112 protein-coding genes and 4 tRNA genes (1 of these 116 running past the window's edge) are annotated in these 110,579 nt (G+C 66.4%); 70 read left to right on the plus strand and 46 right to left on the minus strand.

Annotated features, from left to right (window positions below):
* On the plus strand, positions 1-242 hold a 242-nt coding region (locus EGK63_RS09970), incomplete at its 5' end, for an integrase core domain-containing protein (protein WP_133411904.1).
* Positions 243-369: 127 nt separating this feature from the next.
* Positions 370-2,400, plus strand: coding sequence for a TonB-dependent receptor domain-containing protein (locus EGK63_RS09980; protein WP_243637640.1), 2,031 nt, complete (start codon positions 370-372; stop codon positions 2,398-2,400).
* Positions 2,401-2,631: 231 nt separating this feature from the next.
* On the opposite strand, the gene EGK63_RS09985 is transcribed toward EGK63_RS09980, so the two are convergent.
* The 3 genes from EGK63_RS09985 to EGK63_RS09995 all read right to left on the minus strand — a co-directional run bounded on the left by EGK63_RS09985 (position 2,632) and on the right by EGK63_RS09995 (position 5,528).
* A tRNA-Asp gene (locus tag EGK63_RS09985) sits at positions 2,632-2,708 on the minus strand.
* Between the two features lie 103 nt (positions 2,709-2,811).
* Entirely contained in the window at positions 2,812-3,354 is a 543-nt protein-coding gene (locus EGK63_RS09990; protein ID WP_125901230.1) for a GNAT family N-acetyltransferase, read from the minus strand.
* Positions 3,351-5,528 (minus strand): S9 family peptidase, encoded by a 2,178-nt coding sequence (locus EGK63_RS09995; protein WP_125901232.1) that lies wholly within the window; start codon positions 5,526-5,528, stop codon positions 3,351-3,353. The genes EGK63_RS09990 and EGK63_RS09995 overlap by 4 nt, the downstream gene beginning before the upstream one ends.
* A gap of 73 nt (positions 5,529-5,601) precedes the next feature.
* Here EGK63_RS09995 and EGK63_RS10000 point away from each other — a divergent pair, with 73 nt between their 5' ends.
* Positions 5,602-6,435: a serine protease gene (locus EGK63_RS10000; RefSeq protein ID WP_125901234.1), complete on the plus strand. Its 834-nt coding sequence runs from the start codon at positions 5,602-5,604 to the stop codon at positions 6,433-6,435.
* Here EGK63_RS10000 and EGK63_RS10005 read toward each other — a convergent pair.
* The 3 genes from EGK63_RS10005 to EGK63_RS10015 all read right to left on the minus strand — a co-directional run bounded on the left by EGK63_RS10005 (position 6,390) and on the right by EGK63_RS10015 (position 9,744).
* Positions 6,390-7,106: an energy transducer TonB gene (locus EGK63_RS10005; protein ID WP_125901236.1), complete on the minus strand. Its 717-nt coding sequence runs from the start codon at positions 7,104-7,106 to the stop codon at positions 6,390-6,392. The two genes, EGK63_RS10000 and EGK63_RS10005, sit on opposite strands and share 46 nt — an antisense overlap.
* A 21-nt stretch (positions 7,107-7,127) precedes the next feature.
* Positions 7,128-7,895, minus strand: coding sequence for an energy transducer TonB (locus EGK63_RS10010; RefSeq protein ID WP_125901237.1), 768 nt, complete (start codon positions 7,893-7,895; stop codon positions 7,128-7,130).
* A 64-nt stretch (positions 7,896-7,959) separates the two neighbouring features.
* The gene (locus tag EGK63_RS10015) at positions 7,960-9,744 is read right to left on the minus strand and encodes an acyl-CoA dehydrogenase (RefSeq protein WP_125901239.1); all 1,785 of its coding nucleotides are present in this window, start codon (positions 9,742-9,744) and stop codon (positions 7,960-7,962) included.
* 137 nt (positions 9,745-9,881) lie between these two features.
* On the opposite strand from EGK63_RS10015, the gene EGK63_RS10020 reads away from it, so the two are divergent.
* A complete protein-coding gene (locus EGK63_RS10020; protein WP_125901241.1) occupies positions 9,882-10,820 on the plus strand; it encodes an L-threonylcarbamoyladenylate synthase in 939 nt (312 codons plus the stop codon).
* Here the strand turns inward: EGK63_RS10020 and EGK63_RS10025 are convergent.
* The 4 genes from EGK63_RS10025 to EGK63_RS10040 form a co-directional block, all read right to left on the minus strand.
* Positions 10,817-11,842 (minus strand): patatin-like phospholipase family protein, encoded by a 1,026-nt coding sequence (locus EGK63_RS10025; protein ID WP_125901243.1) that lies wholly within the window; start codon positions 11,840-11,842, stop codon positions 10,817-10,819. The two genes, EGK63_RS10020 and EGK63_RS10025, sit on opposite strands and share 4 nt — an antisense overlap.
* Before the next feature lie 40 nt (positions 11,843-11,882).
* On the minus strand, positions 11,883-12,680 hold the full coding sequence (locus tag EGK63_RS10030; protein WP_125901244.1) for a 3-hydroxybutyrate dehydrogenase: 798 nt from the start codon (positions 12,678-12,680) through the stop codon (positions 11,883-11,885).
* Positions 12,681-12,745: 65 nt separating this feature from the next.
* Positions 12,746-13,519, minus strand: a complete 774-nt coding sequence (gene yaaA / locus EGK63_RS10035; protein ID WP_125901439.1) for a peroxide stress protein YaaA — start codon at positions 13,517-13,519, stop codon at positions 12,746-12,748.
* Between the two features lie 95 nt (positions 13,520-13,614).
* Entirely contained in the window at positions 13,615-15,018 is a 1,404-nt protein-coding gene (locus tag EGK63_RS10040) for an FAD-binding oxidoreductase (protein WP_125901246.1), read from the minus strand.
* Between the two features lie 77 nt (positions 15,019-15,095).
* On the opposite strand from EGK63_RS10040, the gene EGK63_RS10045 reads away from it, so the two are divergent.
* The 3 genes from EGK63_RS10045 to EGK63_RS10055 all read left to right on the plus strand — a co-directional run bounded on the left by EGK63_RS10045 (position 15,096) and on the right by EGK63_RS10055 (position 17,031).
* Complete coding sequence (locus tag EGK63_RS10045; protein WP_125901248.1) at positions 15,096-15,530, plus strand: NUDIX hydrolase; 435 nt, start codon at positions 15,096-15,098, stop codon at positions 15,528-15,530.
* A gap of 70 nt (positions 15,531-15,600) precedes the next feature.
* On the plus strand, positions 15,601-16,569 hold the full coding sequence (locus tag EGK63_RS10050) for an SPFH domain-containing protein (protein ID WP_371412959.1): 969 nt from the start codon (positions 15,601-15,603) through the stop codon (positions 16,567-16,569).
* 3 nt (positions 16,570-16,572) lie between these two features.
* Positions 16,573-17,031, plus strand: coding sequence for an NfeD family protein (locus EGK63_RS10055; RefSeq protein ID WP_125901252.1), 459 nt, complete (start codon positions 16,573-16,575; stop codon positions 17,029-17,031).
* Here EGK63_RS10055 and rnhA read toward each other — a convergent pair.
* Positions 17,028-17,480: a ribonuclease HI gene (gene rnhA, locus EGK63_RS10060; RefSeq protein WP_125901254.1), complete on the minus strand. Its 453-nt coding sequence runs from the start codon at positions 17,478-17,480 to the stop codon at positions 17,028-17,030. The genes EGK63_RS10055 and rnhA overlap by 4 nt on opposite strands.
* Positions 17,481-17,593: 113 nt before the next feature.
* Between rnhA and EGK63_RS10065 the strand changes: the two genes are divergently transcribed.
* The 4 genes from EGK63_RS10065 to EGK63_RS10080 are packed head-to-tail and all read left to right on the plus strand — an operon-like array spanning position 17,594 to position 20,014.
* On the plus strand, positions 17,594-17,809 hold the full coding sequence (locus tag EGK63_RS10065) for a twin-arginine translocase TatA/TatE family subunit (protein ID WP_003164813.1): 216 nt from the start codon (positions 17,594-17,596) through the stop codon (positions 17,807-17,809).
* Positions 17,810-17,832: 23 nt separating this feature from the next.
* The gene (tatB, locus tag EGK63_RS10070) at positions 17,833-18,429 is read left to right on the plus strand and encodes a Sec-independent protein translocase protein TatB (RefSeq protein ID WP_125901256.1); all 597 of its coding nucleotides are present in this window, start codon (positions 17,833-17,835) and stop codon (positions 18,427-18,429) included.
* Positions 18,426-19,313, plus strand: a complete 888-nt coding sequence (gene tatC, locus EGK63_RS10075) for a twin-arginine translocase subunit TatC (protein WP_125901258.1) — start codon at positions 18,426-18,428, stop codon at positions 19,311-19,313. The genes tatB and tatC overlap by 4 nt, the downstream gene beginning before the upstream one ends.
* Before the next feature lie 53 nt (positions 19,314-19,366).
* A complete protein-coding gene (locus EGK63_RS10080; protein ID WP_125901260.1) occupies positions 19,367-20,014 on the plus strand; it encodes a CatB-related O-acetyltransferase in 648 nt (215 codons plus the stop codon).
* A 59-nt stretch (positions 20,015-20,073) separates the two neighbouring features.
* On the opposite strand, the gene glnA is transcribed toward EGK63_RS10080, so the two are convergent.
* Together glnA and EGK63_RS10090 are read right to left on the minus strand one after the other, a co-directional pair.
* On the minus strand, positions 20,074-21,483 hold the full coding sequence (gene glnA / locus EGK63_RS10085) for a type I glutamate--ammonia ligase (RefSeq protein ID WP_125901262.1): 1,410 nt from the start codon (positions 21,481-21,483) through the stop codon (positions 20,074-20,076).
* Between the two features lie 59 nt (positions 21,484-21,542).
* Positions 21,543-21,881, minus strand: coding sequence for a P-II family nitrogen regulator (locus EGK63_RS10090; protein ID WP_125901264.1), 339 nt, complete (start codon positions 21,879-21,881; stop codon positions 21,543-21,545).
* A 118-nt stretch (positions 21,882-21,999) separates the two neighbouring features.
* Between EGK63_RS10090 and EGK63_RS10095 the strand changes: the two genes are divergently transcribed.
* Both EGK63_RS10095 and EGK63_RS10100 read left to right on the plus strand, forming a co-directional pair.
* The gene (locus EGK63_RS10095) at positions 22,000-22,836 is read left to right on the plus strand and encodes an NAD(P)H-hydrate dehydratase (protein WP_125901266.1); all 837 of its coding nucleotides are present in this window, start codon (positions 22,000-22,002) and stop codon (positions 22,834-22,836) included.
* A 74-nt stretch (positions 22,837-22,910) separates the two neighbouring features.
* Positions 22,911-23,105, plus strand: a complete 195-nt coding sequence (locus tag EGK63_RS10100; protein WP_125901268.1) for a hypothetical protein — start codon at positions 22,911-22,913, stop codon at positions 23,103-23,105.
* A gap of 25 nt (positions 23,106-23,130) precedes the next feature.
* Here the strand turns inward: EGK63_RS10100 and EGK63_RS10105 are convergent.
* Positions 23,131-23,215 (minus strand) — tRNA-Leu (locus EGK63_RS10105).
* 141 nt (positions 23,216-23,356) lie between these two features.
* Entirely contained in the window at positions 23,357-25,015 is a 1,659-nt protein-coding gene (locus EGK63_RS10110; RefSeq protein WP_125901270.1) for an amino acid permease, read from the minus strand.
* Positions 25,016-25,172: 157 nt separating this feature from the next.
* Here EGK63_RS10110 and hrpB point away from each other — a divergent pair, with 157 nt between their 5' ends.
* Both hrpB and EGK63_RS10120 read left to right on the plus strand, forming a co-directional pair.
* The gene (gene hrpB, locus EGK63_RS10115) at positions 25,173-27,608 is read left to right on the plus strand and encodes an ATP-dependent helicase HrpB (RefSeq protein WP_125901272.1); all 2,436 of its coding nucleotides are present in this window, start codon (positions 25,173-25,175) and stop codon (positions 27,606-27,608) included.
* 64 nt (positions 27,609-27,672) lie between these two features.
* Positions 27,673-28,962, plus strand: a complete 1,290-nt coding sequence (locus tag EGK63_RS10120) for an MFS transporter (RefSeq protein ID WP_125901274.1) — start codon at positions 27,673-27,675, stop codon at positions 28,960-28,962.
* On the opposite strand, the gene EGK63_RS10125 is transcribed toward EGK63_RS10120, so the two are convergent.
* From EGK63_RS10125 to EGK63_RS10135, 3 genes are read right to left on the minus strand one after another with little or no spacing between them, the layout of a single operon-like run.
* Positions 28,959-29,771 carry an RNA methyltransferase gene (locus tag EGK63_RS10125; protein WP_125901276.1) on the minus strand — a complete coding sequence of 271 codons (813 nt, stop codon included), beginning with the start codon at positions 29,769-29,771 and terminating at the stop codon, positions 28,959-28,961. The two genes, EGK63_RS10120 and EGK63_RS10125, sit on opposite strands and share 4 nt — an antisense overlap.
* Entirely contained in the window at positions 29,771-30,667 is an 897-nt protein-coding gene (locus tag EGK63_RS10130) for a class I SAM-dependent methyltransferase (RefSeq protein ID WP_125901277.1), read from the minus strand. The genes EGK63_RS10125 and EGK63_RS10130 overlap by 1 nt, the downstream gene beginning before the upstream one ends.
* A 16-nt stretch (positions 30,668-30,683) precedes the next feature.
* Complete coding sequence (locus tag EGK63_RS10135) at positions 30,684-32,084, minus strand: glycosyltransferase (protein ID WP_243637642.1); 1,401 nt, start codon at positions 32,082-32,084, stop codon at positions 30,684-30,686.
* 123 nt (positions 32,085-32,207) lie between these two features.
* On the opposite strand from EGK63_RS10135, the gene EGK63_RS10140 reads away from it, so the two are divergent.
* Genes EGK63_RS10140 through EGK63_RS10155 form a run of 4 tightly spaced genes read left to right on the plus strand, consistent with a single transcriptional unit; the run spans position 32,208 to position 35,387 of the window.
* Positions 32,208-32,843, plus strand: a complete 636-nt coding sequence (locus EGK63_RS10140) for a TetR/AcrR family transcriptional regulator (RefSeq protein WP_125901279.1) — start codon at positions 32,208-32,210, stop codon at positions 32,841-32,843.
* A complete protein-coding gene (locus tag EGK63_RS10145) occupies positions 32,840-33,637 on the plus strand; it encodes an ABC transporter substrate-binding protein (protein ID WP_125901281.1) in 798 nt (265 codons plus the stop codon). Before EGK63_RS10140 ends, EGK63_RS10145 begins: the two co-directional genes overlap by 4 nt.
* Positions 33,634-34,623, plus strand: coding sequence for an iron ABC transporter permease (locus EGK63_RS10150; RefSeq protein ID WP_125901283.1), 990 nt, complete (start codon positions 33,634-33,636; stop codon positions 34,621-34,623). The genes EGK63_RS10145 and EGK63_RS10150 overlap by 4 nt, the downstream gene beginning before the upstream one ends.
* The gene (locus tag EGK63_RS10155) at positions 34,620-35,387 is read left to right on the plus strand and encodes an ABC transporter ATP-binding protein (RefSeq protein ID WP_243637643.1); all 768 of its coding nucleotides are present in this window, start codon (positions 34,620-34,622) and stop codon (positions 35,385-35,387) included. The genes EGK63_RS10150 and EGK63_RS10155 overlap by 4 nt, the downstream gene beginning before the upstream one ends.
* Here the strand turns inward: EGK63_RS10155 and EGK63_RS10160 are convergent.
* Positions 35,378-37,408, minus strand: a complete 2,031-nt coding sequence (locus tag EGK63_RS10160) for a lytic transglycosylase domain-containing protein (RefSeq protein ID WP_243637644.1) — start codon at positions 37,406-37,408, stop codon at positions 35,378-35,380. The two genes, EGK63_RS10155 and EGK63_RS10160, sit on opposite strands and share 10 nt — an antisense overlap.
* Positions 37,409-37,523: 115 nt before the next feature.
* On the opposite strand from EGK63_RS10160, the gene dapA reads away from it, so the two are divergent.
* The 4 genes from dapA (at position 37,524) to prfB (ending at position 42,560) form a co-directional block, all read left to right on the plus strand.
* Positions 37,524-38,408: a 4-hydroxy-tetrahydrodipicolinate synthase gene (dapA, locus tag EGK63_RS10165; protein ID WP_125901289.1), complete on the plus strand. Its 885-nt coding sequence runs from the start codon at positions 37,524-37,526 to the stop codon at positions 38,406-38,408.
* Positions 38,408-38,878, plus strand: coding sequence for an SsrA-binding protein SmpB (gene smpB, locus EGK63_RS10170; RefSeq protein ID WP_003164831.1), 471 nt, complete (start codon positions 38,408-38,410; stop codon positions 38,876-38,878). Before dapA ends, smpB begins: the two co-directional genes overlap by 1 nt.
* Before the next feature lie 101 nt (positions 38,879-38,979).
* Complete coding sequence (locus EGK63_RS10175) at positions 38,980-41,370, plus strand: penicillin-binding protein 1A (protein ID WP_125901441.1); 2,391 nt, start codon at positions 38,980-38,982, stop codon at positions 41,368-41,370.
* Between the two features lie 76 nt (positions 41,371-41,446).
* A protein-coding gene (gene prfB, locus EGK63_RS10180) for a peptide chain release factor 2 (RefSeq protein WP_125901290.1) occupies positions 41,447-42,560 on the plus strand; the annotation gives its coding sequence in 2 pieces (ribosomal slippage) (positions 41,447-41,515 and positions 41,517-42,560; 1,113 coding nt in all).
* 75 nt (positions 42,561-42,635) lie between these two features.
* Here prfB and EGK63_RS10185 read toward each other — a convergent pair.
* The 3 genes from EGK63_RS10185 to tyrS form a co-directional block, all read right to left on the minus strand.
* Positions 42,636-43,202, minus strand: a complete 567-nt coding sequence (locus EGK63_RS10185; protein ID WP_125901292.1) for a polymer-forming cytoskeletal protein — start codon at positions 43,200-43,202, stop codon at positions 42,636-42,638.
* A gap of 133 nt (positions 43,203-43,335) precedes the next feature.
* Positions 43,336-43,803, minus strand: coding sequence for a peroxiredoxin (locus EGK63_RS10190; protein WP_125901294.1), 468 nt, complete (start codon positions 43,801-43,803; stop codon positions 43,336-43,338).
* Positions 43,804-43,813: 10 nt separating this feature from the next.
* On the minus strand, positions 43,814-45,094 hold the full coding sequence (gene tyrS, locus EGK63_RS10195; RefSeq protein ID WP_125901296.1) for a tyrosine--tRNA ligase: 1,281 nt from the start codon (positions 45,092-45,094) through the stop codon (positions 43,814-43,816).
* Between the two features lie 179 nt (positions 45,095-45,273).
* Between tyrS and EGK63_RS10200 the strand changes: the two genes are divergently transcribed.
* From EGK63_RS10200 to EGK63_RS10215, 4 genes are all read left to right on the plus strand, one after another.
* Positions 45,274-46,413 carry an anhydro-N-acetylmuramic acid kinase gene (locus EGK63_RS10200; RefSeq protein ID WP_125901298.1) on the plus strand — a complete coding sequence of 380 codons (1,140 nt, stop codon included), beginning with the start codon at positions 45,274-45,276 and terminating at the stop codon, positions 46,411-46,413.
* A complete protein-coding gene (locus tag EGK63_RS10205) occupies positions 46,413-47,369 on the plus strand; it encodes a DMT family transporter (protein WP_125901300.1) in 957 nt (318 codons plus the stop codon). The genes EGK63_RS10200 and EGK63_RS10205 overlap by 1 nt, the downstream gene beginning before the upstream one ends.
* A 57-nt stretch (positions 47,370-47,426) precedes the next feature.
* The gene (locus EGK63_RS10210) at positions 47,427-48,128 is read left to right on the plus strand and encodes a DUF6624 domain-containing protein (RefSeq protein WP_243637645.1); all 702 of its coding nucleotides are present in this window, start codon (positions 47,427-47,429) and stop codon (positions 48,126-48,128) included.
* A 108-nt stretch (positions 48,129-48,236) separates the two neighbouring features.
* Positions 48,237-49,214 carry a TerC family protein gene (locus tag EGK63_RS10215; protein ID WP_125901302.1) on the plus strand — a complete coding sequence of 326 codons (978 nt, stop codon included), beginning with the start codon at positions 48,237-48,239 and terminating at the stop codon, positions 49,212-49,214.
* Between the two features lie 11 nt (positions 49,215-49,225).
* Here EGK63_RS10215 and EGK63_RS10220 read toward each other — a convergent pair whose 3' ends face one another.
* The gene (locus EGK63_RS10220; RefSeq protein WP_125901303.1) at positions 49,226-49,876 is read right to left on the minus strand and encodes an alpha/beta hydrolase; all 651 of its coding nucleotides are present in this window, start codon (positions 49,874-49,876) and stop codon (positions 49,226-49,228) included.
* Positions 49,877-50,035: 159 nt separating this feature from the next.
* On the opposite strand from EGK63_RS10220, the gene EGK63_RS10225 reads away from it, so the two are divergent.
* From EGK63_RS10225 to EGK63_RS10275, 11 genes are all read left to right on the plus strand, one after another.
* Positions 50,036-50,506, plus strand: coding sequence for an Rrf2 family transcriptional regulator (locus tag EGK63_RS10225; RefSeq protein ID WP_125901305.1), 471 nt, complete (start codon positions 50,036-50,038; stop codon positions 50,504-50,506).
* Entirely contained in the window at positions 50,503-51,639 is a 1,137-nt protein-coding gene (locus EGK63_RS10230) for a cysteine desulfurase family protein (RefSeq protein WP_125901307.1), read from the plus strand. The genes EGK63_RS10225 and EGK63_RS10230 overlap by 4 nt, the downstream gene beginning before the upstream one ends.
* 3 nt (positions 51,640-51,642) lie before the next feature.
* Positions 51,643-53,109, plus strand: a complete 1,467-nt coding sequence (gene sufB / locus EGK63_RS10235; protein ID WP_125901309.1) for a Fe-S cluster assembly protein SufB — start codon at positions 51,643-51,645, stop codon at positions 53,107-53,109.
* 21 nt (positions 53,110-53,130) lie between these two features.
* Entirely contained in the window at positions 53,131-53,880 is a 750-nt protein-coding gene (gene sufC / locus EGK63_RS10240; protein ID WP_125901311.1) for a Fe-S cluster assembly ATPase SufC, read from the plus strand.
* Positions 53,877-54,899 (plus strand): Fe-S cluster assembly protein SufD, encoded by a 1,023-nt coding sequence (gene sufD / locus EGK63_RS10245; RefSeq protein WP_125901312.1) that lies wholly within the window; start codon positions 53,877-53,879, stop codon positions 54,897-54,899. Before sufC ends, sufD begins: the two co-directional genes overlap by 4 nt.
* Positions 54,878-56,131 (plus strand): aminotransferase class V-fold PLP-dependent enzyme, encoded by a 1,254-nt coding sequence (locus EGK63_RS10250; protein WP_125901314.1) that lies wholly within the window; start codon positions 54,878-54,880, stop codon positions 56,129-56,131. Before sufD ends, EGK63_RS10250 begins: the two co-directional genes overlap by 22 nt.
* 5 nt (positions 56,132-56,136) lie before the next feature.
* Positions 56,137-56,535, plus strand: coding sequence for an SUF system Fe-S cluster assembly protein (locus EGK63_RS10255; protein ID WP_088411695.1), 399 nt, complete (start codon positions 56,137-56,139; stop codon positions 56,533-56,535).
* Positions 56,536-56,545: 10 nt separating this feature from the next.
* Positions 56,546-56,947, plus strand: coding sequence for an iron-sulfur cluster assembly accessory protein (locus EGK63_RS10260; RefSeq protein WP_125901316.1), 402 nt, complete (start codon positions 56,546-56,548; stop codon positions 56,945-56,947).
* A gap of 1 nt (position 56,948) precedes the next feature.
* Complete coding sequence (locus tag EGK63_RS10265; RefSeq protein WP_125901318.1) at positions 56,949-57,941, plus strand: methionine ABC transporter ATP-binding protein; 993 nt, start codon at positions 56,949-56,951, stop codon at positions 57,939-57,941.
* Positions 57,942-58,077: 136 nt separating this feature from the next.
* A complete protein-coding gene (locus EGK63_RS10270) occupies positions 58,078-58,737 on the plus strand; it encodes a methionine ABC transporter permease (protein WP_125901319.1) in 660 nt (219 codons plus the stop codon).
* A gap of 19 nt (positions 58,738-58,756) precedes the next feature.
* Positions 58,757-59,566, plus strand: a complete 810-nt coding sequence (locus tag EGK63_RS10275) for a MetQ/NlpA family ABC transporter substrate-binding protein (RefSeq protein WP_125901321.1) — start codon at positions 58,757-58,759, stop codon at positions 59,564-59,566.
* Between the two features lie 148 nt (positions 59,567-59,714).
* Here the strand turns inward: EGK63_RS10275 and EGK63_RS10280 are convergent, their stop codons facing one another.
* From EGK63_RS10280 to EGK63_RS10290, 3 genes are all read right to left on the minus strand, one after another.
* Positions 59,715-60,491 carry a 1-acyl-sn-glycerol-3-phosphate acyltransferase gene (locus tag EGK63_RS10280; RefSeq protein WP_125901323.1) on the minus strand — a complete coding sequence of 259 codons (777 nt, stop codon included), beginning with the start codon at positions 60,489-60,491 and terminating at the stop codon, positions 59,715-59,717.
* A gap of 49 nt (positions 60,492-60,540) precedes the next feature.
* Positions 60,541-61,599, minus strand: coding sequence for a GGDEF domain-containing protein (locus EGK63_RS10285; RefSeq protein WP_125901325.1), 1,059 nt, complete (start codon positions 61,597-61,599; stop codon positions 60,541-60,543).
* An 81-nt stretch (positions 61,600-61,680) separates the two neighbouring features.
* Positions 61,681-63,162 carry a DEAD/DEAH box helicase gene (locus EGK63_RS10290; RefSeq protein WP_125901326.1) on the minus strand — a complete coding sequence of 494 codons (1,482 nt, stop codon included), beginning with the start codon at positions 63,160-63,162 and terminating at the stop codon, positions 61,681-61,683.
* Positions 63,163-63,394: 232 nt separating this feature from the next.
* Here EGK63_RS10290 and EGK63_RS10295 point away from each other — a divergent pair, with 232 nt between their 5' ends.
* A complete protein-coding gene (locus EGK63_RS10295) occupies positions 63,395-63,766 on the plus strand; it encodes a hypothetical protein (protein ID WP_125901328.1) in 372 nt (123 codons plus the stop codon).
* 39 nt (positions 63,767-63,805) lie between these two features.
* Here the strand turns inward: EGK63_RS10295 and topA are convergent, their stop codons facing one another.
* On the minus strand, positions 63,806-66,442 hold the full coding sequence (topA, locus tag EGK63_RS10300; RefSeq protein WP_125901330.1) for a type I DNA topoisomerase: 2,637 nt from the start codon (positions 66,440-66,442) through the stop codon (positions 63,806-63,808).
* A 152-nt stretch (positions 66,443-66,594) separates the two neighbouring features.
* On the opposite strand from topA, the gene EGK63_RS10305 reads away from it, so the two are divergent.
* A complete protein-coding gene (locus tag EGK63_RS10305) occupies positions 66,595-66,780 on the plus strand; it encodes a hypothetical protein (protein ID WP_125901331.1) in 186 nt (61 codons plus the stop codon).
* On the opposite strand, the gene dprA is transcribed toward EGK63_RS10305, so the two are convergent.
* The 7 genes from dprA to EGK63_RS10340 form a co-directional block, all read right to left on the minus strand.
* A complete protein-coding gene (gene dprA, locus EGK63_RS10310; RefSeq protein WP_125901333.1) occupies positions 66,777-67,865 on the minus strand; it encodes a DNA-processing protein DprA in 1,089 nt (362 codons plus the stop codon). The genes EGK63_RS10305 and dprA overlap by 4 nt on opposite strands.
* Positions 67,862-68,500 (minus strand): glycerol-3-phosphate 1-O-acyltransferase PlsY, encoded by a 639-nt coding sequence (plsY, locus tag EGK63_RS10315; protein WP_125901335.1) that lies wholly within the window; start codon positions 68,498-68,500, stop codon positions 67,862-67,864. The genes dprA and plsY overlap by 4 nt, the downstream gene beginning before the upstream one ends.
* Before the next feature lie 14 nt (positions 68,501-68,514).
* Positions 68,515-69,810 (minus strand): dihydroorotase, encoded by a 1,296-nt coding sequence (gene pyrC / locus EGK63_RS10320; protein ID WP_125901336.1) that lies wholly within the window; start codon positions 69,808-69,810, stop codon positions 68,515-68,517.
* A complete protein-coding gene (locus EGK63_RS10325; protein WP_125901338.1) occupies positions 69,807-70,790 on the minus strand; it encodes an aspartate carbamoyltransferase catalytic subunit in 984 nt (327 codons plus the stop codon). Before EGK63_RS10325 ends, pyrC begins: the two co-directional genes overlap by 4 nt.
* 23 nt (positions 70,791-70,813) lie before the next feature.
* The gene (locus EGK63_RS10330; protein WP_125901340.1) at positions 70,814-71,737 is read right to left on the minus strand and encodes an AEC family transporter; all 924 of its coding nucleotides are present in this window, start codon (positions 71,735-71,737) and stop codon (positions 70,814-70,816) included.
* A 1-nt stretch (position 71,738) separates the two neighbouring features.
* Positions 71,739-72,203, minus strand: a complete 465-nt coding sequence (gene ruvX, locus EGK63_RS10335) for a Holliday junction resolvase RuvX (protein ID WP_125901342.1) — start codon at positions 72,201-72,203, stop codon at positions 71,739-71,741.
* Between the two features lie 199 nt (positions 72,204-72,402).
* Positions 72,403-72,702: a hypothetical protein gene (locus EGK63_RS10340; RefSeq protein ID WP_003164651.1), complete on the minus strand. Its 300-nt coding sequence runs from the start codon at positions 72,700-72,702 to the stop codon at positions 72,403-72,405.
* A gap of 171 nt (positions 72,703-72,873) precedes the next feature.
* Between EGK63_RS10340 and gatC the strand changes: the two genes are divergently transcribed.
* Genes gatC through gatB form a run of 3 tightly spaced genes read left to right on the plus strand, consistent with a single transcriptional unit; the run spans position 72,874 to position 76,139 of the window.
* Positions 72,874-73,161, plus strand: a complete 288-nt coding sequence (gatC, locus tag EGK63_RS10345; RefSeq protein WP_125901344.1) for an Asp-tRNA(Asn)/Glu-tRNA(Gln) amidotransferase subunit GatC — start codon at positions 72,874-72,876, stop codon at positions 73,159-73,161.
* Between the two features lie 3 nt (positions 73,162-73,164).
* Positions 73,165-74,643, plus strand: a complete 1,479-nt coding sequence (gene gatA, locus EGK63_RS10350; protein WP_125901346.1) for an Asp-tRNA(Asn)/Glu-tRNA(Gln) amidotransferase subunit GatA — start codon at positions 73,165-73,167, stop codon at positions 74,641-74,643.
* Between the two features lie 2 nt (positions 74,644-74,645).
* A complete protein-coding gene (gene gatB, locus EGK63_RS10355; RefSeq protein WP_125901443.1) occupies positions 74,646-76,139 on the plus strand; it encodes an Asp-tRNA(Asn)/Glu-tRNA(Gln) amidotransferase subunit GatB in 1,494 nt (497 codons plus the stop codon).
* A 15-nt stretch (positions 76,140-76,154) separates the two neighbouring features.
* Here gatB and EGK63_RS10360 read toward each other — a convergent pair whose 3' ends face one another.
* The 3 genes from EGK63_RS10360 to EGK63_RS10370 all read right to left on the minus strand — a co-directional run bounded on the left by EGK63_RS10360 (position 76,155) and on the right by EGK63_RS10370 (position 78,926).
* Positions 76,155-77,075 (minus strand): cation diffusion facilitator family transporter, encoded by a 921-nt coding sequence (locus EGK63_RS10360; protein ID WP_125901348.1) that lies wholly within the window; start codon positions 77,073-77,075, stop codon positions 76,155-76,157.
* Positions 77,076-77,260: 185 nt separating this feature from the next.
* Positions 77,261-78,199, minus strand: a complete 939-nt coding sequence (locus EGK63_RS16760) for an RcnB family protein (RefSeq protein ID WP_243637646.1) — start codon at positions 78,197-78,199, stop codon at positions 77,261-77,263.
* A 157-nt stretch (positions 78,200-78,356) separates the two neighbouring features.
* The gene (locus EGK63_RS10370) at positions 78,357-78,926 is read right to left on the minus strand and encodes an RcnB family protein (protein ID WP_125901350.1); all 570 of its coding nucleotides are present in this window, start codon (positions 78,924-78,926) and stop codon (positions 78,357-78,359) included.
* A gap of 198 nt (positions 78,927-79,124) precedes the next feature.
* Between EGK63_RS10370 and EGK63_RS10375 the strand changes: the two genes are divergently transcribed.
* From EGK63_RS10375 to EGK63_RS10385, 3 genes are all read left to right on the plus strand, one after another.
* Entirely contained in the window at positions 79,125-79,427 is a 303-nt protein-coding gene (locus tag EGK63_RS10375) for a sel1 repeat family protein (protein WP_125901352.1), read from the plus strand.
* A gap of 92 nt (positions 79,428-79,519) precedes the next feature.
* A complete protein-coding gene (locus EGK63_RS10380; RefSeq protein WP_087141176.1) occupies positions 79,520-79,825 on the plus strand; it encodes an ETC complex I subunit in 306 nt (101 codons plus the stop codon).
* 21 nt (positions 79,826-79,846) lie between these two features.
* Positions 79,847-79,923, plus strand: a tRNA-Arg gene (locus tag EGK63_RS10385).
* Here EGK63_RS10385 and metC read toward each other — a convergent pair.
* Entirely contained in the window at positions 79,882-81,075 is a 1,194-nt protein-coding gene (gene metC, locus EGK63_RS10390) for a cystathionine beta-lyase (RefSeq protein WP_125901445.1), read from the minus strand. The two genes, EGK63_RS10385 and metC, sit on opposite strands and share 42 nt — an antisense overlap.
* A 79-nt stretch (positions 81,076-81,154) precedes the next feature.
* Between metC and EGK63_RS10395 the strand changes: the two genes are divergently transcribed.
* Together EGK63_RS10395 and EGK63_RS10400 are read left to right on the plus strand one after the other, a co-directional pair.
* A complete protein-coding gene (locus EGK63_RS10395; RefSeq protein WP_243637647.1) occupies positions 81,155-82,255 on the plus strand; it encodes an amino acid ABC transporter substrate-binding protein in 1,101 nt (366 codons plus the stop codon).
* Between the two features lie 31 nt (positions 82,256-82,286).
* Positions 82,287-83,609, plus strand: a complete 1,323-nt coding sequence (locus EGK63_RS10400; RefSeq protein WP_125901356.1) for a dicarboxylate/amino acid:cation symporter — start codon at positions 82,287-82,289, stop codon at positions 83,607-83,609.
* Here the strand turns inward: EGK63_RS10400 and sseA are convergent.
* Positions 83,606-84,445, minus strand: coding sequence for a 3-mercaptopyruvate sulfurtransferase (gene sseA / locus EGK63_RS10405; protein WP_125901358.1), 840 nt, complete (start codon positions 84,443-84,445; stop codon positions 83,606-83,608). The genes EGK63_RS10400 and sseA overlap by 4 nt on opposite strands.
* Positions 84,446-84,569: 124 nt before the next feature.
* On the opposite strand from sseA, the gene kdsA reads away from it, so the two are divergent.
* Genes kdsA through EGK63_RS10425 form a run of 4 tightly spaced genes read left to right on the plus strand, consistent with a single transcriptional unit; the run spans position 84,570 to position 89,049 of the window.
* Positions 84,570-85,472 (plus strand): 3-deoxy-8-phosphooctulonate synthase, encoded by a 903-nt coding sequence (gene kdsA / locus EGK63_RS10410; protein WP_371412961.1) that lies wholly within the window; start codon positions 84,570-84,572, stop codon positions 85,470-85,472.
* 18 nt (positions 85,473-85,490) lie between these two features.
* A complete protein-coding gene (gene rfaE2, locus EGK63_RS10415) occupies positions 85,491-86,951 on the plus strand; it encodes a D-glycero-beta-D-manno-heptose 1-phosphate adenylyltransferase (protein ID WP_125901360.1) in 1,461 nt (486 codons plus the stop codon).
* Positions 86,948-87,949, plus strand: coding sequence for an ADP-glyceromanno-heptose 6-epimerase (gene rfaD, locus EGK63_RS10420; RefSeq protein WP_243637648.1), 1,002 nt, complete (start codon positions 86,948-86,950; stop codon positions 87,947-87,949). Before rfaE2 ends, rfaD begins: the two co-directional genes overlap by 4 nt.
* Positions 87,949-89,049 (plus strand): DUF3089 domain-containing protein, encoded by a 1,101-nt coding sequence (locus tag EGK63_RS10425; protein ID WP_125901362.1) that lies wholly within the window; start codon positions 87,949-87,951, stop codon positions 89,047-89,049. Before rfaD ends, EGK63_RS10425 begins: the two co-directional genes overlap by 1 nt.
* On the opposite strand, the gene EGK63_RS10430 is transcribed toward EGK63_RS10425, so the two are convergent.
* The 5 genes from EGK63_RS10430 to EGK63_RS10450 all read right to left on the minus strand — a co-directional run bounded on the left by EGK63_RS10430 (position 89,050) and on the right by EGK63_RS10450 (position 93,048).
* Positions 89,050-89,427, minus strand: a complete 378-nt coding sequence (locus EGK63_RS10430) for a response regulator (RefSeq protein WP_125901364.1) — start codon at positions 89,425-89,427, stop codon at positions 89,050-89,052.
* Complete coding sequence (locus EGK63_RS10435) at positions 89,424-90,551, minus strand: HWE histidine kinase domain-containing protein (protein ID WP_243637649.1); 1,128 nt, start codon at positions 90,549-90,551, stop codon at positions 89,424-89,426. Before EGK63_RS10435 ends, EGK63_RS10430 begins: the two co-directional genes overlap by 4 nt.
* Before the next feature lie 190 nt (positions 90,552-90,741).
* Positions 90,742-90,816, minus strand: a tRNA-Val gene (locus tag EGK63_RS10440).
* A 105-nt stretch (positions 90,817-90,921) separates the two neighbouring features.
* A complete protein-coding gene (locus EGK63_RS10445; protein ID WP_125901366.1) occupies positions 90,922-92,211 on the minus strand; it encodes a dicarboxylate/amino acid:cation symporter in 1,290 nt (429 codons plus the stop codon).
* 147 nt (positions 92,212-92,358) lie between these two features.
* Positions 92,359-93,048: an HAD-IA family hydrolase gene (locus EGK63_RS10450; RefSeq protein WP_125901368.1), complete on the minus strand. Its 690-nt coding sequence runs from the start codon at positions 93,046-93,048 to the stop codon at positions 92,359-92,361.
* A gap of 75 nt (positions 93,049-93,123) precedes the next feature.
* Between EGK63_RS10450 and glmU the strand changes: the two genes are divergently transcribed.
* Together glmU and rpiA are read left to right on the plus strand one after the other, a co-directional pair.
* Entirely contained in the window at positions 93,124-94,488 is a 1,365-nt protein-coding gene (glmU, locus tag EGK63_RS10455) for a bifunctional UDP-N-acetylglucosamine diphosphorylase/glucosamine-1-phosphate N-acetyltransferase GlmU (protein WP_125901370.1), read from the plus strand.
* Positions 94,485-95,168, plus strand: coding sequence for a ribose-5-phosphate isomerase RpiA (rpiA, locus tag EGK63_RS10460; protein WP_125901372.1), 684 nt, complete (start codon positions 94,485-94,487; stop codon positions 95,166-95,168). The genes glmU and rpiA overlap by 4 nt, the downstream gene beginning before the upstream one ends.
* Here rpiA and EGK63_RS10465 read toward each other — a convergent pair.
* The gene (locus EGK63_RS10465; protein ID WP_243637650.1) at positions 95,158-95,955 is read right to left on the minus strand and encodes a hypothetical protein; all 798 of its coding nucleotides are present in this window, start codon (positions 95,953-95,955) and stop codon (positions 95,158-95,160) included. The genes rpiA and EGK63_RS10465 overlap by 11 nt on opposite strands.
* Before the next feature lie 394 nt (positions 95,956-96,349).
* On the opposite strand from EGK63_RS10465, the gene gor reads away from it, so the two are divergent.
* The 4 genes from gor to EGK63_RS10485 all read left to right on the plus strand — a co-directional run bounded on the left by gor (position 96,350) and on the right by EGK63_RS10485 (position 99,875).
* Complete coding sequence (gor, locus tag EGK63_RS10470) at positions 96,350-97,735, plus strand: glutathione-disulfide reductase (RefSeq protein WP_125901373.1); 1,386 nt, start codon at positions 96,350-96,352, stop codon at positions 97,733-97,735.
* Positions 97,736-97,813: 78 nt separating this feature from the next.
* Positions 97,814-98,563: a class I SAM-dependent methyltransferase gene (locus EGK63_RS10475; protein ID WP_243637651.1), complete on the plus strand. Its 750-nt coding sequence runs from the start codon at positions 97,814-97,816 to the stop codon at positions 98,561-98,563.
* Positions 98,564-98,646: 83 nt separating this feature from the next.
* Positions 98,647-99,546, plus strand: a complete 900-nt coding sequence (mmsB, locus tag EGK63_RS10480; RefSeq protein WP_125901377.1) for a 3-hydroxyisobutyrate dehydrogenase — start codon at positions 98,647-98,649, stop codon at positions 99,544-99,546.
* Entirely contained in the window at positions 99,543-99,875 is a 333-nt protein-coding gene (locus EGK63_RS10485) for a hypothetical protein (protein ID WP_125901379.1), read from the plus strand. Before mmsB ends, EGK63_RS10485 begins: the two co-directional genes overlap by 4 nt.
* Here EGK63_RS10485 and EGK63_RS10490 read toward each other — a convergent pair.
* Positions 99,872-100,861 carry an agmatine/peptidylarginine deiminase gene (locus EGK63_RS10490; protein ID WP_207896365.1) on the minus strand — a complete coding sequence of 330 codons (990 nt, stop codon included), beginning with the start codon at positions 100,859-100,861 and terminating at the stop codon, positions 99,872-99,874. The genes EGK63_RS10485 and EGK63_RS10490 overlap by 4 nt on opposite strands.
* A gap of 280 nt (positions 100,862-101,141) precedes the next feature.
* On the opposite strand from EGK63_RS10490, the gene hemA reads away from it, so the two are divergent.
* The 12 genes from hemA to EGK63_RS10550 all read left to right on the plus strand — a co-directional run.
* Positions 101,142-102,368, plus strand: coding sequence for a 5-aminolevulinate synthase (gene hemA / locus EGK63_RS10495; RefSeq protein ID WP_125901383.1), 1,227 nt, complete (start codon positions 101,142-101,144; stop codon positions 102,366-102,368).
* The gene (locus EGK63_RS10500) at positions 102,365-102,550 is read left to right on the plus strand and encodes a hypothetical protein (protein ID WP_125901385.1); all 186 of its coding nucleotides are present in this window, start codon (positions 102,365-102,367) and stop codon (positions 102,548-102,550) included. The genes hemA and EGK63_RS10500 overlap by 4 nt, the downstream gene beginning before the upstream one ends.
* 263 nt (positions 102,551-102,813) lie before the next feature.
* The gene (glyA, locus tag EGK63_RS10505; RefSeq protein WP_125901387.1) at positions 102,814-104,097 is read left to right on the plus strand and encodes a serine hydroxymethyltransferase; all 1,284 of its coding nucleotides are present in this window, start codon (positions 102,814-102,816) and stop codon (positions 104,095-104,097) included.
* 12 nt (positions 104,098-104,109) lie between these two features.
* Positions 104,110-104,583, plus strand: coding sequence for a transcriptional regulator NrdR (gene nrdR, locus EGK63_RS10510; RefSeq protein ID WP_024352817.1), 474 nt, complete (start codon positions 104,110-104,112; stop codon positions 104,581-104,583).
* Positions 104,583-105,209: a RibD family protein gene (locus EGK63_RS10515; RefSeq protein ID WP_125901389.1), complete on the plus strand. Its 627-nt coding sequence runs from the start codon at positions 104,583-104,585 to the stop codon at positions 105,207-105,209. The genes nrdR and EGK63_RS10515 overlap by 1 nt, the downstream gene beginning before the upstream one ends.
* Before the next feature lie 77 nt (positions 105,210-105,286).
* Entirely contained in the window at positions 105,287-105,877 is a 591-nt protein-coding gene (locus tag EGK63_RS10520) for a riboflavin synthase (protein WP_125901391.1), read from the plus strand.
* Positions 105,874-107,010, plus strand: a complete 1,137-nt coding sequence (gene ribB, locus EGK63_RS10525; RefSeq protein WP_125901393.1) for a 3,4-dihydroxy-2-butanone-4-phosphate synthase — start codon at positions 105,874-105,876, stop codon at positions 107,008-107,010. Before EGK63_RS10520 ends, ribB begins: the two co-directional genes overlap by 4 nt.
* Positions 107,007-107,468, plus strand: a complete 462-nt coding sequence (gene ribH / locus EGK63_RS10530; protein WP_040345280.1) for a 6,7-dimethyl-8-ribityllumazine synthase — start codon at positions 107,007-107,009, stop codon at positions 107,466-107,468. The genes ribB and ribH overlap by 4 nt, the downstream gene beginning before the upstream one ends.
* A 41-nt stretch (positions 107,469-107,509) precedes the next feature.
* A complete protein-coding gene (gene nusB, locus EGK63_RS10535; RefSeq protein WP_087141445.1) occupies positions 107,510-108,004 on the plus strand; it encodes a transcription antitermination factor NusB in 495 nt (164 codons plus the stop codon).
* Positions 107,991-108,980, plus strand: coding sequence for a thiamine-phosphate kinase (thiL, locus tag EGK63_RS10540; protein WP_125901395.1), 990 nt, complete (start codon positions 107,991-107,993; stop codon positions 108,978-108,980). Before nusB ends, thiL begins: the two co-directional genes overlap by 14 nt.
* 40 nt (positions 108,981-109,020) lie before the next feature.
* Positions 109,021-109,446 carry a hypothetical protein gene (locus EGK63_RS10545; RefSeq protein WP_125901397.1) on the plus strand — a complete coding sequence of 142 codons (426 nt, stop codon included), beginning with the start codon at positions 109,021-109,023 and terminating at the stop codon, positions 109,444-109,446.
* A gap of 174 nt (positions 109,447-109,620) precedes the next feature.
* On the plus strand, positions 109,621-110,579 hold the 5' portion of the coding sequence (locus tag EGK63_RS10550; RefSeq protein WP_125901398.1) for a sodium-translocating pyrophosphatase. 1,192 nt of this gene lie beyond the right edge of the window; the window shows 959 of its 2,151 coding nt (coding positions 1-959); the start codon lies at positions 109,621-109,623; its stop codon lies off the right edge, out of view.

Here is a 110,579-nt window from a genome sequence, read left to right on the forward strand (position 1 = left end):
TCAACGAGAGCCTGTTCTTCAGCCTGGATCACGCCCGCCAGAAGGTCGCCGCCTGGGCGCTGGACTACAACACCCGCAGGCCGCACTCGTCGATCGGCTACCTCACCCCGGAGGCTTTTGCCGCCAGTCTGACCGCAACAGGCCGACCCGCTGCGCAGGATGAAAGCTGCGCGGCCCGGCCTGTTGCTCACCCCACGCTGCGAGGCGTAACTAACCCAAGGACTCTGGTCGCCGCTGGATGAAAACTCAGGGGCACGTCAGGGGCAGCGTCTGGGCTTTAACCCTGATGGTTCGCTGTTCATCGCGGGCACCGGAGACGGGACGTTCGGCTACACCGGACCGAATACCGGCGGTTGGAACCCGGATGAAATGTTCCTCTACGATTTCAACCCGGTGAACCTGCTGCAGTCGCCGTATGAGCGTGCGAACTTCTACACGCAGATGAAGTACGATCTGACGGATCGTATTCAGTTCTACGGCGATGCGCTGTTCAGCACCTACAACAGCAGCAACCAACTGGCTGAATCGCCTGCAGGTTTCTCGATCCCGGTCGCCACGACCACGACTTTGAGTCCTGAAGTCAGGGCGCTTCTGACCAGTGCAGGGGTGACGACGTTTGCACTGGCGCGTCGTACGAACGAACTGGGGCCGCGTACCTACAACTACGACACCACCGCCTATCAGGCGACAGGCGGCTTCCGCGGTAATCTCCCGCCGATCTACGGTAAGGAGTGGGCCTATGATGTTTATGCATCGTACGGCAAGTATCGGAATACGCAGGAATTCGTTGGCTTCCCTGAGGCGAACCGTATTCGTGCTGCACTGGCGGGTTGCCCGGCTGGCTCGCCGACGGGACCGGTTGGTCGTCTGGGTACGCCTACGACCTGCGTGCCGCTGAACCCGTTCGGCGCCAACAACATCACGCCCGATCAGGCTGACTATATTGCCGCCAAGGGTCAGGTGGGTGTGACGGAAATCGAACAGAAGAACGTCGTGGCCTCCGTCACCGGCGATCTGTTCACACTGCCTGCCGGGCCTGTGAGCTTCGCGTTCGGCGGCGAGTATCGTGACATCGCCTATGACGACCTGCCGCCGGAAGGCGTGCAAACTGGCACTCTGCTGGGCGGCAACTCGGCTGGTCCTGTTCAGGGCGGCTATGACGTCTGGGAAGTCTTCGGTGAGTTGCGTGTGCCGATCCTGGCGGAACAGCCCTTCGCCCATTACCTGGGTCTGGAAGGCGGTTACCGCTGGTCGGACTACTCGATCGGGCAGACGACTGAGACCTGGAAGTACGGTGGTGAGTGGGCTCCTGTCGACTGGATGCGCTTCCGCGCCTTGCAACAGCGTGCTGTGCGTGCTCCGTCGGTCGGCGAACTGTTCAGCACGCGGGCTGAAGGTTATCCAGGCGTCACCACTGGCAACCTCGATCCCTGCGACAAGGACAGCGCTGCTCGTACGGGAGCCAATGCATCTCAGGTCCTGGCGCTCTGCCAGACTCAGTCCTCGCAGATCACGGCGACCTGGGACTCAGTTGGTACTCAGTATCGTACCTTCTCGGGCGGCAACCAGAACCTGAACCCTGAAACGGCGGATTCCACCACGATCGGTGTCGTCTTCCGTGCACCGTCTTCGGTTCCGAGCTGGGCTTCTACCCTGACGGCGACGATCGACTACTTTGATATCCAGATCGACGACGTCATCAGCTCGATCGGTTTCTCGACCTCGCTGTCGCGCTGCTTCAATGCCGACTTCAACCCGACGTTCAGCAACTCGAACGTTTATTGCCAGAACCTGAATCGTGATGCTGATACGGGCTATCTGACGAGCACGGGCCTGAACGGTTTCATCACCGCCACCAACGCCAACCTGGCCACCTTTAAGGCCTCGGGCGTTGACTTGGCGATCAACTACAACATCACGCCGGCTGACTATGGCGCGCCGTCCTGGCTGGGCCGCCTTGGCTTCTCGACCCAGGGCACCTGGTACGAGAACCAGCAGTTCCAGTCCGACGCCGCTAGCCCGATGAGCGACAGCTTCGTCGGCGGAATCGGCGATGGTACGCCGGGTGAAACCACCCTGCCGGAATGGAAGTTCAACACGCGCTTCTCGTGGGCGTATGAAGACTTCTCGGCCTCGCTGCGCTGGACTTACATCAGCAGCGTCGTTGATGATGCAGCGGATGTGGCGAACGGCGACATCGGCGAGATCGATGCCTACAGCTACTTCTACTTGAACGCGTCGTGGGCGGTGAACGATACGCTGGAGTTATTCGGCGGTATCGATAACCTGTTCGACAAGGATCCGCCGCGTTATGCGAGCGGCTTCCAGTATCAGACCGATCCGTCGACCTACGACGTTATCGGCCGTTACTTCTACGTCGGTGCTCGCGCCCGTTTCTAAGGGACGTTCAGCGTAACATTGAGGGCGGCGGGTCTCATGGCTCGCCGCCTTTTTTGTTAAGGCATTGGTGCTGAATCGGCACCGAGGTGTGCGGCGCCTTCGACACCACTCGAGCGCTGTGCGGTTTCGGCAGGCATGCAAATAGAGCGAGAATCTGCTGATCCTCACCTGAAAATGGCGCATGGATTTTTAGGGGATGCGGCGCGCCACTCCCTCATTTCTGAGAAGGAGTGGCGCGAGTGACGGGGCTCGAACCCGCGACCTCCGGCGTGACAGGCCGGCACTCTAACCAACTGAGCTACACCCGCGTTTCTCTCCCCGCGAGGAGGAGAGGAGGGGCGAATACGGTTCGTCGCGCTTCGGGTCAAGCGCATTGTGGCGCTTTCGCTAAAAAATCTGCGAATTCAGACTCTAGCGGCCGCAATCCATGCCGTCGGCGTCGGGGGGCGCCGATCCGCCGAGACCGAGCGCCTTTTGCATGAAGACGACATCGCGCCAGCCGTCGAACTTCCATCCGGCGTCGCGGAAGGCGCCGACATGGGCGAAGCCCGCCGCTTCATGCAGGGCGATGGAGCCGGTGTTGGCGCTGTCGCCGATCACCGCCACCATCTGACGCATTCCCAGAGCCTGGCAGGCGCTGAGCAGGGCGTCCAGAAGCGCCTTGCCGACGCCCCGTCCGCGAAACGTCTCTGCGACGTAGATCGAATCCTCGACCATGAAGCGATAGGCGGCGCGCAGGCGATAGGGGGCGGCATAGGCGTAGCCCGCGACCGCTCCATCGATCTCGGCGACCAGGACAGGCAGGCCAAGCGCAGCGGGCGCGGCCAGCCGAGCGCGTATCTCGTCGGCTGAGGGGACGTCCAGTTCGAATGTCCCCGTGCCGTGCAGCACGCTGTCGGCGTAGATGGCCGTCACGGCCGCCAGGTCGGCTTCCGCGAACGGCCTGATGATCACGCCTTCTCCCAACCCTTCTCGACCGCCCAGACGGCGAAGGCGTAGTCGTGGGCGATGTCCTTCAGATAGTCGAAGCGGCCCGACGAGGCGAAGTGACCCGCCTCCATATTGATCTTGAGCAGCACCGGCTTGCCGGAGGTCGAAGCCGGTCGCAGCTTGGCCACCCACTTCTCCGGCTCCCAATAGGTGACGCGCGGATCGGAAAGACCGCCGGTCGCCAGCAGGGCCGGATAGGGCTTGGATTCGATCTGGTCGTAGGGGCTGTAGCTCAGCATGTAGTCGTAGGCGGCTGCATCCTCGAGCGGATTGCCCCATTCGGGCCATTCCGGCGGCGTGAGGGGCAGGCTGGTGTCGCTCATGGTGTTGATGACGTCGACGAAGGGCACGCCGCCGATCACGCCGGCCCACAAATCCGGCCGCATATTGGTGACAGCGCCCATCAGCAGGCCGCCCGCCGAGCGACCCTCGGCCACGATGTTTCCAGCCTTGGTGTAATTCTGCGCGATCAGGTGGTCGGCGGCGGCGATGAAGTCGGTGAAGGTGTTCTTCTTGGTGAAGCGCCGGGCGGTCAGGAACCAGTTCCAGCCCTTGTCCGAACCGCCGCGGATGTGGGCGATGGCGTAGATGAAGCCGCGATCGACTAGCGACAGTCGGTTCGTCGCGAAACTGGCCGCCATCGGAATGCCGTAGGAGCCGTAGCCGTAGAGCAGCAGCGGCGCCGAGCCGTCGACCGGCGTGTCTTTGCGGCGCAGCACCGTCACCGGCACCAGTTCGCCGTCAGCGGCCGGGGCGTTCAGCCGCTCGACCACATAGTCCGCCGGATTGTGGCCCGAGGGGATTTCCTGAACCTTGCGCAAGGTGCGCTCGCGCGTCTTCAGATCGTAGTCATAGGTCGAAGTCGGCGTGGACGGCGAGTTGTAGCCGTAGCGCATGACCGTGGTGTCGAACTCCGACGCCCCGCTCAGCGACAGGGCGTAGGCGGGCTCGTCCACGGCGATCTCGTGCTCGGCGCCGGCGCGGTCGCGGATAACGATCTTCGTATTGGCGTCGGCGCGTTCCTGACGGCCCAGATAGTCCTTCACCAGGGCCACGCCCTCGATGAAGCGACCAGGCGTGTGGGCGATCAGGTCTTTCCAGTTCGCCTTGGCGGGGGTCGCGGTGGGCGCTTCGACGACCTTGAAGTCAATGGCGTCGTCGGCGTTGGTGCGGATCACCCAGCGGTCGCCCCAGTGGTCCAGGTCATACAGGCGGCCGACATGGCGCGGCTCGGCCACCACGGGCGCGGCCGTAGGGTTGGAGGCCGGGATGATGCGGCTTTCCGAGGTTTCCTGGTTGCCGATGGAGATGACGATGAAGGCGTCGTCGGCGGTGCGGCCGACGCCCTGGAACATGCTCTCGTCGGTTTCTTCATTGACCAGGGCGGTTTCGCCGCCGCGCGCCGGGCGGCGGAAGATCTTGTCCGGGCGGCCGTTGTTGTCGCGGTTGGTCCAGAAGATCCACTGGCTGTCAGGCGAGAAGGTGAAGTTCGCGCTGGCCGATTCGATCGGGTTGGGCAGCACCTCGCCGGTGGCCAGATCCTTCACATAGATCTTGTAGACTTCGGACCCTTGAGCGTCCTCGGCATAGCCGAACAGTGCGTGGTCGGGGCTGTGTTCGGTCGCAGAGACTTCCGAATAGGCCTTGCCCTCGGCCAGCTTGTTGCAGTCCAGCAGGATGGTCTCGCCATCGGTCTTGCCGCGCGGGCGACGGCAATAGAGCGGGTGCTGGTCGCCGGTGTTGTAGCGGACATAGTATTCCCACGGCCCGTCGGCGGCGGGGACGGAGCTGTCGTCTTCCTTGATACGGCCCTTCATCTCCTCGAACATTTGGGCCTGCAGTGGCAGGGTCGAGGCCATCATGGCCTCGCGATAGGCGTTCTCGGCGGTCAGATGTTCCTTGACGTCGGCCTTGATCAGCGAGGGATCGCGCAGCACGGCCTGCCAGTTGTCGTCCTTCATCCACTGATAGTCGTCGACGCGGACGCGGCCCAGCTGTTCGATGCGGACGGGGACTTTCTTGGCGACGGGCGGCGTGGGCTTGGACATCGAGGCTCCGGTACTCTGGCGGGCAAGGGCGGGGGAGGCGGCGACCAAGCCGACGGCGGCGGTCGAGGCGATCAGTTCACGGCGGTTCATGGCGTGGGCTTCCCCCTGGAATATGATTTGAGCCGGACCTTGTGCCCGGCGACGCTCGGCGTCAAATGGCGTCATGATCATTCAGGATCTTCCGCCCGAACAACCCGCCGTCGTCGCCGCTCCGCCGCCCGAATGGGATCTGACGGTCGGGGTGATCAACGCCACCGTGCAACTGGATCAGGCCATCAGCAGCGGCCAGAGGAAGGTCGGCACCGGCTTTCTGATCGCCGCGCCTCGACCTGACGGCGCGCCGCGCGTGGTGCTGGTGACGGCGCGGCACGTGCTGGACGTCATGCCCGGCAATGAGGCGCGGATCGGCTGGCGCACGGCGGAGGCGGACGGCGCCTGGAAGTTCACGCCGGGAACCCTGGCGATCCGCGACGCAGACGGCGCGCCGTTGTGGACCGCGCACCCGGAACGTGACGTGGCGGTGATGGAGATTACGGCGCCGCCCGCCTTCGCCCAGGCGGCCATCCCTGCGGGATGGTTGGCTGACGCTGAGGCCTTCGATCGCTGGCGCATGGGGCCGGGGGACGAACTGCTGGCGCTGGGCTATCCGCATGGGCTGTCGGCCAATCGGGCGGGCTTTCCGATCCTGCGCCTGGGTCGGATCAGCTCATGGCCGCTGACGCCGATCCGGCATTTCCCGATCTTCCTGCTCGATTTCGTGGTCGCTCAGGGCAATTCCGGCGGCCCGGTCTTCTGGACGCCCGCTGCGCGCCGCGTGCCGGGGGCGCCCGTGCCGGAGCATCCCTTCATAGCGGGAGTGCTGGTTCAGGAAGTGCAGGGCGGCGGCGAAGGCATGGACCTGGGCGTCGTCGCCCACGCCCAATATGTGCGCGAGGCCATCGCCCTGCTGGATCAGTCCGCCGCCGCGCCGGAAACGCAGTCGAACGCTGCGCAGTAGCGGCGGCGCATCTCGTTCCTGATCAGGGCCGGGTCTTCCGGGCTAGCCTGTGTGACTTGAGCGTACCAGACATCCCATCCGATCAGCTTCTTGGTCGGCAGATAGTCCAGGCCGTGTCGAGCCAGGACGCGAGCGACCCCTGCAGCGTGCCAAGCCTTTTCGGCTTCAAGGTCGGGGTATAGCTCGGCCATCCAGGCGCGGAGAAGCGCCGCCTTTTCGGGCGGCATTTCGTTGACTTTCCAGTCGCGGATCGAGCGTTCGGCCGCAGAGCGGCTGCCGCCATAGAAGCTGTCGGTAAAAGCTTGGGCGGCCCGGATATGTTCTGGGCCTGGTTCGGGGCCCTCCCAGGGTTGACGCAGCGGTTCGTCGCCTTCCGTCAGGATGTCGAAGGGCAGTTCGATCATGAAAGGAACGCCGGCGGGCTGGGCTACGCGCCCGCGGAACACGATCGCCAGGGCGGCCTCCTGGAAACCCATGTCGGCGGGTCTGGCGGACATGGCGGCGCATCGGGTCAAGGCGCCGTCTTCGTTATTGACGCATTCGAGGGTGACGGTTCCGTTGACCCGCAAGTCCTTAGCCAGGGCCGGATAATCATGGCGTTCGACGACAGGGCGCGTCTCCCACAGAACAGGCTCCGCCAGTAGGGCCAGGCTCGCTAGAAGCGTCATCATGTTCAGATTTTCCGTGGGTTCTCAGGGGGTGACGCCAGCCGTCGGCCCGCAGTCATAACGGGCGCAGTAGCGGCGACGTAGTTCGATCATCGGCTCGCGAGGATAAATATCGCGTCCGGCCTCTCGCAACTGGGGAGCCCAGGCTTCGCTCCAGTCATCCGGTTGCTTGGACGGCAAAGCGTCTAACTCGCGAAGGGCCAGGACGCGCGCCATCACCAGGCTTTGTCTTTGGCGCTCTGTCTCCAGGTTTCCGAACAGTTCGACGATCCAGCCTTCGGTCGTCCGGCGCATCTCGAGCGGCATCTGGTCCAGCCGCCAATGACGTCTCAGGCGAACGACAGGCTCGACGCTGCGTCGGGCGAAACGGCGGCCGCCCTCCATTTGCGCGGCGTTGGGCGTCGGACCGGACCAGGGCGTCGGCGCCTCGGTGTTGAGTGGCGGAACGGTGAAGGGCACGCGCACCGTGAACTCGCGTTTCTCGGGCGAGGCGTCGGGCGCGGCGGGCGTTAGCCTTGCGCGCTCGATGATGCGGACCGCCGCTTCGGCGAAGCCCAGCCCGTCCGGACGCGCGCGCATGGCGGTGCAGGCGTTCGGCAGCCCTTCTGATGTCACCAGGCAGTTCACCTCGACCCAGCCGCCGATGTTCAGGGCGGCGGCGAAGGGTGGGAAATCCTCAGGTGTCGGGACAGGGCGCGTGATCCAGGCGACCGGCTCTTGCGTTGTCGCGAAAGAGGCTCCGCTGAAAAAAGCAGCCAAGATAAAACCGGCAGCGCCAATCGCTCGATTCATACGAAACGCCTCCCGCGCCTAGGTGGCACGGGAGGCGCTTTACGCTCAAGCCATAGAACGACGATCAGCCCGCCAGGGCTTCGACGCTCATCCGTTGCAGCAGGTCGCCGCCCTGGCCGACGGCGGCCAGGCGGCTGGAGACGTGGCCCAGGACATTGGCGGCGTAGACTTCATAGAGATCCAGCTTGCCCTGCAGCCACACGGCGTCGCCGTCATTGGCGTCCAGTTTCGCCTTCGCCGCCAGGGCGCCCTTGGCCAGCATCCAGCCGCCGACCACGTCGCCCATCAGCTTCAGATAGGCGTCGGCGCCCGACAGCACGTCGGCCGCGCGAGCGGCATCCGACTTGGCGTCCAGCAGCCACAGGGTGGCGTCCTCGACCGCCTCGATGGCGGTGGCGAAACGCTCGACCGGCTTGCCGGTATAGAGACGATCGATCTGGGCCAGCGTCGTCTTCATCTCGGCGATCAGGGCCTTGGCCGACTCGCCGCCGTCCATCGACAGCTTGCGGCCCACCAGATCCATCGCCTGAATGCCGTTGGTGCCTTCATAGATCGGGGTGATGCGGGCGTCGCGATAGTATTGGGCGGCGCCGGTCTCCTCGATGAATCCCATGCCGCCGTGGACCTGAACGCCCAGCGAAGCGACCTCGCAGCCAACGTCGGTGGACCAGGCCTTGGCGATCGGGGTGAACAGGTCTTCGCGACCCTTCCAGCCCCTGCGCTCTTCCTCCGTGGCGGCGTGGCGAGCCAGGTCGGCTGCGACGCCGGTCGACAGGCAGATGGCGCGGGCGGCGGCGACCTTGGCCTTCATCACCGACAGCATGCGGCGCACGTCAGGGTGGTCGAAGATCGGGGCGTCCTTCTCGCCGGTCCAGACGCTGCGGCCCTGACGGCGTTCCAGCGCATAGGCCAGGGCGTGCTGATAGGCGCGCTCGGCGACCCCGACGCCTTCGACGCCGACGGCCAGGCGGGCGGCGTTCATCATGACGAACATATGGGCCAGGCCCTGGTTCGGCTGACCGACCAGTTCGGCGCGGGCGCCCTCATAGCTCATGACGCAGGTGGGCGAGGCGTGGATGCCCAGCTTGTGCTCGACGCCGACCGGGCGGAAGGCGTTGCGCTCGCCCAATGAGCCGTCGGCGTTGACCGCGAACTTGGGCGTCAGGAACAGGCTGATGCCCTTGGGCCCCGCAGGCGCGTCGGGCAGGCGGGCCAGCACCAGATGGACGATGTTGTCCGTGGCGTCGTGATCGCCCCAGGTGATGAAGATCTTCTGGCCGGTCAGGGCGTAGGTTCCGTCGCCGTTGGGAACCGCCGTCGCCGTCAGGGCGCCGAGGTCAGACCCGGCGTGCGGTTCGGTCAGCACCATGGCGCCGGTCCATTCGCCCGACACCAGCTTGGGCAGATAGGTGGCCTTCTGGTGTTCGCTGCCGACCTGCTCCAGCGCCTCGATCGAGGCCAGCGACAGCATGGGGCACAGACCGAAGGCCATGTTGGCGGCGTGGACGGTCTCATAGGCCGCCAGCTCCAGCGCCTTGGGCAGGGCCTGTCCGCCGGCCTCGACCGAGGCGGTCAGGCTGGTCCAGCCGCCCGCCGCGAATTGCTGATAGGCGTCGGCGAAGCCCGGGGCGGCCGTCACGGCGCCGTTGGCGTATTTGGCGCCCGCCAGATCGCCGGGGCGGTTCAGTGGAGCCAGAACTTCTTCGGAAAATTGACCGGCGGCGTCCAGCACGGCCGAGGCGACGTCGGCGTCATAATCGGGAAAGGCGCCGGTCGCCGCCACCTGGCCGATCCCGGCCACGGCGTCGAGGGCGAAGGCGATGTCACGGACGGGGGCGCGGTAGCTCATCGGTTATCCTCAGAAAGACGTTGCGCTTCTGTCGGCCGCCGCGTCGCCGGGCGCAAGCCTGCTTGGACTTTGGTCGAGATTCCGCGCACTGTGACCTTCTGTTTGAACGGCTGACGCCGCGTAAGGAAAGGCCGACCGTGCCCGCCGACCGACCCGCCAGGGGCGACAGCCCCGAAATCGCCGCCGAGGCGCTGAAAACGGGGCGCCTGGTCATCCTGCCGACCGAGACGGTCTATGGACTGGCGGCCGATGCCTCCAACCCGCAGGCCGTGGCGCGAATCTTCGAGGCCAAGGGACGGCCGCGCTTCAATCCTTTGATCGCCCATGTCGCCAACGCCGTGGACGCCGAGGCGATCGCCGTGTTCGACGCCAGGGCGCGCGCGCTGGCCGAGGCCTTCTGGCCGGGACCGCTGACCATCGTGACGCCGGTTCGGGATCGCGAGCGGGTGTGTGATCTGGCGCGGGCGGGGCTGGACAGCGTGGCCGTGCGCGTGCCGGGCCATCCGCGCGCGAGGGCGGTCATCGGCGCGTTCGGCGGGCCGGTCGTCGCGCCGTCGGCCAACCGTTCGGGGCGGCCCAGTCCGACGACCTTCGCCGACGCTATGGAAGAGACTGGTCATGCCGTGGGCGCGGCGGTCGATGGCGGCCCCTGCGCCGTAGGGGTGGAAAGCACTGTCGTCTCGGTGCTGGACGGTCAGATCGCCCTGTTGCGTCCCGGCTCCGTCACCCGCGAAGAGATTCAGGCTGTGGCCGGGCCGTTGGCCGAAGGCGGGCAGGGGCATCGCTCGCCCGGCCGTCTGGCCCTGCACTATGCGCCCGATGCGCCGGTGCGGATTGAGGCGGACGAGGCGAAGGACGGTGAAATCCTGCTGGGCTTCGGCGCGGGCGTCGGCGATCCGCGTTGGAGCCTCAGCCCGAGCGGCGACCTGCGTGAGGCGGCGGCCAATCTGTTTCGTTTGTTGCGTGAAGCGGACCGCACCAAACCCGCAGGGATCGCGGTTTCCCCGGTTCCGGCCAGAGGGCTGGGCGAAGCCATCAACGACCGCCTGCGTCGCGCGGCGGGGTTCGTGGGCTAGAGGAAGCGGGCCTTAATATCCACGCTTGAGGCCTTGCCGACCTTGGGCAGGCAGCCTTCAAGCCATGCCTCGGCCGCTGTCCGGCCGTGCTGCTTCAGCTTGTTCAGATAGGTCCACTCGGTGTCGAACTTGGAGTGCAGGGACTCCTCGCCCAGCCATTCGTCGGCCTCGATGACGTGGATGCGGATGCCGCGCCGACGGTCTTCGCCGGGCTTCAGCTTGCCCTCGGCGATCAGATCCTGAACGAAGGCGACGGCCCGTAGCTCGGCGACCAGAGGCGCGTTGAAGACGATCTCGTTCAAGCGGTCGTTGATGTCGCCAGCCTCGCGCGGCGCTTCGTCACGCCGGAACGGGTTGAGCGGCAGCAGCAGGATATCGTCCGGCGTGTCCGTATAGAACAGCGGCCACAGCGCCGGATTGGCCAGGTAGCCGCCGTCCCAATAGGGCTCGCCCTCGATCTCGACCGCCTGAAACAGCTGGGGCAGGCAGGCCGAAGCCAACAGAACCTCGGGCGCCATTTCCGCGGACTTGAAGATGCGCGAACGGCCCGCGCGCACCGCCGTCGTCGAGACGAACATGCGGATGGAGGAGGCGCGCAGGGCCTCGAAATCCACCGCTGTCTCCAGCACCCGGCGCAACGGGTTCAGGTTGAACGGGTTGAAGGAGTAGGGGCTCATCGACAGGGCCAGCGTCTGCCCCGCCTGCCACATCGGCGTGCCCTTCAGCCAGTCTGGCGTGAGGGCCTTGGACCAGACCGAACTGTCGCCGAAGACGTTGCGCCCGCCGGACTGGTTCACCTCGCGCCACAGGGTGTCCAGCGCCTCGCGTCCGCCCTCGGCGCCCCCGCGCTCCAGCCCGGTGATCAGGGCGGCCGCGTTCATCGCCCCGGCCGAGGCGGCGGTGACCGCGCGCACGTCCAGCACATCGGCTTCCAGCAGCCGATCAAGCACGCCCCATTGAAAGGCGCCGTGTGCGCCGCCGCCCTGCAGGGCCAGACAGACGGGTTTGCGCTTTGCCGCCATCAAACTCTCCGTCTTTCGGCCCCTGCGGCCAAGGTGAAACCTATTGAGCCGTCCAGCCGCCGTCGACGGAGAAGTGGGCGCCGTTGGCCGAGGCGCCGAGGTCCGACGCCAGATAGAGGAAAATCCCCGCCAGTTCGTCAGTCGTGACGAAGCGCTTGGTCGGCTGCGAACCGAGAATGACGTTCTTCATCACGTCTTCTTCGCTCATGTTGCGGGTGCGGGCCTGATCCTGAATCTGCTTGGCGACGATCGGCGTCTCGACGAAGCCGGGGCAGATGGCGTTGCAGGTGATGTTGTCCTGGGCCAGCTCTAGCGCGACCGTCTTGGTGAAGCCGATCACGCCGTGCTTGGCCGCGACATAGGCCGACTTGAACGGGCTGGCGACCAGGCCGTGGGCCGAGGCGATGTTGATGATCCGGCCGCGGCCCTGCGCCTTCATGATCGGGATCGCCGCCTTGGTGGCGTAGAAGGTCGAGGACAGGTTGATGGAGATGATCTTTTCCCAGGCGTCGGCGGGGAAGCTCTCGACCGCTTCGACGTGCTGGATGCCGGCGTTGTTGACCAGGATGTCCAGGCGGCCCAGTTCGCGCTGCGCCGTGGCGATCATGTCCTCGATCTGATCCGGCTGGGTCATGTCGGCCGGGTGATAGAGGACGCGCACGCCGGTTTCAGCGGCCAGATCGGCGCGCGTCTTCTCGATGGCGTCCGCGTCGCCCAGGCCGTTCAGCATCACATCGCCGCCGCACAGGGCGACCGCCCGCGCAAACGCCAGTCCGATGCCCGAGGTCGAGCCGGTGACGACCGCGACGCGGCCCTTGAGATCGTTCATCGCGAACATGACAGAAAGAACCCGTGGCTGATGATGCTGCAATGCAACCTAACCGCAGTCGTTCAATCTGGCGATCAGGATTTTCCTTCCCTGATGAATATCCAGTCCGTGTCCGTCGATAGGCTCTTGTCGAAGCGGTAGCCGTCGCGATCGAAGGCCTTCAGGTCTTCGACCTTTTCGAGCCGGTTCTCGATGGCGTAGCGGGCCATGCCGCCGCGGGCCTTCTTGGCGTAGAAGGAGATGATGCGGGCCTCGCCGTCCTTCTTCTCCTTGAAGTGCGGGGTCACGACCGGCAGCTTCAGCGCCCTGGCGTCGACCGCGCCGAAATATTCGTGGCTGGCCAGGTTCACCAAGGTTTGTTCGGGCAGCTTTTCGGCGTCTTCGTTCAGGCGCAGCGAGATGCGTTCGCCCCAGAAATCATAGAGGGTGGCGCCGCGCTTGGTCTTCAACCGGATGCCCATCTCCAGCCGATAGGGCTGAATCGCATCCAGCGGCCGCAGCAGGCCGTAGAAGCCCGAGAGAATACGCAGGTGGTCCTGAGCCCACGTCAGGTCGTCGGCCGACAGGGTGCGGGCCGACAGCCCTTCATAGACGTCGCCGGCGAAGGCGAAGACAGCCTGCAGCGCGCCCTCCGACGTTTCGTTGTCGAAGGCCTGGAAGCGTTGATAGTTCAGCTCAGCCAGGGCGTCGGAGATCGACATCAGGCGGCGCAAGTCCGCACGGCTCAGCCCTCGCGTCACCTTGGCCAATTCGGCGGTTTCATCGGCGCATCGCCGTGGCGTAACGGGGGCGTCGGTGGCGGGCGGGTTGAAGTCCAGCTTTTTGGCCGGGGACAGGACGATCAGCAAGACGATCGACTCCCTATGCGTCTCAAGAGCGGGCCTCATAGGCCGCTTCGATGACGTTTTGAACCGCCTGAAACGTCACATACGGTCGCAAGTCATCAGAAGAGGACCGCCGGATTCATGATCCTCTGCGGGTCGATGGCCTTACGGATCGCCTGCATGGTCGCGATTTCCAAGGGGGTTTTATAGCGCCGCGCTTCGTCTGTTTTCAGCCGTCCCAGACCGTGTTCAGCCGAAATGGAGCCGTCGTAACGGGCCACGACGTCGTGAACGACTTCGGACCCCTCCATCCAGCGCGCGATGAAGGCGGGCACGTCTTCGCCCACGCCGGGGATCACATCATAGTGAAGATTGCCGTCGCCGACGTGGCCGAAGACCGACACCCGGCAGCCGGGATGGAATTTTTCAACCGCCGCCGTCGCCTCGTCGATGAAATCCGCGATTCGCGAGACGGGAACCGAAACGTCGTGCTTCCAGCCGCCGCCTTCCGGCTTGAGCGCAGCCGAATGTTCCTCGCGCAGACGCCAGAATTCAGCCTTCTGGGCGTCGTTCTGGGCGATGGCGGCGTCGACGATCAGGCCTTCCTCGAAGGCGGCGGTCAGCAGGCGTTCCATCGCCGCCTCGGCGCCGTCCGGCTCGCCTGAGGCCAGTTCGATCAGCACATACCAGGACGGTGTGGATTCCAGCGGTTCGCGCGTGTCGGGAATGTTCTTCAGCACCAGGCTCATGCCCAATCGCTTCATCAGCTCGAAGGCCTCGACCCCGCCGCCGGTCTCGGCCTTGGCGCGGGCCAGCAGCACGACGGCGTCGTGGTGGCTCTCCAGGCCGACGATGGCGGTGGCGCGGCTGCGCATGATGGGGAATAGCTTCAGCGTCGCGGCGGTGATGACGCCCAGGGTGCCCTCGGCGCCGATGAACATTTGCTTGAGGTCATAGCCGGTGTTGTCCTTGCGCAGACGCTTCAGACCGTTGAACACCTGACCGTCGGGCATGACCGCCTCGATACCCAGCACCAGATCGCGCATCATGCCGTAGCGCAGGACGGCGGTGCCCCCGGCGTTGGTCGAAATCACGCCGCCGATGGTGGCTGAGCCCTCGGCCGCAAGGCTGAGGGGGAAGAAGCGGTTCTTCTCCTTCGCCAGTTCCTGCGCCTCCAGCAGCGTCACGCCCGCCTCGACCGTCATGGCGTCGTCCAGCGGCGTCACGTCGCGTACGGTTCGCAGCTTGCGCGTGGACAGCAGAACCTCGCCATGGGGAATCTGGCCGCCGACCAGTCCGGTGCCGCCGCCCTGCGTCACCACGGCCACGCCGTGTCGGGCGCAGATTTCGACGGCGTGAGCGACTTCCTCGGTAGTGCGTGGTTGCAGCAGCAGCGGCGTCTGCCCCGTCCAGCGGCCGCGCCATTCAGTCAGCCAGGGCGCCATCTCGGCGGCGTCTTGCGTCCAGGCGCCGGGCAGGGCGGCCTTGAGTTCAGCGAGGGATTCTGGCGTCGGGAGGGTCATATCGGCCTTGTGGCAAAAGGCGTGCCGTGGTGGAAGCGCAAAACCTTGCCTTCTGGCGGTCCATTCAAGGGCAAAACATGATTCCGACGCCGGCCGTGGGCGTAGTGTGCCTGAAAGGCGACGAAGTGCTGCTGATCCGGCGCGGCACGCCGCCGCGTGTGGGCGAGTGGAGCCTGCCCGGCGGGCGCCTGGAACCGGGCGAACGCCTGGCCGACGCCGCCCTGCGCGAACTGCGCGAGGAGACGGGCGTCGATGCCGAGTTGATCGGCTTGATCGACGTGGTGGACGGGCTTTTTCCCGAGGCGGGGCGGCACTATGTCCTGATCGACTATGCGGCGGTCTGGACGTCGGGCGCGGTCGTGGCGGGCGATGACGCCGCCGATGCAGGCTTTTTCCCGTTCGAGACGGCTCTGGCCATGGTCGATTGGGAAGAGACGAGACGCATCATTCGTATGGCGCGGCGAATGGCTGACGCGGATGTCATGCTGACGGAACCGGATTCTGTGGCGTGACGCACCCTGGGCGGCTAAGCTCCTTCTCCAACCGGAGGGCCTTATGAATTTTTCGCTGATTTTCTTTGTGATGTTCGCAGTCTTTGCGATCATCTTCCTGTTCAGCGTGATCAAGATCGTGCCGCAAGGCCGTGAATTCACGGTGGAACGGTTCGGCAAGTACACCAAGACCCTGACTCCGGGCATCCATATCCTGACCCCGTTCGTCGAGCGCATCGGTCGCCGCATGAACATGATGGAGCAGGTGTTGGACGTGCCGACCCAGGAGGTCATCACCCGCGACAACGCCATGGTGAAGGTCGACGGCATCGTCTTTATTCAGGTGATGGACGCGGCCAAGGCGGCCTATCGCGTCGATGACCTGACCTACGCCATCGCCCAACTGTGCATGACCAATCTGCGCACCGTGGTCGGCTCAATGGAGCTGGACGAGGTGCTGAGCCAGCGCGACAGCATCAACACGCGCCTGCTGCACGTCATCGACGCCGCGACTGAGCCGTGGGGCATCAAGGCCAATCGCATTGAAATCAAGGATCTGACGCCGCCGGTGGACATCACCAACGCCATGGCCCGTCAGATGAAGGCCGAGCGCGAGCGCCGCGCTGTCATCACCGAGGCGGACGGCGAGAAGCAGGCGGCCATCGCCCGCGCCGAGGGCGCCAAGCAGGCGGCGATTCTGGAAGCTGAAGGCCGCAAGGAAGCCGCCTTCCGCGACGCCGAGGCGCGCGAACGTGAAGCCGAGGCCGAGGCCAAGGCCACCGCCATGGTGTCGGAGGCCATCGCTCGCGGCGACGTCAACGCCATCAACTACTTCGTGGCCCAGAAGTATGTGGAGGCCTTCGCCGAGCTGGCCCGCAGCCCGCAGCAGAAGACGGTCATCGTGCCGTCGGAAATGGGCGCCCTGGTCGGCACCATCGCCGGGGTCGGCGAACTGGTCGGCCTGGCCAAGGAACAGCAGCAGGGCCGCACGGACGCGCGTCAGGCCGCGCCGCGCGCCGCGCCGCGCCGTTCAGGCGGCTCTGTGCCGACGACGGAGTAAGCCATGGACTGGTTCGTCTCCCTCTACGCCGCCCAGCCGTTCTGGCTTTGGCTGGCGGTTGGCGTGATCCTGCTGGGGATAGAGGCGGCGGCCTCGACCGAATGGCTGCTGTGGCCGGCGGTGTCGGCGGGGCTGACGGCCCTGCTGTCCGCCCTGGCGCCGCAACTGGGCCTGCCGGTCGAGATCGGCGTCTTCGCGGCGCTGACGGTGGCCTCGACCATTCTGTCGCGTCGTCTGATCAAGCGGGTGAACCCTGAGGATCAGCCCGACATCAATGATCGCGACATTCGTCTGGTCGGCGAGCGGGCGCGTGTGGTCGAAGCCTTTGTCGGCGGGCGCGGCCGGGTTTTCGTGTCGGGATCGGAATGGCCCGCCGAAATCGAGGGCGCGTCGCCACTGGCGGGCGAGAGCGTCGTCATCGAATCGGTGTCGGGGCCCTTGCTGAAGGTGCGGGCGCTCTAGCGTCCGCGCATTTCCGTCACGCCGCGATTGGCCAGGCCGTCGGCCCGCTCGTTCAGGGCGTGGCCGGCGTGGCCTTTCACCCAGTGCCATTTGACCTCGTGGCGGTTGCGGGCCTCGTCCAGCCGCCGCCACAGGTCTTCGTTCTTGACGGGCTTCTTGTCGGCCGTCTTCCAGCCGCGCGCCTTCCAGCCGCGCATCCATTCCGTCACGCCCTGCATGACGTATTTGCTGTCGGTGTGCAGATCGACGCGGCAAGGGCGTTTCAGCGCCTCCAGGGCCATGATCGCCGCCATCATTTCCATGCGATTGTTGGTCGTCAGGGGCTCGCCGCCCCAGAGTTCCTTCTCGTGACCTCCGCCGGTTTGCAGGATCGCCCCCCAGCCGCCGGGGCCGGGATTGCCCTTGCAGGCGCCGTCGGTGTGGATGATGACGTGATCGTTGAGACTCATGGCCGCGATGCGTACAGCGTCCCTTGGCGCGTCGCCATCACTCAGCCTATATGACGCACAACAATCAGTCGGTGGGGCCGCGTCTAGGTGAGTCCCCTTGAGGAGGTATCGCCATGGGCTCCATGAGCATCTGGCATTGGGCCATCGTCGTCGTCGTCGTGCTGGTCCTGTTCGGCGGCCGCGGCAAGCTGTCCGGGATAATGGGCGACGCCGCCAAGGGCATTCGCGCCTTCAAGGACGGCCTGAAGGACGACACGGGCGCCAAGGACAAGGAAGCTCCGGGCGCCTTGCCGCGCACGGACGCTGAAAAAGAAGAACTGAACCGCTGATCCTCGCCGGAAGACGCTGAATCATGGGTGGTCTTGGCCCCGGAATCGGCGGGTTCGAAATCCTTGTCATCGGTCTGGTGGCCCTGCTTGTCGTAGGGCCCAAGGACTTGCCTATGCTCATGCGCAAGGTCGGCCAGTTCGTCGGCAAGGCGCGCGGCATGGCCAATGAGTTCCGCGCCAGCTTCGACGAGATGGCGCGCCAGTCCGAGCTGGACGATCTTCGCAAGGAGGTCGAGGCGTTGCGGTCGGGGCAGGGGATGTACGCCCTGGGCGCCGATGCGGATGAGGCCTTCAAGGACATCCGCAAGGAGCTGGAGGCGCCGATTGAAGCGCCGGCCTCCACGGCGCCTGTTGAGCCCGCGCCTGAAGCGATTGCTCCGACTGTGGCCACGGGCGTTGACGAATGGCCGGATATGGCGCCGGCCGTCGCCGCTGCGGCTGCACCTGAGACGAAACCAGCCGCCAAGCCGCGAGCCAGAAGGGCGAGCGCCGCTTCTTCTGCCGATGGGGCGCTGAAGCCCAAGGCGCGCAAGCCGGCCGCAAAACCTACTGCAAAGTCTGCGACGAAAGCCGACGCCGCTCGCCCCAAGGTCGCGCGCACCAAGAAGGTTGATCTATGAGTCGCGCTGATCACGATGAAGCCGAGATCGAGGCTTCGCGCGCGCCCCTGATGGATCACCTGATCGAGCTGCGGTCGCGGCTGATGATCTGCGTGGTCGCCTTCATCATCGCCTTCATCGGCTGTTTCGCCTTTTCAGAGACCCTCTATCTGTTCCTGGTGAAGCCCTATGTGGTTTCGGCCGCCTTCCATCAGACGGTGGGGGCCCACGGCCATGTGTCGCCGTTCAGCTTGATCCTGGGCACCGCCGGGCTGATCCCCGTGCCGGACGTGGACCACAACAGCGTGAAGCTGATCTACACCGCGCCGCTGGAGATACTGTTCACCAAGATGAAGCTGGCGGGTTTGGGCGCCGTCATCGTGGCCTTCCCTGTGCTGGCCTGGCAGCTGTACCGCTTCGTCGCGCCGGGCCTGTATCGCAACGAGAAGGGCGCCTTCCTGCCGTTCCTGATCGCGGCGCCGGTGCTGTTCCTGCTGGGCGCGGCGCTGGTCTATTACGTCATGCTGCCGTTTGTGATGTGGTTCTCCCTGAGCCAGCAGATCATCGGCGAGGGCGTGGCGGCCGAGCTGTTGCCCAAGGTGTCGGACTATCTGAACCTGGTGACGGCCCTGATCCTGGCCTTCGGCCTGTGCTTCCAATTGCCGGTCGTGATGACCCTGCTGGGGCTGGCGGGCCTGATCAACAGCCAGATGATGGCCAAGGGCCGCCGCTACGCCATCGTCGCCGTTGTCGTGGTCGCCGCCGTGGTGACGCCGCCCGATCCGATCAGCCAGCTGATGCTGGCCGTGCCGATGGTCCTGCTCTACGAAGTCTCCATCTGGTGCGTCCGCATCATCGAACTGCGCCGCAAGAAGGCCGATACGGCCGACGGGCTGGCGGCTTGATCAATGGGGCAGTGAGGCGATCCGGGCGCTGAAAAGCATCTTGAGGTCGCTTCATGTCCCATACCGCCCCGGACCGGCATTGGTCCAAGGTTGAGCTGCTGCACGAAACGGTCGCCAATCCGAACATCCACATCAAGGGCCGGCGCAGCTATTACAGCAACGCCTGGACGGGCTCGTTCGAGGAAAGCGTGGTCCGCTACCTCTATGGCGATCCCTACAGCCTGAAGGCATGGGAGCCGCAGTGGCCGATCGACCAGTTGCACATCGGCGACTGCGTCTGCATCGGCGCCGAGGCCGTGATCCTGCTGGGGGGCAACCACACCCATCGGACGGACTGGTTCAGCCTCTATCCCTTCGACGAGGTCATCCAGGACGCCTATCAGGGCAAGGGCGACACCGTGATCAAGGACGGGGCCTGGATCGGCATGCGCGCCATGATCATGCCGGGCGTCACGATCGGCGAGGGAGCCGTGGTCGCTTCCGGGGCCATCGTCACTAAAGATGTGGCGCCCTACGCCATCGTGGCGGGCAATCCGGCGGTTCCGATCCGCAAGCGGTTCTCCGACGCCGTGATCGAGGCTCTGCTGGCGCTCGACGTCTATGATTGGCCTGAGAAGAAGTTCGAGGCCTTGCGTCCGCTTCTATGCGCTGACGACATCGAGGCCTTGGCGGCGGCGTCCGTTCGTTACGATCAGGCGTAAATGAAAAAGCCCCGGACGGCGAACCGCCCGGGGCTTTCCGTGCCAGGCCGATCCGAGGATCAGCAGCTGTAATACATGTCGAACTCGATCGGGTGCGGGTGCAGTTGCAGCCGGGCGACCTCTTCCTGCTTCAGCGTGATGTAGGCGTCGATGAAGTCGTCATCCATGACGCCGCCCTTCTTGAGGAAGGCGCGGTCGGCGTCCAGCGCCTCAAGGGCTTCCTTCAACGAACCGGCGACTTCCGGGATCGAATGACGCTCTTCCGGCGGCAGATCGTACAGGTTCTTGTCGGCGGCCGCGCCCGGATCGATACGGTTCTCGATGCCGTCCAGGCCCGCCATCAGCAGGGCCACGAACGTTAGATAGGGGTTGCCCATCGGATCGGGGAAGCGGGCTTCCAGACGCTTGGCCTTGGGCGAGGTGACGTGCGGGATGCGGATCGAGGCCGAGCGGTTGCTGGCCGAATAGGCCAGCTTCACCGGCGCCTCATAGCCCGGCACCAGCCGTTTGTAGGAGTTGGTGGTCGAGTTGGCGAAGGCGTTGATGGCCTTGGCGTGCTTGATGACGCCGCCGATGTACCACAGACATTCCTGCGACAGGCCCGCGTACTGGTCGCCGGCGAACTGGGGCTTTCCGTCCTTCCAGATCGACATGTGGACGTGCATGCCCGAGCCGTTGTCGCCGAACATCGGCTTGGCCATGAAGGTCGCCGACTTGCCATAGGCGTGGGCCACGTTGTGGATCACGTACTTATACAGCTGCATCCGGTCGGCCATGGTCAGCAGGTCGCTGAACTTCAGGCCCAGTTCGTGCTGCGCGGGGGCGACCTCGTGGTGGTGCTTCTCGGGATCAAGGCCGAGATCCCGCATGACCGCCAGCATCTCGCCGCGCAGATCCTGGCCGGAATCGACCGGGTTGACGGGGAAGTAGCCGCCCTTGGTCGACGGACGGTGGCCCAGGTTGCCCTCGGCGTATTCGGCGCCCGTGTTGGCCGGCAGCTCGCTGGAGTCGAAGCTGTAGCGGGTGTCGTGCGGCGCGGTGTTCCAGCGCACGTCGTCGAAGACGAAGAACTCGGCTTCCGGGCCGAAGAAGACGGTGTCGCCCACGCCCGACGACTGAACATAGGCCAGGGCCTTCTTGGCCATGGAGCGGCTGTCGCGGTTGTAGGGTTCGGCCGTGTCCGGGTTCAGGACGTCGCAGAACATGAACAGGGTCGTCTGCTGGTAGAACGGATCGACATAGGCGCTCGCCAGGTCCGGCTTCAGCAGCATGTCTGACTCATTGATGGCCTTCCAGCCGGCGATCGACGAGCCGTCGAACATGGTGCCTTCTTCCAGGAAGTCCTCGTCCACCATGCCGATGTCGAAGGTCACGTGGTGGACGCGGCCGCGCGTGTCGGTGAAACGGAGGTCGACGTACTGGACGTCTTTGTCCTGGATTTCTTGCAGGATCTTTTGGGCGGCGCTCATGGGGGGAGGTCCTGTAGCTGGGGAATTGAAATCGGCCGCCTCAGGAGGCGGCCGTCAGACTAGATGGCTTGGGCGCCGGTTTCGCCCGTGCGGATGCGGATGACGTCGTCGAGGTTGGTGATGAAGATCTTCCCGTCACCGATCTTGCCGGTGCGGGCGGCGTTCTGAATCGTCTCGACCACGGCAGGGGCCAGGTCATCCGCCACCACGACCTCGATCTTGATCTTGGGCAGGAAGTCGATGACGTACTCGGCGCCGCGATAGAGTTCTGAATGGCCCTTCTGGCGGCCATATCCCTTGGCCTCCAGCACGGTCATGCCCTGCACTCCGATATCTTGGAGAGCGTCCTTCACTTCATCCAGCTTGAACGGCTTGATGACGGCTTCAATCTTCTTCATGGCGGATCCCGAGCCGGCTCCTTTGTTGGTCCGACGCTCGGGTGGTAAAGGGACATTGCATTGCACAATATGGCAAGCGATTTTCGTCCGTCGAGGCCTTCCGTGAACGGAAATCCACATGAAGTCGCATAACGACCCCGTTGAATGGCGCGATCGCCTGCCGTGGCCGACGGATGAGACGCACAAACATATGCGCGGACGACTGGGCGTGGTTTCGGGCGGCGTGCTGTCGACGGGCGCGGCGCGATTGGCTGCACGGGCGGGTCTGAGGATCGGCGCGGGTGTGGTGAAGGTCTTCTGTCCGCCCGACGCGGCGGAGATTATGGCGCAGAGTCTGGAGGCCGTGATGCTGGCCGCCTTCGCCGGGCCGGAGCAGCTTCAGGCCCTGGCCGAGCCGATGGACGCCGTGGTGGTCGGCCCAGCGGCGGGGCTGACCGATGCGACAGCCCACAACCTTGCGGCGCTGGCGCGAACAGGCGCGGTCCTGATTGTGGACGCCGACGCCCTGACGCTGTTTCAGAACCGTGCCGATGAGCTTTTCGCCTTGCTGGATCGGGATGATGTCCTGACGCCGCATGAAGGAGAGTTCGAACGCCTGTTTCCTGGCCTTCTGGCCGCGCTGGGGCGCGAAGAAGCGGCGGTCGAGGCCGCGCGCCGCGTCGGCGCCGTCGTGGTGCTGAAAGGCTCCGCCACCGTTATTGCTGCCCACGACGGGCGCGCTGTGGTCAATGCGCATGGTTCGCCCTGGCTTGCGACCGCGGGCAGCGGCGATGTTTTGACCGGCCTTATCGGCGGACTGGTCGCCCAGCATATGGACAGTTTCGACGCCGCCTGCGCCGCAGTATGGATGCATGGCGATGCGGCGGTGCGTTTCGGGCCGGGGTTGATTTCCGAGGACTTGCCCGATCTGATTCCGGTCGTCCTGCGCGGATTGGGTGACGCTCGTGATCGATAGACTGTTTCTAGCTGGACAATAGCCCGCATCCTCCGCATGACATCGACATGCGAAAACGGCGATCTTCGAAATTCATGGCTCAGGGGCTGATCGCTCTGGTCATCGTCACGCCGTTGGCGGCGGCTGTCGCGGCGTTCGCGCTCTCGAACTGGCATGCAGGCGTCTTCGGCGGCGCTTTCGCGGTCGCCGGGCTAACGACAGGTTTTCTTATGCGGTCGCCGCGCGTCAAGGCGGCCTTGCGGCGTCTTCTGCCTCAGCCGGTGAAATGAGGCGACCGTTTTCAGGAAACGAGCTTGGTGCGGATGAGAGGACTCGAACCTCCACGCCTCGCGGCGCCAGAACCTAAATCTGGTGCGTCTACCAGTTCCGCCACATCCGCATAGGTTCGCCCGACGCTGTAGGCGAGGGCGGCGGTTTCGGCAATCCCGTCTGGACATGAAAAAAGGCCCCGGATCGCTCCGGGGCCTTCTCACTATTGGGCCTACCGCGCTTTGCGCTGCTTGAGGCCGACTGATCGAAATCAGTCCTTCTTGTTGTCCACGCCGTGGCCCATGGCCTCGACCGCCGATTCCAGAGTCGTGTCCTCGGTGATGTCGATGCCCTTGGCCAGCTTCGAGTGGGCGAAGCCGTACAGGCCGTAGATCAGAGCGCCGACCAGGGCGTAGACGCCCAGGATGGTCAGCGGCAGCGGGTTGTCGTTCAGGGCGTGCGTCACCATCGGGATGAAGTTGAACGACGCCAGCGTCAGACAGGCCAGGATGCCCAGCACCGCCGTGAAGATGCCGCCCGGTACGCGGAACGGACGTTCCATCTCCGGGTGCTTGATGCGCAGGACGATGACCGACAGGCAGACGATGGCGAAGGCCGTCGCCGTGCCCAGCGACACCAGGTCGCCCAGGATCGAGATGGGCAGGAAGGACGCTGCGATGGCGATGACGATGCCCAGCAGGATGGTGCCGATCCAAGGGGTGCGGAACTTCTGGTGCACCATGGCGAACGCCTTGGGCAGCAGTCCGTCGCGCGCCATAGTGTAGAAGATGCGCGTCTGGCCGTAGCACAGCACCAGCATGACCGAGGACAGGCCGGTGATGGCGCCGATCTTGATCAGGAAGGCGATCAGATTCAGCTGACCGCCCGGTGCGCCGGCCAGCGGCACATTGGCCCATTCCAGGCCCATGCGGTCGATGGCGACGGCGATCGGCGCCGGCGAGGCCAGCTCCAGGTAGGGAACGACGCCGGTCATGACGGCGGCCACGACCATGTAGATCAGGGTGCAGACAAACAGGGCGCCCAGGATGCCGATCGGCACGTCCTTCGACGGGTTCTTGGCTTCAGCGGCGGCGGTCGAAACCGCTTCAAAGCCGACGTAGGCGAAGAAGATGATCGAGGCGCCGCGGAAGATGCCGCCGACGCCGAACTGGTCCCAGCTCTCGCCCTGCGGCGGGATGAAGGGATCCCAGTTGGCCGGGTTGATATACTGCAGACCCACGGCGATGAAGGTCAGCAGGACGATGATCTTGATGACGACGATGGCGTTGTTGATATTTGCCGATTCCGACACGCCCAGCACCAGCAGGCCGCACACGGCGGCGATGCCGACGGCCGCGACCAGGTTGAAGGTGCCCGTCAGCGGGAAGCCGGCGTTCTCGCCCGAGGAGACATACTGGATCAGCGGAGTGGCCCACTGAGGCCCTTCGCCGCCTGGATAGGTTATTGTCGGGAACAGACTGGCGCTTACGCCGAAGTCATTCAGGATCGACACCACATAGCCGGACCAGCCGACCGCCACGGTCGAGGCTGCGACGCCGTATTCCAGCACCAGAAGCCAGCCCATGACCCAGGCGAAAACCTCGCCCAGGGTGCCGTAGGCGTAGGTATAGGCCGAGCCGGACACCGGCATGGTCGACGCCAGTTCGGCGTAGCACAGGCCCGCCAGGGCGCAGGCGATGCCGGCGATGACGAAGGAGAACATGATGGCCGGGCCGGCGTGGGCCGAGGCCACCTGACCCGTCAGAACGAAGATGCCGGCGCCGATGATGGCCCCGATGCCCAGGCTCATCAGATTCATCGGACCGAGGGTCCGTTTCAGCTCGCTCTTGGCGGCTTCTTTCTGAATCTGGGCGATGGATTTTTTAAGAAATAGCCGGCTTCCGGCTGGCTTTACGCCATCTGCAGACATGCAGGTGCGCCCCCAACTTATTGCGACGACCCCTCCCGGGTCGCCTTCTTGGGCGGGGACGCTAGCCATCTGCGGGCCTTGGCGCAACGCGGTTTACGAAGGATGACGTGCGGACGACGCTTTCGTGACCCCGGCTGAAGGCGCTACAGCCCGTGTCATGCTGCCGATTCACGCCGTTCTGGAACCACTGAAGGCCGCCCTGAGCAAGAGCTCTGCGGTCGTGCTGGCCGCACCGCCGGGCGCGGGCAAGACGACAGTGGTGCCCCTGGCCCTGTTGGACCAGCCCTGGCTGGGCGACGGCAAGGTGCTGGTGCTGGAGCCGCGACGACTGGCCGCGCGCGCCGCAGCCGACCGTATGGCCGCCACTCTGGGCCAGAAGGCGGGCGGAACCGTCGGCTATCGCACCCGCCTTCAAAGCCGGATCGGCCCGGATACGCGAATCGAAGTCGTCACAGAGGGCGTCTTCACGCGCATGATTCTGGACGATCCGGCGCTGGAAGGCGTCGGCGCCGTCCTGTTCGACGAATTCCACGAACGCAGTCTCGACGCCGACCTGGGCCTGGCCCTGGCGAGGGATAGTCAGTCGGTGTTGCGCGACGACCTGCGTCTGCTGGTCATGTCGGCGACGCTCGACATCGCTGGCGTGTCGCGCCTGCTTGAGAATGCGCCCGTCATCGAGGCCGAAGGGCGCATGTTCCCGGTCGAGACCCGCTACCTGGGCCGCAACCCGGTCGAGCGGTTCGAGGACGCCATGGCTAAGGCCGTGCTTCAGGCCCTGCATGACGAGACCGGCTCCATCCTGGCTTTCCTGCCGGGGCAGGGCGAGATCCACCGCACCGTTCAGCGTCTGAACGAGCGGTTGCGCGATCCGACGGTCGATGTCGTCGCCCTGTACGGTGCCCTGGACAAGGGCGAGCAGGACCGCGCCATCGAGCCTGCGGCGCCCGGCCGCCGCAAGGTGGTGCTGGCGACCTCCGTCGCCGAGACCAGTCTGACCATCGAGGGCGTGCGCGTCGTCATCGACGGCGGCCTGTCGCGCGTGCCGCGTTTCGAGCCGTCCAGCGGCCTGACACGGCTGGCGACGGTCAAGGTCAGCAAGTCCTCTGCAGAGCAGCGGCGAGGGCGCGCAGGCCGGGTCGAGCCCGGCGTCTGCTATCGCCTGTGGGACGAGGAACAGACGCGCGGTCTGGTCGCCCATCAGCGACCTGAAATCCAAGAAGCGGACCTCACCGCCTTCGCCCTTGATCTGGCGCGCTGGGGAGCGAAGTCGGTCGAGGGACTGGCCCTGCTGGATCCGCCGCCCGCCGGGGCGATGGCCGAGGCGCGCAAGGCCCTGACCCGTCTGGGCGCGCTGGACGCCAAGGGCGATTTGACGCCGCACGGTCGAAGGCTGACCCGCATTCCCCTGACGCCGCGCCTGGCGCATATGGTCGCGGTCGCCTCGGATCAGGGCGACGCCTTTGAAGGCGCGAAGATCGCGGCGGTGCTGAGCGAGCCCGGTCTGGGCGGCGGCAGCGTTGACCTGCACGATCGTCTGAAGGGGTTGGAGCGGGATCGCTCGCCGCGCGCTCGCGATGCGTTGAAGTTGGCCGAACGCTGGGCGCGAGCAGCGGGCGGCGGGCGCGACGGAGAGGCGTACGCCGGGCTGTTGCTGGCTGAGGCCTTCCCCGAACACATCGCGCGCGCCAAGGGCAAGCCGGGCGAGGTGCTGCTGGCCTCGGGGCGCGGCGCCTTCATCGAGCCGACGGATCATCTGGCGCGCGCGCCGTGGCTGGCGGTGGCCGAACTGGGGGGCGGCGATACGCGCGACCGCATCCGCCTGGCGGCGGCGCTGGATGCTGCGACGCTGGAAAGCGATCTGGCCCATCTGATCGAGGTCGAGGATCGGTTGGCGCGCGAGCCTTCGGGCAAGCCGGTGATCCGCCGCATTCGACGCATCGGCGCCCTGGTGCTGGATGAAAAGGTCGTCGGCGCGCCGGATCGGGCGACCATGACGGCGGCGCTGAAGTCGGAGATCGAGACCGGAGGGCTGGGCGCGCTGAAATGGGGGGAGCAGGCGGGGGCGCTGCGGGCGCGCCTGGCCTTCCTGCGCGGGCTTGATGACGCCTGGCCCGACGTCTCGGACGAAGGTCTGCTGAACGCGCGCGAGGATTGGCTGTGGCCTCTGCTGGACGGGGCGCGGTCGCTGGCCGACATCGGCGACGGCAAGCTGGCCGAGGCCTTGCGTGGTCTGATCCCCTGGGATTTGCAACGCAAGCTGGATGATTTGGCGCCGACGCGCCTGACCACGCCGCTGGGCAGCGCGGGCATCGACTACGACGCCGAGGGCGGGCCGCGCGTCGAAATCCGCGTGCAGGAACTGTTCGGAGTGAAGACCCATCCGACCGTGGGCGGGGGCCGCGTTCCCCTAACGCTCAGCCTGCTTTCACCTGCACGAAGGCCGGTGCAGGTGACGAAAGACCTGCCGGGGTTTTGGGCCGGATCATGGACGGCGGTGCGCAGCGAGATGCGCGGCCGCTATCCGCGCCATCCCTGGCCGGAAGACCCGGCCAATGCGGCGCCGACCAGCCGGGCCAAGCCGCGCGGAACCTGATCGTCCGCTTGACGTCTGACGGCGGCGCGCCGCAATGATCGTGCGTCAATCGTAAGGATTTCGCGTGACCGACGCCGCTGTTTCACCGCCGTCTGCCTCCAAGCGGCGCGTTCTGTTCGCCAGCCTGATCGGCACGACGATCGAGTTCTACGACTTCTACATCTACGCCACGGCGGCGGTGCTGGTCTTTCCAGACCTGTTCTTCCCTGGCGGCGACCGGATGACGGCCATGCTGGCCTCTTTCGCCACCTTCTCTATCGCCTTCTTCGCCCGGCCGATCGGGGCGGTCGTCTTCGGCCATTTCGGCGACCGGGTAGGGCGCAAGGCGACCCTGGTGGCGGCCCTGATGACCATGGGCCTGTCGACCATCGCCATCGGCCTATTGCCGACCTGGCATTCGGTCGGGGTGATCGCGCCCCTGCTGCTGGCCGTGTGTCGGTTCGGTCAGGGCCTGGGTCTGGGCGGCGAGTGGGGCGGGGCGGTGCTGCTGGCGACCGAGAATGCGCCTCCGGGCAAGAAGGCCTGGTTCGGCATGTTCCCGCAGCTGGGCGCGCCGATCGGCTTCATCCTGTCGACCCTGAGCTTCATCCTGCTGGGTCAGGTGATGAGCGAGGATCAATTCATGGCCTGGGGTTGGCGCGTCCCCTTCATCGCCAGCGCTCTGCTGGTCATTGTCGGCCTGTGGATGCGGTTGAAGATCACCGAAACGCCCGAGTTCAAACGCGCGATCGACCGCGCCGAACGGGTTCAGGCGCCCGCGCTGACGCTTGTAGCGCACCACAAGTTCGCCCTGCTGACCGGGACGCTGGCCGGACTGGCGACCTTTGTTCTCTTCTATCTTATGACGGTCTTCGCCCTGGGTTGGGGCACGACCAGCATGGGCTATACGCGCGAGCAGTTCCTGCCGATCCAGTTGCTGGGCGTCTGCTTCTTCGGCCTGTTCATTCCGCTGGCGGCTCTGGCGGCGGATCGGTGGGGGCAGGGCAGGACGCTGCTTGTGACAACCGTCGCCATCGCCCTGTTCGGCCTGGCCCTGGCGCCGCTGTTCGGCAGCGGCGGGATGATCGGCGTGATCGCCTTCTTCATCATCGGCTTCAGCCTGATGGGCTGCACCTACGGACCGCTGGGCGCGGCGCTGGCGCGGCCCTTCCCGACGACGGTGCGCTACACCGGCGCGTCTATGACCTTCAACCTGGCCGGCATTCTGGGGGCGTCGTTGGCGCCCTACGCCGCGACGTGGCTGGCGGGCCATTACGGCCTTCAGGCCGTCGGCGCCTATCTGACGGCGGCGGCCGTGCTGACGGTCCTGGCCCTGATCGGCATGGGCCGCATCAAGACCGACGGCGAGGCCTAGAGGCTGGAGCCGTAGGCCGCATCCGTCACGGCATAGACCATGACCCCTGTCGCGACGGCCAGGTTCAGGCTGTCGGCGCGGCCGCGCATGGGGATCTTGACGTTCAGGTCGCAGGCGGCGGCCAGTTCGTCGGTCAGGCCCGCCTGTTCATTGCCCATCAGGATCAGCCCCGGATAGTGAATCGGGCTGTCGCGATAGCCGTGCTTGGCGTCCAGACGGGTGCCGATGACGCTGCCCGGCCATGAGGCGCGCCAGGCCAGGAACTCTTCGCGCGACGCCTTGCTGATGGTCACGGCGAAGACCGAGCCCATGGTGGCGCGCACGGCCTCGACCGAAAACGGGTCCACGCAGTCGCCGATCAGGATGACGCCGCCGCAACCGGCCGAGTCCGCCGTGCGGATGATGGTGCCCAGATTGCCCGGATCACGCACCTGTTCCAGCGCCACCCAGCAAGGCTTGGCGTCGGGCTGGATGGCGTCCAGCGGCGTGTAGACCTGTTCGAACACGCCCAGCACCGTCTGCGGATTGTCGCGACGGCTGATCTTTTCGAGGATGGCGTGGGTGACGACGATGATCTGGCCGCCGCTTTTCAGCGTCTCGGCCTTGGCGCGGTCCAGCAATGGATGCGGGCGGGCGTCCTGACCGACCAGCAGCATGACCGGCGCGCGGCCCTGGTCCAGCGCCTCGCCGATGAACTTCAGCCCTTCGGCCAGAAAGCGGCCGGTGGCTTCGCGTTCCTTGCGCATGTGTAGGGCGCGAACGGCCTTGATCGTGTCGTTGGTCAGGGAGGTGATGAGGCGTTCGGTCATCAGGCGCTCCATCTGGCGAAGAAGCTGAGGCCGATGGCGCGGGCGCTCTCGCCGTCTTCGGACAGGGCCAGCTCGCCCCAGTCGATGCGCCCGCCGCGATCATGCGTCGCCTCGGACATCATGTGCGCCAGCGACAGGCCGGAAATCCGCGCCGCATAGGCGTTCAGCAACAGGAAGGAGGCGTCGTCGGACAGCAGGGCGGCGCAGTCCTTCAGCAGTTCGGGCATGTCCTCGAACAGGCGCCAGACCTCGCCGTTGGCGCCGCGCCCGTATTTCGGAGGGTCAAGGATGATGCCGTCGTATTTGCTGCCGCGACGAACCTCTCGCGCCACGAATTTGCGGGCGTCCTCGACGATCCAGCGGATCGGGCGGTCGGCCAGACCGGACAGTTCAGCGTTCTCGCGGGCGTAGGTCACGGACTTCTTGGAGGCGTCGACGTGGGTGACGTGCGCGCCCGCTGCCGAACAGGCCAGGCTGGCCACGCCGGTATAGCCGAACAGATTCAGGATCTTCGGTTGTTTGAGCGTACGGACCCGTGCGTCCAGCCATTCCCAGTTGGCGGCCTGCTCAGGGAAGAAGGCCAGATGCCGAAATGGGGTGAAGCGCCCCATGAAGCGCACGTCGCGCCATTTCAGCGGAAAGGCGTCGATCGGGCCATGGGCGTCAAAGCGCCAGCGGCCGGAATCCTCTTCCTCCTGCTGCGGGTCGAACAGGGCGTTGGCGTTTTCGAAGGCGGTTTCGTCATGGGCCTTCCAGAAGCATTGCGGCTCGGGCCGGACGACGGTGTAGCGGCCGTAGCGCTCCAGCTTGCGGCCGTCGCCGCTGTCCAGAAGAGCATAGTCCGACCACCCGCGCGTGACGAGGGTTTCGGGCGAGGAGGAGAGAACCGGAGCCATGCGCGCTGATAGGCGCTCAGGCGGCCGCTCGTCCAGCGTCGGAATAGAGGTCAGGAGCTGCGATCGGCTCGACATCGACTTGATGCGGGGTCTTGTCCCAGTGATGCGGTTCCAGCGCCAGACGAACGGCGGCGTGTACGAAAGCCAGGCTCAGCAGCGACCAATAGGGCAGGGAAACCAGCATATCGATCGGTCCATAGGGTGTCCCGGCGATCCGCGAACCGCGCAGCTGGATGATCCAGGCGGCAGCGAGGCCGACGATCAGGACCGTCCAGCCCATGATCGACAGCGACGGCAGGCGACCGTCCATCACTGCCATCAGGGAAATGACCGCGACCCACGCCATGCAGCCTGCATGCACGGCGGCAGACCCTAACCCCGTCCCGATGGTCAGGATCAGAGCGATCCAACCGCGCCAGCCCATGCCGCCCCTAGAACGCGTATGAACGGCCAGAGTCTGCAGATAGCCTTTCAGCCAACGCGTTCTTTGCGGCAGCCACAAGCGCAGCGGGCCTGGCGGCGTCTCATAGGTCGGGCGGCTGATGACCCCCAGTCGATAGCCTGAACGCCAGATACGAAAGCCCAGGTCTGCGTCTTCCGTAACGTTCCAGGCGTCCCAGCCGCCTAAAGCCTTCAATACAGAGACGCGGAAATGATTGCTGGTGCCCCCTAGCGGGAACGGCAAACCCAGTCGCGCCATAACAGGTAGGGTAATCTCGAACAGGGCGGCGTATTCCGCCGCGAATTGCCGATCGAGCAACGGGTGCGGGCTTGCCTTGCGACGGCTACGGATGCGCAGCGGGGCCTGGACGCAGGCCAGGCGTTCGCCCTCGATTCGAAAGCGCACCGCGGCCTCCTTCAACTGCAGCGGGTCCGGGTCGTCCTCGGCGTCATAGATGGTCAGAAAGTCGCCGGTTGCGAGCGACAGGGCGTGGTTCAGGGCGCGCGGTTTGGTTTTCGGCGCCCCGGCTGGCACGACGAGAACCGTTAGCCATTCCGGCAGATGCAGCTGGGACGCGGCTGTAATGGTGGCATGGTCGTCAGTCTCCAGCGCCAGGAAGCCTTGTAGTCGTTCTGCCGGATAATCGATGGCCGCCAGCCGCTCGACCAAATGGGGCAGTATCTCTGCTTCCTGATAGAGGGCCGCGACGATCGTGTAGCGCGGCCATTCTTCATTCCAAGAATGGAGCAGCGGCTCGGTCGCGAGCACAGGCGGCCGAAGGGCGACCAGACTCAGCCTCCATACCGCCAGCGCCAGAAAGCTGATCTGGACGCCGAGCAGACAAAGAGCGGCGAAGTCTTGAAGGAAAACTGCGCCCAGCAGGCCGCTCAGCCCGAAGATGCACATCGCTGCCATCTGGCCGAGCGTGAGGGTTGTTCGCGCGGTGGCGAACGTCTGAAGATAGGTAGCCGTCACCCCGTGTTCTCACTTAAGGGACCGTTAATATCGTTGATACTTCAAACCTCGGATTTGGCTAGAGGGGGCGTGCGGGCTAACGTCGGCGAGGGACTCATGTCCTTCGTTCAGGGAGTCATCTGATTGTCGGTCGTCCCTTCAGCCCCCGCGCCGCGTTCGAGCCGTAAACCCAAGGGAGAGGGGCACGAACGTCGCGCCGAAATCCTGGCGGCGGCCGAGCGTATTTTCGTTGAGAGCGGCTATGACGGCGCCACGATCCGCAAGATCGCGGACAAGGTCGGATTGTCGTCAACGGCCCTTTACATGCACTTCGCCGATAAAGGCGAAATCCTGAACGAAATCTGCCGTAACACCTTCGAAGGCCTAGCGGGACGCAATCGTGCGATTCTGGCGGATCCGGCGCCGCCCCTGGCGCGTCTGCGTCGGATCGCTGAAGGCTATGTGGCTTTTGGCTTCGAAAACCCCAACGCCTATCGCCTGGCCTATCTGACCCCTGCTGTCGAAACGCGCCATGGGGCCGAGACCATTGCGCAAAGAGCTGGAGCGGAGCTGTTCGCGGCCGTGGTAGCGGTTGTCGAGGATGCCGTGGCCGAAGGCGTTCTGCGAGGCGACGCGCGCGTTCTGGCGCAGGTGATATGGGCCAGTGTTCACGGCCTGGTCTCCATAATGATCACCAAGCCCTATTTCGACTGGGCGGATCGGGACGTGCTGATTCGCACCCAGTTGGACGTCCTGTTCAAGGGATTGACCGCCCAGTGAAACGGCGTCTTTGCGCGCTCGCAGCACTGTTGTCCGTGGGGGGGGCTGAAACGGTGCAGGCGGCGGCGCTGCGCGTGATGGCGTTGGATCAATGCGCAGACCAATTCGTTCTCGCCCTGGCGCCCGAAGCGGACATCGCCCTTTCGCCGCGCGCCGATGATCCGGACGCTTGGATGCGCGAGGCGGCTAAAGGACGGCGGCAGGTGCGGCCGACTTTGGAGGCCGCGACAGGGTTCCAGCCGGACGTAGCTGTACGTTACTGGGGCGGCGACGCCCGCCTCCTGGGGGTGCTGGATCGGCGCGGGGTGCGAACGGTCGGCATCGACGATGCGACGGACATGGACGGAGTGAAGGCTAATATCCGCAAGGTGGCCGCAGCTCTGGACCGTCGCGACAGGGGCGAAGCCTTGATCCGCCGGATGGAGGCGCGTCTGGCCCATGCCTCCAGCGCCGGAAGGGGCCGGGCGGCGGTCTATGTGACGGCCAGCGGTTTCACCACCGGGCCGGGTTCGTTGATGGATGCGATTCTGCGGTCTGCGGGGTTTCGCAACGGAGTGAAACGACCCGGCTATCAGCCGCTGGGGCTTGAACGGGTGCTGCTGACGCCGCCCGCCCTCTATGTGAAGGGATTCTTCGATCTGGCGCGTTCGGATTGGCGCGGGGCTGGACGGCATCCCGTCATGCGACGAGCGACGGCTGAACACACCGCCGCCAGCTTGCCAGGCGCGGCCTTGACGTGTCCGGCCTGGTTCGCGGCGGATGCGGCCGCCCTGCTGGCGGAGCAGGCGAAATGAGGGGCGTGACGAGGCTGAATATCGGTCTGGGTCTGGCGATCCTGGTCGTTTTGACGGCGGCCGTTACCCTGGGGGAAACCCTCTTCGACCGCGCACAGTATTCCGAGGCCTTGGCCAACCCGGCTTCCGGCCCCGGCCAGGTGCTGTGGCTCGTGCGCGCGCCCCGTGCGGTCTGCGCCCTGTTCGTCGGCGCGGCTCTGGGACTGGCGGGGGCGGTGATGCAGGGGCTGTTGCGCAACCCGTTGGCGGAGCCAGGCGTGCTGGGCGTGTCCGCGACTTCGGCTCTGGCCGCTGCGACGGCCATCGTGCTGGGGCTGGCGGCGATCCCCGGAGCGGTGGAGGTGTCGGCTCTTTTCGGCGCGACGGTCGGCGGCGGGCTGCTGATCGCCCTGGCCGCACGGGTGCGGACGCCCGAGGCGCTGATCCTGTTCGGCGTGGCCCTGTCCAGCTTCGCGGGCGCGTTGACCGCCTTGATCTTCAACCTGTCGCCGTCGCCGATCGCCTCGGCGGAGGTGATGAATTGGCTGCTGGGCTCGGTCGAGAACCGCAGTTGGATCGATGTCGCCTGGGTGGCGCCCGCCGTCCTGTTCGCCGCCTTGCTGGCGCGAGGCGCGTCGCCGGGCCTGCGGATGCTGACCCTGGGCGAGGAAGCGGCGCGGGCGTCCGGCCTGTCGATGGGGCGGATGCGCGTGCTGGCGCTGGCGGCTGCCGCCGTGGCGGCGGGCGCTGCGGTGGCTGTGGCGGGCGTCATCGGCTTCGTCGGTCTGGCGGCGCCGCATCTGGTGCGGACGGCGGTGCGCGGCGATCCGGGGCGACTGCTGCTGCCATCAGCCCTCGCGGGCGGCTTGATGCTGGTCGCCGCCGATCTGGCGGCGCGGATGCTGCCGACGGATCAGGAACTGAAGCTGGGCGTTTTCACCGCCCTGGTCGGCGCGCCGCTGTTCGCGCTGATCGCCTGGCGCGCGGCGCGGGAGTGGCGGCTGTGACCGTTCTGCTGGCGCTTGAGAAGGCCCACGTCCGCGTCGGCGGGGCTGAAGTGCTGAAAGGCGCGTCCCTTTCGGTGCGGCCGGGCGAGGTCGTGGCCCTGTGCGGACCGAATGGGGCGGGCAAGTCGACGGCGGTGGGCGCTGCCCTGGGCCTGACGCCGCTGACGCAAGGCTCGGCTCGTCTGGGCGACGATGAGGCGCGGCGTCTGACTGAACGTCAGCGCGGCGAGCGCGCGGCCTATCTGCCGCAGGACCGCTCCATCGCCTGGAACCTGCCGGCGGTCGAACTGGCGGCGCTGGGCGCGCCCTTCCTGGCGGGCGCGGCGGCGCTGGACCGTGCGCGCGTTGCGCTGGACGAGGTCGGCGTCGGCCATCTGGCGGATCGCGGCGTGGCCGAGATGTCAGGCGGCGAGCGGGCGCGCGTCCTGCTGGCCCGCGCCTTGACGGTTTCCGCTCCCTTGCTAGTCGCAGATGAGCCGATCGCCGGTCTGGACCCCGACGCCCAGCTTCTGGTGCTTGAGCGGCTGCGGGCGCGCGCCGACGCCGGGCATGGCGTCCTGGTCAGCCTGCATGACCTGACTTTGGCCGCGCGCTTCGCTGATCGGGTCGTGGTGCTGGATCAAGGGCGGACGGCGGCCGACGGCGCGCCGACCGAGGCTCTGTCGCCGCACGTACTGAAGACGGTGTTTAATCTGGACGCCGTCTGGCTGGAGGCGTTGGACGGGCCGCTGCTGGCGGCCCGCCGTCTGTCGTCTCAGGGTTGATAGGGACGCGGGCCGGTGTTGGGCGGCGTGCCCCGCGCCAGGTCCGCTGAAGGCGTCAGCGGCGCCGAGCCGCCGTTCAGGCGGGCGCGATAGACCTGCATGTTCTCCATCACCCGCATCATGTAGTTGCGCGTCTCGGTGAAGGGCGCGCACTCGATGAAGTCGATGGGATCGACCTGGGCCTGGCGCGGGTCGCCGCAGCGGGCGGTCCATTGCGGCGGTCGGGCCGGGCCGGCGTTGTAGCCGACGGCGGCCAGCAGCGGCGATCCGCCGAAGTTGTTCATCAGTTCGCCCAGGTGATAGCTGCCCAGGGTCATGTTGATCTCCGGATCCCACAGTTGTTCGGAGCTGAACGAGCGGCCCATGCGGCGGGCCACGCCCTGCGCCGTCGCGGGCAGAAGCTGCATCATGCCCCGCGCATCGGCATGCGAGCGGACCAGAGGATCGAAGCTGGATTCCTGACGGGTGATGGCCAGGGCGAACTCGTTCGGCGCCATGCCTGGAACCTGCTGCGGCAGACGGATCGGATACATGCGCTCGGGCATGACGAAGCCGCGCTGGCTGGCCGCCCGACCGACCATCATCGAGCCGAACTGATCGCCGTAGCCCTGCATCAGGTCGAACAACTGCGACAGGTCGTAGGGCGAGGGCAGGGTGTCATCCAGATGATAGGCGAAGACCCGCATCAGGGTCTTCTCGCCGATCTGGCCCAGGATGCGGGTGGCGCGCACCACTTCATTGCCCTCGAAGCGGTTGACGTCTTCCGCCGACGGCGACGGTTCGCCCGGAAGGGTCAGTGTCGTCGCGCCCGCTTTTTCCGCCGCGAGTTGGCCGTAGAAGGTCTGCCAGTGCTCGGCGCCCGCCTGATACCAGCGCTGGGCGTCCTCGCGGCCGCCCCGCGCCTCGGCCGCCCGGCCCAGCCAGTACAGGGCGCGGCCCTGGGTGATCGGGGTCGAGGAGGCGTTGCGCAGGGCCTCGAAATGCTGGGCCGCCGTGGCCGGATCATTGAGCTTGGTCAGGGCCACCCAACCGGCGAAGAACTCGGCGTCGACCTTGCGTTCGCCCGAGGGGAAGCCGTGGCCGTTCATGGCGGCGTAGGCGGCGCGCGCATTGCCCTGTTGCAGGGCGTCCAGGAAGTAGTTGCGGCGCTCGCTCCACAGGGTGTTCTGGCCGTCGGCGTGCGACGGCGCGGCGGGCAGGGCGGACAGCAGAGGGAAGGCCTCGGACTGACGCCCGGCCGAGCGCAGCAGGCGCACCCGTTCCAGCACCACGGCCGGATCATTGGCCTGGGCGGGCGACAGACCGCTGACGATGACGTCAGGGGCGTAGGCGGTGCGCAGCGCCATCACGGTGTTGGCGACGGCCTGGCGGTCGGCCGGGACCAGGGCGACCATGGCGCGCGTCGCCGGGCCGTGCGGCCCCAGCAGCAGCATGTTCAACCGCGTCACGTGGTCGTCGCTGGTCAGCCAGCCGCTCCAGCGCGAATAGATCCGGCTTTGCTGGGCCTCTTCAAAGCTCTGGGTGCGCCACCAATCGCGAATCAGCGTCTGGGCCTCCTGACGGCGACCCGTCTGCTCCAGCGCGCCGGCTAGGGCGACGGCGCCCTGGGCCGTGGTCGGTGCTGTTCCGTTGAAGAAGGCCAGGACGGCGTCCGGCGACTGTCCCGCCATGTCCAGCGCGCGCTCGCCCGCCGCACGGCGCGAATCGCCCCGCGGCCAGTTCGCCAGGTCGGTCTGGGCCAGCGCCAGGTCGCTGTAGGACATCTGCTTGTCCGAGGTGTCGACCAGCGCCCACTCGACCAGCTTGCGCGCGGTCGGATCGGAAATGCGCGCCATGATGGACTGCGTGCCCACGACGTCGCGCGCCCGCGCGGCCGTCAGCCCCTGCTGCACCAGGGCGGCGTCCTGGCTGCTGATGATCCCGCCCTGACTGGCGGAATAGGGCGTCGGCGTGCTGTTCAGCACGTCCTGAGCCGGTGGAGTCAGTATCGCCAGGGCGGCGGCCACGGTCGTCGCGATCATCAGATATCTGATCCTCATTCATCTTTGGTTGCGGCCAAGCGGCGGGCAACCTACCCTTTGCCGATTAGTGACGGGCGGAACGCCGCCCATTTCTCCGCACAGGTATGTTGTTCCCATGACCGCCCCCTTGTTCAAGGGCGTGATCACCGCCCTGATCACACCTCTTCGTGACGGAAACGTGGACGAGGCCGCTTTCAAGCGCCTGTTGGAACGCCAGATCGCCGCTGGAGTTCACGGCGTCGTGCCGATGGGCACCACGGGCGAGAGCGCCACTCTGCACCTGGATGAACACAAGCGCGTGGTCGAACAGTGCGTCGAGATCGCCGCCGGGCGCATCCGCGTCATCGCCGGCGCGGGTTCGTCCGCGACGGACAAGGCGATCGAGCTGACCCGCTTCGCCAAGTCGGTCGGCGCGGACGGGGCCCTGGTCGTGACCCCTTACTACAACCGTCCGTCGCAGGCCGGGATGCAGGCGCATTTCGAAGCCGTGGCCGACGCCGTGCAACTGCCGATCCTGCTCTACAACGTGCCGGGACGTACGGGCGTGGACCTGGCGAACGAGACGACAGCGGCCCTGTCGGCGCACCCGAACATCGTCGGCCTCAAGGACGCCAGCGGCGACGTGGCGCGGGCCAGCTGGATGCGCGCCAACATCGACGGCGCCTTCGATCTGATCTCGGGCGATGATTCCAGCTATCTGGGCTATGCCGCTCATGGGGGCGTCGGCGTCATCTCCGTGACCTCGAACGTCGCGCCCGAGGCGATGGTCGCCCTGTATGACGCCATCCAGGCCGGCGACTTCGCCGCCGCCCGCTCGTGGCAGGAGCGCCTGATCGGCCTGCACAAGGCGTTGTTCCTCGACAACTCGCCGTCGCCGACCAAATACGCCCTGGCCAAGCTCGGCCTGTGCACGGAAGAGGTCCGCCTGCCGCTGTCGCTGACGGCTGACGCCGTGAAGCCCGCCATCGACAAGGCGCTGGCCGAGGCCGGGGTCGCCTGATGGCCGCAGACGCGCCCAAGCAGAAGACGATTGCCGAGAACCGGCGCGCGCGCTTCGACTATTTCCTCGAGGACCACATCGAGGCCGGGATCCAGCTGCTGGGCACCGAGATCAAGGCGCTGCGCGACGGTCGGGCCAATATCGCCGAGAGCTATGTCTCGCCTGAGGGGCGCGAGATGGTGCTGATCAACGCCGATATCCCGCCCTACAAGATGGCGAACCGCTTCAATCACGAGCCGCGCCGCCATCGGAAGCTGCTGCTGCACCGCAAGCAGATCGACAAGCTGATCGGCGCCGTTCAGCGCGACGGCCGCACCATTGTGCCGGTGCGCCTGTATCTGAACGAGGCGGGCAAGGCGAAGCTGGAAATCGCCCTGGCCAAGGGCAAGAAGCTGCACGACAAGCGTGAGGCTTCGGCCGAGCGTGACTGGCAGCGCGACAAGGCGCGCCTGCTGCGCGACAAGGGATAAGTGCAGTTCCGCTTTGCGCGCCGCGCGACGCGCGATAAACGACGGATCATGGGGCGCGTCTTGCGGAGTTCGTGGTGAAGATAGCCGAACGCTGGTTCGTCATGGCGGGCGTGGCCCTGCTGGGCGCCATCGCCGTGGCCGGTGTGGTGGTGGCGATCTACGCCGCTTGGGTCTTGCACGACATGCCGGACGCCTCCGAGCTGGCGGACTATCGCCCGGCGACGGCGACGCGCGTCTATGCCGAGGACGGCACCCTGATCGGCGAGTTCTCGGACCAGCGCCGAATCTACGTCACCTATGACCAGGTGCCGCAGACGGTCGTTCACGCCTTCCTGGCGGCGGAGGACCAGAACTTCTTCAGCCACGGCGGCATCGACGTGTCCGGCATCGGCCGGGCCATGTTTAAGAACGTCTTCAACGTGCTGTCCGGTCGTCGTCTTGAAGGCGGCTCGACCATCACCCAGCAGGTGGCCAAGAACGTCCTGCTGACCAGCGAGACCAGCCTGAACCGCAAGCTCAAGGAAGCGGTCCTCTCCAGCCGCCTGGAAGCGACGCTGAGCAAGGAACAGATCCTTGAGCTGTATCTGAACGAGATTTACCTCGGCTATCGCTCCTACGGCGTGGCCTCGGCGGCCTACAACTATTTCGGCAAGTCGCTGGATCAGCTGACGCCGGACGAGGCGGCCTTCCTGGCGGCCCTGCCCAAGGGGCCGACCAACTATCACCCTAAACGCTACCCTGAGGCCGCGCTGGGACGCCGGAACTGGGTGCTGGGCGAGATGGCCGACAACAAGTGGCTGTCGGATGAGCAACTGCAGACGGCCCTGGCCCGTCCGTTGAACACCCGCTCGGCGCCGCGCCGCGCTGAATACGCCGACGCCGACTTCTTCGTTGAAGAGGCGCGCCGTCGCGCCATCGCCCTGTTCGGTCAGGAAGAGGTCAACCGCGGCGGCTATTACCTGCGCACTACCCTGGATCCGCAGCTGCAATCGGCGGCGCGCGACGCCCTGATGCGCGGGCTTGAGGACTACGACCGTCGTCACGGCTGGCGCGGCGCCTGGGGCACGACCGATTTCGCCGAAGGTTGGCAAGCCGAAGCTCAGAAGCGCACGACCCCGCCCGAGCGCCGTTCGTGGCAGGCGGCCGCCGTCGAGAACGTCAGCGGAAGCACGATCCGGGTCCGCACGGCCAAGGACGATCAGACGGGCACGCTGCGTTCCGCCGACGTGACCTGGTCCAACGCAGGGCGTCGCCCGCTGAAGCGCGGCGATCTGATCTTCGTCGAGCGGCAGGGCGGCCAGTTCGCCCTGAAGCAGGCGCCCGCCGTCAACGGCGCCCTGGTCGCCATCGAGCCGCAATCGGGCCGCGTCCTGGCGATGGTCGGCGGCTATTCCTACGCCCTGTCCAGCTTCAACCGCGCGACTCAGGCCCGCCGCCAGCCCGGTTCGGCCTACAAGCCCTTCGTCTATGCGGCGGCGCTGGAAGGCGACTTCACCCCGGCCTCGATCGTTCTGGATGCGCCGATCAGCTTCCCCGGCGGTCCGGGCGGTCGCGCCTGGACGCCTCAGAACTACAGCCGCCAGTTCTACGGCCCGCAAAGCCTGCGTCGCGGCCTGGAGTTGTCGCGCAACGTCATGACCGTGCGTCTGGCCCAGGCGGTCGGCATGAAGAACGTCGTCGACCTGTCCAAGAAAATGGGCGTGGTGGACGACATGTCGCCGAACCTGGCCATGTCGCTGGGCGCCGGTGAAACGACGCCGTACCGCATCACGGCCGCCTATGCCGCCTTCGTTAACGGCGGGCGCCGGATCGACCCTTATCTGATCGAACTGGTTCAGGACCGGAACGGCCAGACCATCCATCGCGCTGATCGCCGCCAGTGCCGCGATTGCGCGCGGGGCTTCAGCGGCCAGGAATCGCCGCGCCTGCAGGATCGCGGAACCCAGGTGATCGACCCGATCACCGCCTATCAGATGAGCTCCATGCTGGAAGGCGTGATCCAGCGCGGCACCGGCGCCCGCGCCCGCAGCCTGGGCCGTTGGGTCGGGGGCAAGACCGGCACGACCAATGAATACCGTTCGGCTTGGTTCGTCGGTTTCTCCAGTGACATCGTCGTCGGCGTCTTCGTCGGCTTCGACGACAACCGCTCCCTGGGCGGGGGCGAGGCGGGCGCCTCGACCGCTGTGCCGATCTTCATCGATTTCATGGAAGACGCCCTGAAGGAACGCCCCGCGCGTCCGTTCGTGAAGCCGAAGAACGCCATTTTCCGCACTGTGAACGGCATCGAGGAAGCCTTCCGTCCCGGCACCGAGCGCCAACTGCGTGAAGAGGCGCCGCGTCCGGCTGCGCCTGAAGGACCGCAGAACTACTACGACGTGATCCGTCGCGAGCAGGAAGTCCGTACGCAGACCCCGACTCCGGCTGCGCCGCCGCCTGTCGCGCCGCCTCCGCCCAAGAAGGAGCCGGCCGAGGACTTGAGCGGTCTCTACTGACGCTCTAGTTACACCCCTCTTCGGCGCGCCGGACGTTCTGGCGCGCCTATCCACCCCTGTATCGCTGGAGATTGCGATGAGACCGGATGTCGAGGCCATGAAGGCCGACATCGAGCAGAGCGTCGCTCTGCTCAGGAGGCGACTTTGACTGGGATGTCGCTCTAAGAAAGCTCGATGAGCTGAACGCGCGGGTCGAGGATCCGACGCTGTGGGATAATCCCGAACAGGCTCAGGCCGTCAGCCGCGAGCGCTCGCGTCTGGAAGCTCAGGTCAGCGCCGTCAAGGAAATGGAGCAGGGTCTCGAAGACGGGATCATGCTGGCCGACCTGGCCGACGAGGAGGGCGATGAGGCCACCCTCGAAGATGCGCGCGAGCAGTTGAAGGCCATCAAGGAACGCGCCGCTCGCGCCGAGCTGGAAGCCCTGCTGTCCGGCGAGGCTGACGGCAACGACGCCTATCTGGAAATCAACTCCGGCGCCGGCGGCACCGAGTCCAACGACTGGGCCGGGATGCTGATGCGGATGTACAGCCGCTGGGCCCGCGCCCACGGCTATGAAGTCACGATCGAGGCCGAGGAACAGGGCGAACAGGCGGGCATCAAGTCCGCGACCCTGCAGATCGCCGGACCGAACGCCTATGGCTGGCTGAAGTCGGAATCGGGCGTGCACCGCCTGGTCCGCATCAGCCCCTACGATGCGGCGGCCAAGCGCCACACCAGCTTCGCCTCCATCGGGGTGTCGCCGGTCGTGGACGATACGATCGAGATCGACATCAACCCGGCCGATGTGCGCACCGACACCTATCGCGCGTCCGGCGCCGGCGGTCAGCACATCAACAAGACCGACTCGGCTGTGCGTCTGACCCACATTCCGACCAACACGGTCGTGGCCTGTCAGGCCGGTCGTTCACAGCACCAGAACCGCGAACAGGCCTGGAAGATGCTGCGGGCGCGTCTGTACGAACTGGAGCTTCAGAAGCGTGAGGCTGCGGCTCAGGCTCTGGCCGACGCCAAGACCGACATCGGCTGGGGGCACCAGATCCGCTCCTACGTCCTGCAACCGTATCAGATGGTGAAAGATCTGCGGACCGAAGTCGAAACCTCGGACACCCAGGGCGTTCTGGACGGCGACCTGGATCCGTTCATGGGCGCCGCGCTTGCGGCCCGCGTGGGCGAGACCCGCGAGGGCTGATCGACCCGCTGGATCGACGCATAAAAAAGGGCGGCCTTCGCAGGCCGCCCTTTCTCGTTCCGGCTGTCGCGCCGATCAGGCGGCGGGCTTGGCTTCGACCTTGGCGTCCGCCTTGGCGGGCGCGGGCTTTTCGGCCGAGGCAGGAGCTTCCAGCATGTTGGCGCCCGGCGTATCTCGCTTGGCCTGGGTGCAGCGGCCCTGGAACCAGGCGCCTTGTTCGATCGAAAGCTGCTCCTGGGTGATGTCGCCCTCGACGCGCGAGGTCGCGAACAGCTTGACCTGCTTGGCGACGATGGCGCCCGAGACGCGGCCGCGCACCTCCAGGATGTCGGCGTGCACCGTGCCCTCGACCGCGCCGCCTTCGCCGATCACCACGCGCACGACGCGGATGTCGCCTTTCAGCGAGCCGTCGACCTGAAGCTCGCCCGCGCCGGAGATGTTGCCCTCATATTTCACGCCGGCCGACAGGGTCGACAGGCTGGACGACCGTGCGGCGGCGGGACGCGCCGGTTCAGGCGTCCGCATGGGCGCAGCAGCGATCGGAGCGGCGGGTGCGGGCGTCGGCTTGGCCGGTTCGGGCGGCGTCGGAATGCCCAATCCGCTCGAAGTACTGTTGTCGAGGGGTTTGTTCTTGTTGAACATCTATACTCTCCGCGTCACGCCGGAACGACCGGCGTTTGGTCAATGTCAGCCCCTGAGGATACAATCCCTGACAATACTTAGGGGGGGCTGAGGCGGAGAGGTCAAGCGGGGCCTTCCGAACCCCGCTCGCCGATCAGAGCGCTTCGACGGCGGCCAGCACCTCTTCGGCGTGGCCCTTCACCTTGACGTTTCGCCAGGTGCGGCGGACCACGCCCTGGCCGTCGATCAGGAAGGTGGCGCGCTCAATGCCCATGTATTCACGGCCGTAGAGCTTCTTCTGCACCCACACGCCCCAGCTTTCCGTGACCACCCCGTCCTCGTCCGAGCCGAGCACGACCTTGAGGTCATGCTTGGCCTTGAAGCGGTCCAGCTTCTTCACCGTGTCGCGCGACACGCCGATCACCACGGCGTCGGCCGCCGCGAAGCGATCGATCAGGGCCGAGAAGTCCTGGCCCTCGTTCGTGCAGCCGGGCGTGTCGGCCTTGGGGTAGAAGTAGAGGACGACGTTCTTGCCCTTTAGCCCGCCCAGCGACACGCGCCCGTCGCCGTCGGTCGCCAGGTCGAAAGCGGGGGCGGGAGTGTTTTCGGTGATGTCGGTCACAGCGCTCTCCCTAAACCGGCCGCACCAGCACCAGCTTCTTCTTGCCGGCGCCGAGCTTCAGCACGCCGTCGGCGTTCAGGTCAGCCTGTTCGATCAGGCGGGCGCCGTCGTTGACGACCTCGTCGTTCAGGCGAAGGCCGCCGCCCTGGGCCAGGCGGCGCGCTTCGCCGTTGGAGGCGCTGAGGCCCGCCTTGGTCGTGACGGCGGCGATCATGGCGCCGATCACCTCGTCGCGCGGCAGTTCGACGGTCGGCAGGTCGGCCGACAGTTGGCCCTTCTCGAAGGCGGCCTCGGCGGCCGCGCGCGCGGCCTGTGCGGCCTCGACGCCATGCAGCATGGAGGTGGTGGCGTCGGCCAGCGCCTTCTTGGCGTCGTTGATCTCGGCGCCTTCCAGCGCCTCATAACGCTCGATCTGGTCCAGCGGCAGGTCGGTGAACAGGCGCATGAAGCGGCCCACGTCGCCGTCTTCCGTGTTGCGCCAGTACTGCCAGTAGTCGAACGGCGACAGGGCGTCGGCGTTCAGCCACACGGCGCCGCCGACCGTCTTGCCCATCTTCTGGCCCGAGGCGGTGGACAGCAGCGGCGTGGTCAGGCCGAAAGCGGCCTTGTGGTCCACCTTGCGGGTCAGTTCGACGCCGTTGATGATGTTGCCCCACTGGTCCGAGCCGCCCATCTGCAGCGAACAGCCATAGCGACGGTTCAGCTCCAGGAAATCCGTCGCCTGCATCAGCATGTAGTTGAACTCGAGGAAGGTCAGCGGCTGCTCGCGATCCAGGCGCAGCTTGACCGAGTCGAAGCTCAGCATGCGGTTGATGGTGAAGTGGGTGCCGTAGTCGCGCAGGAACTGCAGGTAGCCTAGTTGCGACAGCCACTCGTCGTTATCCAGCATGACGGCGTCGGTCGGGCCGTCGCCGAAGGTCAGGAATTTCTCGAACACGCCTTTGATGCCGGCGATGTTCTCGGCGATCTTCTCTTCGGTCAGCAGGGGGCGCTGGGTGTCCTTGAACGACGGATCGCCGACCTTGGTCGTGCCGCCGCCCATCAGGACGATCGGCTTGTGCCCGGCCTGCTGCAGACGACGCAGCAGCATGATCTGAATCAGGTGGCCGACGTGCAGCGACGGCGCCGTCGCGTCGAACCCGATATAGCCCGTGACCACGCCGGACGCCGCCGCCTCGTCCAGTTCGACCGGGTGGGTGATCTGGTGGATATAGCCGCGCGCCTTCATCAGGCGCAGGAAGTCCGACTTGAAGGCGGTTTCGGAAGCGGTTTGGGTCGTGGGCTCGGTCATGGTCGGGTCCGTAGCATCAGAACCGGCGGCCGTCTTCCGAGGAATAATGCCGCCGAGGGAAGGGCGGCAAGGATCGCGGCCGCTCTCTAGTAGAGGCCGTAGTAATAGGCGGCGAAAAGGGCCGGTTGCGCGATCATGGGCGCTAGCTACGTCGCGCTCGACGTGGCAGTCAAGCCGCCATGACGACCTCTCCGAAAAAGACTCTCCGCGTGCTCGGCTTCATGACCGGCACCTCGCTGGACGCCGTGGACATGGCGGTGATCGAGACGGACGGCCACGACATCCTGTCCTTCGGCCCCGCCGGCGAGATGAAGCTGGACGGCGAGACCCGCGCCATCATCGAGGACGCGATCGAGGACGCCTTCGACTGGGAACGTGACGAGGAAGAGCCGGACAGCTTCGAGGACGCCCGCATGGCGGTGGCCGACGCGCACCTGGCCGCCGCGCTCGGTTTCATGGCGGTGAACGGGGTGAAGTCCAGCGCGCTCGATCTGGTCGGCGTTCACGGCCAGACCGTGCTGCACGAGGCGCCGACGCCCGACGCGCCGGGCCGCACCGTCCAGTTGATCGACGCCGGCAGCGTGGCCGAGGGGCTGAGCGTGCCGGTCGCTTACGACTTCCGCAGCGCCGATGTGGCGGCGGGCGGGCAGGGCGCGCCGCTGGCGCCCGTCTATCACGCGGCGCTGGTCCGCAAGGCGGGGATAGAGGGGCCGGTCGCCGTGCTGAACCTCGGCGGCGTGGGCAACATCACCCTGATCCGCGCCGACGGCGGGCTGGAGGCCTTCGACACCGGCCCGGCCAACGGCATGGTCGATCTGCTGGTCCAGTCCCGCATGAAGAAGCGGATGGACGAGGGCGGCCGTCTGGCGGCGGCGGGGACGGTCAATCCGGCCGTGCTGGACGCCTATCTGGCCCATTCCTATTTCGCGGCGACCGGGCCGAAGTCGCTGGATCGGTTCGATTTCTCGCTGGACCCGGTGGCGGAACTGTCGCTGGAAGACGCCGCCGCGACCCTGACCGCCTTCGCGGCGCAGGCCGTGGCGCTGGGCGTCGCTCGCTGTTCGGAACAGCCGAAGGAGGTCGTCGTCTGCGGCGGCGGTCGCCACAACCCTGTGCTGCTGGCCGCCATTCGCGAGCGTGTCGGCGTTCCCGTCTCGACGGCCGAGGACAAGGGCTGGCGTGGCGATTCCATCGAGGCCGAGGCCTTCGCCTTCCTGGCCGCGCGCTGTCGTCTGGGGTTGCCGATCAGCTTCCCCGGCACGACAGGCGTTGCGGCGCCTATGACCGGCGGCCGGATTGTCGAACCGGGAGCCGAATAATGGCGGCGTCTTCGCGTTTCTGGGGCGTCGCCAGCGGACTGGCGGCCGGCGCTCTGTGGGGGCTGGTCTTCCTGGCGCCGAAGATGGTGCCCGAGGCCTCGCCCCTTCTGCTGACGGCGGGGCGCTACCTCGCCTATGGCCTGATTGCGGTCCTGCTGATCGCGCCGCGCTGGCGGCGGGTGACGGCCGCCCTGACGCGCGAAGCGTGGGGCGCGCTTGTCTGGCTGAGTCTGGCGGGGAACCTGGTCTACTTCGCCTTCCTGGTGGTCAGCGTGCATTACGCAGGCGTCGCGGCTTCGGCCCTGATCGTCGGCATGGTGCCCGTGGTCGTGGCCCTATGGGGCCTGCGGGACAGGGATTCGCCGCCGCTGTCGCGCGTCGCGCCGCCCATCGCCGTGGCGGCGCTGGCGGTCGGTCTGATCGGGTGGCAGTCGCTCAGCCAGGGCGGCGGCGCGGCGGCGCAGAGCGGTACGGCTACGCTGATCGGGTTGGGTTGCGCCCTGGCGGCCCTGCTGTCCTGGACCGCCTTCGCCGTCGGCAACAGCCGCTGGATGGGGCGTTTGCCCGATGTCACCCCGCATGAGTGGTCGTTGCTGACCGGCGTGGTCACTGGAGGGCTGGCGCTGCTGCTGGTGATTCCGTCGCTATTCATGCTGGGCGGAATGACGAACGACGCCTGGCTGCGTCTGATCGGCGTCAGCGCGGGCGTGGCGATCTTCGCCTCGGTCATCGGCAACGCCTTCTGGAACCAGGCCAGTCGCCTGTTACCGCTGACGATGCTGGGGCAGATGATCGTCTCCGAGACCCTGTTCGCCTTTATTTACGGCTTCATCTGGGAGCAGCGCGGCCCGAAGTTGATCGAGGTCGTGGCCATGATCCTGATGATCGTAAGCGTCGTCTGGTGCGTTCGCGCCCACCGCCCGGCGGCTATGGCGGCGGCGGAAGGCGACCATTAGAGAACGACGTAATTTCGTCTTAATCTGCGGTCCAAGTTCTTCATCAGGGAGGGACGCATGATTGCTTGGATCGCCACACTGTTTCTATTGGGTCAGGCAGAGGTCTCATCGCCCTCCGGTGAACTGAGCGCTGAGGCGCGAGTCCTGATCGCTCCCGTGCTCGAAACAATTGCTGAGGAACAGCGCCGACAGGCGCAAGTACCGCCTCCTCAGGATCACGAGGAACGCTTTCTGCGGATGTATCGCCTGGATCAGATGGGGCGGCAGGCGATGCAGAAAGTCGATTTGAGCATTCTTCCTCCGGATCAGGAGCAGGCCGCCAACAAGGCGATGTGGCAGGTTCAGGAGGCCGCGGACGAGGCCAATCTCAACGCCTTGCTCGCCATGCTGCCGCCGGAGGGGTGGTTCCTCAAAAGCCGCTATGGCGAGGGGCCGTCGCAGACGGCCTTTCTCATCATCCAGCATTCAAACCTTGAGCAGTGGCGACGTTTCGTGCCGGTGCTCGAACCTCTCGTGGCGGCGGGCGAGGTTGATGGGGCGCAGTTCGGTCTGATGTACGATCGGCTGGCGGTGAACGAGGGGCGTCCGCAACGCTATGGGACGCAGGTGACCTGCAAGAATGGGCGCTGGGTCATCGACTACGACAACCTCGAGGATCCCGCGAACGCCGATCGTCGTCGCGCGGAAGCAGGATTTCCCCATACGCTGGCGCAGTATGAAGCGCGTTTCGCCTCCTGGCCGACTTGCCGCGAAAACTGAGCAACGCTCGCCGTCGCCATGCGTTGAGGCCATAGCGGACCGGGCCCCTCTGGCGACCCTTCATCGCGATGTCGGCCGCGTCGTTGGAAACGGCTCGCGAAGGCGTCGATGGAACTGTTGCTGCTGGAGTGGTTGGGCAAGCCCGTCTGGATGTGGGCGGGCTTTCTGACGATCGTCATCGCCTTGCTGGCGCTGGACCTGGGATTGTTTAACCGGCGGGATCACGAGATTGGGGTGCGAGAGAGCCTGGGACTGTCCGCCTTCTATATCGCCGTGGCCCTGGCCTTTGGAGCGTGGCTGTGGTCGTGGCTGGGAGCTGACAGCGCGGTCGAATACCTGACCGCCTACGCCGTTGAAAAAAGCCTGGCGATGGACAATGTCTTCGTCATCGCCCTCATTTTCAGCGCCTTTTCGGTGCCGCGCCTCTATCAGCATCGCGTGCTGTTCTGGGGCGTGCTGGGCGTCATCGTCCTGAGGGCGATCATGATCGGCGGCGGGGCGGTGTTGGTCGCTCGCTATCATTGGGTGCTGTATCTTTTCGCCGGCTTTCTGATCGTCACGGGCGTGCGGATGTTCTTCGCGCGCGGTGAAGAGACGGACATCGCCGACAATGCGCTACTGAAATGGTTCCGCCGACGGATGCGGGTGACGAACGACCTGCATGGTCACGCCTTCTTTGTCCGGGCGCCGAGCCGATCAGGCGAGATGGCGCTGCACGCCACGCCGTTGTTCCTGGCTCTGGTGACAATCGAGATCGCCGACGTGATCTTCGCCGTGGACTCCGTCCCGGCGGTCTTCGCCATTACGACGGACGCCTATGTCGTCTATACGTCCAACATCTTCGCCATACTGGGGCTGAGAGCGCTTTATTTCGCCCTGGCGGCGGTGATCCACCGCTTCGCCTATCTGAAGCAGGCGCTGGCTGTTCTGCTGGTCTTCATTGGCGCCAAGGTGTTCGCCGCGCCGCTGCTGGGGATCGAGAAGGTGCCCCCGTCCGTCTCCCTGTCGGTGACGGCCGCGATCCTGGCGGCGGGGGTGGTCTGGTCCCTGTGGCGGACCCGCGCGGAGGCTGGGCCTCCGCGCTGATCTTGAGGACGTCAGGCCGGATTTTCAGCCAGGCGCTTGTCCAGATAGGCGCCGACACGGCGTTCGACGGCGCCGATGTGGTCCTGCCAGAAGTGGGTCGCCCCCTCTTCCAGCTCGTAGTCGATGACGATGCCCTTCTGGGTACGCAGCTTGTTGACCACGCGCTCGACATCGGCCGGCGGCACGACGGTGTCGGCCGTGCCGTGCAGGAACAGACCTGAGGCCGGGCAAGGGGCCAGGAAGCTGAAATCATAGATGTTCGAAGGCGGCGACACCGAGATGAAGCCATCGGTTTCAGGACGGCGCATCAGTAGTTGCATGCCGATGTAGGCGCCGAACTGATAGCCCGCGACCCAGGTCTGGGTGGCGGCGGGGTTGTTGGCCTGCAGCCAGTCCAGCGCCGTGGCCGCGTCGGCCAGTTCGCCGATGCCGCTGTCGAACTCGCCCTGGGACTTGCCCACGCCGCGCGAGTTGTAGCGCAAGGTGGCGAACCCGCGCTGGACGAACAGCTGGTGCATCGTCAGGGCGACCGGGTTGTTCATATGGCCGCCCGCCTTGGGGTGCGGGTGCAGGATCAGGGCGATCGGCGCGTCGGGACGCTTGCCGGGCGAATAGCGGCCTTCGATGCGGCCGGAGGCGCCAGGCAGGATGACTTCAGGCATGGATGGCGGTCCCTACGATCAACAGACGTTTCGCGAGCGGATAATACTTGACCACGCAGGTAGGACTTTCTAAGTCCCCCGTGCGTGACGCGCTCGCTGGCGAGGCCGGGGGTCTTAGCACAGCGGGCCCGAAAAGCGTTAGATTTTTGAGGTATTGGGATGCGTCTGTCGACCAAGGGACGTTACGCCGTCATGGCGATGGCCGATCTGGCGAAGAACGGGTCGGATCGGGCGGTTTCTCTGGCCGAGATCGCCGCGCGCCAGGAAATCTCGCTCAGCTATCTGGAGCAGCTCTTTGCGCGCCTGCGCAAGGGCGGGCTGGTCAAGAGCGTGCGCGGTCCCGGCGGCGGCTATCGCTTGGCTATGACGGCGGGAGAGACGGTCGTGGCGGACATCGTGCTGGCCGTAGATGAGCCGATCCGCGCCACGCGCTGCGCCGCCCACGGCACGCCGCGCGGCTGCATGACGGGCGGGGCGCGCTGCATCACTCACGATCTTTGGGAAGACCTGGGCGCCGAGATTCATCGCTATCTCGCCGGGGTCAGCCTTGCCGATGTGATCGAAAAGCGCACCAGCCGCACGCGCATGGGGCGGAAGGACGCGACGTCGTCCATGGAGGCCGCCGCGTGAGCGTCTATCTGGATTACAACGCCTCGGGCCTGGTTCGTCTGGAAGTTCAGGATGTCATGGTCAAGGCCTTGGCTGATAACGGAAATCCGTCCGCCGTTCATGCCGCCGGACGTCGCGCCCGTGCGCGTATCGAGACGGCGCGCGCCCAGGTGGCCGATCTAGTCGGCGCCGATCCGACGGCGATCATCTTCTCTTCGGGCGGGACCGAATCCAACGCGCAGGCGATCCACAGCGCCCTTGCCGCCGGTTGCGAGCGGTTGATCGTCGGCGCGACCGAGCACCCTTGCGTGGCCGAAGCCGCCGCCGTCAGCGGTATGCCGGTCGAGGTGCTGCCGGTCGATGCGGACGGCGTGGTCGATCTGGCCTGGCTGGCTGAGGCGCTGGCGCGTCCGGGCCGTGCGGTCGTCGCCATCCATCATGCCAATAACGAAAGCGGCGTGATCCAGCCGATCGCCGAGGCGGCGGCTCTGGTTCGCGCGGCTGGCGGTTGGCTGCACGTGGACGCCATACAATCGGCGGGCAAGATTCCGGTGACGATGCGCGCGCTCGGCGCTGACAGCCTGACCCTTTCGGCGCACAAGCTGGGCGGGCCTCAGGGCGTGGGCGCGCTGGTGTTGAAGGATGGCGTGTCCGCCATCCGCATTCTGCACGGCGCCGGTCAGGAACGCGGCCTGCGCGCGGGAACCGAGAACGTGCCGGGCATCGCCGGCTTCGGGGTCGCCGCTGATTGCGCCGCGCGTGATCTGGACGCCGCCATGACTCATGTCGCCTGGCGCGACGCGGCCGAGGCCAAGGTCAAGGCGGCGGGCGCGACCGTCATCGGCGGCGCGGTTCCGCGTCTGCCGAACACCCTGTTCATGGCGGTGGAGGGCTGGGACAGCCCGCAGCAACTGATCACCCTCGATCTGGTCGGGGTCATGGTCTCGGCCGGTTCGGCCTGTTCGTCAGGCAAGGTCAAGCCGTCCAAGGCGATCAGCGCCATGGGCCTGCATCACCTGGCGACCGGGGGCGTGCGCGTCTCCGGCGGTTGGGGCACGACCGAAGCGGACTGGACCCGGTTCGCCGACGCCTGGGTCGCAGCCTGGGACAAGCACAAGGCGCGCCTGCGAGAGCGCGCAAAGGAAGTCGCGTAAGTTATGGCTATCGTTCAGGAAACAGTCGACACAGTCGCGGAGCTGGAGCGGTACAAGTACGGCTTCACCACGGACGTAGAGCAGGAGTTCGCCCCCAAGGGCCTGAACCCCGACATCATCCGCTTCATCTCTGAAAAGAAGGGTGAGCCGGAGTGGATGCTGGAATGGCGTCTGGCCGCCTATGAGCGCTGGCTGGCGATGCAGGAGCCGACCTGGGCCGCGGTGAAGTACGAGCCTGTCGACTACCAGGATCTCTACTACTACGCCGCGCCGGTGAAGAAGGAAGGGCCGAAGTCTCTGGACGAGGTCGATCCCGAACTGCTGGAAGTCTACGCCAAGCTGGGCATCCCGCTGAAGGAGCAGGAAGTTCTGGCCGGCGTCCAGGGCGCGCCCAAGGTGGCCGTCGACGCCGTATTCGACAGCGTCTCGGTCGTTACTACCTTCAAGGAGGAACTGGCCAAGGCGGGCGTGATTTTCATGCCGATTTCCGAGGCCTTGCGTGAATATCCTGATCTAGTGCGTCAGTACCTCGGCACCGTTGTACCGGTCAGCGACAACTATTTCGCGGCCCTGAACAGCGCGGTCTTTTCGGACGGCAGCTTCGTTTATGTGCCGCCGGGCGTGCGCTGTCCGATGGAGCTGTCGACCTATTTCCGCATCAACGCCAGCCAGACCGGTCAGTTCGAGCGGACCCTGATCATCGCCGACAAGGGTTCTTACGTCTCCTATCTGGAAGGCTGCACGGCGCCGATGCGCGACGAGAACCAGCTGCACGCCGCCGTCGTGGAGATCGTCGCCCTGGACGACGCCGAGGTGAAATACTCGACCGTCCAGAACTGGTACCCCGGCGACGCCGAAGGCAAGGGCGGCATCTACAACTTCGTCACCAAGCGCGCCGACTGCCGCGGCGATCGCTCCAAGGTGTCATGGACCCAGGTCGAAACCGGCTCGGCCGTCACCTGGAAATACCCGTCCTGCATCCTCAAGGGCGAAGAAAGCTCGGGCGAGTTCTACTCCATCGCCATCACCAACGGCCATCAACAGGCCGACACCGGCACCAAGATGCTGCATCTGGGCAAGAACAGCCGCAGCCGCATCATCGCCAAGACGGTCTCGGCCGGCAAGTCGGACTCGACCTATCGCGGCCTGGTGTCGATCCACCCCAAGGCGACCGGCGTGCGCAACTTCACCCAGTGCGACAGCCTGCTGATCGGCAAGGAGTGCGGCGCCCACACCATCCCCTACATCGAGGTGCGCAACGGTTCGGCCCAGCTTGAGCACGAGGCGACCACGACCCGCCTGTCCGAGGACCAGCTCTTCTACGCCCAGCAGCGCGGCCTGTCGGAAGAAGAAGCGGTGGCCCTGCTGGTCAACGGCTTCGTCCGCGACGTCCTGCAGGAACTGCCGATGGAGTTCGCCGTCGAGGCCCAGAAGCTGGTGGCGATCAGCCTCGAAGGCTCGGTCGGCTGAGTGAGTTGAAGAAGAAAAACAATGCTTAAGATCAATAACCTCCACGTCTCTGTCGCCGACAAGCCGATCCTCAAGGGTCTGACGCTCGACGTGCCTGCGGGCGAAGTTCATGCGGTCATGGGGCCGAACGGGGCGGGCAAGTCGACGCTGGGCTACAGCCTGTCGGGCCGTCCCGGTTATGAGGTGACGGACGGTTCTGCTTCGTGGAACGGCATGGACCTGCTGGATCTGGAGCCGGCCGAGCGCGCGGCGGCGGGCCTGTTCCTGTCGTTCCAGTATCCGATCGAGATTCCGGGCGTGCCGGCCATGACCTTCATCCGCACGGCGCTGAACGCTCAGAAGCGCGCGCGTGGCGAGGAAGAGGTTTCGGCCCCGGCCTTCCTGAAGCTGGTCAAGGCGGCGTCGCAGTCGCTGAAGATGGACTTCGACATGCTGAAGCGGCCGCTGAACGTCGGCTTCTCCGGCGGGGAGAAGAAGCGGATGGAGATTCTGCAGATGGCCCTGCTGGAGCCGTCGCTGCTGATCCTCGACGAGACGGACTCCGGCCTCGACATCGACGCCCTGCGCATCGTCGCCGACGGCGTTAACGCCATGCGCAGCCCGGATCGGTCGATGCTGGTGATCACCCACTATCAGCGCCTGCTGGACTACATCAAACCGGACCGTGTCCACGTTCTGGCGGGCGGCCGAATCGTCGCCTCGGGCGGACCTGAGCTGGCGCATGAGCTGGAGGCGGAGGGCTACGACAAGTTCCTGCCGGAGGCGGCATGAAGGCGCTCGCCCGGCTGGACCTCACCGACGCCGCGACCTTCCCCTCGCGGCGGGTCGAGGAATGGAAATACAGTGATCTGAAGCGCTTTCTTCGTGAAGCGCCTGAACCCTCGGGCACAGCGGTCATCGGCGCGCCGGGGCCGTTCTATGATCTGGGCGGCGACGCCGTCGTCTTCGCCAACGGCCGCCCGGTCGGGGTGAAGGACTACATCGCCTCGGGCGAACAGACGCTGCGCCTGCGCTTCATTTCGGATGCGACCGGCACGGGCCATACGGCGGCGGCGCGCATCGTCGCCCGACCCGGCGCGCGCCTGCTGCTGCTGGAGACGCATGAGGGCAAGGGCTCGGCCTATGTCGCCCATAACAAGGTCGAGATCGACGTCGCCGCCGATGCCGAGGTCATCCGCGTCGTCCTGACCGACGAGCCCGCCGACGCCATTTCGGTGGCCGAGGCCGAGGTCCGGCTGGAGGCGGGCGGCCGTTATCGCCAGACCATCATCGCCACCGGCGCCAGACTGCAACGCCATGAGACGCGCCTGCGTCACGGGGCCGAGGGCGCCGATGCGCGCGTGGACGGTCTCTATCTTCTGAACGGCGCGCGCCATTCGGATCAGACCTCGGTGATCGACCACGTCGCACCCAACGGCACGACCAGCCAGTTGATCAAGGGCGTGGTCCGAGACGAGGCGCGCGGCGTCTTCCAAGGCAAGATCCTGGTCCAGAAGGGCGCCGACGACACCGACGCCCGTATGGGCCACCACGGCCTGATCGCTTCGGATCGCGGCGAGATCGACGTGAAGCCCGAGCTGATCATCTACGCCGACGAGGTGCAGTGCGCCCACGGCGCGACCGTCGGGACGCTGGATGAAAGCGCCCTGTTCTACATGCAGCAGCGCGGCATTTCGGCCGATGAGGCCCGCGCCCTGTTGACCCACGCCTTCCTGATCGAGGTCGTTGACCGTATTGAGGATGAAGGCGCCAGAGAGGTGGTGCGGGAATGGCTGACGGCTCGCCTGTGACCCATGTTTCCGTGAGGGGGTTCGACCCCTATGCCGCCCGCGCGCAGTTCCCGATTCTGTCTCGTCAGGTGAACGGAAAGCCGCTGGTCTATCTGGACACCGCCGCCTCGGCGCAGAAGCCGCGCGCCGTCATCGACGCCCTGGTCGCGTCGATGGAGGGCAGCTACGCCAACGTCCACCGGGGTCTGCACACCCTGTCGAACGAGGCGACGGAGGCCTATGAGCGCGCGCGCGAGATCGTGGCTCGCTTCCTGAATGCGCCCTCGGCCGACAACATCGTCTGGACCAAGGGCGGGACCGAGGCGATCAACCTGGTCGCCAACGGCGTCGGCCTGTCGATCCAGCCGGGCGACGAAATCATCGTCACCGAGATGGAGCACCACTCCAATATCGTGCCGTGGCACTTCCTGCGCGAACGGCGCGGGGCGGTGCTGAAATGGGCGCCGATCAAGGACGACGGCTCGCTGGACATGGAGGCCTTCGCCGCCCTGCTGGGGCCGAAGACGAAGCTGGTCGCCGTCACCCATATGTCGAACGTGCTGGGGACCATCAATCCGGTCGCCGAGATCACCCGTCTGGCCCATGCGGCCGGGGCGCGGGTGCTGATCGATGGCTGCCAGGGCGCGGTCCACGCGGCGCCGGACGTTCAGGCCATCGGCTGCGACTACTATGTCCTGACCGGGCACAAGCTGTTCGCGCCCACCGGTATTGGCGTCCTATACGGCACGGCCGAGGCGCTGGAGGCCCTGCCGCCCTATCAGGGCGGCGGCGAGATGATCGTGACAGTCGAGAAGGAGGGCGTGACCTACGCCCAGCCGCCGCACCGTTTTGAGGCCGGCACGCCGCCGATCCTTGAGGCCATCGGCATGGGCGCGGCGGTCGAATGGCTGTCGCAATATGATGCGAAGGCGATTCAGGCGCACGAGATGGCCCTGTATCACCATGCCGTCGAGCGTCTGCGAGGCCACAACTGGCTGCGGATTCTGGGCGAAGCGGAAGGGAAGGGCGCGATCCTGACCTTCACCGTCGAGGGCGCGCACGCTCATGACGTGGCCCAGATCATGGACCGTTACGGCGTCGCCGTGCGGGCCGGGCTGCACTGCGCCGAGCCTCTGGCGAAAAGACTGGGCGTCAGTGCAAGCGCGCGCGCCTCCTTCGCCCTATATAACACCATGGAGGATACAGATGCCTTCGTGGACGCGCTGATCAAGGCGCGGAACTTCTTCGTGTGACGAGTATGGACGCCAAGACCGACAACGCGATCAGCGACAGCGACGCCTTCGCCGCCAGCTGGGATGAGCCTCAAAAGAGCGCCCTGTCTCAGGCTGAGCTGGACAAGCTGACGGACGACCTGATCGAGGCGCTGAAGACGGTGTACGACCCGGAAATCCCGGTCGACATCTATGAGCTGGGTCTGATCTACAAGGTCGACGTGTCTGACGACCGCGACGTGCTGGTCGAGATGACGCTGACGGCGCCGGGCTGTCCGGTGGCGGGCGAGATGCCCGGCTGGGTCGAGACGGCGGTGGCCAAGGTCGAGGGCGTGCGCAGCGCCAAAGCCAATCTGGTGTTCGACCCGCCGTGGGACTCTTCCAAGATGAGCGATGAGGCCAAACTGGCCCTGAATATGTTCTGAGGAGGCCCTGATGACCGAGCTTCAGACGACCACGACCCGGCCCCGGCGACCCCGGCCCAAGGCGGTGACCCTGACGGACGCCGCCGCCGCGCGCGTTCGCGAAATCATGGACAACGCCGAGAAGGACTACGTCGGCCTGCGCGTCGGGGTGAAGAACAGCGGCTGTGCCGGGCAGGAATACACCTTCGCCTATTCCGAAGAAGCCCTGCCGCTGGACGAGGTGGTGGAGGACAAGGGCGTCACCATCCTGATCGAGCCCAAGGCGGTGCTGTTCCTGATCGGCACCGAGATCGACTATGAGGTGACGAAGCTGGCGTCCAAATTCGTCTTCCGCAATCCGAACGAGACGGACGCCTGCGGTTGCGGCGAGAGCGTCACGATCATTCCCGCCGCTGCTCTGGACGCCGACTGACATGATCCGACTGGAGGGGGTGACCCGGCGCTATCGCAGCGCGGCGGGCGACCGTACGGCGCTGGACGCTGTCGACCTGCACGTCGCGCGCGGCGAGGTGTTCGGCGTGGTGGGCCGTTCGGGGGCGGGCAAGTCCACCCTGATCCGCGCCATCAACCGGCTGGAGACGCCCGACGCGGGCAAGGTCTTCGTCGACGGGCAGGAAATCACCGCCCTGAACGCCGCCGAACTGCGTACGGCGCGGCGCGGCATCGGCATGATCTTCCAGCACTTCAACCTGCTGAACGCCAAGACGATCGAGGACAACGTCGCCTTTCCCTTGCGGCTGGAAGGGCGGCCCGAGGCCGAGGTGAAGGCGCGCACGGCGGAACTGCTGGCGCAACTGGGGCTGGCTGATCACGCGAAGAAGCATCCGTCTCAGCTATCGGGCGGCCAGAAGCAGCGCGTCGGCATCGCCCGCGCCCTGGCCTGCGGTCCCAGCGTCCTGCTGTGCGACGAGGCGACCAGCGCCCTCGACCCCGAGACGACCGAGGACATCCTGACCCTGCTGGACGGGCTGAACCGCGATCTGGGCCTGACCATTGTCCTGATCACCCACCAGATGGAGGTGGTGCGCCGCGTCTGCGACCGGGTGGCGGTGCTGAAGGACGGCAGGATCGTGGAGCAGGGCGCGACGGCCGATGTCTTCCTGCATCCGCAGCACGCCGTGACCCGCGCCATGCTGGCCGAGGGCGAGGAGGCGGTCGACGCCTCGGTCGCCCCCGCTGGTGCGCGCATGGCCCGGCTGACCTTCCGCGGTCCCTCGACCTATGAGCCGGAACTGAGCCGCGTCGCGCGCACGGCGGGCGTCGATTATTCGATCCTGTCGGGCCGCATCAGCCGCATCCAGGGCGAGCCCTATGGCCAGATGACGGTGGCCTTCACCGGCGGCGACGCCGAGGCGGCTCTGGCGCAACTGGCCGCGCGCGGCGTCGTGGTGGAGAGCGTGGCGTGATCCCTTCCACATCGTCATCCTCGGGCTTGACCCGAGGATCGGGCGTGCAACGCGCTGCGCCTTTCCTGTCCGGACGGAACGGGGCGGACCACTCGATCCTCGGGTCAAGCCCGAGGATGAGGGCAGGGGGTATGTCATGAACTTCGCCAATGTGGACTGGGCCGATATCGGCAAGGCGACGATCGACACCCTGCTGATGCTGGGCGGATCGATGGTGCTGACCGTGATCCTGGGCGTGCCGCTGGGCGTGCTGCTCTATCTGTCGGGCAAGGGGCGGCTGGCGGCCAATCCGGTGCTGAACGCCGTGCTGTCCTTCGTGGTCAATGTGCTGCGCTCGGTGCCCTTCATCATCCTGCTGATCGTCATGCTGCCGGTGACGGTGCTGCTGGTCGGAACCTCGCTGGGCGTGGCGGGCGCCATTCCGCCGCTGGTCGTCGGGGCCGCGCCCTTCTATGCGCGTCTGGTCGAGACGGCCCTGCGCGAGGTGGACAAGGGCGTGGTCGAGGCGACCCAGGCCATGGGCGGCTCGACCTTCCAGATCGTGACGCGCGCCCTGTTGCCTGAGGCCATGCCCGGCATCATCGCCGGCGGGACCGTCACCGCCATCGCCCTGGTCAGCTACACCGCCATGGCGGGCGTGGTGGGGGCGGGCGGTCTGGGCGATCTGGCCATCCGCTTCGGCTATCAGCGGTTCCAGACCGACGTCATGGCCGTGACCGTAGTTCTGCTGCTGATCCTCGTACAAATTCTGCAGATGATCGGCGACCGTCTGGTCGCTAAGGTCTCGCACCGCTGATTTTACGAAAGCCCGCCCCATGATCCGCCGTTCGCTGCTGCTGTCCGCCGCCGCTGTCCTGACGCTCGCCGCCTGTGGTCAGGGCGCGGACAAGAAGCCGGGGGCCGAGGGCGCGCCCCTGCTGGTCGGCGCCACCGCCGTACCGCACGCCGAAATCCTGGAGCAGGTGAAGCCGATCCTGGCCGCTGAAGGGGTTCCGATCGAGATCAAGGTCTTCAACGATTACGTTCAGCCGAACGTGCAACTGGCTGAAAAGCGGCTGGATGTGAACTACTTCCAGACCAAGCCCTATCTGGACGAGTTCAACACGGCGCGCGGCACGAGCTTGGTCACTGTGGCCGGGGTCCACGTCGAGCCGCTGGGCCTGTATTCGCGCAAGCACAAGGCGCTGGCCGATCTGCCGAACGGCGCCCAGGTGGTTCTGCCCAATGATGCGTCGAACACAGGCCGCGCCCTGCTGCTGCTGCAGGCGGCGGGCCTGATCACCCTGACGGATCCGCAGAACCCGCTGCAGACGGTGCGCGACATCGCGACCAATCCCAAGGGACTGAAGTTCCAGGAGGTCGAGGCCGCCACCATCCCGCGCATCCTGCCGCAGGTGGACGGCGCTGTGATCAACACCAACTACGCCCTCGACGCCGGGCTGAAGCCGAAAACCGATGCGCTTCAACTGGAAGGCGCCGACAGCCCCTATGTGAACTATCTGGTCGCCCGCCCGGACAACCAGAACGACCCGCGCGTCCAGGCTCTGGCCAAGGCGCTGCGCGGCCAGGCGATCAAGGACTTCATAGCCTCGAGGTATGAAGGCGCGGTGATCCCGGCGGCCTGACGCCTTTTCGTTCTCACACTCGTCATTCTCGGGTTTGTCCCGAGAATCCATAAACGCCGTCCTTGACGAGCGCAGTGCGTTCTCCGCTTGGGTCGAGGTTATGGATCCCCGGCACAAGGCCGGGGATGACGGTGAGTGGGGGAGGCGATCAGGCCACTGCAGCGGCCTTGGCGGCTTCGTTCGGGGTGGAGACCAGCACGGCGGGCATGACCGGCTGACCCGTCGCCTCGGCGATCAGTTCCGCCGTCCTGCTTTCCACGGCGGCCTCCAGCCGTTCCAGGAACTCGGCCTTGGGCAGTCCGGTCGGGATCGGTTCGAGGAATTCCAGCGTCGCCGTGCCGGGGTTCTTGCGAAATTCCTCCAGCGGCCAGAACAGGCCCAGGTTGGTCGCCAGCGGCACGACCGGCATGTCGAAGTCGCGGTACATGTGCCAGACGCCCGAGCGATAGCGGTACTTCTCGCCGACCTTGGCCAGATGGCCTTCCGGATAGATCAGGATCTTGCGCCCCTCGCGATTGGCGTCGGCGGCGCGTTCCTTCAGGGCGGCGCGGGCGGCGTGGCCGCCGCAGTTGTTGACGACGATGGCGCCCAGCTTCTTCAGCACCGTTCCCAGCAGGGGGAACTTCTCCAGATGGTCGCCCGTGACGAAGGCCACGTCGTCGAACTGGTCGTAGGTGGCGAAGCCGTCGCCCCAGCTCTGATGCTTGGAGGCGATGATGAAAGCGCCCTGCGGCAGGCGTTCCTTGCCGCGCGTCTCGATGCGGATGCCCGCGAACAGGCTCATGGCCTGCACCATGCGCCGGACATAGCGGCGAATGATCCAGCTTGTGGCCTTACGGCCGGGCGCCAGGGCCGCAAAGGCGGCGGCCAGGCCGTAGGTGATGGAAAGCGCCCAATAGGCGATGTTGAACAGCAGGCTTCGCATCTGGCGACTATGCCAGCCTGCCGTTCAGAGGCGAGCGTAAAGTGAAGTTTCAGGCTGCGTCGGATACGGCTTCGGCGGCTGCTGTCACCTTGTTGCGGCCGCTGCGCTTGGAGGCGTAGAGCGCCTCGTCCGCTCGGGCCAGCAACTGAGTCGCGCTTTCGCCCGGGCGGCGCAGGCCGAAACCGACGGAAATGGTGACGGCGCCCAGGTCGTCATTGGTCGAGCGGCGGCGCAGGGCTCGCGAGGCGATTTCCTCGCGAATGGCGTTCAGCGCGGCTTCGATGGCTCCGGCCGTTTCGCCAGGGAAGATCACGGCGAACTCTTCACCGCCGTATCGAGCGGCGATTCTAGGCACGCGAGACACGCGCCCCAGGACGCTGGCGACGTATCGCAGCACCTGATCGCCGGTCTGATGGCCCCAGGTGTCGTTGAATCGCTTGAAGTGGTCGATATCGATAATGGCGAGTCCCACCGATGTTCCCGACGCTTCGGATTCATCGCACACGCGAAGAAGGTGCTCGTCGAACGCCTTACGATTGGCCAGATTGGTCAGGGCGTCGGTCATGGCGTCGCGACGCACCTGCTCCATGTGGTCACGCAGCTTGGTCACTTCGCGATTGGACGATTCCAGGCGCCGTTCGAGCGCCGCGGTATGGCGTCGGATACGGCGTGTGGCGTCGGCGAGGGAGGAGACGATGTCGCCGAGGCTGCCGGTATCGCCGGCGTTGGCCATGCGGTCGGCGGCGGCGGCCAGTGTGTCGCCATAGGTGGACTGGCTTTCACGAGCCTTGTCGATCGCATCGGCGACCGCCGCCAATTCCCGGTTCAGCATGGCGCCTGCGTCGCGAATCTCTTCGGACAGGCGCCCGCGTGGCAAGAACTCGGCGGCGAGCATTTCGGCGGTAGCGTCCGTGAAGGGCGCGCCCGTGGAAAGAAGGCGCGAAATTTCCTGCCCCAGAGCGCCGTGGGGATCACCCAGATAGTGGAGCCAAAGTTCGAAATTCAGCGGAGTGGGCCATACGGCGGCGGCTTGCATTGCGTCCACGGCGCGATGCGCCAGCGCATAGGCTTCGGGACTCCGAACCGTGGTTTCGACCTGGGTGGTCATGCCTAGAACTGCCCCTGTGCTATCTGAGCCGGAAAGCTATACCGGTCTTCCGTAACGCAGGGTTAAGTTCAAGGCGCAGCCTTACTCGGCGAAAACTACCGGACGGCGCAGGAACGCCGGCACGTCGTCGCCAAAAGGATTGGCTGAAGGGGTCGATTTGGCTTTGGCCTCAACGCCCTTCGTTTCGATGGGAGCTGAAGTCGTCGGCTTGGATTCCGACTTCTTGCGTCCCCGGGCGCGTTTGGGAGCCCCTTCAGTTTCAACAACAGGCGTCGGCGAGGTCTCGACCACGGACACGACGCCGTCCTCCGCCGCTGCAAGCTCGACGACCGATCGGCGTGAACGACTGCCGCGTTCGGGGCGGTCGCTGCGGCCCCGGCCACGGCCCGAACGGCTGTCGTCGCGCGGGCGATCCTTGATGGCGGTGAAGTCGATATGCTCCAGCGGCAGTTCGACTGGTTCCTTCTTGATCAGCTTCAGCACCTTGTCCAACGACTTGTCGTCGGACGGCGTCACGATCATGAAGGCCTCGCCCAGACGCCCGGCGCGGCCGGTGCGGCCGATGCGGTGGACGTAGTCGTCGGCGTGATGCGGGACGTCATAGTTGAAGACGTGGCTGACGGCCGGGATGTCCAGACCGCGCGCCGCGACGTCCGAGGCGACCAGCAGCTTCAGCGCGCCGCTGCGGAAATCGGCCAGGGTCTTCATCCGCAAGGATTGGTCCAGGTCGCCGTGGATCGGCGCGGCGTCGAAGCCGTGCACCTGCAGTGACTTGGCGACGATGTCGACTTCCGACTTGCGGTTGCAGAAGACGATGCCGTTCTGGACCTCGCCGCGCTCGACCAGGGCGCGCAGGGCGGTGCGCTTGGCCTTGGGGTCCGAGGTCGGCAGGCGGGTGATGTGCTGGGTGATGGTGTCAGCGGTCGTGGCCGGACGCGAGACCTCGATCCGGGTCGGATCCTTGAGGAACTGCTGCGTCAGGCGCGTGATCTCCGGCGGCATGGTGGCCGAGAAGAACAGGGTCTGGCGACGCGGCGGCGTCAGCTTGAAGATGCGCTCGATGTCCGGGATGAAGCCCATGTCCAGCATCCGGTCGGCCTCGTCGACCACCATCAGCTCGACGCCGGTCAGCAGCATCTTGCCGCGATCAAACAGGTCCAGCAGGCGGCCCGGCGTGGCGATCAGCACGTCCACGCCCTTGTTCAGGGCGGCGACCTGGTCGCCCATCGACACGCCGCCGATCAGCAGCACCCAGTTCAGCTTGGTGCCCTTGGCGTATTTGGCGAAGCTTTCGGCGACCTGGTCGGCCAGTTCGCGGGTCGGGGCCAGCACCAGGGCGCGCGGCATCCGGGCGCGGGCGCGGCCCGAGGCCAGGCGGTCGACCATGGGCAGGGTGAAGGCGGCCGTCTTGCCGGTGCCCGTCTGGGCGATGCCGAGGACGTCGCGCCCGGCGAGGGCCACCGGAATGGCCTGTTCCTGAATGGGGGTGGCGGTCGTGTAGCCGGTATCGGCGACCGCTTGCAGGGTCGTGGGCGAAAGGCCCAGCTTGGAAAATTCAGTCATGCAGTCCTGAAGGGACGGAGGATAGCGTTCGCAAACGCCTTCAGCTGACGGAACCGCCCCTCTTGGGCGAGCGGGCGGCGCGCATCGCCAGTCCTGTTCCGAGCCTGCGGCCGTATAAAGAAGGCCCTACGCCTCAGTCAAGTATTTCTGTTCGCCACGGCCCCGCTTGGCAATGGCGTTTCGGCCTGTATGGTCCGCCTGGGGACTGGAAGACGACTGGGAGAGGGACCGGATGCGCGCAGCCGTGCTGATCACGCTGATGTTGGCCGCGCCTGCGAGCGCTTCAGCGTCGGGCGGGGGCGGAAACGCCGACGCCATGCAGGCGGCCTTCGGCAATACGGTCGTTTCCCACTATCCCGACGGCGATTGGGTCAAACATTGGTTCGATCGGGACGGCGGTTATCGCGCCCTGTTTTCGGATGGTCGCCGCCTGACCGCGCGCTGGGCCCGTGAGGGGGACCGCGTCTGTCTGAACGAAATCCGCCCGCGCATGATCATCTCGCGCTTCTGCACGCCCTATGTCGAGGCTTCCGTGGGGGAGAGCTGGCCGGGCCGCGATCCCCTGGGTCGTCGCGTCCGCAACGAGCTGGTCGCTGGGCGGTAGAAAAAACGCCCCCGTTCGTGAGAACGAGGGCGCCTTGTCTTATTCGGCTTCCGCAGCCTTGGCCGCCTTCTTGGCGGGGGCCTTTTTCGCGGCCGGTTTCTTGGCCGCAGGCTCCTTCTTCGCCGCGGGTTTTTTCGCAGCGGCCTTCTTGGCGGGCGCCTTCTTTTTGGGCGCAGCGCCGGCCTTGGCGGCCAGCAGGGGCAGGGCGGCCTCCATCGTCATGTTCTCGGGCGCCGTCCCCTTGGGCAGGGTGGCGTTGATCTTGCCCGATTTGACGTAAGGGCCGTAGCGGCCGGCCATGACCTGCACGGCCTCGCCCGTTTCCGGGTGGGCGCCCAGCTCCTTCAGCGGCGCGGCGGCCGAGGCGCGGCCCGCACGGCCCGCGCGCTTTTCAGCCAGCAGGGCCACGGCGCGGTTCAGGCCGACGTCGAACACCTCCTCGATGTCCGCGACGTTGGCGTAGGTGCCCGCGTGCGCCACGAACGGGCCGTAGCGGCCCAGGCCGGCGGTGATCATCTTGCCGTCTTCGGGGTGCGGACCCACGTCGCGCGGCAGGCTGAGCAGGCGCAGCGCCTTCTCCAGGTCGATCGAGGCCGGGGACCAGCCCTTGGGCAGGGACGAGCGCTTGGGCTTGTCCGCGTCCGGCGGCGTGGTTTCGACATAGGGGCCGAAGCGACCGATCTTCAGATGCACCGGCTGGCCGGTCGCCGGATCGACGCCCAGTTCGCGATCGCCGCTCTCGGCGCCGCCGTCGGCCGCGTCAGGCGAGGCCACCGGGCGGGTGTATTTGCACTCCGGATAGCGCGAGCAGCCGATGAAGGCGCCAAAGCGGCTGGTCTTCAGGCTCAACTGACCCTGATGGCACAGGGGGCATTCGCGCGGGTCCGAACCGTCGCCCTTGTCGGGGAAGATGTGCGGGCCCAGCGCCTCGTTCAGGTGGTCGAGGATGGCCGTGGTGCGTAGTTCGCCTGCGGCCTGGGTCGCGGCGTGGAAATCCTGCCAGAAGCGGCGCAGCAGGGTCTTCCAGTCCAGATCGCCCGCCGACACTTCGTCCAGCTGGGTCTCCAGCGCGGCGGTGAAGTCGTACTCGACCCACTTGGCGAAGAACTGTTCCAGGAAGGCCGTGACCAGCCGTCCCTTGTCCTCGGGATAGAAGCGGTTCTTGTCCATGCGGACGTAATCGCGGTCGCGCAGGGTCGTCAGGATGGAGGCGTAGGTCGACGGACGGCCGATGCCCAGTTCTTCCAGCTTCTTGACCAGGGTGGCTTCCGAGAAGCGCGGCGGCGGCTCGGTGAAGTGCTGGTCGGTGCGGATCGCCTCGACCTTGGCCTTGGCGCCTTCCTTCAGCGCAGGCAGGCGGCCGCCTTCGTCCTCGTCTTCCTCAGCGCCCTTCTGCTTCTCGTCGCGGCCTTCTTCATAGGCGGCGATGAAGCCGTCGAAGGCGACGACCTGGCCGGTGGCGCGCAGGCCGGTCCGGCCGTCGGGCGTCTCGATCTCGACCGTGGTGCGGTCCAGGCGCGCCGATTCCATCTGCGAGGCGATCATCCGCTTCCAGATCAGCTCGTACAGCCGCTGCAGATCGCTATCGAGCCGCAGGGTGTCGGGGCTGCGCAGGATGTTGGTCGGACGGATTGCTTCGTGCGCTTCCTGAGCGTTCTTGGCCTTGGTCTTGTAGTAGCGCGGCTCAGCCGGGACATAGGCCGGACCGAAACGCTGGCCGATGGCCTCGCGCGCCTGGGCGATGCCCTCGGGCGTCACATAGACGCCGTCGGTACGCATGTAGGTGATCAGGCCGCCGGTGTCGTCGACGCCCTCATACAGCTTCTGCGCCGCCTGCATGGTGCGCTGGGCGGTGAAGCCCAGCTTGCGCGCGGCTTCCTGTTGCAGGGTCGAGGTGGTGAAGGGCGGGGCGGGCGAGCGCTTGGTCGGCTTTTTCTCGACCGACTTGATGGTGAAGTCGCCGCTGTGGACGGCCTCGCGCGCGGCCATGGCCATCGCTTCGGACACGATGTCCAGGCGCTGGACGCGCTTGCCGTCATGCTTGACCAGACGGGCGGTGAAGGGCGGGCTGTCGGCGATCAGATCGGCCTCGATCGACCAGTATTCCTGCGCCTTGAACCGCTCGATCTCCATCTCGCGGTCGACGACGATGCGCAGGGCGACCGATTGCACGCGCCCGGCCGAGCGCGCGCCCGGCAGCTTGCGCCACAGCACCGGCGACAGGTTGAAGCCCACCAGATAGTCCAGCGCCCGGCGCGCCAGATAGGCGTCCACCAGCTCCATATCCAGCTGGCGCGGGTTGGCCATGGCCTCCAGGACGGCGGACTTGGTGATGGCGTTGAAGGTGACGCGCTGGACGTCGGTGTCCTTCAGCGCCTTCTTCTTGTTCAGGATCTCCAGAACGTGCCAGCTGATCGCCTCACCCTCGCGGTCGGGGTCGGTCGCCAGGATGACGCGGTCGGCGGCCTTGGCGGCCTCGGCGATCTCGGACAGGCGCTTGGACGCCTTGGCGTCGACCTCCCAGTGCATGGCGAAGTCATCGTCGGGCAGCACCGAGCCGTCCTTGGACGGCAGGTCGCGGACGTGGCCGTAGGAAGCCAGAACCTTATAGTCCGAGCCCAGGTATTTATTGATGGTCTTGGCCTTGGCGGGGCTCTCGACGATAACGAGATTCATGGCGCTCTATCGGGGAAAACGGGGCGCGAACGTGGTTGCGGCGAGCGCGGAAGTCAATCGGCCCATTTTATATGAGCAACCTTTCCGGGTAACGTGAGTTTACAAACCTCCCTGAGTTGTGTTCCTCTCAGATGTTCTCGGGAGGGTTGACGATGAACAAGACAGCGCAGCGACGCCGCAAGGCGACGAGCCCTGATCTGACGGACTATCCGGTTCGTGAATATGTGGCCGCCATGGCCACGGAACTGGCCGGAATGGCCCGCTGGGACGGGGATGAGCGGTTGGCCGGACTTCTGGAAAGCGCGGCGGATATGGCCCGCCGCACCGCGCCCGCCTAGGTCGAGGCCAGTCCGCCGGGCAGCAAGGTCGCCCGCCCTGCGAGGTGAAGCTCCAGCAGGGCGGCGGCCGTTTCCGCAATTGACAATTTAGCCGCGCGCGCCAGTTCGTCGCGGGCGATGGGCGTCGGCGACAGCAGGGCTTCGATACGATCCAGCACCGCATCGTCGATCTGATCCGGCGAACCGGCCTCGAACGGCGAATCAGCGGGTGGTTCGCGCAGCGTCCGCAGGGCGGCATAGGCCCGCTCGATGTCCTCGATCCCCTCACACAGGATGGCGCCCTGACGCAGCAACTCGTTCGGGCCCTTGGAGCGCGGGTCCAGCGGCGAGCCCGGCACGGCGAAGACGTCGCGCCCCTGTTCGCCCGCCAGGCGTGCGGTGATCAGGGAGCCGGAACGGATTTCCGCCTCCACCACCACCACGCCCCGCGACAGGCCCGAGATGATGCGATTGCGGCGCGGGAAGTCGCGCGCCTGCGCCCGCGCGCCGACGGGGCTTTCCGAGACGATGCAGCCGCGCTCGACGATCTGGCGATACAGCTCGGCGTTGTCGGAAGGATAGATGTCATCCACGCCGCCGCCCAGAACCGCGACCGTGCCGGTCTCCAAAGCGCCCAGATGCGCCGCCGCATCCACGCCGCGCGCCAGGCCGGAGACGACGACATGGCCGCTTTCACCCAGTTGTTGCGCCAGACCGCGCGCGATCCGCTGACCGCCCGCCGAGGCGATGCGCGCGCCGACGATGGCCATGCAGGGCTGCTGCATCAACGCCGGATCGCCCAGGGTCCACAGCAGGGGCGGCGGAGGATCGACGGCGGCCAGCGCTTGGGGATAGGCGGCCTCGCCCCACAGGATCAGCCGCGCCCCGATGCGGCCGCCCGCCTCCAATTCGGCCTCGACGGCTTCACGCTGCGGGATGGAATAGCCGCTTCGCCCCCGACTGCGGATCAGGTCGGGCAGGGCGTCCAGCGCGCGTTCGGCCGAACCGAACCGCTGCAACAGCTGGGAAAAGGCCACGGGGCCGACGCGGTCGGTCCGGGCGAGCCGGAGGCGGGCGAAACGCTCGACCTCCGACAGGGGCGTCACGCCTTCTTCGCCCCGATCTTGGGCTCGGCGCCTTTCAGAAGGCGGCCGATGTTCTCATGGTGGCGGATGAAGATCAGCACGGCGGTGAAGACCGCCATGATGAAGATGGGCTGCGGCGCCGGTAGACCCAGCGCGGGCAGGGGCAGCAGGGCGTAGAGCGGCGTCAATGCCGCCGCCGCCAGGGCCGACAGCGAGGAATAGCGCAGGGCGAAGGCCATGATCAGCCAGGTCGCCGCCGCCAGCAGACCCAGCGGCCAGCACGCCGCCAGGATCAGGCCGAAGAAGGTCGCCACCCCCTTGCCGCCCTTGAAACCCAGCCAGACGGGGAACAGGTGGCCCAGGAAGGCCGCGCCGCCGGCGATGGCGCCTGCCGCGTCGGTTCCCAGCAGATGCCGCGCGATCAGCAGGGCGACCGCGCCCTTGCCCGCGTCCAGAATCAGGGTGGCGATGGCCAGATCCTTGCGCCCGGTGCGCAGGACGTTGGTCGCGCCGATGTTGCCCGAGCCGATGTTGCGCACGTCGCCCGCGCCCGCCGCGCGGGTCAGGACCACGCCGAACGGGATGGAGCCCAGCAGGTATCCGCCAATAGCCACAAGCCCGAGCGTAAGGAGCGCCGGCCCCGCCAGATCCTGCAAGTGATTCGCTCCCCTTAACGTGCGTCGTGGACGATGCGGCCCGAAACGACGGTGAGCAAGACCTTGCCTTGCAGTCGCCGCCCGTCAAAGGGCGAATTCTTCGACTTGGAGCGAAGCGTCGCGGCGTCGATCACCACCGGCGCCCCGGCGTCGAACAGCACCAGGTCGGCGGGCGACCCTTGTGACAACTCTCCGGCGTCGAGTCCCAGCAGAGCCGCCGGGCCCTGCGTCAGCGGCCGCAGCACGTCCAGCAGGTCGACGCCGTATTCGTGGTGCAGCGTCAGGGCGGCGGGCAGCAGGGTCTCCAGACCCACTGCGCCCGGCTCGGCCTCGGCGAACGGGCGGCGCTTGTTCTCGGCGGGTTCGGGACAGTGGGCCGAGGTGATGACGTCGATCAGGCCGTCGCGTACCGCCTCGACCAGGGCCTGCCGGTCGCTCTCGGCGCGCAGCGGCGGGTCCAGCCGGTAGAAGGTCCGATAGTCGCCGATGTCGATCTCGTTGAAGCACAGGTGGTTGATCGAGGCCGAGGCCGCGACCTCCAGCCCCCGCGCACGGGCGCGCGCCAGCGTCTCCAACGCGCCCTCGGTCGAAATCTGGTCGATCAGGAAGCGCGCGCCTGTCTGCTCGACCAGGGCCAGGTCGCGCTCCAGCTGGATGCGCTCGGCGATGGCGGGGGCGCCCGACAGGCCCAGCCGGGTCGCCAGTTCGCCCGAGGTCGCGACCGCACCCTCCGACAGCCACGGCTCGGTCGGGCGGCAGGCGATCAGGGCGTTGAACGAGGCGGCGTAGGACATGACCCGTTGCAGGGTGCGGGTGTTGCGGATCACCCGATCGCCGTCGGTGAAATAAAGAGCGCCCGCCTCGTGCATCAGGCCGATCTCGGCCATGCGCTCGCCGTCGCGGGCTTGGGTCGCCGCGCCCGCCGCGCGGACGTGCACCAGATCGAGCGCCGCGCCGCGCCGCTGGATGTGGTCGATCAGGGCCGGGTCGTCGATGGCCGGATCGGTGTCGGGCTGGACGACGATGGTGGTGACGCCGCCCGCCGCCGCCGACAGGCTGGCCGACTTCAGCGTCTCCTTGGGCTCGTTGCCGGGCTCGCCGGTCTTGACCCGAATGTCGATCAGGCCGGGCGCCAGACAGCGACCCTCGGCGTCGATGATCTGGACGCCTTCGGGGCGCTGGGTCGCCTGTCCATGAATGACCTCGACGATGCGGCCGTTCTCGATCAGGACGGCGCCGGGGCCGTCATAGTCGCTGGCCGGGTCCAGCAGGCGGGCGTTGATGATGGCTATGGGTTGAGCGGCGGTCATGCGGCGCCTCCCGCGCGGCGGTGGGCGAGGGCGGCCAGGACAGCCATGCGGGCGGCGACGCCCATCTCGACCTGATCCTGGATCAGGGAGACGCTCAGATCGTCGGCCACGTCGGAATCGATCTCCACGCCCCGGTTCATCGGGCCGGGGTGCATGACCTTGGCGCCGGGCGCGGCCCAGGCCAGCTTTTCGCGGTCCAGACCCCAGAAGCGGAAATACTCGCGCGTCGAGGGGATCAGGGCGCCCGCCATCCGCTCCAGCTGGAGGCGCAGCATCATGATCACGTCGACGCCCTTCAGGCCGTCCTTCATGTCGTGGAAGACTTCGCAGCCCCAGCGGTCGGCGTCTCCGGGCACCAGCGTCGGCGGCCCGATCAGCCGCACCCGCGCGCCCATCATCTGTAGCAGGGCGACGTTCGAGCGCGCCACGCGGCTGTGGGCGATGTCGCCGCAGATGGCGATCGTCAGTCCGCCCACGTCGCCGAAGGCGCGGCGCAGGGACAGCAGATCCAGCAGGGCCTGTGTCGGGTGCTCGTGACGCCCGTCGCCGGCGTTGACCACGGCGCAGCCGACCTTCTGCGAGAGCAGGTCCACCGCGCCGGAAGAGGCGTGGCGCACCACCAGAATCTCCGGCTTCATGGCGTTCAGCGTGACGGCGGTGTCGATCAGCGTCTCGCCCTTCTTCACCGAGGAAGAGGCGACCGGCATGGTCACGACGTCGGCGCCCAGACGCTTGGCCGCGATCTCGAAGGAGGAACTGGTTCGCGTCGAGTTCTCGAAGAACAGGTTCACGACCGTCTGACCGCGCAGCAGGTCCACGCCCTTGGCCGATTGCCGGTTGAAGTCGACGAAGGCGTCGGCCAGGTCCAGCAAGGCCAAGGCGGCGGGCGGGTTCAGATCGCCTGCGGCCAGGAAGTGATCGCGGGGGAACGGGATCAGCCGTTCCTGAATGAGTTCGGTGACGGGAGCGGCTTGGGTCATCGAGACGCCGCTATAGGCGGGACTCAGGTCAGATGGAATAGCAGCAGCGCCATTGGAATGCCGATCACGGAGAATACCGTCGTCGCCGCGATGATCCCGGCCATCAGCGGCGCGTCTCCGCCCATCTGTCGCGCCAGCACATAGGCGGAGGCGGCGCCGGGCGCTGCGCCGCACAGCAGGGCGATTCCCTGCGCCAGTTCATCGCCGCCATACAGGCGCGCCAGCTGCCACATGGCCAGGGGCGTCACGATCATCTTGACCACGACCACGGCGCCGACCGTGACGCGGGTGCGGGCCAGTTCGCGGAAGCTGAGGCCTGCGCCCGCCACGATCAGACCCAGCGGCAGGGCGGCCGAGCCCAGAAGTTGCAGCGTCTCGCTCACCCCCGGCGGCTGCGGCGCGCCCGAGAAGTTCAGCGCCAGTCCCAGCAGACAGGCCAGCAGGATCGGATTGGACATCATCGCCCGGAACAGGGCCCTGGGCGAGGCGCCGTGCTGGCCCGCGCCCCATTTGGCCAGGACGACGACGCTCAGGATGTTGCTGACCGGGATCATGGCGGCGATGACCACGGCGGCCAGGCCTACGCCCGCAGGTCCGAAGGTCGCCTGCACGACCGGCAGGAAGACGAAGCTGTTCCAGCGGATCATGCCCTGAAAGACGCTGGTGTAGGCCGGGCCGCTGAGGGGCAGCAGGGGCTTGGACAGCAGGGTCAGGGTCGAAATGATGATGGACACGGTGACGGCGGCGGCGCCCGCCGCGCCTGCGGCTGCGCCCGACAGGTCCGCGTTCCAGATCGCCGGGATCAGGAAGCCGGGATAGAGGACATTGATGGCCAACTTCTCGATCGGCCGCCAGGCGGCGTCGGGCAGATAGTCCGACTTCTTCAGGCCATAGCCGAGCGCCAGCAGCAGGAAGACCGGCAGGACGCCCGCGAGGATGGCCGTCATCTCAGTCGCGTAGCCGATCCAGCGCGCCTTGCAGGATCCAGGCGGCGGCGGTGCGGTCCACCACATCGGCGCGGCGCTTGCGGGTCAGGTCCAGCTCGTCGATCAGGAAGCGCTCGACGGCGGTGGTCGACAGCCGCTCGTCCTGAAAGGCGACATTGACCGGCCGGAACCGCTCCAGATTGCGGGCGAAGGCGCGGCACGACTGGGCGCGCGGCCCCTCGGTCCCGTCCATGTTCAGCGGCAGGCCGATGACCAGAGCCGAGACCTTGCGGCCGTCCATGATCCTGAACAGCTGTTCGGCGTCCTGGCTGAACTTGGTCTTGCGGATCAGCTCCAGCGGGCTGGCGATGATGCGGCCGGTGTCGGACACGCTGACACCGATGGTGTTCTCGCCCAGATCCAGACCCAGCCACGGGGTGTTGGGCGGGCAGGCGGCGGACAGTTCGGAGAGATCAAAGACAGGCACGAGGGCGCGTTAGGCCCTGTGGGCGTGCGTGTCAAAGTGCCTGTCCATCACTCCCCGCTCATCCCGGCGGACGCCGGGACCCAGTAAGAGCCGCGCGCACGCCGGTCCCCAACCCTTACGCAATGTGGTCAAGGTTCTTGCCTGAAGCCAAAGCACTGGGTCCCGGCGTCCGCCGGGATGAGCGGTGTTAAAGGCGGACTCACACGTCATCGTCCCCGACCGGCCCGCCTTCGTTCTCCAGGCTGCGGATCGAGCGTACTTCCTTGCGCGTGAACTTTAGCCGCACGCCCAGGCCGCCGTCTTCTTCGTGCAGGAAGACGGCGCCGCCTTCCTCCAGCGCGGCCTGAAGGCGGCTGCGGGCCTCGTCGCCGGGATCGACGTTTTCGCGCTCGAAGTCGGCCAGGGCGTCCACCGTCAGGCCGGACAGGCGGGCCACATGGTCGCGCGGCCATTGCACCAGGGCGCGCGCGGCGCGGACTTGGGGGCCGGTGATCTTCATGGTCGCGTCTCCTGTGGTCTGCGCCCCATACTTAGGCGCCGCCACGGCCTTCGATAGGGGGCGTTTGGCCGCAACGGCCAAGCTCATTTCGCGCCTGCACCCAAATCCTTGTCGAAGCGGCGTCGAGACGCTAATCCCGACCCCTTAGACTCTCATGCTTTGGAGGGCCGCATGGCCATCGACGCCGCGACGGTGCGCAGGGTTGCGCATCTCGCCCGCATCAAGACCCCCGAGGACCGCCTGGAGCCGCTGGCCCAGGAGCTGAACGGCATCCTGAAGTGGATCGAACAGCTGGACGAGGTGGACGTGCAGGGCGTCGAACCGATGACCTCCAACGTGTCCCAGCCGCTGCGCCTGCGCGACGACGTGGTGACGGACGGCGACAAGGTGGCCGACGTCCTGTCCAATGCGCCCAAATCCGCCGACGGCTTCTTCGTCGTGCCCAAGGTCGTGGAGTAAGTCATGACCGATTTGACCAAGCTGACGCTGGCCGACGCCGTCGACGGCCTGAAGGCCAAGACCTTCTCGTCCGAAGAACTGACCCAGGCCTTCCTGAGCAACATCGAGGCCTCGAACCCGACGCTGAACGCCTATGTCGAGGTGACGGCGGACAAGGCGCTGGAACAGGCGCGCGCGTCCGACGCCCGTCTGGCCAAGGGCGAGGGCGGGGCGCTGGAAGGCGCGCCGCTGGGCATCAAGGATCTGTTCTGCACGCAGGGCGTGCAGACGACCGCCGGCTCGAACATGCTGCGCGGCTTCGTGCCGCCGTATGAATCGACCGTCACCGCCAATCTGTGGCGCGACGGGGCGGTCATGCTGGGCAAGCTGAACATGGACGAATTCGCCATGGGCTCGTCCAACGAGACCTCGGCCTTCGGGCCGGTGAAGAACCCGTGGAAGTCCAAGGGCTCGAACGCCGACCTGACGCCGGGCGGCTCGTCCGGCGGTTCGGCTTCGGCCGTGGCGGCGGACCTGTGCCTGGCTGCGACCGCTTCGGACACCGGCGGCTCGATCCGCCAGCCCGCCGCCTTCACCGGCACCGTGGGCATCAAGCCGACCTACGGCCGCGCCAGCCGCTACGGCATGGTCGCCTTCGCCAGCTCGCTGGACCAGGCCGGGCCGATCGCCAAGACGGTCAAGGATTCGGCCCTGTTGCTGAACTCCATGTGCTCGTTCGACGCCCAGGATTCGACCAGCCTCGACATCCCGACCCCCGACTGGACCCAATCGGTCGGCCAGTCGGTCAAGGGCCTGCGCATCGGCGTGCCCAAGGAATACGTCCTCGACGGCATGCCCGCCGAGATTCAGAAGCTGTGGGAGCAGGGCGTCGCGTGGCTGAAGGCCGCCGGTTGCGAGATCGTCGAGATCAGCCTGCCGCACACCAAATACGCCCTGCCGACCTACTACATCGTGGCCCCGGCCGAGGCGTCGTCGAACCTGGCGCGCTATGACGGCATGCGCTTCGGCCATCGCGCCGAGCAGTTCGCCTCGCTGGACGACCTCTATGCGACCTCGCGCGCCGAGGGCTTCGGCAAGGAGGTTCAACGCCGCCTGACCATCGGCGCCTATGTGCTGTCGGCGGGCTTCTACGACGCCTATTACGTCAAGGCGCTGAAGGTGCGTCGCCGCATCGCCCAGGACTTCGACAACGTCTGGGGCCAGGTGGACGCCATCCTGACGCCGTCCACCCCGTCGGCCGCCTTCGCCATCGGCGACAAGCAGATCGACCCCCTGACCATGTATCTGAACGACGTCTTCACGGTGACGACCAACCTGGCCGGTCTGCCGGGCATCTCGGTCCCCGCCGGCCTCAGCGCCGACGGCCTGCCGCTGGGCCTGCAGGTCATCGGCAAGGCCCTGGATGAAGCGACGGTGTTCCAGGTCGCGGGCGCCCTCGAAGACGCGGCGGGCTTCGTCGCCAAGCCGGACCGTTGGTGGTGAGCATGACTGAAAACTCCAAACTGATCCAGGGCCGCACGGGCGCTTGGGAAATCGTCATGGGTCTGGAGATCCACGCCCAGGTCGCCTCAAACGCCAAGCTGTTTTCGGGCGCGGCGGTCGGCTTCGGCGCCGGGCCGAACGAGCAGGTGTCGCTGGTCGACGCGGGCTTCCCCGGCATGTTGCCGACCCTGAACAAGTATTGCGTCGAGCAGGCGGTGAAATCGGGTCTGGGCCTGCGCGCCCAGATCAATCTGAAGAGCCAGTTCGACCGCAAGAACTACTTCTATCCCGACCTGCCGACCGGCTACCAGATCAGCCAGTTGTATCACCCCATCGTGGGCGAGGGCGTGGTCGAGGTGGAGGCCGAGGACGGCAGCTTCTTCAACGTCGGCATCGAGCGCCTGCACCTGGAACAGGACGCGGGCAAGCTGATCCACGACCTCTCGCCGACGGAGTCCTACGTCGACCTGAACCGGGCGGGCACGGCGCTGATGGAGATCGTCTCGCGTCCCGACATCCGCACGCCGGAAGAGGCGGTCGCCTACGTCAAGAAGATCCGCACCATCCTGATCTATCTGGGCACCTGCGACGGCGACATGGAGAAGGGCAATCTGCGCGCCGACGTGAACGTGTCGGTCTGCCGCGCCGGGAACTACGACAAGTTCAAGGAAACGGGCGACTTCAGCTTCCTGGGCACGCGCTGCGAGATCAAGAACGTCAACAGCTTCCGCTTCATTTCTCAGGCGATCCAGTATGAGGCGCGCCGCCAGATCGAGATCCTCGAAGACGGCGGTTCGATCACGCAGGAGACCCGCCTGTTCGACGCGGTGAAGGGTGAAACTCGCTCCATGCGCTCCAAAGAAGAGGCGCAGGACTATCGCTACTTCCCCGACCCCGACCTGCTGCCGCTGGTGCTGGAACAGGCCTGGATCGACGCCATCAAGGCCGATCTGCCGGAACTGCCCGACGACAAGCGCCGCCGCTTCATGAGCGAATACGGTCTGTCGCAATACGACGCGGGCGTGCTGATCTCGGAGCAGGCCAAGGCCGACTATTTCGAGGCCGCCGCCAAGGGCCGCGACGCCAAGCTGGTGTCCAACTGGGTGACGAACGAGGTCTCGGCCCGTCTGGCCGCTGACGGCAAGGACTTCAGCGACAACCCGCTGCCCGCCGCCCATGTGGCGCAACTGGTCGAACTGATCGAGACGAACGTCATCTCGTCCAAGATCGCCAAGGAAGTCTTCGACTACGTCTGGAACGGCGAAGGCTCGCCCGCCGAAGTGGTCGAGAAGCACGGCCTGAAGCAGGTCACGGACACCGGCGCCATCGAGAAGGCGGTGGACGAGATCATCGCCGCCAACCCCGACAAGGCCTCCGCCGTCGCCGAGAAGCCTCAGGCCATCGGCTGGTTCGTCGGCCAGGTCATGAAGGCCACCGGCGGCAAGGCCAACCCGGCCGCCGTCAACGACATCCTGAAGGCCAAGCTTGGGCTGTAAGCTCTGACGGGAACGTTAGTGGTGGGCTTTAATCGGTCGCATCACGTCAATCTGTTCTGCGCCGCTTTCGTCGAGGCAGCGGTCTTCCACCTGAACGGTGGCGAAGAAAAAACCGAACCGCTCACGTAGCAATGCGTGAGCGGTGAACAGCACGTTCTGTGGGTCGCTGCCTTTGGAGACCCGGATGTGGCTGGAAAAAACTTGCTTGCCGCTGGTTAGCGCCCAGGCGTGTGCGTGATGGACGTCAGCCACGCCCTCAATTTCGGCGAGAGCTTCCGTGATTTGTGACAGGCTGACACCTGTCGGTGTCCCCTCCATCAACAGGTGAGCGGCATCGCGCAATATGCCCCAGCTCGCCCAGATCAGCACAAATCCAAAAGCCATACCGAGAAGCGGGTCGATCAGCAGGAATCCCGTGAACCGAATGATCAGGGCTGTCACGATGATCAGCAGACTGCCGACGAAGGTCTGTATGACGTGCCAGAAGGCGCCTCGCATGTTTAGGTCGTCTTTGCTTTGACGCCACATCAGCCCCAACGCGACGAATTCTGTCAGCAGACCGCCCGCCGCTACCCACAGCATCGGGCCTGTAGGCAGATGAACCGGCTCGGACAACCGCATGGCCGCCATGACGATGACCACCATGGCCATGGCCAACAGGAAACCGCCGTTCACCAGCGCGCCTATTATCTCGGCTCGGAACCAGCCGAAGCTGCGGCTCTCGTCGGCTGGTCGGCGCGCAAGCTTCGCTGCGACAAGAGCAACGAGAACCCCGCCCACGGCGGAGAATGTGTGAAAAGCGTCGGAAATGACGGCGATAGAGCCGGTCCACAGGCCAATTACCAGTTCAGCGATGAAGTAGAGGCCAGTCAACCATGCCGATATGACCATCGCCCGGCCGCTGGAAGGAAGGTGTCCCTGATGACCGCCGTTCATAGCCTTGTCCCTGTATGCGCATCTGTTTCGCACCGGGAGGCGAGCGACTGTGTCATATGGCTCGTTGGGCGGCGCACCTATTCCTTACGCACGCCGCGCCGTGCCCCCTCGGTGAGAGGTCGGGCAAAGAACCTCACGCGAAAACGGCCGTCTCTGGAGAGGCGGCCGTTGTGCTTTTCTGTCGCCTACCAGCGCCAGGCGTCGCGGACGACTTCGATGATGTAGCCGTCGTAGTCGTCGATCAGATAGATCGCATTGTCGACGTAGACCCATCGCGTGCCTGGAGGCGGATAGCCCAGGCCGTAGGAGCGCCAGTCGTTCACCTGATAGCGCCAGAAGACGTCCGGCAGGTACTGGCCGACGTAATACTGCCGGTTCCAATAGCTGCGCGGCACGCTGTAGTAGCCGTAGCCGGGCGCGAAATAGAAGCCGATGCGCACGCCGTTCCAGCTGCGGAAGCGCTGGTCATGGCGCCACCAGTCGCTGCGGTGGCGTCGATCCCAGTCGCGGCGCCACTGGTCGCGGTTCCAGCGGTTGTGGAACTCACGATAGTCGCGGTCCCGGTTCCACTGGCCCGGTCGATCGGGGCGGTTGGGGCGATTCCAGTCCGGACGATCCGGTCTGTTTGGCCTCTGAGAATCTGGTCGATCCGGGCGTTGCGGACGATCCGGTCGGTTCCAGTCGGGCCGATCCGGACGGCCGTTTTCGGGTCTGTCGGGGCGTCCAGGCGTCTCAGGCCGAGAAGGACGGTCGGGCCTGTTCCATTCCGGACGATCCGGGCGCTGCGGATGATCGGGCCGGTTCGGCTGCTGCGGCCGCTCGGGACGATTGGGTCGCTCGCCGGATGGACGGTCCGGCCGGTGGCCATCTGGCCTTTGCGGGCGCTGAGCCTCGGGGGAGGGGCGCTGCGGTCGCTCAGGGCGGCTCTCGAACTGGCGTTCCTGGCGCTGAGAGGGCGATACGGCGCGGTCGCGTTGCTCACGCTGAGGAGCGGCGCGTCGTTCCGGACGGCGAGCGCCGTCCTCGCGCGCGTGGGGCCGGTCCTGGGCCATGACGGCCAGCGGCGCGGCGGTGGGAACCAGGAAGCTGGCGGCGGCCGCGAACATGAGGAGCGAACGTTTCATGATCATCAATCCTCGCACGTCCGACAGGACGGCTTGATGCGCAGGATGCGCGGTGCGCCATGAACCTGCGCTGAACGCTGATCGCAGAGCGTCGTCATGAAAAAGGCCCCGCAAGACAGGTGCTTGCGGGGCCGAAGAAGGAGCTTGTCTGAACGATCTAATAGATGTCGTGCAGGACGCTGGCGATCAGGCCGGTCGCGACCGCGATCATCAGGATGTCGTTGCCGGCGTGGACATAGCGGTAGCCGCGCGGCGCCGGACGCAGGCCGTAATAATAGGGATCGTTCACATAGTATCCGCGGTAGGCGGAGGGCAGATAGCCGCCCGTGCGCCAGCGATAGCCGTAGTAGCGAGGCTCGACCCGATAATAGCCGTGGCCGGGCGCATACCAGTAACCGTTCCGCGCGCCGCGATAATCACGGTACTCGGGGCGGTGACGCCACCAGTCGCGGTTGTCACGGCTCCAGCGGTCATATCGCCGCTGCTCCTGACGCCATTCACGGTGATCGTTGCGGCGGTCCTGTCTCCATTCGCGCCGGTCATCGCGGCGATCCTGGCGCCACTCGCGGCGATCATCGTGGCGATCCTGACGCCGATCGCGATCATGGCCCCGGCGGTCCTGGCTCCATTCGCGACGATCATGGCGGTCCTGAGCCTGCGCCATCATGGGGGCGGCCGTGGTCGCCAGCGCCAGGGCGATGACGGCGGCCTTGGTCAGGCGGTTCATGTTCAACTCCATCCAAGTGGCGAAACCCTGTCTGGCTGGAATTTCGACTTTGGCGAATGAACGCCGTCTGAACCGGAGCGTCATCTTGCGGGGTGTGGCGCGTCCACGGCATTCGGCGTTAACGCTAATTTCAAACCGTCGGTATTTGACTGTCACTCCGAGGGCGGAGCCAGAACGGCCCGTTCAGGAGGACAAGCGATGACTGCCTATGAAACGGCGCACGACGCTATCGACCACGCGGCCCTGCCGCTGCCCACGCCCGACATGGACGGCGACGCCCTGTTCCGTCTGGGCCTGGCCTATTCGGCGGGACTGGACGGGTGCCCGATCGACCGGGTGTCGGCCCACATGATCTTCAACCTGGCCTCCATGAAGGGCTCGATCGAGGCGCGGGAATACCGCCGCGACATCAGCCAGGAGATGGAGCACGACGAGATCGCTGAGGCGCAGCGCGCCGCGCGCCGATGGATCGACGCCGGTTCATCCTCTCTGGCGGCCTGACCTTGGTGAATTGAGAAGCCGTTCGGCGTCTGGACCGGGCGGGCGCGGCGGGGTATGCACCCCGCGAGTTCCCCGTCCGAAGGATTCCGTCCATGCTCGCTCGCATCTACCGCCCGGCCAAGACCGCGATGCAGTCCGGCAAGGCCAAGGCGCGCGACTGGCGTCTGGAATTCGAGCCCGCCTCGGCGCGCACCATTGATCCGCTGATGGGATGGACCAGCTCGACCGACATGAACGGCCAGGTTCGGCTGTCGTTCGACACCAAGGAAGAGGCGGTCGACTACGCCGAACGCCACGGCATCGCCTTCCGACTGCATGAACCCAATGAGGCGCCGGTCATCATCAAGGCCTACGCCGACAACTTCGCCACCAACCGCAAGCAGTCCTGGACCCACTAGGGTCGGACGGCTGCACCTGAGGCGCCCTTAGCTCAACCGGATAGAGCACCCGCCTTCTAAGCGGACGGTTGCAGGTTCGAGTCCTGCAGGGCGCGCCATGCCTTCAATCCCTTCTCCAGATCGGCGATCAGGTCGGCGGGGTCTTCCAGACCGACATGCAGCCGCAGCAGTTGACCCGGCAGGGCGGGCGCATGCTGTCGGTGCGCCAGTTGCGGGGTCTCATGGGTGATCAGGCTTTCGAAACCGCCCCAGGAATAGCCCATGCCGAACAGGTTTAGGGCGCGCATGAAGGCATGAGCGGCCGCAGTGTCGCCGCCCTTCATGACCACGCCCATCAACGACGCCGCGCCGTTGAAATCCCTTCGCCACAGGTCGTGCCCGACCGAGCTGGGCAGAGGCGGGTAGAGGATGCGAGCGACTTCGGCCTGATCCTGCAGCCATTTGGCAATACGCAGGGCTGATCGCGCCTGCGCCTCATAGCGCAAGGGAAGGGTGCGGGCGCCGCGCAACGCCAGCCATGCGTCGTCGGGCGAGACGTGCCAGCCCATGTCTTCGATCGTATGGCTGACCGCCCGCAGAATCTCGGGTGCGTCGGCTGCAATCCCGCCCATCAGCAGGTCGGAATGGCCGCCGGCATACTTCGTCAGGGCCTGGACGCTGACGTCGACGCCGTGCGCCAGAGGGCGAAAGGCCAGCCCCGCCGCCCAGGTATTGTCCATCACCGTCAGCACGCCGCGCGTTCGGCAGGCGGCGGCCAGGGCGGGAACATCCGCCATTTCAAACGTCAGCGAGCCCGGCGCCTCGATCAGCAGCACCCGCGTCCGCTCATGGACGTGCTCCATCACGGCTTCGACCGAAGCGTCGGCGGGATGAAACCGCGCCGTCACGCCTCTGACCTCCAGGTGCCGGGTCAGGAAGCGCCGCGTGGGGCCATAGACGGCGTCGGTCGTCAGCACCTCGTCGCCGGGCCTCAACAAGGCCGTCAGCGGCAAAGTGACCGCAGCCAGGCCCGAGGGAACCAGAAAGACGTCGCTCGCCCCCTCTAGATCGGCCAGCACGGCGCGCAGGTCTCGCGCCGCCCTGGTTCCGTCCAGACCGTAGACCGGACCGTCCGTGGCGTCCTGCATCGCCGCCGGGTCGTCGCTCAGCATGGTCGAGGCCCGCTCGACCGGGGGATTGACGGGGCGGCGCCCCTGGCCGCGTCGCGTGGCGCCGGCGATCAGTCGGGTGCGGTCGGAAAGCGTCGGCATACGGGCTCCGGCGGGTTGCGGTTCGCGGCCTAGAGGGCTCTAAACTAGGGCGGGGCGCAAGGCAGGAGCAGTGAACGGCATGAAGGCGCAGTGGATCGGGGCGGGACTGGCGGCGACGCTGGTGCTTCTGGGCGCCTGCGGGCGACAGACCGAGCCGGAGAGCGACGCCCTGCGTGAGCCGACGCCGCGCACGCCGACAGCCCTGCCGGACGTCAAGGAAAGCCCGACCCTGGCGGCGATCCGCCAGCGCGGCCGCCTGAATTGCGGCGTGCATGAAGGCTTGGTTGGTTTCGCCTATACCGACAACCGGGGCGCCTGGCGGGGCTTTGATGTCGATTTCTGCCGGGCCACGGCGGCGGCCGTTTTCGGCGATCCGGACGCCGTGCGCTTCGTCCCGCTGAATACGGAGCAACGCTTCGATGCGGTTCGTTCCGGTCGGGTGGACGTGCTGTGGCGCAACACCTCATGGACCATGAGTCGCGACACGGCGTCGGGCCTCAGCTTCGCCGGCGTCAACTATTACGACGGCCAGGGCTTCATGGTGCGCCGCGCGCTGAATCTGAACAGTGCGGCTGAACTGAACGGCGCGCGCATCTGCGTGCAGTCCGGATCCACGACAGAACTGAACGTCGAAGATTATTTCCGTCGTCGCGGCATTGAATATCGTCCCGTCGTGGTCGCGACCGAAGGCGAGGCGCGTCAGGCCTATGCGCGTGAGGAATGCGACGCCTTCACCGCCGATATCTCGGCCCTCGCCGCCGCGCGCACGACCCTGCCAAATCCGCAGCAGCATATGATCCTGTCCGACGTGATCTCGAAGGAGCCTCTGGGCCCGGTCGTGCGCAGTGGAGACGATCGTTGGACGGCGGTGATCCGCTGGACACTGAACGCCCTGATCCTGGCCGAAGAGTTGGGCGTAACCCGCGATAACGTTTCGGATTTATCCAAGAATTCAACAGATCCTCGCGTTCGTCGCCTGCTGGGTTCCGAAGGTGACTTCGGCCCTAGTATCGATCTGCCCAGAACATGGGCGCAGGACGCCGTCGCGGCCAGCGGGAATTACGGCGAAATATTCAACCGAAACCTCGGCGAGCAGTCATCGCTTGATCTGGAGCGGGGATTGAATGCTCAATGGTCATCTCGGCCCGCCGGGTTGATCTATGGGCTTCCCGTCCGCTAGTCCAAGGAAGAGGGAATAGGGAAGGGACCGGATGGAGACCACGGCCAAGCGCGGACTGCCGCTTCACATGTTGATGCTGATCGGGTTTCTGGTCGGTCTCATCGGCGGCCTCATCGTCAATCTGACCGTCGGCGGCGACGTCGGCTGGGTTCAGTGGCTGACCTCCAACATCACGGGACCGGCGGGACAGATCTTCCTGCGCCTGCTGTTCATGCTGGTGCTGCCGCTGCTGTTTTCAGCCCTGGTCATCGGCGTGGCCGAGATGGGCGATCTGAAGGCGCTGGGCCGCGCGGGCTCCAAGAGCCTGCTGTTCACCGTCTTCATCTCCGCCGTGGCGGTGCTGATCGGCATGGTGATGGTCAACGTTTTTCGGCCGGGCGACGGGGTCGATCCGGCCCTGGCCCAGCAACTGCTGGATCAAGGGCGCGCCGGCGCCGCTTCGATCATCGGCAATGCCCCGACATCGGTTCAGGCGGGCGATTTCTTCCTGGACCTGATCCCGTCCAATGTCTTTACGGCTGCGGCGGAGAACCAAATCCTGCCAGTCATGGTCTTCGCCCTGTTCTTCGGCGTCGGCCTAGTCATGACCAAGAGCCCGGCGACCGACCGTTTGCAACAGACGATCGAAGGTCTGTTCGAGGTGATGATGAAGCTCATCAACCTCGTCATCCGCATCGCCCCCATCGCCATCGCCTGCCTGATGTTCAACCTGGCGGCCCTGTTCGGCTGGGAACTGCTGATCCGTCTGGGCGCCTTCGTCGCCGTCGCCGTGGGCGCCATGGCGATCCACATGTTCGTGGTCTATCCGATCTGCATTGCGGTTCTGGGCGGCATGTCGCCGCTGAAGTTCTTCCGCGCCATCCGTGAAGCCATGGTGGTCTCCTTCTCCACCGCTTCCTCCAACGCCAGCCTGCCGGTCTCGCTACGCGTGGCCGAGCAGGAGCTAGGCCTGCCGCGCAAGATCGCTCGTTTCGTCCTGACTGTCGGCGCCACCGCCAATCAGAACGGCACGGCCCTGTTCGAAGGGGTGACGGTGCTGTTCCTGGCCCAGTTCTTCGGCGTAGATTTGACGATCGGCCAACAGGTGATCGTCATGCTGGTCTGCATCCTGGGCGGGGTCGGGACGGCGGGGGTTCCGGCGGGTTCCCTGCCGGTCATCGCCATGATTCTGGCCATGGTGGGCGTGCCGCCGGAAGGCATCGGCCTGATCCTGGGCGTCGATCGCTTCCTGGACATGTGCCGGACTTCGCTGAACGTCACGGGCGACTTGGTCGTCGCCACCGTGGTGTCGCGTGGCGAGGAAGATGCGGACGCTTCGTCGCCGCCGCCGGCATCCGCGACGGCTTCAGCCTAGCCCGTAGCCAGGGGCGCGTCCGGTCGCGCGCCCCACTCGGCCCACGATCCGTCATAGAGGCGCGACGGCCGCCCCAGCACGGCCAGCCCCAGGGTCAGGATCGCCGCCGTCACGCCCGAACCGCAACTGGTGATGACGGGCCGCTCCAGATCAACGCCCGCCGCGCGAAAGGCCTCTTCCAGCGCCGCGCCCTGCTTCAACGTCCCATCCGCGTTCAGCAGGCTGGAGAAGGGCAGGTTCAGCGCGCCCGGCATATGACCGGCCCGCACGCCGGGGCGCGGCTCGGCCGCTTCTCCCCGAAAACGCGCCGCCCCGCGTGCATCGACCACCTGAAGACCGTCTGCCAGCGCGGCGCCGACCTGAGTAAAATCCGCCACAGCCTCGGCCTCGAACAGCGCCTTGAACCGCGTAGGGGCAGGCGCTTCGGCCGCGCCGCTCTCGAGCGCTCGCCCTTCAGCCCTCCACTTGGGCAAACCGCCGTCCAGCACGCGCACCCGCTTGGCCCCCATCGTCCGCAACGTCCACCAGACCCGCGCCGCCGAGAACAGCCCCTGCGCGTCATAGACCACGATGTCGTCGCTCTCCGCGACGCCCAGCGCGCCCATCGCCTCAGCGAAGATGTCCGGCGACGGCAGCATGTGCGGATAAGGGCTGTTCCGGTCCGACACCGCGTCCAGATCGAAAAAGACGGCGCCCGGCAGCCGCTCGCGCTCGAAATCCGCCCGCGCATCGCGCCCGTCCAGCCACCAGCTGGCGTCGATGGTTCTCAGGTCCGGCGCGCCCAGCCGCGACGCCAGGGCTTCGGTCGAGATCAGGGGCGTATCGGGGCTGGTCATCTTGTCAGATTACCATGATCGCGACGGCGATGGTCAGGGCCTGAGTCGCCGGATAAGTTGCGAAAACGCATCCGCGACGCCACCTGTCCGCCTGAAAGTCGCGGCATAGGCCCGCGAACCGCCGTTGAAACCAGTCGAAAGCGCCGCCGTGACCTCTCCGAACGCCGTCATCACCCTGTCCGAAGGCCTCAAGACCCCCGTCGTCATCGGCGGCGGCGCCCGCATCGTCTTCATCGCCGGCCCCTGCCAGATGGAAAGCCGCCAGCACGCGCTGGAGACGGCCCATCAGCTCAAGGAGATCGGCGAGCGCCTGAACCTCGGCATCATCTACAAGACCAGCTTCGACAAGGCGAACCGCACCAGCGCCAGCGCCGCGCGCGGCATCGGCCTGAAGGACGCCCTGCCGATCTTCGCCGAAATCCGCGAAGTCACCGGCCTCCCGACCCTGACCGACGTCCACTCCGAGGCCCAGTGCGGCCCGGTCGGCGAGGTCGTGGACGTGTTGCAGATCCCGGCCTTCCTGTCGCGCCAGACCGACCTGCTGCTGGCGGCCGCCGCCACGGGCAAGGCGATCAACATCAAGAAGGGTCAGTTCCTGGCCCCCTGGGACATGAAGAACGTCATCGCCAAGGTCACGGGCGCGGGCAACCTCAACGTCATGGCCTGCGAGCGCGGCGCCAGCTTCGGCTACAACACCCTGGTCAGCGACATGCGCGCCCTGCCGATCCTGCGCGAGATCGGTTGCCCCGTCGTCTTCGACGCCACCCACAGCGTCCAGCAGCCGGGCGGGCAGGGCACGTCCTCGGGCGGCCAGCGCGAGTTCGTGCCGGTGCTGGCCCGCGCCGCCGTCTCGGTCGGCGTCGACGCCGTCTTCATGGAGACGCACGAAGACCCGGATAACGCTCCGTCGGACGGCCCCAACATGGTGCCGCTCAGCCAGTTCGAGGCTCTGGCCGCCGAACTGATCGCCTTTGACGATCTGGCCATCAAGCTGGGTCACAAGGGGCCGATGGCGAAGACGGCGTGAATCCGCTAGTTCGGCGTCATGGCTGAACGTTCTCTTGATCTCGGCGCCCTGCAGTCCCTGCTGGAGCGCGTGCGCGACCTGAAGGTCGCCTGCGTCGGCGATCTGATGCTGGATCGCTATGTCTATGGCGAGGTCAGCCGCATCTCGCCCGAGGCGCCGATCCCCGTCCTGCGCGCGCGCCGCACCGTGGTCATGCCCGGCGGCGTGGGCAATGTCGCCCGCAACGTCGCGGCTCTGGGCGGTCAGGCCCGTCTGGGCGCCGTCGCGGGCGATGACGCGGCGGGCGCCGAACTGGCCGACCTGATCGCCGCCGAGGACCGGATCGAGGACGCCCTGATCCGGCCCGAGGGCGCCGCCACCATCGTCAAGACGCGCTTCGTCGCCGCTGGCCAGCAGCTGCTGCGTCTGGACGACGAGGCCGCGCTCCATTCCGGCTATGCCGACAAGGCGGTGTTTCAGGGCGCGGGCGCCATCCTGCTGTCCGACTACGCCAAGGGCGTGGTGGACGACGACGCCGTTCAGGCGGCGCTGTGGGCAGGGGTCGAATACGGCGCGCCGGTCATTGTCGATCCCAAGGGCCGCGACTTCGCCCGCTATGGCGCGGTCGATGTCATCAAGCCGAACGCCAGCGAACTGGCGGGCGCCACTGGCCTGCCTACCGAGACTGACGAACAGGTCGAGGCGGCGCTGGCCGCCCTGCTGGCCTCCACCACGGTCAAGACCGTTATAGTCACCCGCGCGGGCAAGGGCATGACGCTGGCGCGGCGTGGCGGCGGCGTCACCCACTTCCCCGGCCGGGCGCGCGAAGTGTTCGACGTCTCAGGCGCGGGCGACACCTGCCTCGCCGCGCTGGGCCTCGCTTTGGGCGCGGGCGCGACGCTGGAGCAGGCGGTGCAGTTCGCCATCCTCGCCTCGGGCGTGGTGGTGGGCAAGAGCGGCACGGCCGTCGTCACCCCCGCCGAACTGATCGAGGCCGAGATGAGCCAGCACGCGGCCCTGGCTCAGTCCAAGGTCACGCCGCTGGACGAACTGGCCGATCAGGTCGAGGCGTGGAAGCGTCAGGGCCTGAAGGTGGGCTTCACCAACGGCTGCTTCGACATCCTGCACCGCGGCCACGTCGCCTATCTGGCGCAGGCGCGTGGCTGGTGCGACCGGCTGGTGGTGGCGCTGAACACCGACGCCTCTGTGCGCCGCCTGAAGGGCGAGGGTCGCCCCGTCAATGATCTGGACAGCCGCGCCGCCGTCATCGGCGGTCTGGCCAGCGTCGATCGCGTCACCGCCTTCGACGATCCGACCCCCATGGCGCTGATCGAGCGGCTGAAGCCCGACGTGCTCATCAAGGGATCGGACTACACCAAGGACAAGGTGGTCGGCGCCGCCGAGGTCGAAAGCTGGGGCGGCGAAGTCCGTCTGGCCGACTTCGCCGATGGCTATTCCACGACCAAGACCATCGAGAAGATGACCGGAGACAAAGCATGACGCCCAGAATGATCGTCGTCACGGGCGGCGCGGGCTTCATCGGCTCCAACATCGTCGCCCGTCTGTGCGAGAGCGGCGCCTGGGACGTGGTCGTCTGCGACCGGCTGGAGACGGCCGACCTCGCCAAGTGGAAGAACATCGCCAAACACTCCATCGCCGACCTGTGGGCGCCCGAAGAGCTGTTCGACCAGTTGGAGCGTCACGCCGACCGCATCGAGGCGGTGATCCACATGGGCGCCATATCCTCGACGACGGAGCCGGACGCTGACCTGATCCTGCGCACCAACTTCAGCCTGTCGCGCGACCTCTGGGACTGGTGCGCGGTGCGCAATGTTCGGATGATCTACGCCTCTTCGGCCGCCACCTATGGCGACGGCGAGGCCGGGTTCGAGGACCGCGACGATCCTGAGAGCCTGAATGCTCTGCGCCCGCTAAACGCCTATGGCTATTCGAAATATCTGTTCGACCAGTATGCCGTGCGTCAGGCTGATCGCGACGAGGCGCCGCCTCAGTGGGCCGGGCTGAAGTTCTTCAACGTCTATGGCCCGAACGAGGGCCACAAGGGCGGCATGAAGTCGGTCGTCGCCCAGATCTGGCCCAAGGTGCAGGCGGGCGAGACGGTCAGCCTGTTCCGCTCGCACAACCCGAACTATCCCGACGGGGGCCAGTTGCGCGACTTCGTCTTCGTCGATGACGTGGTCAACATCATCCTGTGGCTGCTTGAGCGCGAGGACATCTCGGGCGTGTTCAACGCCGGATCGGGCCAGGCGCGCTCCTTCGCCGACCTGGCGCGCGCCACCTTCGCGGCGGCGGGCAAGGATCCGTCCATCGCCTACATCGACATGCCCGAGGCGATCCGCGACCGCTATCAATACTTCACCGAGGCCAGCATGGATCGCATCCGCGCCCTCGGCTACGGCGGTCAATCGACGCCGCTGGAGGAAGGCGTGCGCCGCTACGTCCAGGACTTCCTGGCCCAGTCGGACCCGTACCGCTGATGCTGCCCAGGCTGACCTTTCGCCAGTGGGTCGGCTATGCAGGCCTGGCGGTCATTCTTGTGCTGACTGCGGCTGTGGCGGTCTGGCGCGGCGACATCTTGCGGGCGGGTCTGGATCCCCAGGTGCCGTTTCAGACCTATCGTCCTCCGGCTAAGCCCGATTACGCCCAGAAGAACGCCTGGGCCTTGCTGGACGCTCGCGCGCCCGGCGCTGGATCGGCTCATGTCTTCTTCGTGCATTCCACGACCTACAACGGCGGAAAGGACTGGAACGGGGCGATCGACGATGCGCGCGCCCTAGCCGGACTGCGTGGCACGGTACTGCCCAACTACGCTGGCCCCCTGGCCCAGGTGGGGGATGTCAGCGCGCCTCTGTATCGCCAGGCCAGCCTCTATACTCGCCTGACACTGCGTGAAGACGCGCGGGAGGCTCGAGCCTTCGCCTATCAGGACGTGGCCGCGGCTTTCGACGCCTGGTTGGAACGTCACCCGGAGGGGCCCATCATCCTGGCCGGGGTGGAGCAGGGGGCCGAATTGGCCGATCGCCTGCTGCATGACCGGATTGCGCCTGATCCCGCCCTGCGCTCACGGCTGGTCGCGACCTATCTGATGGAGCACCTGGCGCCGGAATCTCGCTTCACCGCCTTCCCCCTCTGTACAGGTCGCGAGCAGGTCGGCTGCGTGCTCGTCTGGCGTTCGCTGGAAGAAGAGAACGAGAGCGAGTCACGCCGCGCGCTACGTCGCGCTTTGACGTGGAACGATCGCGGCGCCCTGGTGACCTTCGACGGCGTAAAGTCCGCCTGCGTCAATCCCGTTACCGGGTCGGCCGCCGCCCCGCGCTCTGAAATGCGTGAAAGCCGCGGTGCGACAAACGCCACCAATCTGGAATGGGGCGTCCGCCCGGCCTTGCAACGCCGTATCGTGGCGGCCGAATGTCGCGACGGCGTCCTGTGGCGTTCGCGGCTGAGTTCGGAATCATTCCGTCCGCGCGGCGCCTGGGCGGAGCAACGGAAGATCCCGCCTTACAACCCTTTCTACGCAGACGTCGAAGCAGACGTGATGGAACGGTTATCCGCCTGGTCTTTGCAAGCGGGCGTCTGATCACGCAGCGTGAATGTTCAAGGCCTTCATCAGGGCGTCGCGGATGGCGCCTTCCGTAAAAGGTTTCTGCACGGTCGGATTGCCCCGCCAATGCTCGGGCAGTCCTGCCTCGCCATAACCGGTCGAGAAGACAAAGGGCACGCCGCGCGCTTTCAGCGCCTCGGCGACCGGAAACACTTCCTGGCCCGCGACATTGACGTCCAGCAGGGCGGCGTCCAGCTCGCCTGTCCCCGAGGCGATGCGCAGGCCGTCGTCCACGTTGGATTCAGGACCGATGACGTCGCATCCCATGTCGCTGAGGATTGTTTCCAACAACATGGCCACCAGCGACTCATCCTCGACGATCAGTACGCGACGGCCAGTGAAGATATCGGTCATGCGTTGGTTTCCAGGGGCAGGTTGAACTCGGCGCGAAAGCCGTCGTCGGCAAAGGACATCTTGACGTCCCCGTGCAGGTCGTGCCGCACGTTGCGTTCGATCAACCGCGTGCCGAATCCGCGGCGTTCGGGCGCGGCGATCGGCCCTCCGCCGACTTCCCGCCAGGTGATTTCCAGCCTCGGCGCCTTCTGATCGGCAACCCGCCAGTCGACTATCACCCGCCCATCGCCGCGGGACAGCGCCCCATACTTTGCGGCGTTGGTGGCCAGTTCATGAAAAACCATGCCGAGAGAGACCGCTCGTGCCGGGGACAGGTCGATGTGCGGGCCGTTCAAACTCAACCGGCCCGTGCCGTGCGCCATGGTTTCATGTTCCAGCACGGAGCGCAGGTCAGCGCCTTCCCAGTGACTACGTGTCAACAGGTCATGCGTGTGCGACAGCGACAGTATCCGCGACTGGAAGGCGGCGGCGAAGGAGCGAGGGTCTTCATGGCTGCGGGCCGTCTGCATGGCGATCGATTGCACCGTCGCCAGGGTGTTCTTCACTCGATGGTTCAACTCGTCGATCATCAGCTTCTGCCGTTCGGCCTCTAGTCTCTGATTGTCGGCCTCGACTTTCATCGCCCGTCGAAAAATGCCGCCGCCCAGCATTTCGTCCAGGGCGGTGCGCCGTCCGTCTCGACCGTCTGCCGTCATACGCGCGTTGATCAGTTCGGTGACGTCGCTGGTGTGTTGAAGGATGTGAGTGACTTCGCCTCGATCATTCTTGATCGGCGTATGCGTGCAACTCCAGTAACGATCGTCGAATGCGACCTGGCCATCCGCGGCAGTTGTCCTGATGGGATAGTGCAGCAGGGCGATATGATCGGCATCGCCGGTCTCCAGCACCTTTTCGAACGACGCCTTCAGACGCTGGCTGTTGTCCTCGCTCGGACCGTCGATGTCGGCGCCGAATACGTCCATGACATGAACGCCGATCAGATCTTCGCGTCGGTGCTGGGTAACGTCCAGATATGCCTGGTTCATTCCAGCGAAACGCAGATCGCGATCCAACAGCATGTATGGGTTGGGTGAGGCGTCGAAAGCCGCGACCAGATCAATCGTTTTGGCCAGTGTCCTCAACACGTCCCCCGTCCTATTGCGTCCCTAACGCAACGCGAGCGGAAAGGGTGCATGACCCTCGGCCCGAAACGAGGGAAATTGTAGAGACGAGCAGACCCGAACCGTCAAGCTGGCGCTCAGATGGCAAGGCGCGACAGAAAAGCGCCGCCCGCTGATGATACGGGAAATCTGCTGTTGCCTTAAAAGGAGAAAATGGTGGACGCGACAGGGATTGAACCTGTGACCCCCTCGGTGTGAACGAGGTGCTCTCCCGCTGAGCTACGCGTCCGCCTGGGAACGGGGCGGTCAGTGACTGCGCCGTCGGGAGGCGGGGACATAGCCCGCGATTCCGACGACGGCAAGCCTCAATTCATCAAATAGCAGCGTCGCTTGCTCAGATTCCCGCCGCTCGCGCGCCTTCCGGGGTTTCGCTGTCCGGATCGCCAGGCAGCCAGGCGACATGGCCGTTGTAGATGTCCTGGTTCAGGAGGCCTTCCTCCTTGGCGACCAGGACGGGCACGATCATCTGGCCGGTGACGTTGGTGGCCGTGCGCATCATGTCGATGATGCGGTCGATGGCGATGATGTAGCCGACGCCTTCCAGCGGCAGGCCCGCCGTCGACAGCGTCAGGGTCAGCATGACGATGCTGGTCCCCGGCACGCCCGCCGTGCCCAGCGACCCCAGCACGGCCGTCAGGCCGATCAGGATGTACTGCGTCAGCGTCAGGTCGATCTGGAAATACTGGGCGATGAAGATCGAGGCGATGGCCGGATAGATGGCGCCGCACCCGTCCATTTTCACATTGGCGCCCAGCGGCACGGCGAAGGAGGCATAGGCCTGCGGCACGCCCAGACGTTCGACCGTCTGGCGCAGGGTGACGGGCAGGGTGCCCAGCGACGACGAGGTGGCGAAGGCCGTCTGCATAGCCGCAGCTCCGCCGCGGAAGAAGCTGACCACCTTCAGCCCGTGCAGCTTCAGCAGGCCCGAATAGACGACAAAGATGTGGAACAGGCAGGCCGCATAGATGGCGAAGATGAACTTGCCCAGCGGCAGCAGCGCCTCCCAGCCATAGCCGCCGACGACCGAGCCGATCAGGCCGAACACCCCGAAAGGCGTCAACTGGATCACCCAACGCGTGATGCGGAACACCAGGGCCGCGCCTTCATCCACCAGCCTGCGCGCGTTCTGCGCCCGATCGCCCAGCGCCACCAGCGCCGCCCCCACCAGCGCCGAGAAGAAGATGATCTGCAGCACCTTGCCCTCGGCCAGGGCGGCGAAGGGGTTGGTCGGCACGACGCCCAGCAGCACCTGCAACGGCGTCGGAATCTCGCGCGCCTTGACCTCGCCCAGCGGCAGGTTCGACAGGCCGACGCCCGGATTGATGATGTGGCCGAACGCAAAGCCGACCAGCACGGCCAGCAGGGAGGTGATGGCGAACCAGACGATGGTCCGCACCCCCAGCCGCACCGCGCCGACCCCTTCGCCCAGCTTGGCGATCGAACTGGCGATGGTGAACAGCACCAGCGGCGCCACCACCATCCGGATCAGGTTCAGATAGACGTCGCCGATCGGCTGCAGCCAGACGGTCGCCTGCTCGCGCAGGATCAGACCGGCGATGATGCCCAGGGCGAACCCGGCGGCGGTGCGTTGCCACAGCGGAATGGCGAAGAAGCGACTAAGCATGACGACCCAGAGAGGAGGAACGGGTCGATCTATGTGTTTCGCAAGCGCGAAGACGGCAACAGCCGCAGAGGCGGTTGAGGGTTAGAAGTTCTAAAGGCAGCAGGAGTTTTCCTTCCGCCTACATAACCCGCTCATTCCGGCGAGGGGTCAACCCCGCATCACCTCGGCCAGCGCCTCTTCGAACCCGTCGTAGTGGTCGATCATCACGTCGCCGCCCAGTTCCGCGTGCGGCACGTCGTTGTAGCCGAAGCTGACGGCGATGCAGGGCACGCCCGCATCCTTGGCCGCCTTGGTGTCGGTGGTGCTGTCGCCGACCATGACGCAGCGCGCCGGATCGCCGCCCGCCTTCTGCACCGCTTGGATGATGTGGGCGCCGCTGGGCTTGCGGGCCGACACCGCATCCGGTCCGGCCACGAAGGCGAAGTGGCGCGTCAGCTCCAACGCCTCGATCAGCGCCACCGACAGATCGGTGCGCTTGTTGGTCGCCACGCAAAGGATCGCCCCGCGCGCGCTCAGCCGGTCCAGCGCGGCGACGCAGCCGTCGAACGGGCGGCTCTCATCGGCGATGTGGGCCAGGTAGTGTTCGATGAAGCGCTCGAACAGGCCGGGGGCGTGGGCCTCGTCCCAGACGGCGCCCGCTTCCATGAAGCCGTGGCGCAGCATGGCCATGGCGCCGTGTCCGACCAGATGCCGGGTCGAGGACATGGGCACGGGCGGCAGCTCATACTCCGCCAGCATCCGGTTCAGCGTCCCGATCAGGTCCGGCGCCGAATCCACCAGTGTCCCGTCCAGATCGAAGGCGATGGTCCAGCCTTCCAGGTCGCGCTCAATGCTCACTCATCTGTCTCCCGGCTCGCGAAGACCCCGGCAATGGGCTAGATCGCAGGCAACGACAAGCCGCCGGATCGATTCATGACCGCACCCCATCCCCAGACTCATCCGAGGGCCGCCATCATCCTCGCCGCCGGCCAGGGCACGCGCATGAAGTCGCCCCTGCCCAAGGTGCTGCACCCGGTGGGCGCCCGCGCCATGCTGGATCACGCCATCGACGCGGCCGAGGCTCTGGGCTGCGAGCGCATCGTCGTCGTGGTCGGCTCCCACTCGCCGGAAGTCCGCGCCCATGTCGAAAAGCGCCTCGGCGCCGATAGCATCGCCGTTCAGGATCCGCCGCTGGGCACCGGCCACGCCGTGCGCGCCGCCGAGGCCGTGCTGGGCGACTTCATCGGCCAGGTGGTCGTCACCTACGGCGACGTGCCCCTGCTGAAGGCCGCCGACATAGAGCCGGTCTTCGCCGCCCATGAAGGCGTCACCGTCATCGGCTTCGAGGCCCGCGACCCCGGCGCCTATGGCCGCCTGATCCTCGACGGCGACAGCCTGCTGGCTATCACCGAGGCCAAGGAGGCGTCGGCCGAGGTTCTGGCGATCACCGCCTGCAACTCCGGCGTCATGGCGGCCCCGGTCGGCCTGATGTTCGAGCTGTTGTCCGAGGTGACGAACGACAACGCCAAGGGCGAATACTACCTGACCGACGTGGTCGAACTGGCTCGCAAGCGCGGCGCCCCAACCCGCGCCGTCTTCGCCGCCGAGGACTCCGTCATGGGCGTCAACGCGCAAGGCGAACTGGCCCAGGCCGAGGCCCTGTTCCAGAAGACCCAGCGCGAGCATTTCCTGGCGCAGGGCGTCACCATGTCGGCCCCTGAAACGGTCCACTTCGCTTGGGACACGGACATTGGCGCAGGCACGACCATCGAGCCCTTCGTCGTCTTCGGCCCCGGCGCCAAGGTGGCCGAGGGCGCGCGCATCCGCAGCTTCAGCCATATCGAGGGCGCCAAGGTCGCGACCGGCGCCGAGATCGGTCCCTACGCCCGCCTGCGCCCCGGCGCGGACCTGGGCGAAGGCGTCAAGATCGGCAACTTCGTCGAGGTCAAGAACGTCCGCATGGACGCGGGAGCCAAGGCCAATCATCTGGCCTACCTCGGCGACGGCCATGTGGGGACGAAAGCCAACATCGGCGCGGGCACGATCTTCTGCAACTACGACGGCTTCTTCAAACACCGCACCACGGTGGGCGAGGGGGCCTTCGTCGGCTCCAACTCGTCGCTGGTCGCACCCGTGACCATCGGTTCGGGCGCCATGGTCGGCTCCGGCTCCGTGGTGACGAAGGACGTCGCGCCCGGCGACCTGGCCCTGGCGCGCGGCCAACAGACGACGAAGCCGGGCTGGGCCGCCCGCTTCATGGACACCATGCGCGCGAAGAAGGCGGCGAAATCCCAATGAGCGACCTGCAGAAAAAGAACGCCGGCGAAGCCGCCGCCCAATACGTCGAGGCCGGGATGGTCGTCGGCCTGGGCACCGGCTCCACCGCCGCCTGGTTCGTCAAGGCGCTGGCCGCCCGCAACCTGCCGGATCTGCGCTGCGTCCCGACGTCCGAGCGCACCGCCGATCTGGCGCGCGAACTGGGTCTGACCCTGTCGACGCTGGAAGACACCCCGCGCATCGACCTGACCGTCGACGGCGCCGACGAGATCGGCCCCGGCCTGGCCCTCATCAAGGGCGGCGGCGCGGCCCTGCTGCGCGAGAAGCTGGTGTGGGAGGCGTCTGCCCGCTGCATCTGCATCGCCGATGCGGCCAAGGTGGTGCCTGCGCTAGGAACCTTCCCCCTGCCGATCGAGGTCGTCGCCTTCGGCCACAAGACGACCGCCAACCGCATCGCCGACGTCCTGGCCAATCATGACATCGGCTCGCCCGCCCGCGTGCGCGAGGCCGAGCGCGGCCTGATCCGCACCGACGGCGGCAACCTGATCTACGACGCGGCCTGCAAGCTGATCGCCGACCCGGCTCGTCTCGCCGCCGACCTGAAAAGCCTGACCGGCGTGGTTGAACACGGCCTCTTCCTCGACCTGACGGACCTGGCCGTCATCGGCACGAACGAGGGGTTCGAAACGCTTAATCCGTAGTTGTCGGCGCCTCATCGGCCAGTCGGGCGTGCGCGCGACGGATGGAGGACTGGATCTCTGACTTGCTCGCCCGTACGTTTTGACGGGTGCGCTCTGCGCCGTAGAGGCCGTGAAGATACGCCTTGTCCCACTCGGTCAGGTGTGGGGCGCTGCCCGGGTCGTCGAAGACGTTCAGGATCGACGCATAAGCGCTAGTGTCCGCCGTCGGGTCGATCTGCGCCAGCGACACCATAGTGATGTAATCGGCCAGTTGCAGCGAATTGATTGCGCCGGTCTTGCTGATGTCCACGACGATAATGGCGCGGAAAATGTTGTCGACGATCTGTGTCGTCAGACGTGAAGCCGAGGACACATTGATCACCGGGGCATAGTCCATCGGCCCCGAGCAATCGTTCGTACATTCTCCGGGGATGCGAACCGCGCGCTGACCCGTTTCAGAATCGACCGGCATGCTGACCTGCCACCAGCGGACGGGACGGCTGGTTTCTTGGAAATCTCTCAGTGCGGCAGCGCCACGATCCATGCCGGAGCCGCCCATGCGTAGGGCTCGACGGCGGCGCTCAACCAGTTCCTGCGCAAAGGCGTCGCCATCAGTGGTTGCGACGATCAGCAGATTGGGCGTGCACCCGGGATCGCCTGTATTCAGACCAAGATCTTCCGCCACGGTCGAAACACGGTCCACCAGATATTGCGCGGCTTCACGGCGCAGATTGACGGCGCCGACACAGACGCTGCGATCCCATCGTGCGATGCCGCGACCGCGATTGGGCGCGGCGACCTCGCTCACAAAGTTCTCTATCAGGGCGTCCAGGCGCCGCCCTGAGACTTGGATGTCCTCCAGGCGAACGGCTTGATCTTCAGCGGTAGAGCTCGCCTGTGCTGGCGCTTGGTCTAGCGGCATGCTCGCGCTGAGAGCCAGAGCGAAAATTTGAGCAATCATGCCGCACCCTGTGGCGTAGTGATGTTCTTTAAACTCTATTCTAGAGCTGTGGTTTGTCAAAGCTTCAAAGTCGCTCGCACAAAGACTTGTTCTGGGATTGCTCAACCGCGTGGCGGCCAAGCGCCTTGCCCCCTCGCATCCCGGCGCCTAAGTCGGGTCAGCGCTGCGGCCCAGCCGCGCGGATTTCAGACGATTCAGACGAATTGGACTCATCTTTTCGGGTCCATTCCCGGAGAGCCCGATGGCCCAATACGATTACGACCTCTTTGTCATCGGCGCCGGGTCGGGCGGGGTGCGGGCGGCGCGGTTGACGGCGCTGGGCGGCAAGAAGGTCGCCATCGCGGAAGAGTATCGCGTGGGCGGCACCTGCGTCGTGCGGGGCTGCGTGCCCAAGAAGTTCATGGTCATGGCCTCCGAAGTCAGCCACGCGCTGGAGATCGCTGAGGGCTACGGCTGGTCCTTCGACAATGCGAAGTTCGACTGGCCGACCTTCCTGCACGCCAAGGACGTCGAGATCGCCCGCCTGTCGGGCATCTACGCCGCCAACCTGGCCAAGGCGGGCGTCGATCTGGTCCACGGCCGCGCCGTCCTGAAAGACGCCCACACCGTCGAGATCGTCGGAAAAGACCAGACCATCACCGCCGAGAAAATCCTGATCGCCACCGGCGGCCGCCCGTGGAAGCCGGAAGGGCTGACCGGCATCGAACACGCCATCACCTCGGAAGAGGCCTTCCACCTGCCCGAACTGCCCAAGCGCATCCTGATCGCGGGCGGCGGCTATATCGCGGTGGAATTCGCGGGCATCTTTGCGGGATTGGGCGTCGAGACGACGTTGATCTATCGCGGCCCGAACATTCTGCGCGGCTTTGACGACGACGTGCGCGCCCACCTGGCGGGTGAGATCGAGAAGCGCGGCGTCAAGGTCATCCTGGGCTGCCAGCATTCCTCGATCGAGAAGACCGAGACCGGCCTGGTCAACCACCTCGAGAACGGCATGAAGATCGAGACCGATGTGGTCATGTTCGCCACCGGCCGCGTTCCTCACGTCAAGGATCTGGGCCTCGAGACCGCCGGGGTCGAACTGAACGACGACGGCGCCGTCAAGGTTGATCAGCATTCCAGAACGACGGCCGACAACATCTGGGCCATCGGCGACGTCACTGATCGCATGAACCTGACCCCGGTCGCCATCCGCGAAGCCGTGGCCTTCCATGAGACAGTTTACAGGAACAACCCGCAGAGCTTTGATTATGAAGCCGTCGCCACCGCCGTCTTCAGCCAGCCGCCGGTGGGCACCGTCGGCCTGACCGAGGCCGAAGCTCGCCATGCCTGCTCGGGCGAGGTGGACGTCTATGTCACGCGCTTTCGGCCGATGAAGTACGCTTTCACCGGCTCGGACGAACGGGTGCTGATGAAGCTGGTGGTCGATGCCGACACCCAGCGCGTCGTCGGCTGTCACATTGTCGGCCCCGACAGCCCCGAGATGATCCAACTGGCCGCCATCGCCGTGAAGGCGGGCCTGACCAAGGCCCAGTGGGATGCGACCTGCGCCGTCCACCCGACCATGGCCGAGGAGCTTGTCACCCTGAAAGATAAGCAAGTTCCGGCTTCCATGTCCGCCGGATGACCCCGAGCGGCCGGCTTGCCAGCCGCTTCATCCGCGCGTCTTATGTTTTCTGAGGGCCCCGACTGGGGCGGAGACATCATGGAGTTCGTCATGAAGCCGCATTTGCTCGCCGCCGTCGCCGTTCTTCTGAGCGGCTCTCCGGCGCTCGCCCAGGACGCCGCCGCGCCCGCATATCGGGCTGCTGTCGCCGACACCCTGCGTCCGGCGGACGAGGTAGCGCGCGATTCTCTGCGCCATCCGGCCGAAATGCTGGCCTTCGCCCAGGTGAAGCCGGGCCAGCGTGTCGCCGACATCCGGCCTGGCGCGGGCTATTTCACCCGCCTGTTCGCGCGCGTGGTGGGCGAGGGCGGCCACATCTACGCCTTCGTGCCGAACCGCACGGCCGAGCGCGAGAACCCGCGCGCCGACGCCCTGGTCGCCGCCTATTCCAACGTCAGCCGCGTCAACGGCGACCTGGACGCCATGAGCTTCGACCAGCCGCTGGATCTGGTCTTCATGAGTCAAGAGTATCACGACTTCCACATCCCTCGTTTCGGCGTGGACGTGGCCAAGATGAACGCCGACATCTTCAAGGCGCTGAAGCCCGGCGGCCTCTATGTCGTCATCGACCACCAGGCCGCGCCGGGCGCCGCCAACACCGTGGTCGAAAGCCTGCACCGCATCGAGGGCGCCCAGTTGCGCCGCGAGGTCGAGGCCGCCGGTTTCGTCTTCGACGGCGAAAGCACGGCTGTCGCCAACCCGGCTGACGATCACAGCCTGAACGTCTTTGACGAGGCGATCCGGGGCAAGACCGACCAGTTCGTCTATCGCTTCCGCAAACCGAACTGAGTCACCTCGTCTCAAATTGGTGACTGGCGAAGCGGGTCGGGCGGCGCTAACCCTCGGCCAAAATCCATAAGGGAAACGCACAGATGACTCGCATCGCCTTCATCGGCCTGGGCAACATGGGCGGCGGCATGGCCGCCAATCAGGCCAAGGCCGGGCATGACGTGGCCGCCTTCGACCTGTCGCCCGCCGCGCTGGAGCGCGCCGCCGAGGCTGGGTGCCGCACCGTCGCTTCGGTCGCCGAGGCCGTGAAGGACGCCGAGGTGGTCATCACCATGTTGCCCGCCGGGCCGCACGTCCTCAGTGTCTATTCCGAACAGATCATCGGCGCCGCGCCCTCCAGCGCCCTGTTGCTGGATTGCTCGACCATCGACGTGGAGACGGCGCGCAAGGTCGCGGGTCTGGCCAAGGAGGCGGGCTACGCCTTCGCCGACGCCCCCGTTTCGGGCGGCACCGCCGCCGCCGACGCCGGGACGCTGGCCTTCATGGTCGGCTGCGACGAGGCCGACTTCGCCCGCGTCGAACCGGCGCTCGATCCCATGAGCCGCATCACCATCCGTGCCGGCGACCACGGCGCCGGTCAGGCGGCCAAGATCTGCAACAACATGCTGCTGGGCATTTCGATGATCGGCACGTGCGAGGCCATCGCCCTGGCCGAGAAGCTGGGTCTGGAGCCGGAACGCTTCTTCGAGATCGCGTCCAAGTCCTCGGGACAGTGCTGGAGCGTCAGCAACTACTACCCCTGGCCGGGCCCGGTGCCGACCGCTCCGTCGAACCGCGAATACCAAGGCGGCTTCGCCACCGCCATGATGCTGAAGGATCTGAAACTGGCCCAGGACGCCGCCGCCAAGGCCGGCGCTACGACGCCGTTGGGCGCCCAGGCCGAGGCTCTCTACGCCCTGTTCAACGGCCTCGGCTACGGCGGCAAGGACTTCTCCGCCATGGTCCAGATGCTGCGCGGCCGCATCGACACCCTGGCGCAATGACCGAAGAACCGCCCCTCTACCACGAGGACGTCGCCGGCTATCGCCAGCCGATGGTGACCTCGATCGGGATCATCATGGGCTTCCTGCTGGCCTTTATGGCCAATTGGGCAGTCAGCGAGGAAGAGGGGCGGGTGCTTCAGGACGCGGCTGACTGGCTGGTCGCCGTCACCATCCTGATCAGTATTTCGCTGATGGTCGTCACCCTAGCCCGGTTGCTCGACAATCGGGTGCGCGAAGACGTCGGTCGGCGCTACCACACGACCTATCGGCTCTACATCGCCTCCATGACGGTCGGTCTGGCAGGACTGATCGCCGCCCTGATCATCTAGGCCGGCTGCTGCTGCGTTGCGCAGTGGATGCCGCCGCCCGATGCGCCGAGAGCATCGATGTTGAGTTGCACAATTCGTCGTCCCGGATAAAGGGACGCCAGCACGTCGCGCGCCTCGTCATCCGCAGCCTGATCACCGAACTGGGCGGCGATCACCGCCCCGTTGCAGACGTAGTAGTTGACGTAGCTGGACACGAAGTCGTCCGACGTCCCGCGAATGTCGATCGGTTCCGGCAGCCGCACGATCTCCAAAGGACGCCCGCGCGCATCCGTGGCTCGCTGGATGATCCCAAGGGTTTCATGAGCGGCGGCCGACCAGGGGTCGTCAGGGTCAATCTCGTCATCGATCTGGATCAGCACCTGTCCCGGCGCCGTGAAGCGGGCCAGGGCGTCGATATGATAGTCGGTGATGTCCTCGCCCTTGATGCCCGGCGCCCAGATCATCTTCGCGGCGCCGACGGCGGCGCCCAGCCGATCCGCAATTTCATCCGCGCTCAGACCGGGATTGCGGTTGTCGTTCACCCAGCAACTGGCGTGGGCCAGCATCGTCCCGGCGCCGTCGTGCTCCAGACCGCCCTGTTCGCCGATTACGCCGCTGTCGATCAGCGGCAGGCCCAATCGCGCCGCCACGCGCTCGGCGATCAGGCCGTCGTTGCGATGGCGCTGCTTGTTGCCCCAACCGTTGAAACGGATGTGGGCGACAGCCAGTTGGCCCGCCGCATCCTTGACAAAGGTTGGGCCGCTATCGCGGCACCACAGGTCGTCGGTTGGAATGTCCCAGAATTCAACCGCACTGCTGAATTTGGCGCGGTTAAGACCGCGCGCGCCGGGCGCCGCCATCATGGCCACAGGCTCGTGCTCGCTGATCGCATTGGCGATAGACAGGATGTTCGCCTGCACGGCGGCAAGATCGCGGGCGCCATAGACATCGACGCTGACGGGCCACTGCATCAGGGTCCGTTGATGTGGGGCGCTTTCCAGAGGCATCTCATATGCTGGACGCGGAGCGCCGGATGACGGCGCTGCGCAACTCGCCGTTCCGGCCCCGAGCGCAGCCAGTCCCGTCTGCATCATATGTCGTCTGTTCATGACCTCAGACTACGCCTGGACGCTGGCGCCGCAAAGCGTGGCCGTTGCTGCCGTTGCATGTCTGAGAATCGTTATCAATTAAGGGGTTGGGACGTTTTGTCCGGCTCCTGACATGGACAAGACAGGGCGGTGCGCGCAATTAGGCCACGAAAGCTGCATAAGCGAAAGAAGCGCCGCCTTGTTCGACTATAAGTCCGCCTTTCAGAACTCTGTGGAGCAGGTCCGCAGCGAGGGTCGCTATCGCGTCTTCGCCGATCTGAAGCGGGTGCGCGGCCAGTTTCCTCGTGCAGTTCGTCGCCGCGAGGACGGCGCCCAGCAGGACGTCGTCGTCTGGTGCTCCAACGACTATCTGGGCATGGGCCAGCATCCGGTCGTGATCGACGCCATGCAGGCCGAGATCGAACGCACGGGCGCCGGGGCGGGGGGCACGCGCAATATTTCGGGCACCACGCGCTCGGCTGTGGATCTGGAAGCCGAGTTGGCCAGCTGGCACCAGAAGGAAGCGGCCCTGTTGTTCACCTCGGGTTATGTGGCCAATGAGGCGACGTTGTCGACCCTGCAGAAGATCCTGCCGGGTCTGATCACCTTTTCGGACGCCCTGAACCACGCCTCTATGATCGCGGGCATCCGCAACGGCGGCGGCGAGCGTCACATCTTCCGCCACAACGACCTCGAACACCTTGAGGAACTGCTGGCCGCCGCGCCCGCGGACGCGCCCAAGCTGGTCGCCTTCGAGAGCGTCTATTCGATGGACGGCGACATCGCCGACATCGCCGGCACCATCGCCCTGGCCAAGAAGTACGGCGCCCTGACCTATCTGGACGAGGTTCACGCCGTCGGCCTGTATGGCGAAACCGGAGCGGGCGTGGCCGAGCGTGACGGCGTGCTGGACGGCATCGACATCGTCGAATGCACCATGGGCAAGGCCATCGGCGTCATGGGCGGCTACATCGCCGCCGACGCCGTGATCGTGGACGCGGTGCGCAGCTGGGCCTCGGGCTTCATCTTCACCACCAGCCTGCCGCCCGCCCTGACCGCCGGCGCCCTGGCCTCGGTCCGTCACCTGAAGGCGCACCCGGAACTGCGTGACGCCCATCAGGAACGCGCGGCCACCCTGAAACGCCGCCTGACCGAGGCGGGCATTCCCGTCCTGCCCAGCGTCAGCCACATCGTGCCGGTTCACGTCGGCAATCCGGTCCACTGCAAGCTGATCTCGGACATGCTGCTGGAAGAGCACGGCATCTACGTCCAGCCGATCAACTATCCGACCGTGCCCAAGGGAACCGAGCGCCTGCGCTTCACCCCCTCGCCGGACCACGACGACGCCATGATCGACAAGCTGGTCGATGCGATGGACAAGCTCTGGTCCCACTGCAACGTGGCGCGTCGTCCGGTCGCGGCATGACGACCGACGCCGAACTCGGCGAGATCATCGTCGAGTTCGTTCGCAACGGCCCCTATGTGAAATGCTCCGCCGTCCACACGGCAACGGGCGTCGAGGTCTCCGCCATCGGTCCGGCCGCCGAGCCGCGCGCCGTCGAACGGGTGGCGATCGCCAAACTGAAGCGTGCGCTGGCGACGCGTTGAACCGACCCTCTCTCGTCCGTCATCCTCGGGCTTGACCCGAGGATCGGATTGTCCGTCGGCGTGACGTGGGAAGGCGTGAGCGCGCCCCTCGCTCGATCCTCGGGTCAAGCCCGAGGATGACGGCGTTTGGAGGGCGGATAGCGTACCTGCGCGGGAAGCGCTCCGGTATGCCCGCGTCTTCCACCCCCTAGATGTTGTGGTGTTCGGCGGCGCGGCCTAGAAGGGAGCGCCGTTTCCGCCTTCAGTCTTCGGGATGCCTGCCTGTGACCGCCTTCACTCACGACTCCTACTTCTCCAAGAGCCTCGCCGACGCCGATCCGGCGATCTTCAAGGGCATTCAGGGCGAGCTTGGCCGCCAGAAGGAGCAGATCGAGCTGATCGCTTCCGAGAACATCGTCTCGCAGGCGGTGCTGGACGCGCAGGGTTCGGTCCTGACCAACAAATACGCTGAGGGCTATCCGGGCCGTCGCTACTACGGCGGCTGCGAGTTCGTCGACATCACGGAAGATCTGGCCCGCGAGCGCGCCAAGGAGCTGTTCGGCGCCGCCTTCGTCAACGTCCAGCCCCACTCGGGCGCACAGGCCAACCAGGCGGTCTTCTTCTCCCTGCTGCAGCCGGGCGACACCTTCCTGGGCATGGACCTGGCCGCAGGCGGACACCTGACCCACGGCTCGCCCGCCAACCAGTCGGGCAAGTGGTTCCGCCCCGTCACCTATAAGGTGAACGAAGACGACCATCTCATTGATTATGATCACGTCGCCGAAATGGCCCAGAAGGAGAAGCCCAAGCTGATCCTGGCCGGCGCCTCGGCCTACAGCCGCCACATCGACTTCAAGCGCTTCCGCGAGATCGCGGATTCGGTCGGCGCCTATCTGATGGTCGACATGGCCCACTACGCCGGTCTGATCGCCGGCGGCGTCTATCCCGACCCGATCCCGCACGCCCACGTCGTCACCACCACGACGCACAAGACCCTGCGCGGCCCGCGCGGCGGCATGATCCTGTCCAACGACCTGGACCTGGGTAAGAAGATCAACTCGGCGGTCTTCCCCGGCCTGCAGGGCGGCCCGCTGGAGCACGTCATCGCCGCCAAGGCCGTGGCCTTCGGCGAGGCGCTGAAGCCCGAGTTCAAGCTCTACGCCCAGCAGGTCGTGAAGAACGCCCAGGCTCTGGCGGCCGTTCTGGTCGATCGCGGCCTGGCCATCGTTTCGGGCGGCACCGACAGCCACCTGATGCTGGTCGACCTGCGGCCCAAGGGCGTGACCGGCAAGGCCACCGAGCATGAGCTCGAAAAGGCGCTGATGACCTGCAACAAGAACGGCGTGCCGTTCGACACCGCGCCCTTCACCGTCACCTCGGGCGTCCGCCTGGGCACCCCGGCGGGGACCACGCGCGGCTTCGGCGAGGAAGAGTTCAAGCAGATCGGCCACTGGATCGCCGACGTCGTCTCGTCGATGAACGGCGGCGATGAAGCCGATCCGGCCGTCGTCGCGGGCGTGGCGGCACAGGTGCGCGAACTGACCGCGCGCTTCCCGATCTATCGCTAAGAGGCCCATCGGATGAAGTGCCCCTTCTGCGGAAACGCCGATACTCAGGTGAAGGACAGCCGCCCGTCTGATGACGGCGCGGCCATCCGCCGTCGTCGGTCCTGCCCGCAGTGCAATGGGCGCTTCACCACCTTCGAGCGGGTGCAACTGCGCGAACTGGTCATTCTGAAACGCAACGGCCGCCGCACACCCTTCGACCGCGACAAGCTGGAACGCTCGCTGGGCATCGCCCTGCGTAAACGCCCGGTCCAGCCCGATCAGGTCGAGCTGCTGGTCAGCCGCATCGTGCGCCAGCTGGAAAGCCTGGGCGAGACCGAGATCCCGTCTAGCATCGTCGGCGACTTCATCATGAAGGCGCTGAAGTCGGTCGATGAGGTCGCCTACGTCCGCTACGCCTCGGTCTACAAGGATTTCCGCCACACCAGCGATTTCGCCAAATTCCTCGGCGACGAGGGTTTCGACGAGACCAAGTCCGGCCAGGACTGATGCGCCCGCGCGTCACTCTGAAGCTGGCGACCTCGCTGGACGGCCGCATCGCCACGGCCACGGGCGAAAGCCAGTGGATCACCGGGCCGGAGGCGCGCCTTCAGGGCCACCGTCTGCGCGCGACGCATGACGCCATTCTGGTCGGTGTTGAGACGGTGCTGGCCGACGATCCCGAACTGACTGTGCGCCTTCCTGATCATGCCGGGCCGCATCCCTTGCGTGTCGTCCTCGACAGCCGCTTGCGGACCCCCGCGACGGCCAAGGTCGCATCCGACAACGCCCTGATCTTCACTACAGCCCAACCCCGCGCCATCGGCCAGGCCGAGGTCGCCTCTGTCGCTGCCGATGACGGCCGCCCCGCCATCCCCGCTGTCCTGGACGCGCTCGCCGCCCGCAACATCGGCTCCGTCCTGATCGAGGGCGGAGGCCGCGTCGCCGCCTCCTTCATCCAGGCGGGCGCAGTGGACGCGATCGAGTGGTTCCGCGCCCCGATCCTGCTGGGCGGGGAGGGGCGGCCCTGCATCGCCTCACTGGCGCTTGCAAAGCTGGCCGACGCCCCCAAGTTCCGTCGTCTGGGCGTCGAGCCTGTCGGAGACGATCTGTGGGAACGCTACGCCCGCGCCTGACGCCTCCTCAGGCGCGATTTCAGACGAATTAGACTAATTAGACTCTGTTTTTTGGGTCCGAAGGGACCGGAGCTTTCATGTTCACCGGCATCGTCACCGACATCGGCCGCGTCCGCAGCGTCCGTGAAACCAACCGCGACCGTCGCTATGAGGTCGAGACCGTGTGGGACACGGCGACCATCGACCTGGGCGCCTCCATCAGCCACGCGGGCTGCTGCCTGACTGTCACGGAGAAGGGCGAGGGCTGGTTCGCGGTCGAGGTCTCGGGCGAGACCCTGTCCAAGACCAAGCTGGGCGACTGGAGCGAAGGCGCCCGCGTCAACCTGGAGCGCGCCGCCAAGCTGGGCGACGAACTGGGCGGCCATATCGTCTCGGGCCACGTCGACGGTCTGGGCGAGGTCGTGTCCATCACCCCCGAGGGCGGGTCGCATCGCGTCGTGATCGAGGCGCCCGCGCCCCTGCACAGATTCATCGCCCCAAAGGGCTCAATCACGGTCGATGGGGTTTCCCTGACGGTGAATGGGGTGCATGAGCGCCGCTTCGACGTGAACATCATCCCGCACACGTGGGATGTGACCACCCTCGGCGGCCTGAAGGTCGGCGAAAAGGTCAATCTGGAGATCGACATGCTGGCGCGTTACCTCGCGCGGTGGCAGGAGACCGCATGATGAAACTGGCCGTCTACAACACCGACAGCCCGATCAGCTCGATCGAGGACATTATCGAGGACGCCCGCAATGGCCGCCCCTACATCCTGGTGGACGCCGAGGATCGCGAGAATGAGGGCGACATCGTCATTCCGGCCCAGTTCGCCACGCCGGACCAGATCAACTTCATGATCCGCTATGCGCGGGGCCTGGTCTGCCTGGCCCTGACGTCCGAGCGCGCCAAGCAGCTGCGCCTGCCGCCGATGGCCGCCGAGAACCGCGAGAGCATGGGCACGGCCTTCACCATCTCGATCGAGGCCAAGGAAGGCGTCACGACCGGCATTTCGGCCGCCGATCGCGCCCATACGGTCCAGGTGGCGGCCGATCCGTCGCGCACCGCCGACGACATCGTCTCGCCGGGCCACATCTTCCCGCTGGTCGCGCGCGACGGCGGCGTCCTGGTCCGCACCGGCCACACCGAGGCGGCCGTCGACATCAGCCGTATGGCGGGCCTGATCCCCGCCGGGGTGATCTGCGAGATCATCAAGGACGACGGGACGATGGCGCGGATGCCCGACCTGATCGCCTTCGCCCAGCTGCACGGGCTGAAGATCGGCACCATCGCCGACCTGATCGCCTATCGCCGTCGCACCGAGCGCTTTGTCGAGCGCGTGATGGAGACGCCGTTCGAGAGCGTCCACGGCGGCGAATTCAAGCTGATCCTCTATCGCAACACCATCGAGGGCGCCGAGCATGTCGCCCTGGTTCGCGGCGACATTGATGCGGCCAAGCCGACCGTCGTGCGGATGCACCAGGTCGACTTCGCCGCCGACCTGCTGGGCCATGTCGAGGCCCGCCAGGACTATATTCCGAAGGCGATGCAGGCGCTGGCGGCCCAGGACGGGCCGGGCGTCGTCGTCTTCCTGCGCGATCCCGACCTGCATGGTCTGGCCGAGCGGCTGGGCGGCGTCGCCAAGCCTGCGGCCGTGGATCGTTCGCTGAAAGCCTATGGCGTCGGGGCGCAGATTCTGCTCGACCTCGGCGTCAAAGACATGATCGTGATGAGTTCGACGCGACCCAATCCGACGGCGCTGGAAGGCTACGGCCTGCGCATCGTCGGCTGGCGCGACATGGACGGAGAAGACCAATCTTGAACGACCCCACTCGCGTCCTCATCGTCGAGGCGCGCTTCTACGACGAACTGGCCGACGCCCTTCTGGAAGGGGCGAAGGACGCCCTGCGCGCGCAAGGCGTTCAGTATGACGTCGTGACCGTGCCCGGCGCCCTGGAAGTGCCGACCGTGATCGCCATGGCCGAAGAGGCCGGTCGCTATCCGACCGCGCCGCGCTATGACGGCTATGTCGCCCTGGGCTGCATCATCCGCGGCGAGACCTATCATTTCGAGATCGTCTCGGATCAGTCGGCGGCGGGCATCACCCAACTGGGTCTCAAGGGCCTGGCCATCGGCAACGGCATCCTGACGACCGAGGACGAGGATCAGGCCTGGGCCCGCGCCCGCCTCAGCGAGGGTGACAAGGGCGGCTTCGCGGCCCGCGCCTGCCTGGACCTGATCGCCATCCGCAAGCGTCTGCGCGGAGGACTGGCCTCGTGAGCGAACCGACCAACACCACTCCGGCGACCGTCGCCGAAGTCATGGCTCAGCTGGCGGAGGCCGACAAAGCCCGCGCTGAGCCGCAGTTGACCAGCCGTCAGCGTCGCGCCCGCACGGTCGCCCGCCTGGCCGCCGTTCAGGCCCTGTATCAGATGGAGCTGGCGGGCGAGGGCGTCGACAGCGTCGTGCGCGAGTTCCGCAATCACCGCTTCGACGCCGACATCGACGGCGCGCCTCTGGCCGAGGCGGACGAGGACTGGTTCGCCGCCGTGGTTCATGGCGTGGTCGAGGACCAGCGCGCGGTGGACGAAGCGGTCAAGGCGCGCCTGGCCTCCAACTGGCGGCTGGAGCGTCTGGACGCGACCCTGCGCGCCCTGCTGCGTTGCGGCGCCTGGGAGCTGAAGCACAAGCCCGACGTGCCGCGTGAAATCGTGATCGACGAATATGTCGAGCTGGCCAAGGCCTTCTTCGACGATGCGGAGGCGAAGTTCGTGAACGCGGCGCTCGACGGCGTGGCGCGTGATGCCCGCGATTGACGTCGCAGGCGAATTCGAGACCATCCAGCGGCTGCTGAAACCGCTGGCGCACCCGGAATGGGCGCGGGGGCTGGCCGACGATGTGGCCGCGCTGCCCTCGCGTCCGGGGCACGACCTCATCCTGACCAAGGATGCGATCGTCGAGGGCGTCCATTTCCTGCCCGACGACCCTCTGGATACGGTGGCGCAAAAGCTGCTGCGCGTGAACCTGTCCGACCTGGCCGCCAAGGGGGCCGAGCCGTTCGGCTATCTGCTGGCCTGCCACTGGTCCCCACGCTGCGGCTGGCCCGAGCGCGAGGCCTTCGTCGCCGGGCTGCGGCGCGATCAGGCCATCTTCGACATTTCCCTGCTGGGCGGCGACACGGTGAAGACGCCGGGGCCGGCCAGCTTTTCGGCCACCCTGCTGGGCTGGGCGCCGTCGGGCGCGGCGGTCAGCCGGGCCGGCGCGCGGCCGGGCGATCTGGTCTTCGTCACCGGCACCATCGGCGACGGCTGGCTGGGTCTTCAGGCCGCTCAGGCGACGTTGAGCCTGGAGCCCGAGCGCATGGACGCGCTGGAGGCCGCCTATCGCACGCCCATGCCGCGCGTGGAGTTCGCACCCGTGGTTCTGGGCCTGGCGACCGCCAGCGCCGATGTCTCCGACGGCCTTCTGGCCGACGCCGCCCATATCGCCGAGGCCAGCGGCGTCAGCCTGGAGATCGACCTGGAGCGGCTGCCCATGTCGGCGGCGGCGCAGGCCTGGTTCGAGGGGCGCGTCGATCCGCAGGCGGCGCTGGAGCTGCTGGCCAGCGGCGGCGATGACTATGAGATTCTGCTGACCGTCCCGGCGGGCGCCGAAAACGCCCTGCGCCGTGAGGCCGAGCGCCGCCATCTGCGTCTGACCTGCGTCGGCCGGGTGGCCGAGGGCAGGGGGCTGTCCCCGCGCTATCTGGGCCAGACCATCACCCCGACCCGCATGGGCTGGACCCACGGCTGAGGGCAACGGAATCCTAACGGGACAGGGTCAGACTGCCGCCATGAACCGCCGCGCCCTGATCCTCGCCTTCGCCGGCGCCGCCCTGCCGGGTGCGGCGGCAGCAGCCTCGCCATCGGCGGAGACGCCCGCTCAGTCGGCGAGCATCAACCTGACCGGGGTGGGCCTGCCGATCATCGTGGGCGGCCGGGTCCGGAACTACATCTTCGTGGTGCTGAAGCTGCATCTGGGCGAAGGCCACGCCCTGGACGCGGTGAAGGCCAAGGAGCCCTATCTGCGCGACGCCCTGGTCCGCGCCGGGCACCGCACGCCCTTCGTCCTGGCCGACGACTGGAACCAGTTGGACGTTCAAGCTCTGAGCGCCAGCCTGATCCGCTCGGCGGATACGCTGATCGGCAAGGGCGCGATCGCTCGCGTCGAGATCGTCAGCCAGGCCGCGCGCCGTCGCACGACCGTACGCGCCGTCTAAAAGAGCGCTGTTGCGCCACGGCTCTGCTTTTGGCACGATTTAGCCGCAATTCCCGAGGGGCGTGAATTTGCGTCCGTAAGCGCACGGGGGGACCGGAAGGCGGCCGAGAGGCGACAACGCCCGTAGCGCAGCCCATGGATCCGCGCGCCCAGTTGCATAGGGCTTGGAAACGCCATGACGTCATATCTTTGGCTGGTCATCGCGGCCGGCGCTCTGGGGGTGCTTTACGGCGCCGTCCAGACCGCCGCCCTGATGAAGGCCGACAGTGGTAATGAACGGATGCGTGAGATCGCCGCGGCGATCCAGGAAGGGGCATCCGCCTATCTGAAGCGTCAGTACACAACGATTGGCATTGTAGGGGTCGTGATCTTGGTCGCGGCCTATTTTCTTATCGGAACCTGGGCGGCGCTCGGCTTTCTGATCGGCGCGGTCCTGTCGGGCGCGGCGGGCTATGCGGGGATGCTGATCTCCGTGCGCGCCAACGTCCGCACGGCCCAGGCCGCGTCGCAGAGCCTGTCCAAGGGTCTGGACCTGGCCTTCCGCTCGGGCGCCATCACCGGCATGTTCGTGGCGGGCGGCGCTCTTCTGGGCGTGTCCGGCTACTACGCCTTCATGACCCAGGGAATGGGCCACGCCTCAACCAGCCGCGAGGTCATCGACGGCCTGGTGGCGTTGGGCTTCGGCGCCTCGTTGATCTCCATCTTCGCGCGACTGGGCGGCGGCATCTTCACCAAGGGGGCCGACGTCGGCGGCGACATGGTGGGCAAGGTGGAGGCGGGCATTCCTGAGGACGACCCCCGCAACGCCGCCACTATCGCGGACAATGTGGGCGACAACGTCGGCGACTGCGCCGGCATGGCCGCCGACCTGTTCGAGACCTATGCCGTCACCACGGTGGCGACCATGGTGCTGGCGGCCATCTTCTTCCGCAACCAGCCCTATGTGGACGTACTGATGCTGCTGCCTCTGGCGATCTGCGGCGTCTGCATCGTGACCTCGATCATCGGGACGTTCTTCGTTCGTCTGGGCAGGAGCGGGAACATCATGGGGGCCTTGTATCAGGGGCTGATCGTGACCGGACTGCTGTCGCTGATCGCCGTCTGGTGGGTGATCAACACCTTGTTGCCGGGCGC

The organism is Brevundimonas sp. 357 (genome assembly GCF_003938605.1).
GTDB lineage: Bacteria > Pseudomonadota > Alphaproteobacteria > Caulobacterales > Caulobacteraceae > Brevundimonas.

What these genes read in the sequence shown, in the direction of transcription:
- tatC (WP_125901258.1), top strand. Translation starts at nt 18,426, where the DNA reads ATGAGTCGCGCTGATCACGATGAAGCCGAGATCGAGGCTTCGCGCGCG.
- EGK63_RS10275 (WP_125901321.1), top strand. Translation starts at nt 58,757, where the DNA reads ATGATCCGCCGTTCGCTGCTGCTGTCCGCCGCCGCTGTCCTGACGCTC.
- ribB (WP_125901393.1), top strand. Translation starts at nt 105,874, where the DNA reads ATGATGAAACTGGCCGTCTACAACACCGACAGCCCGATCAGCTCGATC.
- gatB (WP_125901443.1), top strand. Translation starts at nt 74,646, where the DNA reads ATGACTGAAAACTCCAAACTGATCCAGGGCCGCACGGGCGCTTGGGAA.
- EGK63_RS10095 (WP_125901266.1), top strand. Translation starts at nt 22,000, where the DNA reads ATGAAGTCGCATAACGACCCCGTTGAATGGCGCGATCGCCTGCCGTGG.
- mmsB (WP_125901377.1), top strand. Translation starts at nt 98,647, where the DNA reads ATGACTCGCATCGCCTTCATCGGCCTGGGCAACATGGGCGGCGGCATG.
- sufC (WP_125901311.1), top strand. Translation starts at nt 53,131, where the DNA reads ATGCTTAAGATCAATAACCTCCACGTCTCTGTCGCCGACAAGCCGATC.
- EGK63_RS10445 (WP_125901366.1), bottom strand. Translation starts at nt 92,211, where the DNA reads ATGCTTAGTCGCTTCTTCGCCATTCCGCTGTGGCAACGCACCGCCGCC.
- EGK63_RS10185 (WP_125901292.1), bottom strand. Translation starts at nt 43,202, where the DNA reads ATGTTCAACAAGAACAAACCCCTCGACAACAGTACTTCGAGCGGATTG.
- glnA (WP_125901262.1), bottom strand. Translation starts at nt 21,483, where the DNA reads ATGAGCGCCGCCCAAAAGATCCTGCAAGAAATCCAGGACAAAGACGTC.
- EGK63_RS10270 (WP_125901319.1), top strand. Translation starts at nt 58,078, where the DNA reads ATGAACTTCGCCAATGTGGACTGGGCCGATATCGGCAAGGCGACGATC.
- EGK63_RS10260 (WP_125901316.1), top strand. Translation starts at nt 56,546, where the DNA reads ATGACCGAGCTTCAGACGACCACGACCCGGCCCCGGCGACCCCGGCCC.
- tyrS (WP_125901296.1), bottom strand. Translation starts at nt 45,094, where the DNA reads ATGACCGAGCCCACGACCCAAACCGCTTCCGAAACCGCCTTCAAGTCG.
- EGK63_RS10500 (WP_125901385.1), top strand. Translation starts at nt 102,365, where the DNA reads ATGACGACCGACGCCGAACTCGGCGAGATCATCGTCGAGTTCGTTCGC.
- EGK63_RS10065 (WP_003164813.1), top strand. Translation starts at nt 17,594, where the DNA reads ATGGGCTCCATGAGCATCTGGCATTGGGCCATCGTCGTCGTCGTCGTG.
- EGK63_RS10215 (WP_125901302.1), top strand. Translation starts at nt 48,237, where the DNA reads ATGGAACTGTTGCTGCTGGAGTGGTTGGGCAAGCCCGTCTGGATGTGG.
- glmU (WP_125901370.1), top strand. Translation starts at nt 93,124, where the DNA reads ATGACCGCACCCCATCCCCAGACTCATCCGAGGGCCGCCATCATCCTC.
- EGK63_RS10030 (WP_125901244.1), bottom strand. Translation starts at nt 12,680, where the DNA reads ATGTTCGCGATGAACGATCTCAAGGGCCGCGTCGCGGTCGTCACCGGC.
- EGK63_RS10380 (WP_087141176.1), top strand. Translation starts at nt 79,520, where the DNA reads ATGCTCGCTCGCATCTACCGCCCGGCCAAGACCGCGATGCAGTCCGGC.
- hrpB (WP_125901272.1), top strand. Translation starts at nt 25,173, where the DNA reads ATGCTGCCGATTCACGCCGTTCTGGAACCACTGAAGGCCGCCCTGAGC.
- EGK63_RS10220 (WP_125901303.1), bottom strand. Translation starts at nt 49,876, where the DNA reads ATGCCTGAAGTCATCCTGCCTGGCGCCTCCGGCCGCATCGAAGGCCGC.
- EGK63_RS10265 (WP_125901318.1), top strand. Translation starts at nt 56,949, where the DNA reads ATGATCCGACTGGAGGGGGTGACCCGGCGCTATCGCAGCGCGGCGGGC.
- rfaD (WP_243637648.1), top strand. Translation starts at nt 86,948, where the DNA reads ATGACGCCCAGAATGATCGTCGTCACGGGCGGCGCGGGCTTCATCGGC.
- EGK63_RS10475 (WP_243637651.1), top strand. Translation starts at nt 97,814, where the DNA reads ATGGAGTTCGTCATGAAGCCGCATTTGCTCGCCGCCGTCGCCGTTCTT.
- EGK63_RS10205 (WP_125901300.1), top strand. Translation starts at nt 46,413, where the DNA reads ATGGCGGCGTCTTCGCGTTTCTGGGGCGTCGCCAGCGGACTGGCGGCC.
- EGK63_RS10080 (WP_125901260.1), top strand. Translation starts at nt 19,367, where the DNA reads ATGTCCCATACCGCCCCGGACCGGCATTGGTCCAAGGTTGAGCTGCTG.
- EGK63_RS10040 (WP_125901246.1), bottom strand. Translation starts at nt 15,018, where the DNA reads ATGACCCTCCCGACGCCAGAATCCCTCGCTGAACTCAAGGCCGCCCTG.
- EGK63_RS10025 (WP_125901243.1), bottom strand. Translation starts at nt 11,842, where the DNA reads ATGGCGGCAAAGCGCAAACCCGTCTGTCTGGCCCTGCAGGGCGGCGGC.
- metC (WP_125901445.1), bottom strand. Translation starts at nt 81,075, where the DNA reads ATGCCGACGCTTTCCGACCGCACCCGACTGATCGCCGGCGCCACGCGA.
- EGK63_RS09980 (WP_243637640.1), top strand. Translation starts at nt 370, where the DNA reads ATGTTCCTCTACGATTTCAACCCGGTGAACCTGCTGCAGTCGCCGTAT.
- pyrC (WP_125901336.1), bottom strand. Translation starts at nt 69,810, where the DNA reads ATGACCGCCGCTCAACCCATAGCCATCATCAACGCCCGCCTGCTGGAC.
- tatB (WP_125901256.1), top strand. Translation starts at nt 17,833, where the DNA reads ATGGGTGGTCTTGGCCCCGGAATCGGCGGGTTCGAAATCCTTGTCATC.
- EGK63_RS10255 (WP_088411695.1), top strand. Translation starts at nt 56,137, where the DNA reads ATGGACGCCAAGACCGACAACGCGATCAGCGACAGCGACGCCTTCGCC.
- EGK63_RS10150 (WP_125901283.1), top strand. Translation starts at nt 33,634, where the DNA reads ATGAGGGGCGTGACGAGGCTGAATATCGGTCTGGGTCTGGCGATCCTG.
- sufB (WP_125901309.1), top strand. Translation starts at nt 51,643, where the DNA reads ATGGCTATCGTTCAGGAAACAGTCGACACAGTCGCGGAGCTGGAGCGG.
- sufD (WP_125901312.1), top strand. Translation starts at nt 53,877, where the DNA reads ATGAAGGCGCTCGCCCGGCTGGACCTCACCGACGCCGCGACCTTCCCC.
- EGK63_RS10330 (WP_125901340.1), bottom strand. Translation starts at nt 71,737, where the DNA reads ATGACGGCCATCCTCGCGGGCGTCCTGCCGGTCTTCCTGCTGCTGGCG.
- EGK63_RS10490 (WP_207896365.1), bottom strand. Translation starts at nt 100,861, where the DNA reads ATGCCTCTGGAAAGCGCCCCACATCAACGGACCCTGATGCAGTGGCCC.
- EGK63_RS10015 (WP_125901239.1), bottom strand. Translation starts at nt 9,744, where the DNA reads ATGAGCTACCGCGCCCCCGTCCGTGACATCGCCTTCGCCCTCGACGCC.
- rpiA (WP_125901372.1), top strand. Translation starts at nt 94,485, where the DNA reads ATGAGCGACCTGCAGAAAAAGAACGCCGGCGAAGCCGCCGCCCAATAC.
- EGK63_RS10290 (WP_125901326.1), bottom strand. Translation starts at nt 63,162, where the DNA reads ATGACTGAATTTTCCAAGCTGGGCCTTTCGCCCACGACCCTGCAAGCG.
- EGK63_RS09995 (WP_125901232.1), bottom strand. Translation starts at nt 5,528, where the DNA reads ATGAACCGCCGTGAACTGATCGCCTCGACCGCCGCCGTCGGCTTGGTC.
- gor (WP_125901373.1), top strand. Translation starts at nt 96,350, where the DNA reads ATGGCCCAATACGATTACGACCTCTTTGTCATCGGCGCCGGGTCGGGC.
- nusB (WP_087141445.1), top strand. Translation starts at nt 107,510, where the DNA reads ATGGCTCAGCTGGCGGAGGCCGACAAAGCCCGCGCTGAGCCGCAGTTG.
- EGK63_RS10425 (WP_125901362.1), top strand. Translation starts at nt 87,949, where the DNA reads ATGCTGCCCAGGCTGACCTTTCGCCAGTGGGTCGGCTATGCAGGCCTG.
- EGK63_RS10370 (WP_125901350.1), bottom strand. Translation starts at nt 78,926, where the DNA reads ATGAACCGCCTGACCAAGGCCGCCGTCATCGCCCTGGCGCTGGCGACC.
- nrdR (WP_024352817.1), top strand. Translation starts at nt 104,110, where the DNA reads ATGAAGTGCCCCTTCTGCGGAAACGCCGATACTCAGGTGAAGGACAGC.
- EGK63_RS10130 (WP_125901277.1), bottom strand. Translation starts at nt 30,667, where the DNA reads ATGGCTCCGGTTCTCTCCTCCTCGCCCGAAACCCTCGTCACGCGCGGG.
- EGK63_RS10280 (WP_125901323.1), bottom strand. Translation starts at nt 60,491, where the DNA reads ATGCGAAGCCTGCTGTTCAACATCGCCTATTGGGCGCTTTCCATCACC.
- EGK63_RS10430 (WP_125901364.1), bottom strand. Translation starts at nt 89,427, where the DNA reads ATGACCGATATCTTCACTGGCCGTCGCGTACTGATCGTCGAGGATGAG.
- EGK63_RS10340 (WP_003164651.1), bottom strand. Translation starts at nt 72,702, where the DNA reads ATGAAGATCACCGGCCCCCAAGTCCGCGCCGCGCGCGCCCTGGTGCAA.
- EGK63_RS10395 (WP_243637647.1), top strand. Translation starts at nt 81,155, where the DNA reads ATGAAGGCGCAGTGGATCGGGGCGGGACTGGCGGCGACGCTGGTGCTT.
- EGK63_RS10295 (WP_125901328.1), top strand. Translation starts at nt 63,395, where the DNA reads ATGCGCGCAGCCGTGCTGATCACGCTGATGTTGGCCGCGCCTGCGAGC.
- EGK63_RS10090 (WP_125901264.1), bottom strand. Translation starts at nt 21,881, where the DNA reads ATGAAGAAGATTGAAGCCGTCATCAAGCCGTTCAAGCTGGATGAAGTG.
- smpB (WP_003164831.1), top strand. Translation starts at nt 38,408, where the DNA reads ATGGCCGCAGACGCGCCCAAGCAGAAGACGATTGCCGAGAACCGGCGC.
- topA (WP_125901330.1), bottom strand. Translation starts at nt 66,442, where the DNA reads ATGAATCTCGTTATCGTCGAGAGCCCCGCCAAGGCCAAGACCATCAAT.
- EGK63_RS10520 (WP_125901391.1), top strand. Translation starts at nt 105,287, where the DNA reads ATGTTCACCGGCATCGTCACCGACATCGGCCGCGTCCGCAGCGTCCGT.
- EGK63_RS10545 (WP_125901397.1), top strand. Translation starts at nt 109,021, where the DNA reads ATGAACCGCCGCGCCCTGATCCTCGCCTTCGCCGGCGCCGCCCTGCCG.
- EGK63_RS10055 (WP_125901252.1), top strand. Translation starts at nt 16,573, where the DNA reads ATGGACTGGTTCGTCTCCCTCTACGCCGCCCAGCCGTTCTGGCTTTGG.
- EGK63_RS10485 (WP_125901379.1), top strand. Translation starts at nt 99,543, where the DNA reads ATGACCGAAGAACCGCCCCTCTACCACGAGGACGTCGCCGGCTATCGC.
- EGK63_RS10210 (WP_243637645.1), top strand. Translation starts at nt 47,427, where the DNA reads ATGATTGCTTGGATCGCCACACTGTTTCTATTGGGTCAGGCAGAGGTC.
- EGK63_RS10005 (WP_125901236.1), bottom strand. Translation starts at nt 7,106, where the DNA reads ATGATGACGCTTCTAGCGAGCCTGGCCCTACTGGCGGAGCCTGTTCTG.
- EGK63_RS10010 (WP_125901237.1), bottom strand. Translation starts at nt 7,895, where the DNA reads ATGAATCGAGCGATTGGCGCTGCCGGTTTTATCTTGGCTGCTTTTTTC.
- EGK63_RS10160 (WP_243637644.1), bottom strand. Translation starts at nt 37,408, where the DNA reads ATGATCGCGACGACCGTGGCCGCCGCCCTGGCGATACTGACTCCACCG.
- EGK63_RS10305 (WP_125901331.1), top strand. Translation starts at nt 66,595, where the DNA reads ATGAACAAGACAGCGCAGCGACGCCGCAAGGCGACGAGCCCTGATCTG.
- EGK63_RS16760 (WP_243637646.1), bottom strand. Translation starts at nt 78,199, where the DNA reads ATGAAACGTTCGCTCCTCATGTTCGCGGCCGCCGCCAGCTTCCTGGTT.
- rnhA (WP_125901254.1), bottom strand. Translation starts at nt 17,480, where the DNA reads ATGAGTCTCAACGATCACGTCATCATCCACACCGACGGCGCCTGCAAG.
- sseA (WP_125901358.1), bottom strand. Translation starts at nt 84,445, where the DNA reads ATGACCAGCCCCGATACGCCCCTGATCTCGACCGAAGCCCTGGCGTCG.
- EGK63_RS10045 (WP_125901248.1), top strand. Translation starts at nt 15,096, where the DNA reads ATGATTCCGACGCCGGCCGTGGGCGTAGTGTGCCTGAAAGGCGACGAA.
- EGK63_RS10050 (WP_371412959.1), top strand. Translation starts at nt 15,601, where the DNA reads ATGTTCGCAGTCTTTGCGATCATCTTCCTGTTCAGCGTGATCAAGATC.
- dapA (WP_125901289.1), top strand. Translation starts at nt 37,524, where the DNA reads ATGACCGCCCCCTTGTTCAAGGGCGTGATCACCGCCCTGATCACACCT.
- EGK63_RS10400 (WP_125901356.1), top strand. Translation starts at nt 82,287, where the DNA reads ATGGAGACCACGGCCAAGCGCGGACTGCCGCTTCACATGTTGATGCTG.
- gatA (WP_125901346.1), top strand. Translation starts at nt 73,165, where the DNA reads ATGACCGATTTGACCAAGCTGACGCTGGCCGACGCCGTCGACGGCCTG.
- EGK63_RS10375 (WP_125901352.1), top strand. Translation starts at nt 79,125, where the DNA reads ATGACTGCCTATGAAACGGCGCACGACGCTATCGACCACGCGGCCCTG.
- gatC (WP_125901344.1), top strand. Translation starts at nt 72,874, where the DNA reads ATGGCCATCGACGCCGCGACGGTGCGCAGGGTTGCGCATCTCGCCCGC.
- EGK63_RS10200 (WP_125901298.1), top strand. Translation starts at nt 45,274, where the DNA reads ATGACGACCTCTCCGAAAAAGACTCTCCGCGTGCTCGGCTTCATGACC.
- EGK63_RS10285 (WP_125901325.1), bottom strand. Translation starts at nt 61,599, where the DNA reads ATGACCACCCAGGTCGAAACCACGGTTCGGAGTCCCGAAGCCTATGCG.
- thiL (WP_125901395.1), top strand. Translation starts at nt 107,991, where the DNA reads ATGCCCGCGATTGACGTCGCAGGCGAATTCGAGACCATCCAGCGGCTG.
- EGK63_RS10000 (WP_125901234.1), top strand. Translation starts at nt 5,602, where the DNA reads ATGATCATTCAGGATCTTCCGCCCGAACAACCCGCCGTCGTCGCCGCT.
- EGK63_RS10360 (WP_125901348.1), bottom strand. Translation starts at nt 77,075, where the DNA reads ATGAACGGCGGTCATCAGGGACACCTTCCTTCCAGCGGCCGGGCGATG.
- EGK63_RS10125 (WP_125901276.1), bottom strand. Translation starts at nt 29,771, where the DNA reads ATGACCGAACGCCTCATCACCTCCCTGACCAACGACACGATCAAGGCC.
- EGK63_RS10100 (WP_125901268.1), top strand. Translation starts at nt 22,911, where the DNA reads ATGGCTCAGGGGCTGATCGCTCTGGTCATCGTCACGCCGTTGGCGGCG.
- EGK63_RS10515 (WP_125901389.1), top strand. Translation starts at nt 104,583, where the DNA reads ATGCGCCCGCGCGTCACTCTGAAGCTGGCGACCTCGCTGGACGGCCGC.
- rfaE2 (WP_125901360.1), top strand. Translation starts at nt 85,491, where the DNA reads ATGGCTGAACGTTCTCTTGATCTCGGCGCCCTGCAGTCCCTGCTGGAG.
- EGK63_RS10325 (WP_125901338.1), bottom strand. Translation starts at nt 70,790, where the DNA reads ATGACCCAAGCCGCTCCCGTCACCGAACTCATTCAGGAACGGCTGATC.
- EGK63_RS10110 (WP_125901270.1), bottom strand. Translation starts at nt 25,015, where the DNA reads ATGTCTGCAGATGGCGTAAAGCCAGCCGGAAGCCGGCTATTTCTTAAA.
- EGK63_RS10225 (WP_125901305.1), top strand. Translation starts at nt 50,036, where the DNA reads ATGCGTCTGTCGACCAAGGGACGTTACGCCGTCATGGCGATGGCCGAT.
- EGK63_RS10175 (WP_125901441.1), top strand. Translation starts at nt 38,980, where the DNA reads ATGGCGGGCGTGGCCCTGCTGGGCGCCATCGCCGTGGCCGGTGTGGTG.
- EGK63_RS10250 (WP_125901314.1), top strand. Translation starts at nt 54,878, where the DNA reads ATGGCTGACGGCTCGCCTGTGACCCATGTTTCCGTGAGGGGGTTCGAC.